This window comes from Streptomyces sp. NPDC001796 (genome assembly GCF_042892355.1).
In the GTDB taxonomy this organism is placed as follows: domain Bacteria; phylum Actinomycetota; class Actinomycetes; order Streptomycetales; family Streptomycetaceae; genus Streptomyces.
In genome coordinates, this window is the sequence record NZ_JBIAUC010000002.1 from 170,901 (window position 1) to 285,027 (window position 114,127).

A 114,127-nucleotide genomic window follows, 5' to 3' on the forward strand; every position below is an offset into this window, starting at 1 on the left:
GCTGACGCCGCCCGCGACGTAGATGCCGAACGTCACGGCCAGGCCCCAGCCCCAGGCGACCAGCAGCCAGTCGCCGGAGCTCAGGAAGAAGGTGGTGGGTGCCGCGGTACGGCCGGATCCCGGCAGCGCGGCGACGGCCACGGCGACCGAACCGCATCCGAACGCGATGAGGACGAGCGTCCCCAGGAACTCCGCGAGGCATTCCCCCAGCAGGCCCCCTCGGCGCTTGAGGCGGGAGGGTCTGATCAAGGGCGGAATCTCCACAGCCATGATGGCCCCCTCAGGGACTGGTCAGGCCGGTGACGGATCGTCCCGCAGACGCGGTCGAGGACGCCGGTCGAACTCACCAAGAGTATGACTCAAGGACAGCAGCCACGCTCTTCACCGTCGTCACCGTCACCCGTGCGGACGAGGTCCGACGCCTCTTGCGCCTCTGTGGAACCAGCACCCCCGATACGGCAGTCTTTCTCCTCGTGGGGGCAGGGGTTCCGCAGCAGAACGGGTCGGGTGACGGCGTCCCGCACATGGTGGTGTGCGGGGACGACGGGCTCGCGCACCGGCTGGCCGCCGAGTTGCGCGGGGTGTACGGCGAGCAGGTGACGCTCGTCGTCCCTCCTGCCGTCCGGGTCGCCCGGCAGCCGGTGGTGGGCCGTGCCCGCGCCTCGACGCTGCTCGACCGGGTCTCCGCCGCGGTCACGCGCGCGGCGGGCAACGGGAACGGCGGTGGCAGCGGCAGCGGCAGCGGCAACGGCAACGGCAACGGCACGGGCGGACGCCCCGGCGGATCAGGCGGCGGCCGCAGCACCGAACCCACCGGCTCGGTACGGATGGTGGAGGCCCCCGAGGCGTCCGAGGCCGTGCTCGCGGAGGCCGGCGTGGACCGGGCGGCGGCCCTGGCGCTCGTCTATGACGACGACGAGACCAACATCCGCGCCGCGCTCACCGCCCGCCGCCTCAACCCACGGCTGCGGCTCGTCCTGCGCCTGTACAACCGGCGGCTCGGGCAGCACATAGAGGCACTCCTCGACCAGGCGGCGGCCCTGGCGTCCGGCGGAACCGGCGACGCCGAGGCGTTCGACGCGTCCACGACCGTGCTGTCCGACGCCGACACCGCCGCGCCCGCCCTGGCCGCGACCGCCGTCGCCGGCACCACCAAGGTGGTGCAGACCGACGGGCTGATGCTGCGGGCCGTCGAGCGTCCGCCGCCACGGCCGGGCCAGGTCGCCGATCCAGGGCTGTGCACGCTGGCGTTGCTGTCCGCGACGGCCAACGCCCCTGCCGGGGCCGATGGTTTCGACGGCGAGCAGGGTCCCGAGCTCCTGCCGGACGAAAGCGCGGTGGCCGAGGCCACCGGACGCGGCACCATTGTCCTGGAGACCGTCTCCTACACCGGTCCGGCGCTGCCCGCCGGGCGCAGTGTCGTACCGCTCGGCTCGCTGTTCTCGCGGCGGCTGCGCTGGTCGGTCGCCGGGCTGGTGGGCTGTGTGGTCGGGCTCGCGATCGCGTCGATGGCGGTCACCGGCGAACCCCCGCTGCGGGCCACCTACTTGACACTGCTGGACCTGTTCGCCATCGACAACCCGGCCATCGGTGAACCCGTCGGGCGGCAGATCCTGCAACTGCTGTCCTCATTGGTCGGGTTGCTGCTCCTGCCCGTGCTGCTGGCGGCCGTGCTCGAAGCCCTCGGCACCTTCCGCAGCGGAACCGCGCTGCGCAGACCGCCGCGCGGACTGTCCGGACACGTGGTGCTGCTCGGCGTCGGCAAGATCGGCACCCGGGTCATGACCCGGCTGCGGGAACTGAGGATCCCGGTGGTGTGCGTGGAGGGCGACCCGGAGGCGCGCGGCCTCGCGACGGCCCGGCGGCTACGCGTGCCGGTCGTACTCGGAGACGTGACCCAGGAAGGCGTGCTGGAGGCCGCCAAGATCCACCGGGCGCACGCACTGCTCGCCCTGACCAGCTCCGACACGACGAACCTCGAGGCCGTCCTGTACGCCCGCTCGGTACGGCCCGACCTGCGGGTCGTCCTGCGCCTGTACGACGACGACTTCGCGACCGCCGTCTACCGCACCCTGCGCGCCGCGCACCCGCACGCACAGACGCGCAGCCGCAGCGTGTCCCACCTGGCCGCGCCCGCGTTCGCCGGGGCCATGCTGGGCCGGCAGATCCTGGGGGCGATCCCGGTGGAGCGCCGAGTGCTGCTGTTCGCCGCCGTGGACGTGGCCGGGCATCCGCAGCTGGAGGGGAAGACGGTCGCCCAGGCGTTCCGCGCCGGGGCGTGGCGGGTGCTCGCCCTGGACACCGCGGCGCCGGAGGATCGCGGCCAGGCGCCGGACCCGGAGACGCGCACGCCCGACCGCGCCTCGGGCCTGGTCTGGGACCTGCCGCCCACCTACGTCCTGCGCGCGGAGGACCGGGTGGTCCTGGCGGCGACGCGGCGCGGTCTCGCGGACCTGCTGGGGCGCAGGCGCCGGGAGCAGGCCGGGGCCTGATCCCGCCCGCGGGCGTGCCGAGGGGGTCGAGCCGGTTGTCCACAGGCTGTGGCCTCCCCTGCGGGCGAGTTGTCCACAGGCTGCGGACCTCGCCCCCGGGAAGTCGGCTCGGCCAGGCACTATGGGGCCATGACTGAGAGCAACGGGTCCACCTCTCCCCAGCGCGACGGGGAGATGCCGGACTGGGAGAAGCGCTTCCGGGCGCCGCGGGTGTCACTGCCGGACTGGGCGGAGGACGCACCGCACCGCTCGCTGTTCGTCTCGAACGCGACGGGGACGTACGAGCTGTACGCCTGGGACCGTGTCACGGGCGAGCAGCGCCAGGTCACGGACCGGGCCAACGGCACGACGGAGGGCGTGCTCTCGCCGGACGGCGAGTGGATCTGGTGGTTCGACGACACCGACGGCGACGAGTTCGGGATCTGGAGACGCCAGCGGTTCGTGCCCGGTGCCTCCGGTGCGGGTACCGGGCCCGACGAGCCGGCGGCTCCCGGACTCGAGCCGTCGTATCCGGCGGGGCTCGCGATCGGGCGGGACGGGCGGACGGCGGTCGTGGGCCGCTCGACCGACCAGGACGGTTCCACGATCCATCTCGTCCGGGCCGGCCGGGATCCGGTGGAGATCTACCGGCACCGCGAGTCGGCCGGGGTGGGCGACCTCTCCCATGACGGCTCGCTGATCGCGATCGAGCACACCGAGCACGGCGACGCGATGCACTCGGCGCTGCGCGTGCTGCGGCCGGACGGTTCGACGGTGGCGGAGCTGGACGACACCAAGGGCGGCACGGTCGAGCTGGGCCTGGAGGTCCTGGGCTTCGCACCGGTCGACGGGGACACCCGGCTGCTCATCGGGCACCAGCGGCGCGGCCGGTGGGAGCCGCTGGTGTGGGACGTCGCCTCCGGCGAGGAGACCGACCTGCAGCTGGACCTGCCGGGGGATGTGGCCGCGGAGTGGTATCCGGACGGCTCCGCACTGCTGGTCGTGCACGGTTTCGAGGCGCGCAGCGAACTGTTCCGCTACGACCTGGCCACGCACGAACTGGTGCGGGTGCCGACACCTGCGGGCACGGTGTCCGGGGCGACGGCACGGCCCGACGGGACCGTGGAGTACCTGTGGTCGTCCGCGGCCGAGCCCCCGGTCGTCCGGTCCACCTCGGGCAGGGTGGTGCTCGATCCTCCCGGCATCGAGGCGCCCGGGTCGGTGCCGGTGGAGGACGTGTGGGTGGACGGGCCTGGCGGCCGCATCCACGCGCTGGTGCAGAGGCCGGCGGGGGCTTCAGGGCCGCTGCCGACGGTGTTCGACATCCACGGCGGTCCGACCTGGCACGACAGTGACTCCTTCGCCGCGGGCCCGGCGGCCTGGGTGGACCACGGGTACGCGGTGGTGCGGGTCAACTACCGCGGTTCGACGGGGTACGGGCGCGAGTGGACGGACGCGCTCAAGCACCGGGTCGGGCTGATCGAGCTGGAGGACATCGCGGCGGTCCGGGAGTGGGCGGTGTCGTCCGGGCTCGCGGACCCGCAGCGGCTGGTGCTGACGGGCGGCTCGTGGGGCGGCTACCTGACGCTGCTCGGGCTCGGCACCCAGCCCGAGCTGTGGACGATCGGGATCGCGGCGGTACCGGTCGCCGACTACGTCACGGCCTACCACGACGAGATGGAGGCGCTGAAGGCGATGGACCGGACGCTGCTCGGGGGCACGCCCGAGGAGGTGCCGGAGCGGTTCGAGGTGTCCTCGCCGCTGACCTACGTCGACGCGGTGAAGGCCCCGGTGTACATCTCGGCGGGGGTGAACGACCCGCGCTGCCCGATCCGCCAGGTCGAGAACTATGTGAACCGGCTCGCCGCGCGAGGTGCGGTGCACGAGGTGTACCGGTACGACGCGGGGCACGGCTCGCTGGTGGTCGACGAGCGGATCAAGCAGGTCCGGCTGGAGCTGGACTTCGCGGCGCGGCATCTGGGGGGTGGTGCCCTGGGATAACGGGCCCCAGGGGCGGGCCCACGGTGGTGGCACCGTACCGTTGATGGCGTGTACCGGTTTCTGCTGACGCCCCGCTGGTGGGGGATCAACGTCTTCGTGCTGCTGGCCATCCCGTTCTGCGTCTTCATGGGGTCGTGGCAGCTGGGCCGGTTCGAGGCACGGGTGCACGAGCAGCGGGCGGCGAGCGAGCAGGTCACCGCGGGCCGCAAGGAGGCGGCGCGGCCGCTGGCCGAACTGCTTCCGGTGGACAAGAGCACGTCCGGCAGGCAGGCCACGGCCACCGGCCGGTACGGCAAGCAGCTGCTGGTGCCGGACCGGGAGCTGGACGGCAAGCGCGGGTTCTACGTGCTGACCATGCTGCGGACCGACGGCGGCAAGGCGCTGCCGGTGGTGCGGGGCTGGCTGCCGGGTGACGCCGACCCCGCGAAGGCCCCGGCGCCCCCGGCCGGCGAGGTCACCGTCACGGGCGCCCTGCAGGCCCCGGAGAGCCCGGGGTCGAACGGGGTGAGCGCGGCAGGCGGACTGCCGGCCGGGCAGACCGCGGACATCAGCACGGCGACGCTGGTGAACCTGGTGCCCTACGACCTCTACGAGGCGTGGATCACCCTCACCAAGGCCGACAGCGGGATGAAGGCGGTACCGGCGACGGCGCCCCAGGGGAGCGGACTGGACCTGAAGGCGTTCCAGAACCTGGGTTACACCGGCGAGTGGTTCGTCTTCGCGGGCTTCACGGTCTTCATGTGGTTCCGCCTGCTGCGCCGCGAGGTGGAGTACGCCCGCGACGCACAGCTGGGCCTCGTACCGGAAGGGCGGCCTGGCACCGGCACGACCGGCGAGGCCGCGCCCCCGCCGGCGGCCGGCGACAAGCCGGCCACCCGCGAGTCGGCCACCCGCGGATCGGCCACAGGCGAATCAGCCCCAGGCGAATCAGCCGCAGGCCAGGAAGCCGCCGGCGAAAGCGCCACGCCGGCCGCCAAGGCCTGAGGCAGGGGCCGAGCGGTCCCTGAGGCCGGGCCGGCCGGCGCGATGCTGCCGCCGCGGCTCAGGAACCCGCCAGCATCCCCGTGTGGTAGACCGTGCCGGCGCAGGCGTTCGCGATGGTGGTCGAGGAGCTCGCGGCGCCGGTGCCCGGGGTGAGGGAGACGGTCACGCTGCCGTCGGCCACGCCGCCCTCCGTCAGCTGCGGTGACGTGCCGCTGCTCTCGGGGCTCGAGCTGCCGCCGCTCGTGCTCGTGCTGTCCGAGGGGCTGGGGTCGGGTGAGGCGCCCCCGCCACCCCCGGTGCCGCTGCCCGTGGTCGGGCAGGTCTGCGAGGGCACCCAGGCGAACCTGACCTCGTAAGCCGCTCCGGGCTTGAGCACCAGGGAGGAGACTTCCTGCGTCGGGTCGGGCAGGCCGGTGGCCGGGTCGCCGGTGACGTGGTTCACCACGGTGATCTTGGCGGGGTCCGCCGCGCCCTGGGCGGCCGTGGTGACGGTGCCGCTGCCCGAGACGGTGCAGCTCGTGGCGGAGGTGTTGGTGACGCGGAACGTGCCGTAGACCGCGCCGGTGGAATCCGGGGCGCCCGCGGTGGCGGCCGGCTGGCCGAGCTGGGCCGCGGTGCACGCGGGTGCGGTCTGCGCGGAGGCCGACGGGTTCGTCCCCCCGGTGGCCCCGCCAGGCGCCCCCTTGCCCTTGTCCTCCTTGCCCTTCTCGCTCCCCTTGCCCGTCCGGCTGGACGTACCGGCCGAGCCGGCGGAGCCGCTGGAGCCGCCGTCCGGGCCCTTGCCCTGGTCAACACCGCCCTGGGCCTGCGAGGCCTGGCCGGCGATGGACGGGTCGGCGTTCGAACCGGTGGCGTTCGAGACATGGACGAGGGCCGGGATCGCGGTGCCGACGAACAGGGCGGCGGCCGCCATGCCGACCACGGCCTGCCGCTTGCGGGCCCGCCGGGCGGGTACCGCACGCCGCAGATGGTCGAGGCCGCCCTCACGCGGCTCGATGTCGCGCACGGCCTGGTGCAGCATCCGCCGCAGCGCCAGTTCGTCCGAACCGAGCCCCTCGGGCACCCCGTCGCCGTCGGCGGGCAGATCCTCGCCACCGCCGCCGGAGCCCGACCCGGCCCCGCCTCCCCCGAGCGCCGCCAGGAGCCGGTCCCGCCCCGCGCCGAGGCCGTCACCGGCATCGCTCGCGTCCCTGCCGAAGGCTTCGGAGACGTGGTCCGCGGCGGCGCGGTCCCGTCCGGTGTCCGCACGGACGTGGTCGTCGGGGCGGTGGTTCACGGTTCCGTTCCCAGCGTGCTGCTCGTGGTCGGCCTCGAGGGACCCTGGCCGGTCCGTCGGCTCGTGCCTCCCCCACTGCCTGAACGGCGTGGGGGGACCCCCAGTCGGTTCGTGTCGTTCGTCGGAGTCGCGCCCCCGGGGCGAGGTGCGCCGCTCCTCGTACTTGCTCATGCCGATGCCCCCATGGCGACACGGAGCGCCGCGATGCCGCGCGAGCCGTACGCCTTCACCGAGCCCAGCGATATCCCCAGCGTCTGGGCCACCTGAGCCTCGGTCATATCGGCGAAGTAGCGCAGCACCAGGACCTCACGCTGACGGCGCTGCAGGCCCTTCATCGCCTTGATCAGCGAGTCGCGCTCCAACTGGTCGTACGCGCCCTCCTCCGCGCTCGCCATGTCCGGCATCGGCTTCGTCAGCAGCTTCAGGCCGAGGATGCGGCGGCGCAGCGTGGAGCGCGACAGATTGACGACGGTCTGGCGGAGGTACGCGAGCGTCTTCTCCGGGTCGCGCACGCGCTTGCGCGCGGAGTGCACCCGGATGAACGCCTCCTGGACGACGTCCTCGCAGGACGCGGTGTCGTCGAGGAGGAGCGCCGCCAGACCCAGCAGGGAGCGGTAGTGGGCGCGATAGGTCTCGGTGAGATGGTCGACCGTGGTGCCGGCGGCCGTCGTCTCCTCAGCGCCCTCGCGCTGGTTCGGTATGCGGGTGGGCCGCGCTGCGGGCATGGGGGCGATCACCGGCATGCCGCCGGGCGCGCCGGGCATCCGGGGGCGGCGGGGCGGACGAAGGGCCGCGCCCCTCGCCTGTACCGCGGTGAATTCGAGTACCTCTGCCACGCCAGTTGGACACGTCTGACCCCGCCAGGGTTGTACGCGACAGGCATCACGTTCGCGACGCGGGCGTCGGACAGCACATCCGTCTGCACGTCCCCTCCTGCGCCCCCCGGCACACCGGACCGTGCGTCAAGTGCCCTCATGCGTACCAGCTCTTCCCCTATGCCCCGTGTGTGGTGGTGCCCAGCCCCCCGAAGGGCGACCGCAAAGACGCTCCCCGCCCTGTGCGCGGTTGCGAGGGCGGGGAGTGAAATCTTCGAACGCCGAGAGACTTCGATTCAAGGTCCGGACCACGGGATGGTCCGTGCAACCCACAATGATCCTACAAACGTTTCAGCCAACGGCGAGGGGGTTTCCGGCCGCCGGGGCCAGTCGAGGCACTACGCGTTGGCGCCCAGTTCCTCCGCCACCAGCTCGGCGATCTGCGCGGTGTTCAGTGCCGCGCCCTTGCGCAGGTTGTCGCCGCAGACGAAGAGTTCGAGCGCCGTCGGGTCGTCCAGGGCCCGCCGCACGCGGCCGACCCACGTGGGGTCGGTGCCCACCACGTCCGCGGGCGTGGGGAATTCGCCCGCTTCCGGGTTGTCGAACAGGACGACGCCGGGGGCGGTGGCGAGGATCTCGCGCGCCCGGTCCACCGTGACCTCGCCCTCGAAGCAGGCGTGGACGGTCAGCGAGTGCGTGGTGACGACCGGCACGCGGACACAGGTGACGGCCACGCGCAGCTGGGGCAGCCCCAGGATCTTGCGGGACTCGTCGCGGACCTTCATCTCCTCCGAGGACCACCCGTCCTCGCGCGGCGACCCGGCCCACGGCACGACGTTGAGCGCGACGGGCTCCGGGAAGGGCCCGGTGTTGTCGCCCACCACACGCCGTACGTCACCGGGCTTGGTCCCCAGCTCCGTGCCCGCGACCAGCGACAGCTGCTGCCGCAGCGTGTCGATGCCCGCGCGGCCCGCACCGCTCACGGCCTGGTACGAGGAGACGACCAGCTCACGCAGTCCGAACTCGGCGTGCAGGGCGCCGAGCGCCACGATCATCGACAGCGTCGTGCAGTTGGGGTTGGCGATGATGCCGCGCGGACGCACCCGGGCGGCATGCGGGTTGACCTCCGGCACGACCAGGGGCACATCGGGGTCCATGCGGAACGCGCCCGAGTTGTCCACCACGATGGCGCCCAGTGCGGCGGCGATGGGCGCCCAGTGCGCCGCGACCTCGTCCGGTACGTCGAACATCGCCACGTCGACGCCGACGAGCGCCTCTTGGGAGATCGCCATGACCTCGACCTCCTCGCCGCGCACGGCCAGCTTGCGGCCGGCCGAGCGCGGCGAGGCGAGCAGACGGATCTCGCCCCAGATGTCCGCGTGCTGGGACAGGATCTGGAGCATGACCGAACCGACGGCCCCGGTCGCACCCACGACCGCGAGCGTCGGCTTCGTCCCCCTGCGGGGGAGCCCGGTCATCGCCCGGTGCCTCCGTAGACGACCGCCTCGTCGCTCTCGGAGTCCAGACCGAACGCGGTGTGCACCGCGCGGACCGCCTCGGGCACGTCGTCCTTGCGCGTGACGACCGAGATACGGATCTCGGAGGTCGAGATCAGCTCGATGTTCACGCCCGCGTCGGACAGCGCGGTGAAGAAGTCGGCCGTGACGCCCGGGTTCGTCTTCATGCCGGCGCCGACGAGGGAGATCTTGCCGATCTGGTCGTCGTAGCGCAGCGAGTCGAAGCCGATCGCGGTCTTGGCCTTCTCCAGCGCGTCGATCGCCTTGCGCCCCTCGCTCTTCGGGAGCGTGAAGGAGATGTCCGTCAGGCCCGTCGACGCGGCCGACACGTTCTGCACGACCATGTCGATGTTGATCTCGGCGTCGGCGATGGCGCGGAAGATCGAGGCGGCCTCGCCCGGCTTGTCCGGCACGCCGACGACCGTGATCTTGGCCTCGGAGGTGTCGTGTGCGACACCGGAGATGATGGCCTGCTCCACCTTCGTTTCCCCTTGCTGCTGTGTCTTTTGAACGACTGGCTCGCTGCTGACCCACGTGCCCTGCAGCCCGCTGAAGGAGGAGCGGACATGGATCGGGATGTTGTAGCGGCGGGCGTACTCCACACAGCGGTGGAGCAGCACCTTGGACCCGGACGAGGCCAGCTCCAGCATGTCCTCGAAGGAGATCCAGTCGATCTTCCGGGCCTTCTTCACCACGCGCGGGTCGGCGGTGAACACGCCGTCGACGTCGGTGTAGATCTCGCACACCTCGGCGTCGAGGGCGGCCGCGAGGGCCACCGCCGTGGTGTCCGAGCCACCACGGCCGAGCGTGGTGATGTCCTTCTTGTCCTGGCTGACGCCCTGGAAGCCGGCGACGATGCAGATGTTGCCCTCGTCCAGCGCGGTCCGGATGCGGCCCGGCGTGACGTCGATGATCCGGGCTTTGTTGTGGACCGAGTCGGTGATGACACCTGCCTGGCTGCCGGTGAACGACTGGGCCTCGTGACCCAGGTTTTTGATCGCCATGGCCAGCAGTGCCATGGAGATCCGCTCTCCGGCGGTCAGCAGCATGTCGAGCTCGCGCCCGGCAGGGATCGGGGAAACCTGCTCGGCGAGATCGATCAGCTCGTCCGTCGTGTCGCCCATCGCGGAAACCACGACAACCACCTGGTTGCCGTTCTTCTTCGCTTCCACGATCCGCTTGGCGACGCGCTTGATGCCTTCGGCATCGGCTACGGAGGAGCCTCCGTACTTCTGCACGACAAGGCCCACGTGCGCTCCTCGCTCAGTCCGTCTCTTTCCGCGCCTGCGAGACGCAGGTGCGGTCGGCTCAGTCTATCGAGCGACCCAATTTCCCTTCCGGGATACCGCATGGTGAGATGTCCCGCTCACGCGGGGATCATCCCGGTTTTCTTCGGACGCACGACGGCCGTACGACGGTTTTTCACCACCGCTTTCCGTCGGCACCCGAGGCCGCTCAGCACGGCATCTGCCCCGGGGCCGGGACGGTACGCGAAACGTGCCGCGAGTCACAGCGGAGGGGTCACTTGACCGACCGCAGCCCCAGCGGGTCCGCGATCTCCTTGGCCATGACCCGGCCCGCCTCCTCCGCGAGTATCTCGTCGCCGAGGTCCTGGTCGGTGTCGAGGCCGTCCAGTTCCTCCAGGGGCTGGTTCAGGCGGACGTGCGCGACCACGGACTGCAGGGCGCGGAGCGTGGCGGAGGCGGTGGCGCCCCAGTTGGAGAAGTACGAGAACTGCCACCACCACAGGGCCTCCGTGGTGCGGCCGGCCCGGTAGTGGGCCATGCCGTGGCGCAGGTCCGTGATGACGTCCGCCAGGTCGTCGGAGATACGGGCCGGAACCGGGGCCTTGCGCGGCTCGTACGGGTCGAAGACCTCGGAGTAGACGTCGATCGGGTCCAGCATGGCGGCGAGCCGCTCGCGCAGCTCGTCCACGTCCGGCTCCGGGCCCGGGTCCGGCTCGTAGCGCTCGTCGGGGACGATGTCCTCGTGCGCGCCGAGGCGGCCGCCGGCCAGGAGCAGCTGGGAGACCTCCAGCAGGAGGAACGGGACCGCCGAGTCCGGTTCGTCGCCCTTCGCGACCTCCGTGACGGCGACCAGGAAGCTCTCGATCTGGTCCGCGATCTGGACTGCGAAGTCGTCCGGGTCCTGCGTCGTCGCGTGCAGCGTGGCGTCAGACATCTAGGAGTCGTCTCCCCTCGAAGGCGCGGCCGAGGGTGACCTCGTCCGCGTATTCCAGGTCGCCACCCACCGGGAGGCCGCTGGCCAGGCGGGTGACCTTCAGGCCCATGGGTTTGATCATCCTGGCGAGGTACGTGGCCGTGGCCTCGCCCTCCAGGTTCGGGTCCGTGGCCAGGATCAGCTCGGTGACCGTGCCGTCGGCCAGTCGCGCGAGCAGTTCCCGGATGCGCAGATCGTCGGGGCCCACGCCCTCGATGGGGCTGATCGCGCCGCCGAGCACGTGGTAGCGACCCCGGAACTCGCGGGTCCGCTCGATCGCGACGACGTCCTTCGGCTCCTCCACCACGCAGATGACGGACGGGTCACGGCGGGCGTCGCGGCAGATGCCGCACAGCTCCTCCTGCGCGACGTTGCCGCAGGTCGCGCAGAAGCGGACCTTCGCCTTCACCTCGAGCAGCGCCTGGGCGAGGCGGCGCACGTCCGTCGGCTCGGCCTGCAGGATGTGGAAGGCGATCCGCTGCGCGCTCTTGGGACCGACGCCGGGCAGCCGCCCCAGCTCGTCGATGAGGTCCTGGACCACGCCTTCGTACAACGGACTGCCTTTCCTGAAGAGCTTCGGTACGTACGGTAGCCGGGCTCGGTTTCCTCGTACGTACGGTAGTTGGCGCTTGCCTTTCGCAGAAGGGACGTTCCGGTGGACGCCCTTGCCCGGGCGGGACCGCCCGGTGGGCTCAGAACGGCAGGCCGGGGATGCCGCCCCCGAGGCCCTGGGCCAGCGGGCCGAGCTTCTGCTGCTGGAGCGCCTGCGCGTTCTCGTTGGCCGCCTGGACGGCCGCGACGATCAGGTCGGCGAGGGTCTCGGTGTCCTCCGGGTCCACCGCCTTGGGGTCGATGACCAGGGCGCGCAGCTCGCCGGCGCCGGTGACCGTCGCCTTCACCAGGCCGCCGCCCGCCTGACCGTCGACCTCGGTCCTCGCCAGCTCCTCCTGCGCGTTGGCGAGGTCCTGCTGCATCTTCTGGGCCTGCTGGAGCAACTGCTGCATGTTCGGCTGCCCACCACCGGGAATCACGATCAGCTCCTGCCTCGCACGGTTCGGCTTCGGATGTGCGTATGCGCGTACGGATGTCAGGCGGGTTTGCCGCCTCGGCACGAGCCTACGTGGTCACCGGGGTGCGCGCTGGGGTAGCCCGTCCGGACTCGGTTCGCGCCCATGGCCGCACTCTTTCGAGTGAGTTTGCCGAGCGTCGTATACCCGACCAAGGCCCCCTTCCGGGCGGAAAAGCCGCGAAACCAGGTTGCCCGCCATCCGCCCGGCGGTAGGAAGGGTGCGGCGCTTCAGCACCATGCGTCACGAGCACACTGCGGGGGTGCATTGAAGTGAGCAGCGCACGTACCGCGGAACGTGCAGGGGATTGTGCATCGCGGAACGTCATAGCCGTAGGTAGGGAGTGCCGGGTGAGTCAGCCGGAGATGCAGCCCGAGGGTCCGCTCCAGGACGGGCGGGGCGACGGAGCGGCGGGGCTGAGGCCGGGCGACCCGGGCGACCCCGGCGCCCCCGGCGACCTCATGGGCCGGCCGTTCCCGCACGGCGACTGGGGGGAGCCCGCGCAGCGGCTCGACGAGCTGTACCGGTGGGTGGAGCGGCGGGCGCTGGAGACGGCGGCCTGGTACCTCGCGAACCGGGTGTGGAAACGGCGGGGGGCGCAGGCGCTGCGCGCGGGCGCGGCGGTGGGGGCCGTGTGCGGGGCCGCGCTGCCGCTGCTGGATCTGACCGGCGTGGCGGACGGGGTGGCGCCGTGGGCGTATCTGTCGCTGCTGGTGGGAGTGGCGTGTGTGGCCGGGGACCGGTACTTCGGAGTGACGTCCGGCTGGATGCGGGACGTGGCGACCGCGCAGGCGATCGGGCGGCGGCTGCAGGCGCTGCAGTTCGACTGGGCCTCGGAGAGCGTGCGGGAGGTGCTGGGGCCGACGGAGGGGACCGCGGCGGAGGCGGCGGAGCGGTGCCTTTCGGTGCTGCGGCGGTTCTCCGAGGACGTGACGGAGCTGGTGCGGGCGGAGACGGCGGACTGGATGGCGGAGTTCCGCACGGGCTCGGCACCGCTGGCGATGCAGTCGTCGGGCGCGGCGGCGCCCCGCCCGGAGGGCACGCTTCCGGGGCGGTTCCCGCCGCCGGGCGCACGGCCCAACATGCCGCGGCAGCGGCCGCCGGAGGCCAGGTGACCAGGCCCGTGCCTACCCCGCCTTCGTGTAGGTCAGGGCCTCGCCGGTGGTCGTGTTCACGCGCTTGAGGCGGCCGTCCGGGAGCAGCGTCAGCTCTGTCGCGCCGCCCGGGGTGCAGGACGACGCCGACCGGCCGCCCGTGACCGTGGACGGGCCGATCCTCAGCGGGCCGTTCGCGGCGGGCTTCTCGGCGAGCTCGGCCCGGAAGACGCAGTGGTACGTGTCGCCGTCGGCAGTCAGCGACAGCACCGTGTCGCCCACCCCGCCCTGCCGGATGACCAGGCGCCGGGTGTTGTGCCCGGTGGCGTTGTCGATCGCGGCGGTCCAGGTGCCGAGGTAGGCGCCGGGGACGGCACCCGGAGAGCCGGTACCGGCCGAGGCCGACGCGGACGCCGAGGCCGAGGTGGACGGGGACGGCTGCCCGGGCGTGCTCGGGCCGGGGGTCGTGGGTGCGGCGGAGGTCCGGGACGGGGCGCCGCCGCCGGTGGCGCCGGTCCCGTCCCCGCGCAGCACCGCGTACACCGAACCGCCCGCACCGAGGGCGACCACGAGGGCGACCACGATCAGCACAGCGGTGAAACGACCGCTGCGCCGCGCAGATGCCGGATCACCGTAAGCGGGCGGACCGTAGGGAGGCGTGCCCCAGCCTCCGGGGGCGGGCGGCAGGGGATCCTGCTGCGGAGGCCCGAAGACGCCGGGCGGTGGCGGGACAGCGCCAGCGCCGTACGGGGCACCCGAGCCGGGGGGCGGCCCCGGGATCGTGGGAGCTGACGGGGGTGCCGGGGCCGTGGGCGCGTCCGCAGCCGCCGGAGCCCCTACTGCCGTCTCCTCAGGACCCACCGGCCCCTGCGGCCCCAACTCGCCCGCTGGTCCTCGAGGTCCCTGAGGCCCCTGAGGCCCCTGAGGCCCCTGAGGCCTCTGCGGCCCCTGCGGATCCTTCAGACCCCTCGGACCCTCCGGATCTCCCCCTTCCTCCAAGTCCTCCGGATCCTCCGTGTCCAGCAACCGCACCGCATGGCGCCCCAGCTGGGCGATCAGGGCGCCCGGCAGCCACGGCTCGCGGCTGCGGCCCTCGCCGAGCGTGTCGTCGGCGCCCGTGCGTTCCAGGATCTGCGCCGGGGTCGGCCGCGCGGCCGGGTCCTTGCGCAGGCAGTCGCGTACCAGGTCCGCCAGCCCCTCCGGCAGGCCCTCCAGATCCGGGTCCTCCTGCGCGATGCGGAACATCAGGGCGTGCACCCCGCTGTTCGCGCCCCCGAAGGGGAGGGTGCCCGTGGCGGCGTACGCGAGCACGGAGCCCAGGCAGAAGACGTCGCACGCGGGCGTGACGCGGTCGCCCCGCACCTGCTCGGGCGCCATGAACCCGGGCGACCCGACGAGCGCCCCGGTGCGGGTGTAGCCGGCGCCCGTGAGGGTCTCCAGCGCGCGGGCGATGCCGAAGTCGATGACCCTGGGGCCGTCGATGGTCACGAGGACGTTGGACGGTTTCAGGTCGCGGTGGATCAGCCCGGCGGCGTGGATGTCCTGCAAGGCGTGGGCGAGCCCGGCGGCCAGCACGCGCACCGACCGCTCCGGCAGCGCACCGTGGTCCTGCGAGACGACGGTCTGGAGGGTCGGCCCGGCGACGTATCCGGTGGCGACCCAGGGGATGTCGGCCTCGGTGTCGGCGTCCAGGACGGGCGCGGTCCAGTACCCGCCGACCCGCCGCGCGGACTGCACCTCCTGCCGGAAGCGGGCCCGGAACTCCTCCTGCTCGGCCAGCTCCCGCCGCACGAGTTTCACCGCGACCGTACGGCCCCGGTCGGAACGGGCCAGATACACGCTGCCCATACCGCCCGACCCCAGCCGCGCCAGCAGCCGGTAGCCCCCCGCACTCCCCCGGAGCTTCAAGCCCCGGGGTACCCCCAGTGGATCCCCGGCCCCCAGCCGTTCCATCGCCGCCTCACCTACCCCCCTGTGCGTGCGACAGCCAGAGAATAGTGCCGCCCCACAGGGAGTCGGCGGCAGCGGCGTGCACGGTTCCGTAACGGGCCCCTCGAGGCGCCCGGCACCCGACAACCTGTCGCGGAATGCCCCCGACCGCAGACATCCCGCCCATGTCCCGCCCGCCTGCGCCGCTCCTAACCTCCCCGCATGATCCCTCAGACCGACCCCCAGGCCGGCGCCGCCGTCAAGGCCGCGGACCGTGCGCACGTCTTCCACTCGTGGTCAGCGCAGGAGCTCATCGACCCGCTCGCCGTCGCCGGTGCGGAGGGGTCGTACTTCTGGGACTACGACGGCAACCGCTACCTCGACTTCACCAGCGGGCTCGTCTTCACCAACATCGGTTACCAGCACCCCAAGGTCGTCGCCGCGATCCAGGAGCAGGCCGCCACCCTGGCCACGTTCGCACCCGCCTTCGCTGTCGAGGCCCGTTCCGAGGCCGCCCGGCTGATCGCCCGGCGCACCCCCGGCGACCTGGACAAGATCTTCTTCACCAACGGTGGCGCCGACGCGGTCGAACACGCCGTGCGCATGGCGCGCCTGCACACCGGCCGGCCCAAGGTGCTGTCCGCGTACCGCTCCTACCACGGCGGCACCCAGCAGGCCGTGAACATCACCGGCGACCCGCGCCGCTGGGCCTCGGACAGCGGCGCGGCGGGCGTGGTGCACTTCTGGGCGCCGTTCCTGTACCGCTCGCGGTTCTACGCCGAGACCGAGGAGCAGGAGTGCGAGCGGGCGCTGGAGCACCTGGAGACGACCATCGCCTTCGAAGGGCCCGGCACGATCGCCGCGATCGTCCTGGAGACGATCCCGGGCACCGCCGGGATCATGGTCCCGCCCCGCGGCTACCTCGCGGGCGTGCGCGAACTGTGCGACCGGCACGGGATCGTCTTCGTCCTGGACGAGGTGATGGCCGGGTTCGGGCGCACCGGCGAGTGGTTCGCGGCCGATCTGTTCGACGTGGTCCCCGACCTGATGACCTTCGCCAAGGGCGTGAACTCCGGCTATGTCCCGCTCGGCGGTGTCGCCATCTCGCAGAAGATCGCCGAGACCTTCGGCAGGCGGCCCTACCCGGGCGGTCTGACCTACTCCGGTCACCCGCTGGCCTGCGCAGCCGCGGTCGCCACGATCGGCGTGATGGCCGAGGAGGGCGTCGTCGCGAACGCCGCCGTGGTCGGCGCGCAGGTCATCGAGCCGGGGCTGCGCGCGCTGGCCGAGCGGCACCCGTCGGTGGGTGAGGTGCGCGGCGTCGGCATGTTCTGGGCCCTGGAGCTGGTCAGGAACCGTGAGACCCGGGAGCCGCTGGTGCCGTACAACGCCGCCGGTGAGGCCAACGCCCCCATGGCCGCGTTCGCCGCCGCCGCCAAGGCGCACGGTCTGTGGCCCTTCATCAACATGAACCGCACCCATGTCGTCCCGCCCTGCACGATCACCGAGGCGGAGGCGAAGGAGGGCCTCGCGGCCCTGGACGCGGCGCTGTCCGTGGCCGACGAGTACACGGTCTGACCGGCTCCACCGCGCACAGGGGGCTCACTGGTCCCCCACCGCGTAAGGTGACGTGTCTCCGGCAGGAAGACGCACCCGTACGCGGAGGGGGACCCAGACAGCGATGCCCGGCAATGGCGCCGTCACTCGTAGCACGCTGCGGCAGCAGATCGCGGACGCGCTCCGCGACGAGGTGCTGGCCGGCCGGTTGCAGCCGGGGCAGGAGTTCACGGTGAAGGAGATCGCCGAGCAGTACGGCGTCTCCGCGACTCCCGTCCGCGAGGCGCTGGTCGACCTGTCGGCGCAGGGGCTCCTGGACGCCGTCCAGCACCGGGGATTCGAGGTCCGCGCCTACTCCCTGGACGACTACCGCGGCATGATCGAGGCCCGCAGCCTGGTCACCGACGGCATCTTCCGCCGCCTCACCGAGGACGGCGCCGGCACAGGCCACCGCAGGTCCGTCACGGACGATCCGCGCCGCGGCACCGCCCTCGCCGCGGTGCGCCGCCGCGGCGAAGAGGCCGAGCGCGCCGCCGCCGCCGGCGACCTGAACGTCCTCATCGGCTACGACCTGCGCTTCTGGCGCGAGCTGAGCGCCCTGTACGGCAACCCCTACCTCGCCGACTTCCTGCACCGACTGCGCGTGCAGTCCTGGGTGTGCGTGGTGCAGCACCTGCGCCGGGTCACCGATCTGAAGGGCCGGCTGTGGTCCGGGCACACCGAACTCGTCGACGCCCTCGCCCGCCGCGACCCGGCCGCCGCGCACGCCGTGGTCGCCGCGTACAACGCGCACTCCCTCGCGCTGCTGGAGCGCCTGGCCGCCGGTTGAGCACGGGGCAGGCCGCGGCCGTCTTAGAGGACATGCCGGCCATCTCCATCGATCTGTCCGTCGACCTGTCCGTCGTCGTCCCCGCCCACAACGAGGAGGAGCGGCTCGGGCCCACGCTCGACGCGATCACCGGGTATCTGCGCGACAACGAGGGCCGCTTCGGGGCCTGGGAGGTCGTCGTGGTCGACGACGGGTCCACCGACAGGACCCGGGACATCGTCATCGCCGCCTGCGACGCCGAGGACCGCGTGCGGCTCGTCACCGGCGACCGCAACCGGGGCAAGGGCCACGCCCTGCGCCTGGGCGTCCTCGCCACCCGCGGCCGCCGGGTGCTGGTCACCGACGCCGACCTGGCCGCCCCGATCGACGAGCTGGAGGTCCTCGACAAGGCACTGGCCGAGGGGTACTCGGCGGCGATCGGCTCCCGCGCGGCGCCCGGCGCGACCATCGAGCGCCCCCAGAGCCGTCCGCGCCGGCTGCTGGGCCGCGCCGGGAACGTGCTGATACGCCGGACCGCCGTGCCGGGCGTACGCGACACGCAGTGCGGTTTCAAGCTGTACGACGGCGACCGCGCCCGCGAGGCGTTCGCCGCCTCCCGGCTCTGCGGCTGGGGCATCGACGTGGAGATACTCCGGCACTTCCGGCGCTCACACTGGCCGGTGACCGAGGTACCGGTGCGCTGGGCGCACCAGCCGGGCTCCAAGCTCCGCCCCCTCGGCTACGTCCGCACGGCGGGCGAGCTGGCCCTCCTCAAGGCCCGTTCCGCCCGCCCGGCCGACCTCCTCGCGGTCGCCGTGTTCCTGCTGATGGCGGTGGGCCTGTACGCGGGCCGCTGGGTGGACCCCGACCACCGCTACCTCCCCGACTCGATGCAGGACCAGAACCAGTGGGAGTGGTTCTTCGCGGTGACCGCCGACAACGTGGCCCACCTGCGCAACCCCCTCTTCACCACCCTCCAGGGCTTCCCCGCCGGCGTGAACCTCATGGCCAACACGGCCATGTTCGGCCTGACCGTCCCCCTCGCGCCGCTCACCCTGCTCCTCGGCCCCGCGGTCGCCCTCGCCCTGGTGATGACGCTCGGACTGGCCGCCACGGCCGCCGCCTGGTACCGGCTGATCGTGCGGCGGGTGGTACGGCACCGGGGCGCGGCCTTCACCGGCGCCGCACTCGCCGCGTTCGCGCCCCCGATGGTCAGCCACGCCGCCGCGCACCCCAACTTCGTCGTCCTGTTCATGATCCCGCTGATCGTCGAGCGCGTGCTGCGGCTGTGCGCGGGCGCGCGGGTGGTGCGGGACGGGGTGGTCCTCGGCCTGATGGCGACGTACCAGATCTTCCTCGGCGAGGAGCCGCTGCTGCTCGCGTCCCTCGGCCTGGCGCTGTTCGCGGGCGCGTACGCGGTGGTGCGCCGGGACCTGGCGAAAGCGGCCTGGCGCCCGCTGCTGAAGGGCCTCGCGATCGCCGCTGCGGTGTGCCTGCCGCTGGTGGCACTCCCCCTGTACTGGCAGTTCTTCGGCCCGCAGAGCTACCGGAACGTCTTCCACGGCCGCTTCACCGGCAACAGCCCCCTCTCCCTGCTCGCCTTCGCCAAGGACTCGCTGGTCGCGGGCGACGAGGACACGGCGAACGCCCTCGCCCTGAACACCACCGAGCAGAACGCCTTCTACGGCTGGCCGCTGGTGGTCCTCGCCTTCGCGATCGTCGTACGGCTGTGGGAGCACGCCCTGGTCAGGGCGCTGGGCTTCACCGCCCTCGCCGCCGCCTTCCTGTCCCTCGGCCCGCGCTTCCGCTTCCCCCTGTCGCACACCACGGCCCCCGGCCCCTGGGCGCTGTTCGCGCACCTGCCGCTGTTCGAGTCCGTCATCGAGGGCCGGGTCGCCATGATCTGCGCGCCCGCGCTCGGCCTGCTGCTGGCGGTGGCGATCGAGCGGCTGGCGCGCGCACCGCACCCCGGAAACCAGTTCCTCGGCCTCACGGCGGTCGCGGCGGCGCTCGTCCCGATCGTCCCGGCCCCGCTGCCGGCGGTGGAACGCGCCCCCGTACCGGCCTTCATCACGGACGGCACGTGGAAGTCGTACGTCCACGGGGACGAGACGCTGGTGACCGTCCCGTTGCCCGACTCGGGCAACGCGGAGGCGCTGCACTGGCAGACCACGGCCCACTTCGCGTTCAGGCTGCCCGGCGGGTACTTCAACGGCCCCTGGGGCAGGGAGCACATCGGCGTCTACGGCGCCAGGCCCCGCTTCACCGCCGCCATGCTGCGGGACATCAGCTTCACCGGCGTGAGGCCGGCCATCGGCGACACCTGGCGGGCGCAGCCCCGGGCCGACTTCGCGTACTGGAAGGCGGGGGTGCTGGTGCTGCCGCCGCAGGAGTACCAGGACCCGTTGCGTGAGACCGTGGACAAGCTGGTGGGGCGGCCCGGTAAGTGGGTGGGCGGGGTGTGGGTATGGGACCTGCACGGCTTGCACGGCTGAGCGCGACCGGCCGCCCGCACGCCCATTACGCTTCCTGCACCACTCCGATAACCCGAGGAGCTTACTGTTGGCCTGTGACCTGTGGCTGGTCCCGCTCGTCGACGTGTTGTGCCACACCCCCGACAACCCGTTCGCCGAGGAACTCGCCCTCTACGACAAGGTGCTGGGCGAGGCCGGACTGCCACCGGTGCCGGTGTACCAGTACATGCCGGGCCTGACCGGTGAGGTGGCCCCGGTCGCGGGATTCGACTACGACGCGCTGCACTTCCTGCGCCGTGCCTATCTGCTCCAGGTGTGCGGTCTCGCCGTGACCCCGGTCGACGAGCTGGGCGGCGACTACGAGCAGCTCCTGGAGATGTTCGAGTCGACGGCGCAGCAGTCGCACCTGGTGTGGCACTACGACCACGCCGGCGCCTACGTACCGGTGGACTTCCCGCAACCCCTGTCGAACGACGAACTCCTCGCGGGCGGCGGTCCGTTGGGCTCGTCGCAGGCGCTGCTGCGGGAGCTGGAGTTCGTGGCCCCGTCGATCGGCATCGACCCGGCGAACCCCCCGGCCGCCCCGGACCCGCCGCTCGCTCCCACGGCCCTGGAGGAACCCGCGCTTCCGGCCCCGTACGACCCGAGCCCGTTCGCCCGCGAACGCCATGTGTGGCTGGGGCTGCACGCGGCGGCGACACGAAGCCTGGCGCAGGGATCGATGATCGTGTTCAGCTGAGGCCGGGAGGGGCTCTCGAGCGGATGCCCCTCTCCGGCTCCTTGTCAGCTCTCTACGATCCGGATCGTACGGATGCCCGTACCGCGGTACCGGGTGGGTGTCCTGGTCAGGACGGGACGGCCGCGCGGCCACTCCACCGTGGGCAGGGCGAGGTGCAGCACGTGCGCACCGCTCCAGTCCGGCTCCAGCTTGCCGTCCTCCTCTGCTTCTGCGGCGGCCGCTGTCCGCAGGCGCTTGCCCACGGCGGTTGCCGCAGCGAAGTCGAGCGCCTCGATGTTGACGGACGGCAGCGCGCCGAGGTGCTCGGCGACTCCCGCCCGCTCCCGCTCGGCGGCGGCCAGGCTGAGCGCCGGGATGTACACGCGCAGGGCGGGGTCCTTCTCGGCCTCGACGACGAGCCGGGAGGCCATGCTGTTCCCCGCGCCGAGCGCGAGGGCGGCAGTGTCGTCGAAGATGACGGCACGCGGCAGCGGGTACTGGTCCTGCTCCCTCACTGGACCTCCCCGATGCGCCCTGCCTGCAGGTCGGCCCACAGCTTTTCGCCGGCCTTCTCGTCGTCCTCGGTGTAGGGCCTGCCGAGGAAGTGCTCCTCGACGTACGCCTTGGTCTCCTCGTACCGCTTGCGCAGCTCTTCCTTGGTGGGCGTGGCCCCGGCCAGCTCCGCCACGAGGTCCCGCATGCTCATCCCGCGATCCCGGGCCAGCTCCTGGAGGCGGTCTCGGACAGCGGGGTCGACCTTGATCGTGGTGTCAGCCATGAGCAGAGTATACCGTCAGTATACCGCCTCAGGGCGTTCGAGTGTGACGGTCATCAGCACTCCCGTTTCTCTGGAAGGACCCGGCGGCACGGGCGTGCGGCCGGGAGTCTGTGCGTCTACGCGGGCGCGGCCTGGCCCCGCAACAGCGCCCATGCCAGCGCGCCGCCGCGCCGGGCGGCCTCCCGGTAGGCGGACGCCCCGGGCGTGCGCGTCTCGACCTCGACGGTCGTGACCGGTCCGGCCGTCGGCGGCGCCGGGCGCTTGCGGCGCAGGCGGTTCTCGATGAGGGCGCGCGGTGAGTACACGCGGGGCGGCAGCCCGTCCGTCAGGGCCGCCCGCACCTGGGCACTGCTTGCCCCCGCGTCCCACCACTCCTCCACCAGCGGTGCGAGCCGCAGCGCGTCTTCGGCACCGAGCGTCAGCCGGGGGTGTGTGCGGCCGAGCGAGCCGAGCAGCTTGGCGGCGAGCGCGGTGCGCTCGCCGGGAGCGGTGGGCTCGCCGGGTGCGGCGGGCGAGGATGGCGGCGCGGAGGGCGGCGGGGAGGGAGGTTCTTCTTCCCTGGTCTTTTCCCCCGAAGGGGGAGCGTCCGACGGCGCGTCGGCCGACTCGCCGGAGGCCAGGTTCTGGGATTCCTCCGATTCACCCGAGGGTGGCTCGTCCTCGTACGGAGTGTCGAACACCTCGTAGACGGTGAAGAGTTGGCCCGTCGCGCGGCTCTTGTGCACCACCCGCCGCAGATACCGGGATTCCTCCAGCTCATGCAGGGCGGCGGCGATCCGCGCCCGCCCCTCCTTGCGTTGCTCCGCGAGCGTGCGGATGGTGACGCGTGCGTCGTTCGGCAGGCTCAATAGGTACGTCAGTACGCCTACCGCGCACCAGGAGATGCTGCGGTCGCGGAGAAGAGCGTTGGAGAAGACGGAAAAGGCGCGCGTGGGCGTCGTACGATGAATACGCATCAGGTGTTCTCTCGCATCTGGACCTGGTGTCGAGCCCCCGGGTGTTGGCGCACCGCGGGGGCGTTCTTGTTGCCTGCTGGCGCGACTCTATGGGCACGCAGAGCGACGAGTGCAAGCCGGAACTGGCTTTAGCCGGGCGGTAGTTCGCTTATTTCACTCCGGGGAGTGAAGGGCGGTCCGCAGGAGCAGCGTGTGGACGAGGTCGTCGGATGACGTCGGCCGGTAGCGCCAACTCAGGGGCCAGGTCACGCCGTCGAGGGCCGGGATCGGGATGTACGAGATGCGGTTCGGGCCGGCGGTGAGGCGTGTGACTCCGGCGGGCCAGGAGCGGTGGGACGTGCTGCCGACGGGGACGAGGAAGTAGACGGCACGTCTTCCGTTGTCCTCCTCGATGACGGGGCCGGGGGCTCCGCCGGTCATGCGGGCGAGACGGTCGGCGAGGGCGCGGCCCCGGTCGCCGTCGATGCGGAGGGCGTCGAACCGGACGCCGGCCTTGCGGAGTTGGATGCCGGTGGAGGGGATCCAGTCCGGGTCACTTTGCGTATTCATGCGGCCAGTTTCGGCAGGCGGGACTAGCGTCTTCCATAACTCTGTGTCGACCAGTGGCAACGGTCGGAAACCGGCACGAGCGACTTGCGACCGGTTGAGTTCGGTTGAGTTCGGGGGTGACCGCAATGGCGCGGGCTGTGAACAAGGTGGAGGCGAGCGGGACGGCGCACCTGGTCGCCGCCCTGGCGAAGGCGCTGCGCGAGCAGCAGCGGCTGTCACAGGAGGAGTTGGGGAGGAAGATCGGGTACACCGGGTCGGCGGTCAGCGCGATGGAGACGTGTGCGCAGCCCGCGAGCGACAAGATGCTCGTCAAGCTGGAGGAGGCGCTCGGCGGGGGGCTCGGGGTCTTCGAGAAGGCACGCAGGTGGATGCTGCTGGAGAAGTACCCGGCACGCTTCCGGGGCTTCTCCGAGCTGGAGGCCGGGGCGGTCACGATCTGCTCGTACGAGACGCTGGTCGTGGACGGCCTGTTCCAGACGGAGGAGTACGCGCGGGCGCTGATCGGTGGCAGTTATCCTCCGGTCTCCCAGCAGAAGCGGGAAGAACTGGTCGAGGCGCGCCTGGCCCGCCGGGCGCTCTTCGAGCGGGACCCGGCTCCCATGGTCGAGCTGATCCTCGAAGAGGGCGTACTGAAAAGGCCGTTCGGCTCCTGGGAGGTGCTGCGCGGGCAATTGCGTTCGCTCACCGAGGACGCCCGGAGGGACAATGTCTGCGTGCAGGTGCTCCCGATGGACCGCGGACTGCGCGGCACGCACGCGGGCGACCGCGGTGCGATGAAACTCGTGGAGACCAAGGAGCACGAGCACGTCGTCTACATGGAGATCGAGGACCAGGGCATTCTGATCAGCGATCCCCCGGAGGTGTCCCAACTGGCGCACCGCTATGCGAAGATCCGCGCACAGGCCCTGAGTCCCGACGACTCGCTGGACCTCATCGAGAGGTTGGCAGGAGAAGAACGATGACCGGCAGCGGCACCCTTCGGTGGTTCAAGTCAAGCTACAGCGACGGCGGCGGCGGCAACTGCGTCGAAGTCGCCCACGAGGCACCCCACGGACACGTGGCCGCCATCCACATCCGCGACTCGAAGAACCCCACCGGCCCCACCCTCACGGTCTCCTCCGGCGCGTGGGGCGCATTCCTCAAGGGCGCTCGCACCCCTTGATCCCCCGGAAGGGGTGAACCGGACAGAAGTGCCGCATACGGGCGGGAGCCCCAGGGCATGCCCCGGCCATGCGTCACCTTGTCATCGCCTCTGCCCTCTTGGCAGCCCTCGGGCCGGCCGCCGCCCCGCCCGCGCACGCTGTCGCCGTGCCTCCCGGGCATGTGTACTTCTGGCCGGACCCGAACCAGATGGGACCCGGCGGCGCCTGGGACTACGCACCACCCGGGTATCGGGAGGCCGACCCTCGGGTGAAACGGCACGCGTACTCCTTCGACTCGCATGCCTCCATGACCGTGTACGCGATCAGTTACCAGCCCGGCGGCTGCCTGTACCGCGCGATCTATCCGGACGACTACTCCAACACCTGGGAGTGGGCGACGAAGTTCGACGGGGTCAGTGACAGCACGATGGGATGCCAGCCGGGCTGATCCGCAGATGCGTCCGCGTACGACGGCCGTGGCTGTGCTACTTGCCTCCGGCCTGTTCCTGACCGGCTGTACCGCAACGGGGAACCCACCACACAGCCACTCCCCCGACGACGTCATCAAGGCCGCCACCCAGAAGCTCACCGACGACTGTCTCGCCCGCCAGGGCCTGGTCCCGCCCCGTCCGGGGCAGCCGGCGCCCTCGTCCGTCGAGCAACGGCGCGTCTCCGACGCCCTGTTCGGGTCGGGCGAGGCAGAACTGTCGCTGCGCCTGCCCACGGGCTATGTGGTCCGCGCCCATACCGACGGCTGCCTCGCGGCGGCCCAGCAGCGGCTCTACGGCGACCAGCGTCGATGGTTCCGTACGTCGGTGATCGTGAACAACCTCCGGCCCGAGGCCGAGAAGACCCACTGCTCCCTGGCCGAGGTCCGTTCCCGGCATCGCGCCGAGATCGCCGAGTGGCAGCGGCTGCGTGCCCATGGCCTCGTCGAAGCCACGTCTCTCCTCACCGCGAAAGGAAAACCCTCAGCATGAACAAGCGCCTGGCCGCTCTCCTCGCCGCCACCGCCCTGTCCGCCGGGGCCGTGCTCGCGACCTCCGCGTCCGCGCAGGCCGTGCCCTGCGGCAGCGGCAACTTCTGCGTGTGGACGGAAGCGAACTTCCAGGGTCTGAAGATCGAACACAGCGGTGACGACCACTGGTGGGAGGGGGACATGGCCTGGCACGACTCCTCGTGGGCGAACCACGGCATCTCCGGCCCGGGCGTCAAGGACCACGTCAAGGTCTACTCCGCGCGCGAGCTGCTGGGCCACGTGACGATCTGCCTGGCCCCGGGCCAGGAGGTCGGCTACAACGCCGCCGCGAACGACCAGGGCGCCTCGCACACCTGGACGACCGGCTGCTGACCATGGGGACGCCCGCTGCCCCCGTCGCCCGATAGCCGGAAAAACTGCAACACTTTCTCCAGATCTGTCGCACTTTTCCAGCCGGGTACCCACCCCGCCCCTGCCACGCTGCCGGACGTGAGCCGATCGACCTCCTCCGTCTGGCAGCCCGGGACGGGCACGGTGTACCGCGCGCCCCTGGCCGCGCTGGCCCAGTACGGACCCCAGCGGGTCGGTGTGACGCACAACGCCCGCCTGGCCCGCTGCAACCGCTCCTACCTCTACCGGAACTGGGCCGGCCCCCAGGTCCTGATCCGGGACGCCACGCTGGCCGAGCTCCGGCGCCTGCTGCAGGTGGCCTGCGAGGCACCCGGTCCGCTGCCGCCGCCACGGTGTCTCGCCGTCCGCGTCGTGGTGCGGGCGGCCCGTCTGCTGCGCGAGCACCCCGCCACCAGGGCCATGGCGCTGACCGCCCCGGACCTGGTGCACGAAGCCGTACTGCGCCCGACCACCATCTGGCACCGGACGACCTGGGAGTGGCTGCGCCGGCACGTGACCGGGCACCTGCCGAGGGGCGCCACGCCGGACGCGGTCACGCTCGCCGTCCTCACCACCGCCCTGCCCTACGCGCTCACCCCACCGCCCGAGGTCCCGGACCCCGCCGCCGAGCGCGAGACCGTCGACCGCAGGCTGAGCCTTGCCCTGCACTGCTGCCTCGGCCTCCCACCCGCCTGCCCGGACTGTGCGGCTCCGCCTGTCGGTGAGGCGGAGGCAGATGAAGGGCACGCGAGCGGGCTCAGCTGACCACCGGCTCGTCGAGCACCGCCACCTCCGTCTCCCGCAGCCGCTCCCGGTCCGCGATCACGTCGATCTCCGTGATCAGGCCGTCGGCGAAGGTGAAACTCAGCACCAGCCGCACCCGGCCCGCCTCGAGCATCGCAAGGCCGAGGCGGCCGTCCACCAGGACGGCGGCGGTGAACCGGGCCCGGCCCATGGACGCCATCGCGCCCTTGGCCACCGGGTGTGCACCAGCGATGCGGACGGGTTCGGGGGTCGGGACGACCGAGCGGTCGGCGCGCAGCACCACGTCGGGGTGGAGCAGCGCCAGCAACCCGTCGAAGTCGCCACCACGCGTCGCGGCCAGGTAGGCGTCGACGACCCGGCGCTGCCGGGGCAGGTCGGCCTCGGGCGCCGGGGTGCCCCTGACCCGGCGGCGGGCGCGGCTCGCGAGCTGCCGGGTCGCGGCGGGGCTCTTCTCGAGCATCGTGCCGATCTCGTCGAACGGCATCGTGAACATGTCGTGCAGCACGAACGCGAGCCGCTCGTCGGGCGTCAGCCTGTCGAGGACGACCAGCAGCGCCAGGCCCACCGAGTCGGCGAGCAGCGCCTCCTCCTCCGGGTCGACGACCGCACCCGTGACCGGTGCCCGGGCCGCTTCCAGCGGCTCCTCGCGCCGGTTCTCACGCGAGCGCAGCATGTTCAGGCACACCCGGGCCACCACGGTCGTCAGCCATGCGGCCGGGTTCTCCACGTCGGCCGTGTCAGCGCGGTCGACGCGCAGCCACGCCTCCTGGAGGGCGTCGTCGGCCTCGCCGAGCGAGCCCAGCATCCGGTGGGCGACCGCCCGCAACCTGGGGCGCTGCACCTCGAACCACTCGGTCGCCAAAGGAAGTTCGGGCACCGTGTCACATTCCTTCCGGGCGGCGGGTCATCTCAGTAGATCACCCACTGAGTGACGGATCGACCGCATGGGAGAAAGATCATGAACACGACGACCGCACCCGTCCTGGTCACCGGCGGCACCGGCACACTCGGCCGCCACGTCGTCCCGCTGCTGCGGGAGGCCGGCCGTGAGGTCCGGGTGCTGAGCCGGCACGCACACGACCCCGCGGAGGGCGTCGAACACGTGGCCTGCGACCTGCGGACGGGCGGGGGACTCGACGCGGCGCTGGCGGGCACCCGGACCGTCCTGCACCTCGCGGGCGGTCCCAAGGGCGACGACGAGGCGACCCGCAACCTGGTCCGGGCCGCGCAGGAGGCCGGGGTCCGGCACCTGGTGTACATCTCGGTCATCGGCGCGGACCGTGTCCCGCTGGCCTGGCTGCGCTCCAAGCTGGAGGCGGAGCGGGCGATCGCCGGGTCGGGGATCGCGTGGACGACCCTGCGGGCCGCCCAGTTCCACGACCTGGCGCTGCTCATGGCCGAGAAGATGGCCAAGCTGCCGGTGATCCCGGTCCCGGGCGGAATGCGGCTGCAGCCGGTCGACGCGCGCGAGGTGGCCGCCCGGCTCGTGGAGCTGACGCTCGGCGAACCGGCCGGCCCGGTTCCCGACCTGGCCGGACCGGCGGTGTACGACCTCGCGGACCTGCTGCGCACCTACCTCACGGCACGCGGCAAGCGCCGCCCGATGGTCCCGGTCCGCATGCCCGGCAAGGCCGGCCGTGCCTACCGGTCCGGGGCCAACCTGACCCTCGAGGGCGCCGACAAGGGCACCCGGACCTGGGAGGAGTTCCTGGCGGAGCGGACCGGCACCCTGCTCGCGACGGCCTAGAACACCGGCGTGCCACCCTGCGTCAGCCGCCAGTTGGTGACCGCGAAGTCCGCCGGGTTCAGGGTGCCCTTGGACGTCACGTAGTCGATCATCAGCTGGCGGATCTCGTTGGTGGAGCTGTAGGCGATGCCGGCGGACGCGATGTGCGGGTAGCCGGAGCCGCCGTTGGCGCGGTAGTTGTTGACGGCGACGACGAAGACCTGGTCGTCGGTGACCGGTGCGCCCTTGTAGGAGAGGTTCTTGATGCGCGAGCCCTCGGGCTGCGCGATGTCGATCTCGTAGTCGACCCCGGCGGCGGTGTCGTACATGTAGTCCCAGAAGTTGTTGGCGTTGGTGAGGGTCGCGGTGTCGACCTTCGTGCCGGACGGGACCTGGTGGTAGTACTTCGCCGCGTACTCGAGGTAGTCCTTGAGCTGGGCGCCGGTGAGCTTCTTGCCGTAGAGGGTGTTGTCGTAGATGTAGAGCCCGGCGATGTCCTTGATCGTCACGTTCCCCGCGGGGATGTCCGCGGTCCGGCTGAAGGGCGCGGCGACCGAGATCAGCGGGAGCGCGGCGTCGGCGGAGGACAGCCCGGAGGCGACCGTCGCCATCTGCACCTGGTGGATGAAGTCCATGATGGGGACGTCCTTCCAGCAGGACTCCGCCGCCGACAGGTCCGCCGTGCAGGTGCCGACGGGCGTGTTGACGTACTTCACCACCAGCTCGTGGTCCGCTTCCAGGAGCCGCTTGATCTCCGGGTCCTCGTCCACCGTGTTGGGGTTGAGGGTCTGAGCCGTCTTGCTCGTCACCTTCCACCGGCCGTGGTGGAGTTCGAGCTCGAAGTCGAAGACGCTCAGGCGGTAGCCCCAGCAGTACGGCTCGGAGAGGAGGACTTCCTCGCCGGTCTCCTCGTTCTTCACCGTGTAGGAGGGGACCTCGACGTGCGTGTGGCCGACCAGGATCGCGTCGATGCCCGGCACCTGCTCGGCGACCAGGTTCGACGCGTTCTCCACGTACGGGAGTTCGTCGCCGTACGAGGACGAGCCGTCGAGCCCGGAGTGGTCCGTCAGGAACACCACGTCACAGCCCAGCGCCCGCAGCCGCGGCACGTACTTCTTCGCCTGCTCGACGAGCCCCGGGAACACCATCTTCCCGCTGACGTTGTCCTTGTCCCACAGCGCGATCCCGGGGTTGGTGAGCCCGAGGATGCCGACCTTGATGTCGGGGGCGCCGGGGACCCGGACGCGCTTCACGGTGTACGGACGGAAGGCGGGCCGCAGGGTCTTGGCGTCTAGGGCGTTGGCGCCGAGCAGCGGGAAGTGGCACTGGCTCTCGAACTTGCGCAGGACGTCGATGCCGTAGTTGAACTCGTGGTTGCCGAGCGCGGCGGCGTCGTAGCGCATGTGGTTCATGGCGACGGCCATGGGGTGCTCGGGCCCCTTCTTGCCGTCCTTGCCGGTGATCGGCTCGACGCGGGCGAAGTAGTAGGCCAGCGAGGTGCCCTGGATGATGTCGCCGGCGTCCACGAGCAGCACCCGGTGCTCGCCCTTCGCCTCGCGCTGCTGCTTGATGAGCGTGGCGACACGCGCGACTCCGACGGAGTTGCCGGCCTTGTCGCTGTAGGCGGCGTCCTTGTAATAGTCCCAGTCGAAGACGTGGCTGTGCAGGTCGGTGGTGCCGAGGATGGAGAAGGACCAGGTGCGCGGCGTCTTCTCGGGCTCGTGGTCGGCAGCCGCGGCCGTTCCGCTGCCGACCGCTCCCGCGACGGCGACCGCCGCCGAGGTGACGGCCGACTTCTGCATGAACTCGCGTCGGTTCATGGGACTGACGGGCATACAAGGCTCCTGGGACTGGAGAGCGAAGAGGGACGGCACTACCCGCGTAGATAGTTCCGGTCCCTACCTCCGCGCGGAACCAGGAGCAGCCCATGGGCCGGTCAAGGATGTCCATGACCGGCCCAACTGGAGGTGGATCCAAGAGACTTAAAGGAACGAGTTGATCTCGATGGTCTCGTCGCGGCCCGGGCCCACGCCGACCGCGGAGATCGGGGCGCCGGACATCTCCTCCAGCGCCTTGACGTAGTTCTGGGCGTTCTTCGGGAGGTCCGCGAAGGTCTTGGCCTTGGTGATGTCCTCCTGCCAGCCGGGCAGCATCTCGTAGACCGGCTTCGCGTGGTGGAAGTCCGTCTGGGAGTACGGGAGTTCCTCGACCCGCTTGCCGTCGATCTCGTACGCGACGCAGACCGGGATCTGCTCCCAGCCGGTGAGCACGTCGAGCTTGGTGAGGAAGAAGTCGGTCAGGCCGTTGACCCGGGTCGCGTAGCGGGCGATCACCGCGTCGAACCAGCCGCAGCGGCGGTCGCGGCCCGTCGTCACGCCCCGCTCACCGCCGATGCGGCGCAGCGCCTCGCCGTCCTCGTCGAACAGCTCGGTCGGGAAGGGACCCGAGCCGACACGGGTCGTGTAGGCCTTGAGGATGCCGATGACCCGGCTGATCTTCGTGGGGCCGACGCCGGCACCGGTGCAGGCACCGCCCGCGGTCGGGTTCGACGAGGTCACGAAGGGATACGTGCCGTGGTCGATGTCCAGGAGCGTGCCCTGGCCGCCCTCGAACAGGACGACCTTGTTCTCCTCCAGGGCCTGGTTGAGGATCAGGACCGTGTCGGCGACGTACGGCTCGATCTTCTCGGCGTAGCCCAGCAGCTCCTCGACCACCTGACCGACGGCGATCGCGCGCCGGTTGTACAGCTTGGTGAGGATCTGGTTCTTGACGTCGAGGGCCGCCTCGACCTTCTGGGTCAGGATCGACTCGTCGTACAGGTCCTGGACCCGGATGCCGACGCGGTTGATCTTGTCGGCGTAGGTCGGGCCGATGCCGCGGCCGGTCGTGCCGATCTTGCGCTTTCCGAGGAAGCGCTCCGTGACCTTGTCGACGGTGACGTTGTACGGCGTGATGATGTGGGCGTTGCCGCTGATCATCAGCTTGGAGGTGTCGACACCGCGCTCGTTCAGACCGCTCAGCTCGGAGAGCAGGACCGACGGGTCGACGACGACGCCGTTGCCGATGACGGGCGTACATCCGGGCGACAGGATTCCGGAAGGGAGGAGGTGGAGCGCATACTTCTGGTCACCTACGACCACCGTGTGGCCGGCGTTGTTGCCGCCCTGGTAGCGCACGACATAGTCCACCGAGCCACCGAGCAGGTCGGTGGCCTTTCCCTTGCCTTCGTCACCCCACTGAGCACCGAGCAGCACAAGTGCGGGCACGCGCGTACACCCCTTCCGGGCGGGGCATGTCCAGGGTCGGGGGCGTACGCGGAGGGTCCACCACCGCGTGCACCGCGACCGTCGTTGGCCGCAAACCGCCGGACCGGATGCCCCGGAATAGACGAAGCCCCTGACGCAATAGCGCAAGGGGCTCTTGCACAGAGATGCTACCCGAGGAAGCGAGGCAGGACCGAGGTGGCGACTTCCGACCAGCTCCTCGTGGTCATCGACCCGGTCGCCCGTCACAGCGACGGTGAGTCGGTACGGATCGCGAAAGACGTGCTCAGCGCGGGTGCGGCCACCAAGGTGTGTCTCCCGGACGGGCCGGAGGAATTCGCCCGGGCGCTGGACCGCCGGGGGTCGCGGCGGCCGGTGGTGGTGGGCGACGACCGGGCGCTGCTGCGGGCGGTGACGCTGCTGCACCGGCGCCGTGAGCTGGGGATGACGACCCTGTCCCTCGTGCCGGTGGGCGCGGCCCAGTCTCTGGCGCGATCGCTGGGGGTGCCGACGGGGGCGGTCGCGGCGGCCCGGGCCGTCCTGGAGGGCGTGGAGCGGCGGCTGGACCTGCTGGTGGACGACAGTGACGGGGTGGTGCTCGGGGATCTGCGGATTCCTCCGGTTCCGGCGCGTGAGGGGGCCGGGTCCGAGCCGATGCCGGCCTCGTCGGCGGCCATGGGGCATCCGTGGCTGCGGACGTGTCAGTCGCTGGTGCGCACGCTCGCGGTGCGTCCGACGCGGATGCCGTCGCCGCGGCCGGCGGCGCCCGGGCCGTCCCGGCTGCGGGTGGAGGTCGACGGGGAGACGCTGGTGGACCTGGACCAGCCGGTGGAGGGCGTGTCCGTGACGCCGGGGGGTCCGGGGGTGGCCGAGGTGGAGGTGCGGCCGGTCTCGGTGGGCGCGGAAGCGTCGCCGCTGCTGGCGGTGGGGCGCAGGGTGACGGTGTCGGGGGCCGATTTCCGCTATCGCGCGGATGCGGTGGTGTCGGGGCCGGTACGGACGCGGACATGGGTGGTGCGGGAGGGGGCCTGGGGGCTGACGTTGCCCGGGGCCCGCCCTCCCGGAGTGTGAGGGAGCGGTGGTCAGCCGATCTCCACGCTCAGCCCTTCAAGGCCCCGGATCACGAAGTTCGGCTTCCGCTCCGGCTCCGCCGCCGGCCGCAGCGTCGGGGCCTGCTCCAGCAACGCCGTCATGGACGCCGCCAGCTCGATACGCGCCAGGGGTGCGCCGATGCAGTAGTGGATGCCCGCGCTGAAGGAGATGTGCGGGTTCTCCCGGCGGGTCAGGTCCAGCTGCTCGGGAGCCGTGAAGACCGCCGGGTCGTGGTTCGCCGAGCCGAACAGCATGGCGATCTCGGCGCCCCGCGGGATCACCGTGCCGTCGATCTCGATCTCGTCCAGCACCCAGCGCTCGAAGAGCTGGAGCGGGGTGTCGAAGCGCATCAGCTCCTCCACCGCCGAGGGGACGAGCGTGTGGTCGGCACGCAGGACCGCCAGCTGCTCCGGGTGGCGGAACAGCGCCCACCAGCCGTTCACGGTCGCGTTCACCGTGGCCTCGTGTCCGGCGTTCAGCAGCAGCACACAGGTCGAGATCATCTCCTGCTCGGTGAGCCGGTCGCCCTCGTCGTGGGCGGCGATCAGACCCGAGATCAGGTCCTCCCCCGGCTCCTTGCGGCGCTCGGCGATCAGCTCCCGCAGGTACTCCGAGAACTCCACCGACGCCCGCACCGCCCTGCGTGCCGTCTCCTCGGACGGGTTCAGCTCGTACATCCCGCAGATGTCCGCCGACCACGGGCGCAGCTGCCCGCGGTCCGCCTCGGGGATGCCCAGCATCTCGGCGATCACCGCGACCGGCAGCGGCTCGGCGACGTCGGTCAGCAGATCGCCGCCGCCCGCCTCCACCAGCCGGGCCACCAGCTCGCCGGCCAGGTCCCGCACATACGGCTTCAGCTGCTCCACGGTCCGCGGCGTGAACGCCTTGGACACCAGCCGCCGGATGCGGGTGTGGTCCGGCGGCTCCAGGTCGAGCATGCCGTGGTCGTTGAGCGTGTGGAAGGGCTCGTGCTCGGGCGGCGGCGCGGTCCGTCCGAACTCCTCGTGCGTGAACCGGTGCTGGTACGTCCGGCCCAGCCGCCTGTCCCGCAGCAACGCCGAAACGTCCGCGTGGTGCGGCACCAGCCACTGACCGGTGGGCTCGTACCAGTGCACCCGGCCCCGCGCACGCAGCTCGGCGTAGGCGGGGTACGGGTCGGCCACGAACGCCGGGTCCCAGGGATCGAACGCGAGAGCGGAAGGAGCTGCCATGCCCGGACGCTAACCGAGCGGACGCCCGCTGACCAGGGGGGTCTCACAGCGAAGGGCGGCTCACCCCGGGGTCACCAGTCTCGCCTCGTACGCGAACACCGCCGCCTGGGTGCGGTCGCGCAGGCCCAGCTTCACCAGGACGCGGCTGACGTGCGTCTTGATCGTGGACTCGGCCACCACCAGCCGCTCCGCGATCTCCGCGTTCGACAGTCCCTGGGCGATGAGGACCAGCACCTCCGTCTCCCGTTCCGTCAGGTCGCCGTACGCCGCCCGGGCCGCCGGCGGGAGCGCCGGCCGGTCCGCCAGGCGGGAGAACTCGGTGATCAGCCGCCGGGTGACCGAGGGCGCCAGCAGCGCCTCGCCGGCCGCCACCACCCGAACTCCCTCGGCGAGCTGCTTGGCCGAAGCGTCCTTGAGCAGGAAGCCGGAGGCTCCCGCCCGCAGCGCCTGGTACACGTACTCGTCGAGGTCGAAGGTGGTCAGCACCAGCACCTTCGCCGAACCGTCCGCGGCGACGATCTCCCGGGTCGCCTCGATGCCGTTCAGCTCCGGCATGCGGATGTCCATCAGCACGACGTCCGGAGCCAGTTCCCGGACCCGCTCGACCGCCTCCCTGCCGTTGACGGCCTCCCCGACGACCTCGATGTCCGGCATCGCCCCGAGCAGCACCGAGAAGCCCTCCCGGACCATCATCTGGTCGTCGGCGATCAGTACGCGGATGGTGCCCTCGGTCACGCGGTGCCCTCCACGGTGGCCACCGGCAGGAACACCGTCACCTCATAGCCTCCGTCGTCCGTCTCCCCCGCCGTCATCTCCCCGCCCAGCATCGAGACCCGCTCGCGCATGCCCGTCAGGCCGTGCCCCGCGCCGTGCGTCGACTTCGTGAGCGTTGCCTGCGGCGCCGGGCCGTTGACGATGCGCAGGCCCAGCCCGCCGAGCACATAGCCGATCTCCACCCGTGCCGGGGCGCCGGGCGCGTGCCGCAGCGTGTTGCTGAGGGCCTCCTGGACGATGCGGTACGCCGACAGCTCGACGCCCTGCGGGAGTTCCCGCACCGCGCCCGTGACCGCCTTGTCGACGCTCAGTCCCGCCTCCCGCACATTCGCCAGCAGGACGTCGAGGTCGGCCAGGGTGGGCTGGGGCGCGTCCGGGGCCTCGTAGTCCTCCGCCCGCACGACCCCCAGGACGCGGCGCAGCTCGGTGAGGGCCGCCACCGCGTTCTCCCGGATCGTGGCGAAGGCCTTCTCCAGTTCCGGTGGCGGGTTCTCCACACGGTAGGGCGCGGCCTCCGCCTGGATCGCGACCACCGACATGTGGTGGGCGACCACATCGTGCAGTTCGCGCGCGATCGTCGTGCGCTCCTCCAGCAGGGTGCGCCGGGAGCGCTCGTGCGCGGTCTCGGTCTGCTGGGCGCTGACCTCCTGCTCGGCCTCGTGGCGTATGTGCCGGACGGTGACCGCGAGCAGCGCGAGGGCGGAGACGACCAGCATGGCCGGGGCGTCGCCGTCGTAGTTGCCCCACCCGAACACGCTCTCGGTGACGAAGGCGTAGGCCGCGGTGGCCACCCACATCCACGCCGCCGTGCGCGGCCGGGTGCGTATCGCCACCACCGTCAGCACCGTCAGATGGGCTATGAAGCTGCTGGGCAGCCATGGCCAGGCGCCCCAGGAGGAGCCCAGGAACGCCGTCCCGGCGGTCCCCGCCAAGGACGCCCAGAAGGCTCCGACCGGGCGCACCAGTGTCAGCAACACCGGGACCAGGGCGAACAGACCGCTCAGCAGGTTCGGCAGTCCGCCGCCGTCGTTGCGCTGGGCGACCAGCATCGCCACCAGGCCGGCCCCGGTCACCACGGCGTGCGGGGTCCAGGCCGCGTACTCGCGCATGCGTCCCGGCAGCCGCCTGGTCACCGGACCGTCGACGCCCATGCGGGGCAACGGGCGGTAGGCGAAGGCGTCGTGGAACAGGTCCTGCCGCATTCTGCGCAGGGCGTCCGCGGCCAGCCGGTACTCCGGGCTGCGCGGCGTGTACGGGGCGTACGCGCCGTCCGGTGGCGTCTGCCTCTGGGTCGTCTCGGTCACGTGGAAAAGGTAGGCCCGGTCAGGGGAGGCGGTCGTCACCAGTGAGAGGGGTACTCCAGAATCCTTCTCAAGTACTACGGGTAGAGCTGGGGGGCTCCCGGATGGTTCCCGGGTGGCTCCCCTCAGCTCTCAGGTATTACGGGTATGACCGGGTCCACCCAGGGGCGCGGTCCCGGCTACCACGCCAGCTGTGCGATCTCCTCGGCCACGACCGCGCACGCGTCCGCCGCAGGGTCGATCAGGGGGAAGTGGCCGACGCCCTCCAGGAGCGTGAGGCCGACCACCTCACCGGCCTTCGCCGCCGCCTCCGCGTACGCCTCGGCGACGGCCTGCGGGACCACGACGTCCGTCCGGCCCTGGACCAGGGTGGTGGCGATACCGGTGGGCAGCAGAAGCGCCGGGTCCGCGTACGGTCTGCGCTCCTCGAACCGGTCCCTGCCGCCGAGGAGCTGGACCGCCGCGCCGCCGCACACGTCCAGCTTCTCGGCGACGTGGAAGTCCGCGATCGGGGCGAGCACCACCACACCGCGCAGCGGGGCGGGGCGGTCCGTGCGCCACGGGCAGTCGGTCGGCAGGACGTGCCGGGCCGCGGTCCACAGCGCCAGGTGGCCGCCCGCCGAGTGCCCGGTGATCACCGTGCGCCGCGGATCGGCCTGCGGCAAGGCCTCGCGCACCAGCCCGGGAAGCGCGTCGAACGCGGCCGCCACGTCGTCGAACGTGTCCGGCCAGCGGCCCGCCACCGGCCCACTACCGCCGCCCGCACCCGACTCCGCGTCCGCGGAGCCGTCGGCCTGGGACGGGATGAGGGCGCCCCGGCGGTACTCGACGCTCGCCACGGCGAAGCCCCGGCGGGCCAGGAAGTCCGCGAACGGCGAGATGTGCCGGCGGTCGTACGGCGCACGCCACGCGCCGCCGTGCAGGAGGACGACCAGCGGGGCGAGTCCCGGGACGGCCGCCGCCCCGGCCGGCTCGGTCTGCCGGGGGGCGTAGAAGTCGATCACCTGGTCGGGGTGGTCGCCGTAGAGGGCGGTGGAGTCGGGGTCCACCGGCGGGTGCGAGAAGGCGGACGCCTCTTCGGCGGCATCGCGGTGGGCGGCGTCGTCCGGCATGCTCCAACCTCTCAGCGGCAGAACGGGATTCGTGCGCGGCGGCCGGAGAGTACCGGCCGCTGGCGGGGACGGTATCAGGCGGGTGACGTGCCTCAGCACGGGGTTGTCACTCTGGGTGAGGAGCGAACGGTTCGGCCGAGCCGTCCCGGTGGGCGGTGGCCAAGGCCCCGGCCGCGGGGTTCGCGGCCGGATGGGGGGCGGGTCGCCCCGCCCCCCATGACACCCTGCGTCAGGCCACCACCTCCGCCAGCACCCGGGCCGCCCGCTCCACGTCCCTGAAACCCACGTACAGCGGGGTGAACCCGAACCGCAGCACGTCCGGCGGCCGGAAGTCACCGACCACCCCGGCGGCGATCAGCCGCTTCATCACGTCCCCCGCGTCCGCACATCGCAGCGAGATCTGGCTGCCCCGCTCCCCGTGCGCGGCGGGGGTCAGGGACTCGACCCTGCCCGGCGGGACGTAGGCCGTCACGCACTCGAGGAAGAAGTCCGTCAGGGCCAGCGACTTGGCGCGGACCGCGTCGATCGAGACGCCGTCCCACACCTCCAGCGCCGCCTCCAGGGCGAGCATCGACAGGATGTCCGGGGTGCCGACGCGACCGCGCACCGCGCCGGGGGCCGCTTCGTAGTCGCTCCGCATGCCGAAGGGTTCCGCGTGCGAGTTCCAGCCCGGCAGCGGTGAGTCGAAGCGGTCCTGCAACTCCCGCCGCACATACAGGTACGCCGGCGAGCCGGGGCCCCCGTTGAGGTACTTGTAGGTGCAGCCGACCGCCAGGTCGACCCCGTGTTCGTCCAGGCCCACGGGCAGCGCGCCCGCGCTGTGGCACAGGTCCCACACCGCCACCGCGCCCGCCGTGTGCACGGCGGCCGTCAGCGCGGGCAGGTCGTGCAGCCGGCCGGTGCGGTAGTCGACGTGGTTCAGCAGCACGGCCGCAGTACGGCCGGACAGCGCTCCGGGGACCTCCGCCGGGGCCACCGGGCGCAGCGTGCAGCCCGTCATCCGTGCCGCCGATCCGGCGATGTACCCGTCCGTCGGGAACGTCGTCGCGTCGACCACGATCTCGTCCCGGCCGGCATCCGTCTCCCGGGCCATCCGCACCGCCGCCACCAATGCCTTGAAGACGTTGACACTGGTCGAGTCGCCCACCACGATCTGCCCGGCCGCGGCCCCGACCAGCGGGGCGATCCGGTCGCCGATCCGCTCCGGCGCCGTCCACCAGCCGCTCTCGTCCCAGGACCGGATCCGCAGCGATCCCCACTGCCTGCGGACGACGTCCTCCATCCGGGCCGGTACGGCGGCGGGCAGCGCGCCCAGCGAGTTGCCGTCCAGATAGACGACCGGGACGTCGGCCGCATGATCGGACACGGTGTCGAGGACGAACTCCGAGCGCTTCGCTGCGAGTTCGTCGGCCGCGTCCAGCTTCTCCGCCCTGACGGCGAGTTCCGAAGGTTCAGACATGGGACCGCGCCGTCCACAGCTCGGGGAACACGTTCTTCTGGGCCCGCTTCTCCAGCCAGGCCACCCCGGCGGAGCCGCCCGTGCCCGGCTTGGCGCCCATCGCGCGCCGGGTGGCGAGGAGGTGGTCGTTGCGCCAGCGCCACACCAGTTCCGCGACATCGGTCAGCACCTCGCCCAGCCGGGCGAGTTCGTCGTCCGGGTGCCCCGAGTAGACGGCCGCCCAGACCGACTCGACCTCCTCCGACGGCTCGTAGCGCTGTGAGACGTCACGCCGCAGCACCGCGTCCGGGACGGCGTGCCCGCGCCGGGCGAGGAGCCGCAGCACCTCGTCGTACAGGCACGGCTCGTGCAGCGCCTTCTCCAGTTCGGCGTGGACGCGGGGCGCGCCGCGGTGCGGGACCAGCATGGACGCGGACTTGTCGCCGAGCAGGAACTCCATGCGGCGGTACATCGCCGACTGGAAGCCGGAGCCCTCGCCGAGGGCGGAGCGGTAGGAGTTGAACTGGGCGGGCGTCAGCTGCGCCAGGGGCCGCCAGGACGCGTTCAGGGCCTGGAGCTCCCGTACGGACCTCTTCAGCGCGTCGATCGCCACCGGTACCCGGTCCTCGCGCAGGGCGCGCGCCGCGGTCTCCCACTCGTGGACGATGACGGTGAACCACAGCTCCATCACCTGGGTCGTGACCAGGAAGACCATCTCTCCGGGGTCGTCGGAGAGGGTGTGCTGGAGGTGGGTGAGCACATCCGCCCGGACGTAGTCCTCGTACGGGGTCGTGCCCTGGAAGTCGAGATGCGGGGTCTCGGGCTCAGAAGCCTCGGGGGAGGGAGGAGTCTGGTGAGCCTGCTGGGACATCGCTGTCTCCTGTATGTGCTCCGGGTAGCGGTCCGCCCCTGCCGATGCCGGCACGGGGGCCCCGGTCCCCACAGGCATCCTGCGCAATGCCCCCGGGCACCGCAAGGCCCGCCTGGCCACAGGCAGGCCTTGCACGCCTGGTGCCCTAGCCCAGCGTCTGGGCCGCCGTCGGCGAGGAGTCCTTCAGGAACTGCGAGCAGCGCTCGTACTCCTCCTGCTCGCCGATGCCGTGCGCGGCGCGCGCGAGGGCGTGCAGGGCACGCAGGAACCCGCGATTGGGCTCGTGCTCCCAGGGGATGGGTCCATGTCCCTTCCAGCCGTTGCGGCGCAGGGCGTCCAGGCCGCGGTGGTAGCCCGTACGGGCGTACGCGTACGACTCGACGACCGCGCCCCGCTCGAACGCGTCGTCGGCGAGCTGCGCCCAGGCGAGCGAGGAGGCGGGGTACCGGGCGGCGACCTCGGAGGGCGCCGTGCCGCTCGCGAGGAGCTCGCGCGGCTCCGGGTCGTCGGGGAGGTGCGTCGGGGGCGGGCCCCCGAGAAGGTTCTCGTGAAGGGTCATGGGATCAGTGTGCGCCATGGACCGTGCCCGCAGATCGCGCGCCCTCGGTACCTGCTCAGGAGGCCGGACCGGCCCCGGAACCCGCCGCACCGCGCGGCGGCTCGAGCGGTGGGGCGGTCACGGAGCAGTGCACACGGCACTCGGGGTGGCGGCACTCCGGGGCCGGGCGGCGTACGGTCGCGAAGGCGAGCGCCGCGCCCGCCACCAGGACGCCCGCGCACAGCGGCATCGCCCGGCGGAAGGCGGCCTCGAACGCGTCCGGCACGCGGTACGCCTCCGGGCCCATCCCGGTGAGCAGCGGCAGCGCGGCCACGGCGATCAGACCGGCGGCGCGGGCCGCCGCGTTGTTGATGCCGCTGGCCAGGCCGGCCCGGGCGGTGTCCACCGAGGCGAGCACGGTGGCGGTCAGCGGGGCGACCAGGGTGACCATGCCCGCGCCCATGACCAGCACGGCGGGCAGGACGTCGGCGGCGTACGCGGCGCCCTTGCCGACGCGCAGCATCAGCAGCATGCCGGCCGCGCAGAGCAGGGGGCCGACGGTGAGCGGAATGCGGGGACCGATGCGTTCGGCGAGGGCGCCGGAGCGGGACGAGAACAGGAGCATCAGGACGGTGGTGGGCAGCAGGGCGACCCCGGCCCGCAGGGGCGAGTAGCCGGAGACGACCTGGAGCTGGAGCGCGGTGAGGAAGAAGAAGCCGCCGAAGGCCGCGTAGACGCAGAGCGTCACCAGGTTGACCGCCGTGAACTGGCGGGAGGCGAAGATGTCGAGCGGCATCATCGGGTCGGGGCGGTGGCGTTCGACGTGGATGAAGGCGACCCCGGCGGCGAGGCCCGCGACCGCGGTGAGGGCCACCGGGAGCGAGCTGCCGTGGGCCTCGATGAGGGCGTACGTCACCAGGGCGAGGGAGAGGGCACCGAGGATCGCGCCGAGGGCGTCGAAGCGGCGGCTGTGGGTGCCGCCGGCGGAGGACTCGGGGACGTGGCGTACGGCGATGGGGGCACAGAGGAGGGCCAGAGGGACGTTCAGGAGGAAGACCCAGCGCCAGCCCGGGCCGGCCACCAGCCAGCCGCCGAGGAACGGGCCGACGGCGGCGCCGATGCCGCCGAAGCCGGACCACAGGCCGACCGCCCTGCCGCGGTCGTCGGGGTGGAAGGTGGCCTGGATGAGGGCGAGCGACCCGGGGGTGAGGAGGGCGCCGCCGACACCCTGGAGGGCGCGGGCGACGATGAGGATCTCGGGGGTGGGGGCGATGCCGCAGAGGAGGGAGGCGGCGGCGAACCACAGGACGCCGAGGACGAAGATTTTGCGGCGGCCGTAGCGGTCGCCGAGAGCGCCCCCGAGGAGGATGAGACCGGCGAGCGTGAGCAGGTAGGCGTTGACGGTCCACTGGAGCGCGGCGAGGCTCGCGTCGAGTGCGTGACCGATCCTGGGGAGGGCGACGTTGACGACGGTGGAATCCAGCAGGGCCATGCTGGAGCCGAGCACCGTGGTCAGGAGGATCCACTTCCCCTGCGGGGAGGCGAGCCTCACGGCGGGGGGCTGCTGCGCGGTAACCGCCATGCTGGGATCATCCCGCGTCGGGGGCCCTCGAGCCAGGGCTCCGGGGCCCGGGAGTGGGCTGGGCAGTACCCGGTGTGGCGGTCGCCCGGGGGTACGTCAGCGCAACCCGGCGCCGGCGGGGCGCCTCCCCCGAGCTCTTCGCGCAGGGGAGGCGCCCCGCCGACCGGCTGTTACTTGATCTTCGTGCCCGTCGAGCGGAGGTTCTGGCAGGCCTCCAGCACTCGCTTCGACATCGACGCCTCCGCCAGCTTGCCCCAGGTGCGCGGGTCGTAGGTCTTCTTGGAGCCGACCTCGCCGTCGACCTTCAGGACGCCGTCGTAGTTCTTGAACATGTGGTCGGCGACCGGGCGCGTGAAGGCGTACTGCGTGTCCGTGTCGATGTTCATCTTGACCACGCCGTTCTCCAGCGCGGTCAGGATCTCCTGCTCCGTGGAGCCGGAACCGCCGTGGAAGACGAAGTCGAACGGCGACTCCTTGCCGAACCGCTCGGCCACGCCCTCGTTCAGCTCCTTCAGCAGCTCGGGGCGCAGCACGACGTTGCCCGGCTTGTACACGCCGTGCACGTTGCCGAACGAGGCGGCCAGCAGGTAGCGGCCCTTCTCGCCGAGGCCCAGCGCCTCCGCCGTGCGGAGCGCGTCGTCGACCGTCGTGTACAGGCTGTCGTTGATCTCGTGGGAGACGCCGTCCTCCTCGCCGCCCGTCGGGGTGATCTCCACCTCGAGGATGATCTTCGCGGCGGCGGTGCGGGCGAGCAGCTCCTGGGCGATCGCCAGGTTGTCGGCCAGGGTCTCGGCGGAGCCGTCCCACATGTGCGACTGGAACAGCGGGTTCTGGCCGGCCTTCACGCGCTCCTCGGAGATCGCGAGCAGCGGACGTACGTACCCGTCGAGCTTGTCCTTCGGGCAGTGGTCCGTGTGCAGCGCGATGTTGACCGGGTACTTCTCGGCGACGATGTGGGCGAACTCGGCCAGGGCCACCGCACCGGTGACCATGTCCTTGCTGTACTGGCCGCCCAGGAACTCGGCGCCACCCGTCGAGATCTGGACGATGCCGTCGCTCTCCGCCTCCGCGAAGCCGCGCAGGGCCGCGTGCAGGGTCTGGGAGGAGGTCACATTGATGGCCGGGTAGGCGAACTTGCCTGCCTTCGCCCGGTCGAGCATCTCGTTGTAGACCTCGGGGGTTGCGATGGGCATCTGTCCGCTCCTTGTTGTGCGGGTTGCGTTCTGCGTGCTTACGGCCCTGACCTAGGGAGTGACGTCATCGTCGGCCCCATCTTTCCAGACGGGACCGGATGCTTCGGACACCCCGTCCAGCCTGTGGATGACCCCGTGTCCTAGTCCAGACCCAGGTCGTCCTTCGAGTAGGCGAACAGGTAGGGCACTCCGGCCTTCTCAGCGATCGCCTCGGCCGCGCCCGTCGCCCGGTCCACGATCGTCGCGACCGCGACGACCTCGGCACCGGCCTCCCGCAGCGCCTCCACGGCGGTCAGCACCGAGCCGCCGGTGGTGGAGGTGTCCTCGACGGCCAGCACACGACGGCCCGCCACCTCCGCCCCCTCGATACGGCGCTGCAGGCCGTGCGCCTTGCCCGCCTTGCGGACGACGAAGGCGTCGAGCGTCTTCCCCCGGGCGGCGGAGGCGTGCAGCATCGCGGTCGCCACCGGGTCGGCGCCCAGGGTCAGGCCGCCGACCGCCTCGTAGTCCAGGTCGGCGGTCAGATCGAGCATGACCTGACCCACCAGCGGGGCGGCCACGCCGTCGAGGGTGATGCGGCGGAGGTCGATGTAGTAGTCGGCTTCCTTGCCCGACGACAGGGTCACCTTGCCGTGCACCACGGCCTTGTCCTTGATCTGCTGCAGCAGCTCGCCGCGAACGTCACTCATGGCAGCCAGCTTAGAGCCCCGCTGTTCAGGGCCCTCAGAGCCGTCGCCAGGTCCACGTGGTGGTGGCCTCGAGCGGCTCGATGGGGGTGACCAGGCGCGGAAGGGTGTTGAGGCCGTCCGGGGGGCCGGTCTGCGGTTCCACGCACACCGCCTCGCTCTGCTCGTCGTACACCACGACCCACTCCTCGCGGCTGGTGACCTTCAGCTGAAGCTGCCCGGGCCAGGTGAGGGTGACGTCGACGCCGTCGGGCATGCCGAAGCAGTCGTCCCAGGGGCCGGGCTTGGGGTCGACGCGGTTGCCGGTGGGCAGGTGGTCGTCGCCGCGCTCCTCCTGCCAGGCGGGGTCGAAGTCGATGCGGACGTCCTCGCCGCCCAGGCTGCGGTGGAACCAGGGGTGCCAGCCGATCTGGGCCGGGAAGGAGTCGTCGTACGTCTCCACGGACATGGTCAGCGTGAGGGCGTCCTCGGTGAGCGCGGCCAGCTGGGTGACGCGGCCCGCGTACGGCCAGGGGGCGACCAGGTCGTAGGTGAGGACGGCCTCGGTGGGCTCGGCGCGGGCGACGCGCCACACGCCGTCGCGGACCGTGCCGTGGATGGCGTGCGGAGGGGCGTTGAGAGGCATCTGCTGGACGGTGCCGCCGTTGCGGAACCTGCCGTCCCGGATACGGCCGCACCAGGGGGCCATGGGGAAGCAGCCGAACCGTTCCCCCTGCCGCAGCAGTTCGGTCCCGCCGATACGCAGACTCCTCACGCGCCCGCCGTTCCCCGGCGCCAGCACGACTTCCGCGTCTCCCGCGGCCAACGTGATCTCGTCGTTGCTCACGGGCCCGACCCTACTGGGCGGATCAACAGGGCGGGTGGGACGCCGCTGCGCGTACGTCAGCGCCGCCGCCGCAGCAGCCTGCCCGCCACGATCGCCGATGCCACGAGCAGGGCCGCCGCCGGGGCCGCCCAGCGGAGGGTGGCGGTGGCCGCCGCGGCTTCCGGGGGCGGGACGGGGGCGTAGCGGCCGCGCGGGGGCGCGTGGTCGACCTCCTCGGCGCTGCGCCCGATCATCGTGCGGCGGGCGTGCGCCGCCTCGGCGGGCGGTTCCGCGTCGAAGGTGTCGGCCGCGAGGCCGGATTCGTCCTCCTCGTCGAAGCTGTCGGGCGCGAGGCCGGATTCGTCCTCCTCGACAAGGGGCTCGAGGGACGACGCGGGGACCTCGGTGTCGCCGGCCGACGCGGGTTCCTCCTCGGGACCCGGCTCCTGTGGCGGCGGTTCGGTCACCGGTTCGGTCACCTCCCGAGGCCCTTCCTCTGCCACCTCTGCCACCTCCCCCAGCTTCTCCGCGAACCGTCCGAGCAGCCGCGTCGCCGCCGACGCCACCGTCTCCGCCGGCAGGTCCGCGATCCGGCCGTCGGCCGTGGCCGTTCCCTTGAACGTGACCGTGGTCCCGTCCTCGGCCGGGGTCAGACGCAGGGACAGGGACAGTTTCGCCGTACCCGTGCCGCGGGCCTCGGTGGCCTCGCCCTCCACCGTGAACGAGCCGTCGTCCCGCCCCTCGATCCGCAGGGTTCCGCGGTAGGTGATCGTGTGGCCGCCGGCGCGCACCCTCAGGCGGCCGGCGACGGGCTCCGTGCCCGCGTCCTGCTGGAGCCCGGGGATCGCGCGGGCCACCCGGGCGGGGACGGCCAGCGCCTGGCTCAACCGCTCGGCGGGAACCGGAACGAACACCTCATGCTCCATGTCTGACGAGCCTACCCAGCAGCGGCCGAACCTCACCCGTGCGAGACGGGATTCGCACGTCCGTGGGGGCCGGGAGGCTCATTCCTGGTATCTCGGGTGCACCAGCGTCGACGGGAGCAGCCCCGGCACCCGGGTGCGCGCCGCCGCCCGCGCGTCCGCCCGCAGGGCCGCCCGGGTCAGCGTGCGCAGACACGGGGTGCGCGGGTCCAGGGTCAGCGTGGGCGGGGTGCGGGCGGCGAGCACGAACCCCCAGTCGCGCGGCGCCCCGGCCGCCCCGGATGTACGGCCCGGGGCGCGGCCGTCGACGCGGTACGGGGTGGTCCCGAGCCCCGCCGCCCGTACCGTCGCCTCCACCGTCCAGAAGGCACGCGGGCGGGCGGTCACCGGCCCCGCGTGCGCCACCAGCCGCCCGCCCGGCGCGAGCACGCGCCCGGCCAGGCCGTAGAACTCCTGCGAGTACAGCTTCGTGCTCGCCGTGCCGCAGGGGCCGGGCAGGTCGGCGATCACCACGTCGTACGCCCCCCGGGTCCGCCTCAGCCAGCGGAACGTGTCCTCCGCATGGAGGTGGACGCGCGGGTCCGCGAAGGCGTGGCCGTTCAGCGCGGACAGGGCCGCGTCCTGGCGGGCGAGCCGGAACAGCGCCGGGTCCGGGTCGATCACGTCGACCCGCCGCACCCCCGGGTGCCGCAGCACCTCGCGCGCCGCGAGTCCGTCGCCGCCGCCGAGGACGAGCACGCGCGCGTGCGGGCCGCCGCTCATCGCGGGGTGCACCAGCGCCTGGTGGTAGAGGAGTTCGTCGCGGCCGTCGACACGGAGCCGGCCGTCGAGGAACAGGTCCAGGGGACGGCCGGGGGTGCCGCCGGTCAGCACCACCTCCTGGCCGCCGGTGTGCAGCGCGACCCGTACGTGGCCGCCGTACACCGCCTGGCGCGCGGCCCGTTCGAAGTCGTCCACGAGCACGGCCGCCGCGGCGAGCACACCGAGGACGAGCAGGTTGGCGACCAGCAGCAGCCGGCGCCCGCGCCGGGACAGGTCGCGCCGGAACAGCCCGAGCACCAGGGCGCCGCCCGCGGCCGCGTTGACCGCGCCGGTGACCAGGGCGCCCGTCAGCTGGCCGAGCTGCGGCAGCAGCAGGAAGGGAAAGGCGAGGCCGCCGACGAGCGCGCCGACGTAGTCGGCCGCGAACAGGTCCGCGACCGCGCCGCCCGCGTCCTGGCGGCGGATGCGCTGGATCAGCTCCATCAGCAGCGGCACCTCTGCGCCGGTGAGCAGCCCGATCGCCAGGGAGAACGCGACCAGCAGGCAGCGCGGTCCGCCGGACCAGACGCCGTCCCGGGCGCCGGTCCAGGCGAAGGCCGCGTACAGGGCCATCGCGCTCAGGCCGCCGACGAGTGCGAGCGCCGCCTCCACCGCGCCGAACCCGGCCGCGGCGCGGCAACGGAGCCGCTTGGCGGCGAGCGAGCCGACACCCATCGCGAACACCATCACGGACAGCACGACCGAGGCCTGTGTGACCGAATCGCCGATCAAGTACGACGCGAGCGCGACGAGTTCGAGTTCGTACACCAGTCCACAGGCCGCGCAGACGAACACACCGGCGAGGACCAGGAACCGCCCGGCGCCCGGGCCCACGGGCAGCCGCGTCTGGCTCCGACCGCCGCCCCAGGAGGCGGCAGCGCCGGGTGGTGCGGGCGCGTGCGGTTCGATCACGTCCGGAACGCTACGTCACGCTTGCGCTCAGCCCTGTCACCCACACGTGTGGCGCCGGGTCGTTCGGCACCGGGGGGTGGTGTGGCCGGGTGGGGGCTGCCGCCCCCAGAGCGTCGCTTCGGCCCGACCGGGCTCGTCCGCACACGCCGGCCGGGATGACGGTGCACAGCCATGGCTGAACGGGCGTCGATCGTCCTCACCTGCCCGACAGGACCGACTTCTCCCTGGCATCGTCCCGTCGTTTCGTCCGCTGCCTCACCCCGACCCGGGTCCGGGTCGCCACCAGCTGGCCGTCCTGCGGGTAGGCGTGCCAGGTGCGCCAGTGGACCTGGCCCTCGTGGCGCTGGGCCAGCATCGCGGTGAAGGCGTGCGGGCTGCCGGGGAAGACGCCGGCCAGACCGTTGGGGTGGTCGGAGACCAGGGCCAGCAGTTCCTGGGCGCGGCCGGCGAAGGAGCCTGGCGAGAGCACCTCGACGCGGGCCGCGAACTCGTACTCCCAGTCGCCGACCCGCTTGGCGACACCCAGTGGCAGCGGGGTGCTGGAGCCCGCGATGCACGCCACCGTCTCCGAGCAGATGCCCCGCTCCTCCTCCAGGAGCACCTGGTGGGACGCGCCGAGGAGGCGCAACTGCAGTCGGGCCCCGGCGAGTTCGAGGTCGAGGGTGGCGAGCGCGGGCAGCGGCTCGCGGCCCAGGGTCCAGGCCAGATCGGCCGCGCGCGTGTCGGTGTAGGAGGTGTTCAGGGTCGTGAGCATGGATCGGCTCCGCTAGCACGCAAAGTGAGAAGTGGGGATCCGGAGCATCCCGGTCGTGGCGCCGGGGACAAGGCCGGCTCAGCCAGTCGGGTAATGCTTCCGGTCGGCCCGGTGGGGAGGGACTCCTGCCGGACAGGTGTCCGAAGGGCGTCCGCGGGCTGCGTTGGTGTGTTGAGAGGGAATCATGAACTGTGGTTCCGGCAAAGCGTTTTTACCCAAGTTCGTAGGGTTTCCATCCCACGGGGGCTCCCCAGCTCAACTGTTCAACTACCGCGTGCGCCTGGGGTGTTGTTCTGCGAGTCGTGCGTCCCTTCACGACGCGGCAATGAGCGCACGTCCCACGCATCGCGCCGTCAGCATGCGCCATCGCGCTCCCCCGGGAGAGGGAGTCGCCGGCCTGGTGCTGACGGGTCGGCGCACGGACCGGGTGGCCGCCGGGACGGATCCCGGCGGTCACCCGGTGCGCGCGGCCCGGATGCGTCCGGAGCCCGACTGCCCCGTGTCAGCTGCCTCCGCCGCATCCGCCCCCGCCGCACGACGACCCGCACGACGAGTGGCCCCCGCAGGAGTGGCCCCCGCTGGAGTGGCCCCCGCCGCACGAGTGGTGCCCGCCCGAGTGGTGCCCGCCGGAGTGGTGGCCGCTCGACGAACCACCGTCGGTCCCGGCAACCCACCAGCTGCCGGCCCCGGTGTCCCCGCTGCCCCCGTAGCTCCCGTCGCGCCCCCGGCCCGTCCGCGTCCGCGCCCCGGAGCGGCCCCCCGACCGCACCGCCCCCTTCTTCGAACCACGCCGTGCCGACACGAGCAGCGCCAGCACAACGACGCAGACGATCGCCAGAAAGATGCCGGTGACCATGGCGCCGTCCCCCTTTCGAATCCCCCGGAGCGACCCCCCGTGGGCGCCTCCGTCTTCCTGAGTGGTCGGGGGATGCCCGCGGCGGTGACAGGCCAAAGCAGAGTTGAGGAAGTCCAGAGCTTGGGCGCAGGATGGCGGCCATGACCTCCAGCGCGCGCCCCTTCCTCAACCGCCGCCTCACCGAGTTCGGGACGACGATCTTCGCCGAGATGTCGGCTCTCGCCGTGAGCACCGGGTCCATCAACCTCGGCCAGGGCTTCCCCGACACCGACGGCCCCGAGGAGGTGCGGGAGGCCGCCGTACGGGCGCTGCGCGACGGGCACGGCAACCAGTACCCGCCGGGGCCCGGCGTCCCCGAGCTGCGTGCCGCGATCGCCGCCCACCAGGAGCGGCGCTACGGGCTCCGGTACGACCCCGACACGGAGGTCCTGGTCACCGCCGGCGCGACCGAGGCGATCGCCGCGGCGCTGCTGGCGCTGCTGGAGCCGGGTGACGAGGTGGTCGCCCTGGAGCCGTACTACGACTCGTACGCCGCCTGCATCGCGATGGCGGGCGGCCGGCGCGTACCGGTCACGCTGCGCCCCTCGGAGGGCGGCTTCCGGCTGGACCTGGACGAGCTGCGCGACGCCGTCACCGACCGGACCCGGCTGCTGCTGATCAACACCCCGCACAACCCGACCGGGACCGTACTCACCCACGAGGAGCTGCGGTCGATCGCGGAGCTGGCCGTCGAGCGCGATCTGCTGGTGGTCACCGACGAGGTGTACGAGCACCTGGTGTTCGACGAGGCGGAGCACGTACCGCTGGCCACCTTCCCCGGGATGCGCGAGCGGACGGTGGCCATCGGGTCGGCCGGGAAGACGTTCTCGTTCACGGGGTGGAAGGTCGGCTGGGTGACGGCGGCGCCGGGTCTGGTGGCGGCGGTGCGGTCGGCCAAGCAGTTCCTGACGTACGTGGCGTCCGGGCCGTTCCAGTACGCCGTCGCCGAGGCCCTGCGCCTGCCGGACGCCTACTTCACGGCCTTCCGCGACGATCTGCAGGCCAAGCGGGACCTGCTCGGCGCCGGTCTCGCCGACGCCGGCTTCACGGTCTTCCGGCCGGCAGGAACATACTTCGTCACCACCGACATCCGTCCTCTCGGCGAGAAGGACGGCTTCGCCTTCTGCCGCGCCCTCCCCGAGCGGGCGGGTGTCGTCGCCATCCCGAACGCGGTCTTCTACGACCACAAAGAGGCGGGGGCACCCTATGTCCGGTTCGCGTTCTGCAAACGCGTCGAGGTGCTGGCGGACGCGACGGAGCGCCTCCGCAAGGCATTCGCGCGCTGACCACCGCCGGGACCGGCCCCTCCCCTCATCCGCTCCGGCTCTCCCACCGGCCCCGCACGTCCACCCCGGGCTTCGCGAACCAGGTGCTCGTGGAGTCGCGCGATCCGGGGTTCGCAGAGGGCGCCGGAGCGCGTGGCCGGCGTGTCAGGCGTGGGAATTCGTCGGCGCGCGGACGCGCAAGGTCGCAATTCGGACATGATCGACGCATGGTTCCGGTGTGATCCACGCCAGCACCATCACGGCCCCGGCCGCCGAGCGCCCGGGCCACCGCGACGCCGTCCGTCGGGCCGGTGGCGGGCGGCGGCCGGCCGCCACGGCCCTCACCGCCCTCGGGCTGTTCCTCGCCGTCCGGCTGTCCGGCGTGCTCGTCCTCGCCGTCGCCGCCCGGGCGGCGGGCAAGAACCCACTGCTTCTGCTCGGGCGCTCCTGGGACTCCGTCTGGTACCTGCGGATCGCCGCCCACGGCTACGGGTTCACCCAGCACACCCGCACCGGCGTCCACAGTGACCTGGCGTTCTTCCCGCTGTACCCGGGCATGGTCCACGCCGTCACCACCATCGCCCCGCTCGGCGGCGGTGCGGCGGGGCTGCTGGTGTCGTGGACGGCGGCCGCGGTCGCCGCATGCGGCATCCACCGGATCGGCCTGCGGCTGTACGGCCCCGCGGTGGCCGTCGTCCTGGTCCTGCTGTGGGGTCTGCTGCCGCACTCCGTCGTGCTGTCGATGGCCTACACGGAACCCGTCATGACCGCGTTCGCAGCCTGGTCCCTGTACGCGGTCCTGACCCGCCGCTGGGTGTGGGCGGGCGCGCTGGCGGCGCTGGCGGGGCTCGCCCGGCCCAACGGCGTCGCGGTGGCCGCGGCGGTCCTCGCGGCCGCCGGCCTGGAGGTGTGGCGGCAGCGGGGACGCGGAGTTTCCCACAGGCTGTGGACGGGCGCGGCGCTCGCACCGCTGGGCTGGGGCGGCTACGTCGTGTGGGTGGGCCGCCGCCGGGGCGACCCGCTCGGTGGCTACTTCACCGTGCAACGGCTGTGGGGCTCGCGCTTCGACTTCGGGCGGGGCGCCCTTGGCTTCACTCAGCACATGCTGCTGCACGGCACCCGGCTGCTGTTCCCGATGGCGCTCGTGATCGTCGGCGTGAGCACCGTGCTGTTCGCCCTGCTGGTCGTGGACCGGGCGCCGCTGCCGCTCGTCATCCACAGCGGCGTGCTGCTGCTGGTCGCGCTCGGCGGCTCCGGGTTCTTCGAGTCCAAGCCGCGCTTTCTGCTGCCGGCGTTCCCGCTGCTGATCGTGGTGGCGCGGGCGCTGGTGCGAACAGCGCGAGCCCGGCCGTGGCACGCCGCCGTGGTGACGGGCGCACTGGCCGGGCTCTCGTTCGTCTATGGGGCCTATCTGGTGGTGCTGGCCCGATCTCCCCTCTAGTGCCCCCACAGGGCACTCGCCGGGGTTACTCCCCGTCGTCCTCGGGCTTCTCCGCGTCGTCGACCTCTTCGGCGAGGCCGAGCTGCTCCACGAGCCACCGGTCGAACTCGATGGCGGCCCGCACCCAGCTCACGGTCGAGGAGACGAAGTGCTCCAGGCTCACGCCCGTGCCGATCAGCATCTGCGCCTCGCCGATGAGGCGGACGGTGCCGTCGTCGTGGGTGTGGCTGTAGACCTTGGGCCACAGCGTGCGCCGGTTCCAGTCGTCGATGGACTCCAGCAGCTGGGGCTTCTCGTCGATCTTGTGGGGCCGGTCGTAGAACGTCCGCACCGAGAAGACCTGCTGATCGCCCTCGCCGCGGAACATGAAGTACGTACGGAACTGCTCCCACGGCGCGACGAGGTCACCCTCTTCGTCGACGAGGTGCTTGAGCTCCATCTGGTCCAGGAGCTGCTTCACGAGGTCCTGATCCGGAACCACGGGGCCCGCCGGCGGCTGCGGCTCGGGCTGGCCCCCGAAATTCGGAATCGAGGACGGGTCGATGCTCACCGTGTTCTTCCCTTCGTACGGATTCCGCCATCCTCCCTCATGCGGGGAGGGGGGTGGCAACCCCCGACGGTTCGTGTCAGCCGATGGCTGACACGAACCGGTCACGTGGGCGGGCGTACTTTCGAGTACCCGGGAGCCGTGCGATCCCCTACAGCGTCTTGCCCGTCGCCGGCCCCACCAGCAGGCCTTCGCCGAACCGGTCCACCCGGACCGTGTCGCCGTCCTTGACCTCGCCCGCCAGGATCTCCTTGGCGAGGCGGTCACCGATGGCGCTCTGGACCAGGCGGCGCAGCGGGCGGGCGCCGTAGGCCGGGTCCAGGCCCTCCTCGGCGAGCCAGGCCAGGGCCTCGGGGGTGACCTCCAGGTTCAGGCGCCGCTCGTGCAGCCGCTTGGCCAGGCGGTCGATCTGGAGCTGCGCGATCCGCTCCAGCTCGGGCTTGGTCAGCGCCGAGAAGACCACCAGGTCGTCGAGCCGGTTGAGGAACTCCGGCTTGAAGGAGGACCGGACCACCTCGAGGACCTGCTCCTTCTTCTCCACCTCACTGGTGAGCGGGTCGATCAGGAACTGGCTGCCCAGGTTGGAGGTCAGCACCAGGATGGTGTTGCGGAAGTCGACCGTACGGCCCTGACCGTCGGTCAGGCGGCCGTCGTCCAGCACCTGGAGCAGGATGTCGAAGACCTCGGGGTGCGCCTTCTCCACCTCGTCGAGCAGGATGACGCTGTACGGGCGGCGGCGCACCGCCTCCGTCAGCTGACCGCCCTCCTCGTAGCCCACGTAGCCGGGCGGGGCGCCGACCAGCCGGGCGACGCTGTGCTTCTCGCTGTACTCGGACATGTCGATGCGGACCATGGCCCGCTCGTCGTCGAAGAGGAAGTCCGCGAGCGCCTTGGCCAGTTCCGTCTTGCCGACGCCCGTCGGACCCAGGAAGAGGAACGAGCCCGTCGGACGGTCGGGGTCCGCGATGCCCGCGCGGCTGCGGCGTACGGCGTCGGAGACGGCCCGCACGGCCTCGCTCTGGCCGATGAGCCGCTTGCCGATCTCCTCCTCCATGCGCAGCAGCTTCTGCGTCTCGCCCTCCAGGAGGCGCCCGGCGGGGATGCCGGTCCAGGAGGCGACGACGTCCGCGATGTCGTCGGAGCCGACCTCGTCCTTCACCATCGTGCCCTTGGACGCCTCCTCCTCGGCCTCGGAGGCGGCCTCCAGCTCCTTCTCCACGGCCGGGATCTCGCCGTACAGCAGCTTGGACGCGGTGTCGAAGTCGCCGTCGCGCTGGGCGCGCTCGGCCTGGCCGCGCAGGTCGTCGAGCCTCTCCTTCAGCTCACCCACGCGGTTGAGGGACTGCTTCTCCTTCTCCCAGCGGGCGGTCAGGCCCCGCAGCTCCTCCTCCCTGTCGGCGAGGTCGCGACGCAGCTTCTCCAGGCGCTCACGGGAGGCCGCGTCGGTCTCCTTGTCGAGGGCCAGCTCCTCCATCCGCAGCCGGTCCACGGCACGCTGCAGCTCGTCGATCTCGACCGGGGACGAGTCGATCTCCATGCGCAGCCGGGAGGCCGCCTCGTCGACCAGGTCGATGGCCTTGTCGGGCAGGAAGCGGGAGGTGATGTAGCGGTCGGACAGGGATGCGGCGGCCACCAGGGCGCTGTCCGCGATCTGCACCTTGTGGTGGGCCTCGTAGCGGCCCTTGAGGCCGCGCAGGATGGCGATGGTGTCCTCGACGGTCGGCTCGCCCACGAACACCTGCTGGAAGCGGCGCTCCAGCGCGGCGTCCTTCTCGATGCGCTCACGGTACTCGTCGAGCGTGGTCGCGCCGATCATGCGCAGCTCACCACGGGCGAGCATCGGCTTCAGCATGTTGCCGGCGTCCATCGAGGAGTCGCCGCCGGCGCCCGCGCCCACGACGGTGTGCAGCTCGTCGATGAAGGTGATGATCTGCCCGTCGCTCTCCTTGATCTCGGAGAGCACGGCCTTCAGCCGTTCCTCGAACTCACCGCGGTACTTCGCGCCCGCGACCATGGCGCCCAGGTCGAGCGCGACGAGGCGCTTGTTCCTGAGCGACTCGGGCACGTCGCCCTTCACGATCCGCTGGGCGAGCCCCTCGACGACGGCGGTCTTGCCGACGCCGGGCTCACCGATGAGGACGGGGTTGTTCTTGGTACGGCGGGACAGCACCTGCACGACGCGGCGGATCTCCTGGTCCCGGCCGATGACCGGGTCCAGCTTGCCGTCGCGCGCGGCGGCGGTGAAGTCGGTGCCGAACTTCTCGAGGGCCTTGTACTGGCCCTCCGGGTCCGGGGTCGTCACCCGGCGTCCTCCCCTGGTCTTCTGGAACGCGTCCAGCAGCTTCTTGGCGTCCGCTCCCTGCCGGGAGAGGACGTCCCCGGCGGCGCCGCCCTTCGCGGCGATGCCGATGAGCAGGTGCTCGGTGGACAGGTACTCGTCGCCGAGGTCCTTGGCGCGCTTGTCCGCGTCCGCGACCACGGCGAGCATGTCGCGGTTGGGCTGGGGCGGCGCGACGGTCGACCCGGTCACGCGGGGCAGCCCCGCGAGCAGGCGCTCCGCGCCGGAACGCACCGAGGCCTGGTCGGCGTCCACTGCGACGAGCAGGTCGATGATGTTCTCGTTGTCCTGCCCCTCGAGCAGCGCGAGGAGCAGGTGGGCGGGGGTGAGGTCCGGGTGGCCCTCCGACACGGCCCGTTGGGTGGCCGCGTTGATCGCGTCCCGGCTCCTGTTGGTCAGCTCGGCGTCCACGTTCGCGTTCTCCTCCTGCGGGTCAGCCGCGCTCAGCTGTTGCCTTCCACTGTGACTACATCAACGTACACAAAGTTGAGTCTATTCCACTCAAGGCGCCGCGCGGGAGAGGGAACGGCTAGGTTCCGGTTCCATGGCCACGTACTCCCAAGACCCCGGCGCACCCGATGCCGAGTACCTCAGGTTCTGGCGGGAAAGACACCTGTGCACGCTGACGACCCTGCGCCCGGACGGCAGCCCGCACGTCGTCCCGGTCGGAGTGACGTACGACCCCGAGGCGCGGCTGGCCCGGGTGATCACCAACAAGGCGAGCGCGAAGGTGGGACATGTGACGGCGGCGGGGCCCGAGGGGGCGCCGGTCGCGGTCTGCCAGGTGGACGGGCGGCGGTGGGCCACGCTGGAGGGGCGCGCGCACGTCTCGGCCGACCCCGGGCGGGTCGCGGAGGCGGAGCGGCGCTACGCCGAGCGCTACGGAAGGGTGCCGGCGCCGAACCCGTCACGCGTGGTGATCGAGATCGAGCTCTCCCGGACACTGGGACGCGGTTGATCGCCGGGTCGGCCACAACAACTGGTTTCGGCCACCGTCGGATCCGGATGATGTCCGGAGATGTCCGCCGAAAACTGCAGCGGCGTCACCGTGTTCAGGTCACGGTGACGCCGCTGCGGGGGGAAGCACCTGAGCGATTTGTTACGACGGGGGAATCGCGTCAGGCACTGCGGGGGGTGGCTGAGATGGTCCTCACTTCCGGGCTGTCCGCCTCGGACAGCCGGTGGTCACGCTGGTCCAGGTTCACAAAGATCATTCCGTACCGGATGGCGCACCGCACGGGCTGCGGCGCCCCCCGAGGCCGCCGCAGCAGCCGGTACGCCCGCACGTCCTCGTCCTCGTCACGGGTGACGACGACGGGCTCCCCGAACACGGTCACCATCAACGAGTCACCGCTGTGGGGGATGGCGGTGGCCAGGTCGATGAAGTGCCAGCCCGAGCGGTAGGCGGTGGCCATTTCCCGGCGGAAGGACCGGTCGTCGGGCGGGGTGGTCATGAGGTCGTCTCCGGCGCGGCGAGAGGCGCGCTCGCCCCCCAACCCGTGTCCGCCGGCGTCGCGACGATCCCCGTCGGCTCACTGGCACCCCAGCCGGTGTCCAGCTTGGCGACGCCGACCGCCTGCGCCGTCCCCGCCCCGGCACCGAAGACCACGGCCGCAGAGAAGGCAACGGCAAGCGCCGATCGAAGCATTCTCTTGTACATAGTCGGCTTCGTCCTCACTCAACGAGTTTCCTTCCCCCGTGCCACCAAGACGATGGCTCATTCAGGCACGTCAATGCCACAGGGTCGATGCATCATGTTCCTGCATGTTCAGGACCCTGGGGGGTGGAGATTTGCCTAATAACTATCCGAAAGGGACACATCCGCACGCGATTACCGATCTCTGTGAGGAGGGGACACAGCTTTATGCAAGCGCGTTGAGCACCGGCCGTATCGCCCGGTCCGAGATCAAGGACGCTCCCTGCCTCCTCGAGTTCGCGTTGCTGCACCCGGATCCTGACGACGAGAACTGGTTGCGGCCGGTTCCGCCCTCCGTCGCGCTCGCCCAACGGCTGCATCCGCTGGAGCGGGAGATCCTGGATCGTCGGCGGATGTCCATCGAACTGACCGAATCCTTCGAGCCGTTCATGGCGCTCAGCGCCCTGGCCCCTGCCCCCACCCATGCCATCACCGTGCTCGAGGGCTCCGACCGGATCAACGCGGCGCTCAATCTCGCCACGGCCGAATGCCGTCACGAGGTCCTGACCGTGCAGCCGGGCGGCGGACGCAGCGAGCACATCCTGAGGCAGGCCCTCGAGCGGGACCGCCCCCTGATGGAGCGCGGCGTGAGCATGCGCACGCTCTACCAGCACACCGTGCGCCACAGCCTGGGAACCATGGCGTACGTGGAGGTCATGTCACGCGGCAAGGTCGAGATCCGCACGCTGGAGGAACTCATAGGGCGGCTCATCATCTGCGACGAGACCGTTGCCTTCGTCCCGGCGCACGACGACCAGCAAGTGGCCCTGGAACTCCGCCATCCCGGCCTCGTCAAGTATCTGATCAAGGTTTTCGAGCACCTCTGGCGCCGCGCCACGCCCCTGCGCGAGGAAGTGCCCTACGAACCCGCCCGCGACGGCATCACCGGCGTCCAGCGCTCCATCGCCAAGCTTCTGGTGGAGGGTCACGTCGACGAGGCCATCGCCCGCCGGCTGGGGATGAACGTCCGCACCTGCCGGGCCCACATCGCCAAGCTGGCCCAGGCCCTGGGCAGCGGCAGCCGCGCCCAACTCGGCTACTTCATCGCCCAGTCGGGCCTCCTGGAGGAGGAGCACTGAAGCGCGAGAGCCCTACAGCTCGGTGGGGGACTCCGGAGCGCCCGGAGCGGTGACCCGCAGCAACTCGGGCGCGTGCGGCGGACCGTCCAGGCCGGCCTGGGCGATCCTCACCCCGAGCTGCGTACGGCTCGCCGCGCCCAGGGTCTCGGACAGCCGGGCGATGTGCGCGCGGCAGGTGCGGACGCTGATGCCCAGCCGTTCGGCGACCACCGCGTCCTGGTGGCCCTCGGCGAGCAGCGCCGCGATGGAGCGCTCCCGGTGGGTGATGCCGTCGATGCCCGTCTCGGGCAGCGGAGAGGTGAGCGGGATCGCCAGGCGCCACAGGCGTTCGAAGACGGTCACCAGGTACTCGATGATGGCCGGATGGCGCAGCTCCAGCGCGATCGTGCGGTCCGCGTTCGCGGGGATGAAGGCGACGGCGCGGTCGAACAGGATCAGTCGCTCGGGCACCTCGTCCAGGGTGCGCGCCTCGGCCGCGTCCCCCATCAGCTCCATGTAGGTGTGCAGCCCCTGCCCGTGCCGGGCGACATGCGTGTACAGGTCGCGCATGCGCACACCCCGCCGGCGCATCTCCAGCGCCCGCGGCAGGCCCTCGGCCAGTTCGTCCTCGCGGCGGATACCGCCCGGCTGCACGGTCAGCACCTCGGTCGTGCACTGTTCCGTCGCCTCGTCCATGGCCGCGCGGATCCGCGTCAGCCCGTCCAGCACACGGATCGCCACGCCCTCCTGCGAACCGTGTTCACGGCCGCCCAGCCCGGCGTACCACTCGACGGCGGCCACCGCCGTGCCGACCCGCGCCCGACTCGCGGAGACCTCCTCGTGCACACCGCGCAGCAGCCGGGTCATGACCTCCTGCGGTGCGGTGGGCACCAGCCAGTCCATGTCGTCGGGGTCGGGGTGCAGCAGCGCCAGTTCCAGCAGGCACGGCACCTTCGCGGCGTCGGCCCGGGGCACCCGGCCGCGACGCACGGCCCGGGAGTACACGCGGGTCCCGGCCTCGCAGAGCCGGTCAGCGCCGTGCGGATGCGCGTCCGTCCCGTGCCCGGCCATCTTCCACCCCTGGCTTACGACTCCCGGCTGCCGCGTCCCACGCGACGCGGCCCGCCGGCGACTCCCTCACGCACGCGGACGCGCGCCGTCCGCGCCACGCCCCGCACGCCTTCGCAGCGCAACTATGCGCGGACCCGCCCGCCACCGCAACACGGCTCCCCCGCCACAACACCCGCCCTTGCCCCGGAACATGCCGGTTTCGCCCCGCCTCCGGAACTTCCGCTGCACCAAGCTGACGGGGCCGTCGGCCGAACTACTCGATCCGGACAGGCCGCGACCCGCGCCCCTTCGGGGGCGCGGGTCGCGGGGGGGCACGGTCGGGGTCCGGACCGGCACACCGGCCGCCGGACACCCGGAAGGCGCGCCAGGCCTGCGCTGTCCGCACAGTGCGACCTCAGCCGCTACCGCGGCGGGCGACGCGACGGGTGACGAGAGGCCCTTTTCGGGGCTCTCAGTGCAGGCTGATCGCGGAGCAGTCCGCCTTGTACTTCGCAGTGCAGATGTCCTTGACGGTGTAGATGCCGTCCTGGATCACGGTGTCCTTGATGTTGTCCCTCGTGAGGGCGACCACCGGCACGAGCATCGACGGGATGTTCTTCTCCGTCGGGCTGTCGACATGGTCACGGGTCAGTGCGTCGAACTCGATCGAGCGGCCCTGGACCTTGGCCACGGCCATCTCCGCGGCGTTGTTCGCCTCGTCCGGGTACGACTTGTACACGCTCATGTACTGCTCACCGGAGACGATCCGCTGCACCGCGTCCAGCGCCGCGTCCTGCCCGGTCACGGGCGGGATCTTGCTGGCGCCCGCCTCCTTCAGCGCGTCGATGACGGCGCCGGCCATGCCGTCGTTCGCGGAGTAGACCGCGGCGATGTTGCTCAGCCCGACGGCCCGGATCGCCTCGGCCATGTTCGCCTTGGCGTTCTCCGGCTTCCAGTCCTTGGTGTCGAAGGACTTGACGATGTTGACCTTGCCCTGGAGCTCGCTGAGCGCGCCTTCCTTGAACTGCGCCGCGTTCGGGTCGGTGGGCGAGCCGTTCATCATGACGATCTTGCTGCTCGAGGCCTTGGCGCCGAGCGCGTCCGTGAGGGCGCGGCCCTGCACCTGACCGACCAGTTCGTTGTCGAAGGAGATGTACGCGTCGATGGGGCCCTGGGCGAGCCGGTCGTAGGCGATGACCGGGATGCCCGCGTCCTTGGCCTTCTGCACGCCCGGCGCGATGGCCTTGGCGTCGACCGCGTCCACCAGCAGCACGTCCACCTTGTCGGCGATCATCTGATCGAGCTGCTTGTTCTGCGTGGCCGCGTCGGCGTCGGCGTTGGCGTACAGGACCTTGCCCTTGTTGTCGGTGAGGGAGGCGACCTGCTTCTTGATGATGGGGTAGTCGAACCTGTCGTACCGCGGGTTCTCCTTCTCGGGCAGAAGGAGACCGACCGTGATGTCGTTGCCCTTCTTCGGCGTGGCGGAGCTGCTGCTGCCGCCGACTCCGTCGATGACGCCGCACGCGGCGAGCGAGACGGCCGACGCCGAGGCGGCCAGGGCTATGGCGGTACGACGCACAGCGGTCCTACGGGTGGTACGAACGTTCACATCAGGTGCCTTCCGGGCGAGGGAGCAGCGTTGCGACCCAGGTGGCTGAAAGCCAACGCGGGGACGGTGGGCAGCGTCAAGAACTACCGGTTAACGAGATGGCAACAGGATCACTGTGCGAGTCAAGTGAAAACCAAGAGAGCGTCGCGTGGGGGCCGCTTCCGGACCCCGGCCTGACGCCCGCTCGCCCCGTCACCTGGAGCGATCACGAACTGACGTACGGTCAGTTACCGTGCGCGGGGTCCCACTTCGGCCAAATCCGAAAAACGTGATCCGCATCACATGCCGACAGGCGGGTCTCATCGCCCTCGCTCCCGAAGAGTCAGCGAAGAGTGAAGTCGGTCCCGGCATGGCGAAGGGGCCCGCGGTGTCCCGCGGGCCCCTTCGCCATGTTCCATTCAGTCCTGCTGCTGCCGCTTCGGGCGCCACACCACCAGCGCGCTGGTCTGCTGGACCTCCTGATACGGCACCAGGTCACGGCGGTAGGACGCGTGGACGGCCGCCTCCCGCTGGCGCATGGCCGCCGCCGCGCCGTCGAGGGCGTCCTGAAGTTCCGCGACGCGGGACTGGAGCGCCGCGACCTGGTTCTCCAGTTCGATGATGCGCTTGATACCGGCCAGGTTGATGCCCTCGTCCTGCGACAACTGCTGCACCTGGCGGAGCAGTTCGATGTCACGGGCCGAGTAGCGCCGGCCCCGCCCGGCGGTACGGTCCGGGGACACGAGCCCCAGACGGTCGTACTGGCGCAGCGTCTGCGGGTGCAGTCCGGAGAGCTGGGCCGCCACCGAGATGACGTAGACCGGGGTGTCCTCGGTCAGCTCATACGGGTTGCGTCGACGGCCGTCCATCTGGTCATGCTCCCTTCGCGGCCTGGAACAGCTCCGCCCGCGGGTCCTCGCCCGCGGTTGCCTCGCGATACGCCTCCAGCGCGTCACGAGCCTTCCCCGACACGTCCTTCGGGACACTCACCTCCACGGTGACCAGCAGGTCGCCGCGAGTGCCGTCCTTGCGGACCGCGCCCTTCCCACGGGCGCGCATCGTACGCCCGTTCGGCGTGCCGGGGGGCAGCTTCAGCGTCACCGGGGGCCCGCCCAGGGTGGGCACCCGGATGTCGGCGCCGAGCGCCGCCTCCGCGAAGGTCACCGGAACGGTGACCGTCAGGTTGTCGCCCTTGCGACCGAAGACGGGGTGCGGATTGACGTGCACGACCACGTACAGGTCACCGGCCGGTCCACCCCGCTCGCCGGACGCGCCCTTGCCGCGCAGCCGGATGCGCTGCCCGTCGGACACGCCCGCCGGGATGCGCACCTGCATCGTCCGGGACGACTTGGCCCGGCCGCTGCCCTTGCAGACCTCGCACGGGTCCTCCGCGATCAGCCCGCGGCCCTTGCAGTCCGGGCACGGGTCGGTCAGCGAGAAGCCGCCGCCCGAGCCGCGCGCCACCTGCCCGGTGCCGACACAGGTCGGGCACACGCGCGGCGTGCCGTTCTTGTCGCCGGTGCCCGAACACGCCTTGCACGGTGACTGCGAGGACATGCGCAGCGGCACGGTCGCCCCGTCCACCGCCTCCATGAAGCTCAGCGTGACCTCGGACTCGATGTCCTGGCCGCGCCTGGGCTGCGTACGCGTGCCCGCGCCGCCGCCACGGTTGAACAGGCCCCCGAAGACGTCACCGAGACCACCGCCGAAGCCGCCCCCGGCGCCGCCCTGGCCGCCGAAGAGGTCGCCCAGGTCGAAGTTGAACGAGCCGCCCGCCCCGGGGCCGGGACGGAAGCCGCCGTTGCCGAACAGGGCGCGGGCCTCGTCGTACTCCTTGCGCTTCTTGGGGTCGCCGAGGACGTCGTTCGCCTCGGAGATCTCCTTGAAACGTTCCTCCGCCTTGGCGTTGCCCTTGTTGGCGTCCGGGTGGAACTCGCGGGCGAGCTTCCGGTACGCCTTCTTGATCTCGGCCTCGGTGGCGTCCTTGGGGACGCCGAGGACCTTGTAGTAGTCCTTCTCGATGAAGTCCTTGGTGCTCATCCCCGACGTCCCTCCTTCCCTACGCGTTCGTGGTGTACGTCAGCCCTCGTCCGGGCCACCGTTCTCCTTGTCGTCGCCCGCCTCGCCGGTCTCCTCGGCCTTGACCGTCTGCGCTCCCGGCTGCGGCTCGGCGACGGCCACCCGCGCGGGGCGGATGGTGCGCTCGCCGAAGCGATACCCGGGCTGCAGAATCGCCACGCATGTCGTCTCGGTGACGTCCGGCGCGTAGCTGTGCATCAGGGCCTCGTGGATGGTCGGGTCGAAGGGCTCGCCCTCCTTGCCGAACTGCTGCAGACCCATCTTCGCCGCGACGGTCTCCAGCGACTCGGCGACGGACTTGAAACCGCCCACCAGTTCGCCGTGTTCCCGCGCGCGGCCGATGTCGTCGAGCACGGGCAGGAGTTCGGTCAGGAGGTTCGCGACGGCGATCTCCTTGACCGTGATCCGGTCCCGCTCGACGCGGCGGCGGTAGTTCTGGTACTCGGCCTGGAGGCGCTGGAGGTCCGCCGTGCGCTCGCCGAGCGCCTTGCGCACCTGGTCCAGCTGGGCCACCAGACCGGCGTTGCTGTCGCTTGCGTCCCCCGCCGGGGCCGCCGCCTCCTCCGAAGAGGGGGAGGCGGCCTGCGGCTCGGCGTCATCAGGGGTGGCGCCGGAGGGGACGTCGGGCTTCTCCTCGAAGCCCGGGGTCTCCTCCGTCACGCGGCACCGTCCTTCCGCTCGTCGTCGACGATCTCGGCGTCCACCACGTCGTCGTCGGCCTTGGCCTCACCGGCGCCGGCCGAGGCACCGCCGGCGGCGGCCTGCGCGGCCTGGGCGTCGGCGTACATGGCCTGGCCGAGCTTCTGCGAGACGGCCGCGACCTTCTCGGTGGCGGAGCGGATCTCGGCCGTGTCCTCGCCCTTGAGGGCTTCCTTCAGCTCGCCGACCGCGGCCTCGACCTCGGTCTTGATCTCGCTGGGGACCTTGTCCTCGTTGTCCTTGAGGAACTTCTCGGTCTGGTAGACGAGCTGCTCGCCCTGGTTGCGGGCCTCGGCGGCCTCGCGGCGCTTGTGGTCCTCCTCCGCGTAGCGCTCGGCCTCCTCGCGCATGCGGTCGACCTCTTCCTTCGGGAGCGAGGAGCCGCCGGTGACGGTCATCTTCTGCTCCTTGCCGGTGCCGAGGTCCTTCGCCGTGACGTGCATGATGCCGTTGGCGTCGATGTCGAAGGAGACCTCGATCTGCGGGACGCCGCGCGGCGCCGGCGGCAGACCGGTCAGCTCGAACATGCCGAGCTTCTTGTTGTACGCCGCGATCTCGCGCTCGCCCTGGTAGACCTGGATCTGCACGGACGGCTGGTTGTCCTCGGCCGTGGTGAAGATCTCGGACCGCTTGGTCGGGATCGTGGTGTTGCGCTCGATCAGCTTGGTCATGATGCCGCCCTTGGTCTCGATACCGAGGGACAGCGGAGTGACGTCGAGGAGCAGGACGTCCTTGACCTCACCCTTGAGGACACCGGCCTGGAGCGAGGCGCCGATGGCGACGACCTCGTCCGGGTTCACACCCTTGTTGGCCTCCTTGCCGCCGGTCAGCTCCTTGACGAGCTCGGCGACGGCGGGCATGCGGGTGGAGCCACCGACCAGGACGACGTGGTCGATCTCGTTGATGGAGATGCCGGCGTCCTTGATGACGTTGTGGAACGGCGTCTTGCAGCGCTCCAGCAGGTCGGCCGTCAGCTGCTGGAACTGCGCCCGGGTGAGCTTCTCGTCCAGGTGCAGCGGGCCCTCGGCGGAGGCGGTGATGTAGGGCAGGTTGATCGAGGTCTCCGTGGAGGAGGACAGCTCGATCTTCGCCTTCTCGGCAGCCTCACGCAGACGCTGCAGAGCCATCTTGTCCTTGGACAGGTCCACGCCGTGGCCGGACTGGAACTGCTTGACCAGGTAGTCGACGATGCGCTGGTCCCAGTCGTCACCACCGAGGTGGTTGTCACCGTTGGTGGCCTTCACCTCGACGACGCCGTCGCCGATCTCCAGGAGGGACACGTCGAAGGTGCCGCCACCGAGGTCGAAGACGAGGATCGTCTGGTCGTCCTTGTCGAGGCCGTAGGCGAGCGCGGCCGCGGTCGGCTCGTTGACGATACGCAGGACGTTCAGACCGGCGATCTCGCCGGCCTCCTTGGTGGCCTGCCGCTCGGAGTCGTTGAAGTACGCCGGGACGGTGATGACCGCGTCGGTCACCTTCTCGCCCAGGTACGCCTCGGCGTCCCGCTTCAGCTTCTGCAGGATGAACGCGGAGATCTGCTGCGGGTTGAAGTCCTTGCCGTCCAGCGAGATCTTCCAGTCGGTGCCCATGTGGCGCTTCACCGAGCGGATGGTCCGGTCCACGTTCGTGACCGCCTGGCGCTTGGCCACCTCGCCGACCAGCACCTCGCCGTTCTTGGCGAAGGCGACGACGGACGGCGTGGTCCTGGCACCCTCGGCGTTGGTGATGACGGTGGGCTCGCCGCCCTCCAGAACGCTGACGACGGAGTTAGTCGTGCCCAGGTCGATGCCGACCGCACGTGCCATGGTGAATCCTCCAGCTGACTTGAGTGCAACAGGCTCAAGGATGCACGAGGGTCGGCGCGGCGTCAACAGAGCTGAGTCGGAGGGACTCAACTTTTATCCGGCGCGGCTCGGCAATCGGGGGATCACCGCAGGTGGCAGGGGTAAGGCTCGGGGGCGGCCCCGCGTCAAAGCCCAGTGACGCCCGAGCCCTGCAAGGACCCGCGGAGTCGCCATGGATCATGAAAGAGGAGAGTTTCCCTCTTCCGTACCGTTTCGTCCCCCCATCGATGATGCATCCCCCTCGCTCATGGCCCACAGCCGGGCCAGCCTGCTCACCGTCCCGTCGATCTCCCGGGCGCACTCGTACAGTGCCTGCCGGGGTCTGCCCAAGGGGTCCGGGATGTCGTCGTCGGCCGGCGGGACCGGGGCCGTGGCCCCCCGGCGGGCGGCGGCGGCCGCCACCACGGCGCCGAAGCCGCCCACCCCGCTGTCGCACTCGTCCGCGAGCCGCATGAACTCCCTCAGCGTGAAGCAGCGCCGCAGCGCCCACGGCGCGAGCCGCACGGCCGCCTCGCGGTGCTCGCGCGCGAGCCCCAGGACCAGCGCGGCGCTCGCGACGAGCTGCGTCGTGAGCGGGCGGGAGACGAACCCGGAGCTGTCAGCGCCCAGATCCTCCAGCACCGCCCTGGTGGAGTCCTCCATACGGGAGCGGTGCCACGCCTCCGTGCCGGCGCTCTCCGGCCGCAGAACCGAGCCGCGCGACAGCCTCGCCGCCAGCAACCGCTCGGCGAACACCGAACGGTGTACGTTGCCCGTGCAGACGAAGAGGATCCGGGTCATCGCCGACCGGTCACAGATGCGCCCGCCGGAGCCTGCGCCCGGGGAGCCGACGCACGGGGAGCGGGCAGTTCACCGTAGCTCCCGTAGCCGTAGGCGCCGTAGCGGCCGTAGCGGCCTGCCCTGGTGACCGGGGCCATGCTGAAGACGGTGCCGAGGACGCGTACGCCCACGCGCTCCAGCGACTCCGCGGCGGTACGGACCTGTTCACGGGTCGTCTTCGCGGCGCGCACCACGAGCAGCGCACCTTGCGTGAGCGAGGCGAGCCCGACCGTGTCGGCGACCGGCAGCAGTGGCGCAGTGTCGACGATCACCACCTCGTAGACGTCCGCCAGCTCGTGCAGCACCTCCTTCATACGGGCCGAGGCCAGCAGCTCCGTCGGGTTCGGCGGTACGGCGCCACTGGCGAGCACCGAGAGCCCGCCGGCGACCTCCTGAATGACGTCCTCGATGCGCGCCTGGCCGATGAGCACCGTGGTCAGACCGGCGTCCTGGACGAGACCGAAGGTCGAGGCCACACTCGGGCGCCGCAGGTCGCCGTCCACCAGGCAGGTGGAGACGCCCGCCTCGGCGAGCGAGAGGGCGAGGTTGACCGAGGTGTTGGTCTTGCCCTCCCCGGGCACCGAACTCGTCACCACGATGATCCGCGGCGGGTCGTCGACCTGGGAGAACTGCAGGTTGGTGCGCAGCTTGCGGAAGGCCTCGGCCCGCTTGGAGTGCCCGTCGGTGCTGACGAGCGGCCGCCTGGGGGCGTTGCGGTCGTACGGGATGGTTCCGAGGGCGGGCAGGGAGACGAACTCACCCAGCGCCTCGCCCGTCTTGAACGTCGTGTCCAGCATCTCGCGCAGTGCCACCAGCCCCGCGCCGAGCAGCAGACCGCAGAGCACGCCCGCGCCCAGGTTCAGCAGCGGGCGGGGCGAGACCGGAACAACGGGGGCGACGGCTTCCTGGGTGACACCGAGGGACACCGGGGAGACGGGCGCGTCATCAACACCCGGACGGTTCTTCTTGGACTGCTTCGTGACGACCGGACGCTTGGGCGTCTCCAGCCGCTCGACAACCGAAATGAACCGTTCCGCGACGGCGTTGGCGATGCGCGCCGCCCGCTGGGGCGCGGTGTCCCTGACGGTGATGTCGATGAGCACGGTGTTGAGGGGGGCGACAGCGGTGATCCGGGATGCCAGTTCCTCCGGCGTGCTGCGCAGCCCCAGCTGTTTCACCACCGGCCCAGTGACCTGACGGGTGGTCACGATTTCGGCGTACGACTGCACGCGCGCCTGCGAGAAGCTCTGACCCTGATTCAGCTGCGTGGAGTCGTCCCCGGTGCGGGTGGCGACGAAGAGCTGGGTCCTCGCCTCATAGACGGGGGTGCTCAAAATCGTCGCGCCGAGCGCGGCACCGACCCCGAGAACCAGACAGAGGACGACGGTCGGCCAGCGTCTGGCGAGAGCCTTCAGGAATCCGTGGAGATCCAAGCTGCACCCCTCATAGGACCGAGGGAACCGCCCGAAACGGGGCATTTTGTTCCCTTTGCACGCAGCGAAGATAGGGACTCGCGCGCTCGAACCGGGGGAGCCACCCCCACGTCCGACTATCGGACGACTTCGCGGACGCACACCACTCGGCCATTCGATACGGCAGCGTGGACCATCGGCGGGACGCGACTGCCCCATCCGGTGACTTCTGGGCGTCGCCACAGCAGCGGATGTCGGTATGTCCCATTTATTCCATGTATCTAGATCTTGGTACCCACATCCTGATGACGGCCGACGCTGCAGGCCTGGCCCTGACAGAAGTCGAGGAGAGTGAAGAAGATGACAGCATCGCGCAGATGGCGGGTTGCTCTGGCATCGGCAGCATCAGCTGCCATGCTCATCGGGGCACCGCTGGTGGGGGCGCAGACCGCCTTCGCGCAGCCGTACCCGCCGACCGCACCCGTGCCCTTGCCCGCCGGCACCACCCTGACGGCCGGGGAGCCGGTGGGCTTCAGCCTCCCTGCGGGGGTCTTCGCGTCCGGGCAGCCCGTCACGGTGCTGCTGGAATCGACCCCGGTCATCCTCGGCCACTTCACCGCAGCGGGCGACGGATCGGTGTCGGGGACCGTGACCATCCCGGAGAACACCGTCAACGGCTGGCACGTCCTCCGGGTCACCGCGGACAACGCCGAGCTCAGCGTCGGCGTCACCGTCCTCGTCCAGGGCGGGATCACACAACCCCCGCCTCCCAGCCCCAGCCCCACCCCGACCAAGAGCCCGCGACCGACCAAGAGCCCGACCCACGGGCCCACCCATCCCGGCCGTCCGGGACACCACGATGGGCACGGCGGACATGACGACCATCGCAACGGTTCGCAAGGACACCTCGCAGTCGGCGACCGGGCGGACTACCAGCACCAGAACCACAACCAGAACCAGAACCCCAGCCACCGGAGCCTCGCGGCGACGGGCAGCGACAGGAGCCTGGCGCTCGGTGGCACCGCAGCGGCCCTGTTCGTGGTGGGCGGTGGCACGATGCTGGCCGTACGCCGTCGCCGCAGTTCATGACGGATCAGGACATCCGTACGGCGGAACCACGGCGTCCCGGCCCTGCTCAGGGCGCCGCCCGCCTTTCCCCGACCGGCCGGCGTCGCGCACTCGGATTCGTCCTGCTGGCCGGTGCGGCTCTCCCCCTCGCGGGCGCCGTCTGGATCGGCGTCACCGGACTGCTCGCCCGCTCGGAGCTGCTCGCGGCCCGGACGGACCTCGACGCGCTGCGCCAGTCCGTGGCGGCCGCGCCGGTGAGCGGCCCGGAGCGGGAACGGCAGCGGGCGGTGCAGTCCGCCGCCGCCCACGCAGGCCGGGCGCACCGCCTCACCACCGGCCCGGCCTGGTACACCGCCGCCCATCTGCCCTTCCTCGGGGACCCGCTCAGAACCGTGCGCGGCGCCGCGTACGCGGCGGACCGCCTGTCCGGTGACGTCCTGACCCCGCTGACGGGAGCCCTGCCCAAGCCCTCGGTGGACGGCCACGACGGCGGAGTGCCCGAGGCCCTCGCGTCCTTGCAGAAGCACGCGCCGGACGTCGTTCGGGCGGCACGCGTCGCGGCGGAGGTGCAGGCCGACGTGCACGCATTGCCCCGTTCCACCTGGCTGCCGGCAGCCGACCGCGCCCGTGCCGTCCTCGCACAGCAGGCCGACCGTCTCGCCTCGGTGTTGACGGACGCCTCCGTGGCGGCGCGCGTCCTGCCGTCCATGCTCGGCACGCAAGGGGAACGGCGCTACTTCCTCGCGTTCCAGAACCTGGCCGAGGCGCGCGGCACCGGAGGCCTGCCAGGGGCCTTCGCCGTACTGCGAGCCGACCGGGGCCATCTGTCCTTCGAACGGTTCGGCAACAACACCGAGATGGAACCGGTGAAGCCGGACATCGACCTGGGAGCCGACTTCAACGCCCGCTACACGGGCAGCGATCCCGCCCATACGTGGCCCAACTCCAACATGAGCCCGCACTTCCCCTACGCGGCCCGCATCTGGACGGCTGCCTGGCAGAAGCACACGGGCGAGCGCGTGGACGGCGCGATCGCCGTCGATCCGGTCACGCTGAGCCGTTTCCTGCGGGTCACCGGCCCGGCCCGCATGGCCGACGGCACCGTGCTCACCGCCGACAACGTCGTGGACCTGACCGAGCGGGTCAGCTACGCGCGCTACAAGGACGTCACCCGGCGCAAGGCGTTCTTCGTGGATGCCGCCCGTGCCGCCGCCGGCCCACTGATCACCGCGGCCGGTGACATGCACCGGTTGCCCGCACTGCTCCTCGCCATGAACGATGCCCAACGGGACGGCCGGCTGAAGGTGTGGAGCGCGCACCCGAACGAACAGCGCCTCCTCGAGACGCGCCCCTACTCCGGCACGCTGCCCGACACGCCCGGCCCCTTCGCCGGGCTCGTGGTGAACAACGCGGCAGGCTCAAAGTTGGACTACTACCTGGACCGGAGCCTGACGTGGGAGGCGGGTGGCTGCTCGGGCGGCCGACGCGCGGTCACGGTAACCGTGAGCCTGACCAACCGGGCGCCAACCTCCGGCCTGCCCGACTACGTCACGCTGCGGGAGGACAAACCGCCCTACCGCACTCACCCGGGCGACAACCGGCTCCTGGTGTCGTACTACGCCGGCACCGGAGCGGCGTTCGACGGCGCCACTCTCGACGGTCGCCCGGCGCAGCTCTCGCCGGGCGTCGAACGCGGCCACCCGGTCTTCACGCTCGACGTGGAACTGCCGGCCAACTCCCGTCGCACCCTGGTCCTGCACCTGCTGGAACCCCACGCGACCGGCACCCCCACCCTGCTGCAGCAGCCCCTGGTGACACCGCTGCGGGCCACCGTGAAGCCGGCCGGTGAGGCCTGCGGTGCCTGAGCGGCTGCGCTCGGCGGGGGCCGTCGCGCTCGCGGGTGCGGTGGTCATCGCGTCGTGCGCGAGCCGGGCCCCGGCGCGGGAGGGCGCACACGAGGACGCGACCGGAAGCCGGGCCGTGCACGGACGCCAGGCCGCCGCCGGCCGGGTCGAGCGTCTGCGGGTGAAGGTGCTCGAAACCCTCCCGCACGACCCGAAGGCGTTCACCGAAGGCCTGGAGATGGCCGGCGCCACGCTCTACGAGGGGCTCGGGATCGCCGGTCAGTCCTCCGTGCGGGCCGGGCCGCCCGGCAAACCGCCCACGATGCGCGCCGCGCTGCCCGCTCCTCTCTTCGGCGAGGGGATCACCCTGCTGGGCCGGACCCTGTGGCAGCTGACCTGGCGAGACCGGATCGCCATCGAGCGGGACACGACGACGCTCAAGGAGCTGCGCCGTGTCCCGTATCCGGACGACGGCTGGGGCATCTGCCTCGATCGCACACGGCACCGGTTGGTGACGAGCGACGGCTCGGCGCGACTGGCCTTCCGTGACGAGCACACGCTCGCGAAGACGGGCGAGGTCACCGTGACCGAGGGAGGCCGACCGGCCACGGGACTGAACGAGCTGGAGTGCTCCGGCGCCGCCGTCTACGCCAACGTGCTGTTCACCGACCGCATCGTGCGCATCGACCCCACCACCGGGGCGGTCACGGCCGACATCGACGCCTCGGGCCTCCTGCGCGACGACGAGCGCGACCCGCGCTCCACCTTGAACGGCATCGCGGCCGTCCCTGGAACGGACGAGTTCCTCATCACGGGCAAGTTCTGGCCCAAGATGTTCCGTGTGGCCTTCGCTCCGGCACGGCCGGCGAGCCGCACCGCCCGCTGAACCGGAAGCAAGCCTTCCCACAGCGACGCAGATCACCGCGCACCCCACTACAGTGCGGCGGGAGAAGTGGGTAGTCTCAGACGGACTGCATAAGTTACCGCTTAGTAATCACCACCTTCGCAGTACACAGGAAGTACGACGGAGGAAAACCCCTCGCAGGCCCGAGGAGCCCCCAAATGCAACTCGCCGCGATCATCGTGTCGCTGGTCCTGGCGGTGGTCGGCGTGGCGTTGTTCGCCCGAGCCATCGGCCAGATCTACCGCTTCGTGCGGCTCGGACAGAACGTGCCCGCCGGCACTCGCACCAATGACCCCACCCAGCGCACCGTCACCGTGGTCAAGGAGTTCCTCGGCCACACCCGCATGAACCGCTGGGGCATCGTCGGCGTCGCGCACTGGTTCGTGGCGGTGGGCTTCTTCACCCTGGTCCTGACCCTGATCAACGCCTTCGGGCAGCTCTTCCAGGCCGACTGGGCGCTGCCGGTCATCGGGCACTGGCTGCCGTACGAGCTGTTCGTCGAGGTCGTCGGCACCATGACGACGCTCGGCATCCTCACCCTGATCGTCATCCGCCAGCTGTCGCTGCCCACCCGGCCCGGGCGCAAGTCCCGGTTCGCGGGCTCCAACTTCGGCCAGGCGTACTTCGTCGAGGCCGTGATCCTGATCATCGGCCTGGCGATCATGACACTGCGCGGCCTGGAGGGCGCCCTGGCGGGCGTCGACCACTACGAGGCCGGGTACTTCGCCTCGTACCCGCTGGTCGCCGCCTTCCACGGCTTGAGCGTCGGCACCCTGCAGAACCTGGTCTACCTGGTGGCGATGATCAAGATCGCGACGTCCTTCATCTGGATGATCACGGTCTCGCTCAAGACGGACATGGGCATCGCCTGGCACCGCTTCCTGGCCTTCCCGAACATCTGGTTCAAGCGGGAGAGTGACGGCGGTACGGCCCTGGGCGCTCTCCAGCCGATGACGAGCGGCGGCAAGCCGATCGACTTCACCGACCCCGGCGACGACGACGTCTTCGGCGTCTCCCAGGTCGAGCAGTTCTCCTGGAAGGGCCTGCTGGACTTCTCCACCTGCACCGAGTGCGGCCGCTGCCAGTCGCAGTGCCCCGCCTGGAACACGGGCAAGCCGCTCTCCCCCAAGCTGCTGATCATGTCCCTGCGGGACCACGCGCACGCCAAGGCGCCGTACCTGCTGGCCGGCGGCGGCAAGACGATGGAGGGCGAGGAGAAGGCCTCCGCCGAGGCTCTGAAGGACGTCCCGGCCTCCGCGCTGGCCGAGGCAGAGCGCCCGCTGATCGGCACCGCCGAGGAGAACGGCGTCATCGACCCGGACGTCCTGTGGTCCTGCACCACCTGCGGCGCCTGCGTCGAGCAGTGCCCGGTGGACATCGAGCACGTCGACCACATCGTCGACATGCGCCGCTACCAGGTGATGATCGAGTCCGCGTTCCCGTCCGAGGCGGGCACGATGCTCAAGAACCTGGAGAAGAAGGGCAACCCCTGGGGCCTGGCCAAGAAGCAGCGCCTGGAGTGGACCAAGGAGGTCGACTTCGAGGTGCCCGTCGTCGGCCGGGACATCGAGGACCTCACCGAGGTCGAGTACCTGTACTGGGTCGGCTGCGCGGGCGCCCTGGAGGACCGCGCCAAGAAGACCACCAAGGCCTTCGCCGAGCTGCTGCACATCGCGGGCGTGAAGTTCGCGATCATGGGCGGCGACGAGAAGTGCACCGGTGACTCCGCCCGCCGCCTGGGCAACGAGCCCCTGTTCCAGGAGCTCGGCATGGAGAACGTGGCGGCCCTGAACATGGCGTTCGGCGAGGACGACGAGGACCCCTCGACCAAGAAGCCGAAGTCGGCGAAGAAGATCGTCGCGACCTGCCCGCACTGCCTGAACACGATCGGCAACGAGTACCCGCAGCTCGGCGGCGACTACGAGGTCATCCACCACACCCAGCTGCTCCAGCACCTCGTCGACGAGGGCAAGCTGGTCCCGGTCACCCCGGTCGAGGGCATCATCACCTACCACGACCCGTGCTACCTGGGCCGTCATAACAAGATCTACACGCCGCCGCGCGAGATCATCGGCAAGGTCCCGGGCCTGCGCAACGAGGAGATGCACCGCCACAAGGAGCGCGGCTTCTGCTGCGGCGCCGGCGGCGCGCGGATGTGGATGGAGGAGCGGATCGGCAAGCGCATCAACAACGAGCGCGTCGACGAGGCCCTCTCCCTCAACCCGGACATCGTCTCGACGGCCTGCCCGTTCTGCCTGGTCATGCTCACCGACTCGGTCAACGGCAAGAAGAACGACGGCAAGGCCAAGGAGTCCATCCAGGTCGTCGACGTCGCCCAGCTGCTCCTCGACTCCGTCAAGACGCCGGTGGACGAGCCGCCGGCGGGTCAGGCGGACGCGGAGAGCGAGCCGGAGCCGGAGCCCGTGAAGTAGCGGGCGTCCATACGCCGCCCGGGGGCCGGGGGTCGCAGAGGCGACCCCCGGCCCCTTCCGTTGCACAGCCCCTTGCCAGGCATATGCGCCAGGCAAGGGGTCTGCTCATCGGGTGAGACTTTCCCCTCTGCAGGCGTCGTGCCCCGCTCCCCCCAGGACTGCCATACACACTCGATTAGACCCCTTTCATCCCGCTTGGAGGGCGAATGTGGCTGTTCGGGGAGACCATGCCCCAGGTACCGGTGGCACGACATCCGGGGGCCCGGGTCATCCAGGAGCAGCCACCGGCCGGGCGCCGCTCCGGCAAGCCCGTCTGGTACGCACCGGCCGCCGTCCTCGGCGACGCGGTCAGCGCCGCCGGGCCCGTACTGCAGGCCTTCGCACCGGTCGACGGTGCGCATGCCGCGACGTACGCGATGGTGGCGGCCGCGGCCTGGCTGCTCGTCCGGGCCTCACGGAAGCGCTACGGCGAGCGGCGTCTTGGTGAGGGCGGCACCCTCCGCCCCGCGGTGCAGGACTGGCTGGTCCTGATCGGACTGCTCGCTGTGGTGCGGGCGGCCACAGGCGAGGAGTCCCCCTTTCCCCTCGCGCTCGCCGCCCTGGTGCCCTGCGCCCTGACGAGCGCCGCCGTGCACGCGCTGCTCCACCGGCATCTGGCTGTCCGGCGCCGTGCCGGCAAGACCATGCGCCGGGCCCTGGTGATCGGGGAGGTGAAAGCCGTCGACGGCCTGATCGGCCACCTCGCACGGCGGACCGACCACGAGTTCGTCGTGGTCGGCGTGTGTCCGATCGGAGACGAGGACCCGCAGGCACTGGCCCCCGTCGCCGCCCGCCTCGGCAGACAGGCACCCCAGCGCATGTCGGCCGACTCCGCCCCGGTGCTGGCGGCAGCCCGGCGGCTCGGCGTCGACGTGGTCCTGGTCGTACCGGGACCACACATGGCCGGAACGCGCCTGCGCCGACTGTCCTGGGCCCTGCACGGCGAGGGGTGCCCACTGGTGATCGTGCCGGGACTGACCGAGGTGGCCGGACGCCGCGTGGGCGTCTTCTCCGTGGCCGGACTGACCATGCTGAACGTGGCACCGCCGCTCAGGCGGGGGCTCGCGACCCTCCTGAAGTCGGTCACCGACCGACTGGGCGCGGCGCTCCTGATCGCGCTGCTCGCCCCGCTGTTCGCGGTGGTCGCCCTCGCCGTACGCCTGGACTCCCCGGGCCCGGTCGTGCACCGGCAGACGCGCATCGGCCGCGGCGGAGTGCCCTTCACCATGGCCAAGTTCCGCACCATGGTCGCCGACGCGGAGAGGCTGCGGCAGCAGCTAACCAACGAACAGGACGGCCGGATGTTCAAGATCCGCCGCGACCCGCGCATCACCCGCGTCGGCCGGGTGCTGCGCCGCTACTCCCTCGACGAGCTGCCCCAGCTGTTCAACGTGGTGCAGGGGCGCATGTCCCTGGTCGGTCCACGACCACCGCTGCCCGACGAGGTCGCCGGTTACGACGAGGTGGAACTGCGCAGGCTGGCCGTCAAGCCAGGACTGACCGGCCTGTGGCAGGTCAGCGGCCGTTCGGACCTGTCATGGGACGAGACGATCGCACTGGACCTCAGGTATGTGGACAACTGGTCGCCGTCGGTGGACCTGGGGGTTTTGGTGCGGACGGTGCGGGCGGTGGTGTCGGGGACCGGGGCGTACTGACGACCACCAACCACCCGTCCAAGCGACCGACCCGGAGGGCCCCATGCCGGCGACGACCACCGACGTACTCACCCTGGCCGACCGGCTCTTCCGCTGGGCCGACGCCCGTGACTGGGCGGGCCCCGACCCGTACGACGGGCTGACCGGCCCGCTCGGACGACTGGCCGTGCACCGCGTGCTGCGGCAGGGCCTGCTGCAGACGGTCAAACGCAGCCCGGTCGACCTGCGAACGGCCCTGGGTATCCGCCCGCTGCGCACCGCGACCGCGACCGGAACCGCCGCGGGCGCCTGTGCCCGGCTGTCCGCCTCCCCCGTCTGGCGGCAGCGCGCCCTCCGACTGGGCCGCCGGACGGCCGCCGAGCAGATGTCCGGGCGCTATGCCGGACTGTGGCGCTACGAGTTCGACGTGCAGACCCGCTGGGCGTACTTTCCGGCCTCCGTCCCCAACCTCGTGGCCACCACCTTCTGCGCCGACGGCTGTCTGGACACCGGGACGCTCGAGGACGAGGCCGTGCGGTCGCTCGCCCGGGCGCTGCTGGAGCACCTGCACAACGGCACGTTCTTCACCTACACCCCCACCAGCGACGTGCTCGTCCACAACGCCAACCTCATGGGGGCCGCGCTCGCCGCCCGGCTCGCCCGCACCGCGCCGCTGTCCGCCGGCCTGGCGGACCGCCTGGCCGACGCCGCCCGCCGTGCGGTCCGGGTGAGCGTCGACGGCCAGCGTCCCGACGGCTCCTGGCCGTACGGCGAGGGTTCCCGGCTGGGCTGGGTGGACGGCTTCCACACCGGATACGTACTGCTTCGCCTCGACCAGGCGGCGACGCTGCTGGGCGTCGATGTCCGGGCCGCGCTCGAACGGGGGGTGGACCACTACCTGCGGCATCTGTTCGACGGTCCCGTCCCCCGCTACGTCGCCCACGGCGGGACCAGGCGGGACCCGAACAACGACGCGACGGCGGTGCGGATGGCGGCGTGGGCGGCCGAACGCGGCTTCGCCGGAGCTGACTTCGCCCGGGCCGTACTGGCGGCCGTCGTTCACCGCTACCCCGGCCTCGGCTCCGGAGCGTTCCCGGGGAACAGGGGCCTGTGGGAGTCGCCCCGCTGGAGCGTCGCTCCCCTGCTGGACGCGTTGACCGCCCTGCACGCCGCCCGGCCGGACGAACCGAATCCGGCAGCCCCGACCGCCCCGGCGGGTCAGCCCACACCGACCGCCTGACGGACCGCCGGGGCATCCGCAGGCTGCTTCTTCGGCTTCATGTGCACCCACAGGTGCCAGCCCGCCACGCCGCCTCCGGGAAGACCGTGCACGGGGAGCGGCGGTGCGTGCATGAAGTGCTTGTGGGCCCGGACGACGGAGAAGTCCGGAAAGTGCCGGCGCACCGTGCGCGTGTCGTAGACGCGTGAATGCGGGTTGTCCGGCCCGTCGGTGTTGTGGTGGAGGAACTGCCGCATGCTCAGGTAGCTGCGCAAGCCTGCCCGGCGTACGTTCCTCACGTGGGCGCCGACGACCCCGGAGGGCTTGAGGAGACCGGTCCGGGCCAGGGGATAGACCATGGCCAGCGCGGCCCGCCTCAGCAGGCAGATGGCCAGCAGGTAGTTCAGCGACCACCGCGCGTACAGCATGACCACCAGATCGCCTCCGGGGCGCAGCACCCGGTGGATCTCCCGCTGGGCCGTCAGGATGTCGGGCACGTGGTGGAGCACGCCGTGACTGAAGACCAGGTCGAAGGAGCCCGCAGCGAACGGGAGTTCACGGACGTCCGCGTGGTGCAGCCCCTCCCAGGGAAGGCCACGCTGCGTCAACCGGGTCCGGACCCTCTCCACCGAGGTCTCCGTGAGGTCGATCCCCGTCCACAGCGCGCCCCGGCGAATGAGCTGTTCCGACTCCGCTCCCTGACCGAGGCCGATTTCAAGCACCCGCCGACCGCCCACATCGAGATCGTCAAGGCATTCAGGAATGTGTGACTCCAAACGGTACTTGAACGCGTCGTACCGTGTGAAGAATTCCTCGTACTCAGATCGGCTCGCGCCGGACGACCCGCCCACCAGATGGTCGCCACACGGGTGCGCCGACCAAAATTCGGCGATTTCCTTCTCTCGCATGTCGCCCTCTCACTCCGATAATTCCCACTCAAGGCGTCACATCGCAAGCCGGCACGCCCGGAGAAATTTCTTCTTACCCGAGCGGCTCATTCGGCGTGGCAATTCGACAGGGAAGGTGCGCCGCCCGACATCGTAGAGGAGATTGCGGGACCGGCGAGTCCCCGCGCAACCCCGGCACGGAAAACCGACCCAGCCGGACGGATATGCGGAGAGCCAGTGGCTGTTGTGCAGACGAACCCGGACCGAAAAGCCACCTTTTCGACCGTGTGTGCCGTCCTCTTCACGGGCGTGGGCACGGCGGGGCTTGCCGTTTTCCTCCTCCGGCCGGGCCTTCTCTCGGTGATTCCGCTCACCGCCGCGATGGTCACGGCGTTCGCCCTCGTGATCGGCCGGAACACGTTCGTCGCGGGGCTTTCCTGGGTCGTCCTGTCTCCCGCCCTCTATCCTTTCGTCCGCTATCCGCGGCCCGGATCGCTGCTGACGTTCGATCGGTTGTACCTGACCGCTCTGGCCCTCGCACTCCTTTTCACGAGGAGATCCAAAAGGCCGAACGAGCGCAGCGTGCGTGCCTTCACCATCGCGGTCGCGGTGTTCGCGGGCGTCTTCCTCTGCCGTGCCGTGACCACGCACTCCCATACCCGGGGCGCGCTGCAGGCCTTCACCGACGCGATCCTGCTGCCCTGCATCGTCTTCGCCGTCTGCCGACGCACGGCCGGCAGCCCCGGGCGTCTGCGGGGCTGGGCGGCGGGCCTGATGGTCTGCGGCACCTGCGTGGCCCTTCTCGGTCTCACCGAGCGCCTCTACGGATACGAACTGGCGACTCTGAGCGGCGGAGTCGTACGCACCGACACGGAGGTCGGCCAGATCGTCCGCGTATCCGGGCCCTACGCGAACCCCGAGGTATACGCGTTGACACTGGCGCTCACGCTGGCCGCGACGCTGTTCTGGTGGATGAGCGCACACACCGGAGGTCCCCGCCGCAAGGCGCTTGCGGCCGCCGTGGGTCCGCTGACGGCCGCCGTGCAGATCACCGGTATGGCGTTGTCGATGTTCCGGGTTGCCTGGGCCTGCGCCCTGCTGATCGTTCTCCTGGGGTTCGGACTGCGGGCCGGGAAGAAGCTGAGACTCGTGGCCCTCGCCGTCGCCGTGGCCCTGGCTGCACTGGCCCTCTTCGTACCGCTGCAGGACAGCGACGTCTTCCGGGCCCGCATGGGCGACACCGCCAATGTGGCGGGCCGGTTCGCGACCTACCAGGTGGGGCTGGAGATCTGGCGCTCCGCCCCGGTCACCGGCGTGGGGATCAACCAGTTCGTCGAGGCGCAAAGACTCGTCAACCCCAAGGTGGTCTGGGGTGTGCGGTCGGTGGAGTCTCCGCACAGCTCGTTCGTCGCGACCCTGGCAGAACAGGGAGTGATCGGTTTCGTCGCGCTGCTCGCCGTGTGCGGATGCGGCACCAGGATGCTCCGCCGGCTGGGCCGGGCGGCGCGCGGGGACGCGACATGCCAGGTGCTGCACGCCGCCGTGATCGCCGGAGCCCTGTCCTATCTCGCTTTCTCGGTCGAGCTGACGATGCTGCCGCAGGGGCCGAGCAACGCCGTGCTGGCCGTGCTCCTGGGAATGGCCGCGGCCACTGTCGAGATGACCCGGCAACGGCCCGTCGCGGGCGGGGCCACGAGCATGGGCCCTTCCAGGGTGGTGCGCGCACCCCGTGCGGAGCGGGTGTCGTGAGCGCCGGAAGTCTCGGCGGCAACCGAACCGCGACCGTCCGCGACGCCGTGCGCAGGTGCGCCGACCTGCGCAGCGCCTGGGCCTCCGCGACGGTCCGTCAGGCCATCGGCTTCGCGTGCTCGAGCGCGCTGCTGGGCCTGCTCGGCATCGGCACGTCCGCACTCCTCGCCCGTGCGCTCGACGTCGACTCCTACGCGAGCTACACCTTCGGCAGACAACTGCTGGTCTTCGGCGCGATGTTCTCCGAGTTCGGGTTGTTCCTTCCGGCGGCGCGGATGCTGGCCCGGGCGGAGCCGCCGGAACGGCACCGGATCACGGGGGCGGTCATCGGTCTCTTCGTTCCCGTGGCCGTCGTCTTCGGCCTCGCCGTCTTCGCACTCTCCTGGATCGTGGACGCCATCTTCGACGTCCATGCGGGGCCCGCCCTCAGGACGGTCTCACTGGTATGCCTGGGGTACCCGCTCGACTTCGTCTGCCTGCAAACGGCACAGGGCCTTGGCCGGCTCCTCGGTTACTCGGTGGCCTCCGTGGTGTCACGCGCCGGCTTCCTCGCCCTGATCGCGGCCCTCATCCAGTCCGGGACGCACCTGACGCCGTCGGGTGTACTCCTCGCGGACGCCCTGTTCCTGCTCACGGGGTGGGTGGCACTCCTCGCGTACTTCAGGCCCTCGTTCGCCAGGCTGCGGGAAACGACGCAGCGGATGGTCCGTGGGGCCCGTGACTACGGCTTCTCGGCCTATGTCGGGCGGGTACTGAGCATGGGCACGTACCACATGGACACGTTGATGCTCGGCGCCGGGAGCGACCCGCGCTCCTTCGCCTGTTACATGTGCGCCACCTCGCTGGCCTACGTCATCGGACTTCCCGCCACGGGCCTGGCCACAGCGCTCTTCGGGCGCCTCGCTCGCCAACCGCGTATCGAGCCGTCCTGGATCGCGCTGGTGTCCTTGGTGAGCACGGTTTCCGCGGTGGCGCTGAGCATGGCCGCCGAGCCTTTGGTACGGCTGATCTATTCCGATGAGTTCCTCATGGCGGCCGGTCTCGTTCCGTTACTCGCCGCGGCGCAGCTGCTCAACGCCGTGACACGCCCGTTCAACACCTTCCTCGCGGCACATGGCCTGGGGCCCGACCTGCGTGCCGCGGCGGTCACCCTGACGGTGTCGAACCTCGTCCTCAACCTCGCGCTGATCCCGGCCTTCCAGGCCGCCGGGGCGGCATGGGCGAGTCTCCTCGCGCTCGCAGTCAACCTGGCCGTCCATGTCGTACGGTACCGGCGCGCTGTGCTCACGGGAGGCACCACCGTCCCGGCGACCGACGACGCCCGCTCCACGGCGGGATCCGAAACGACTCCGGCCACGGGTCAGGGGGTGGCGCGGTAGCCCCGGAGGGCTTCCGCGACCCGCCCGTCACCGCCGGCGTTCCGCTCCCACCACACCGCCGCGCAGAACAGGCCGAAGACGGCCAGCCCCCGCTCGCGTTCTCCCGACACATGCTCGGACACGAACTGGTCGGCAATCCGCCGGTCGAAGAGTTCGTCGAAGATCCCCGACTGCCGCACCCTCGGCCACAGATGCCGCCCGTGCCGTCTGAGCAGCGAGCGGACGGGGGCCGAGAAACCCGTCTTCGAGCGGCGCGTGACAAAGTCGGGAACGCCCGCGTCGGACGCGGCGGCCCTGAACAGAGCCTTGCCGTTGCCGGGCCGGAGTTGGTCCTCCGCCCGTACGGCAAGCGCCGAAGCGACGACGGGTTCGCCGAGGAACGGCACGCGCAGTTCCACACTGGCCCGCATGGACGCACGGTCTCCGTACAGAAGGTTGAGGCCGGGCAGGAACAGTCGTCGGTCACACTCGGCGACCGCGCTCAGCGGGCTCGCTCCCTCCGCCAGCAGAGGGTCCACGACGTCACGATGGGCGGCCGTGACCTCGTCCAGACCGGTCTTCGGGGACAGCCGTGCCCATTCCTCGCCGCTGAAGTAGGCCTGGCTCGACCAGGCCCAGTCGCGGGGCCTCAGCGCGCACATACGGCCGAGCTTGTCCACGCGTTCGCGCAGTCTCGCCGGGACCGGCCCCGCCGACGCCCGTCCGAGGAGCCGCCGGCCGGACGCCGGCATGCGCTGCAGCGCCCGCACGGCCTGGTACCGCTCGTATCCCAGGAACAGCTCCTCCACCCCGAGCCCGGACAGCAGCACCGTCGCTTCGTCGCGGGCGGCCCGGGACAGGCGCATCAGCGCGATGGCCGCCGGGTCACCGAACGGCACTTCCATCACCCGTACCATCTCCGGAATCTGCCGCAGCACGTCGACGTCGAGGTCGACCCACCGCAGCGGCATACCGAGGTGACGGGCCGCCCGCTCGGCGTATGGGGCGTCGCCCTCGAAGGGTTCCGCCAGGCCTTCCGGCGACGTGGCGTCACGCGCCGAGAAGACGGGGCCCGTGAATCCCGCCCGACGCAGTTCCACACCGATCCAGGTGCTGTCGACTCCCCCGCTCAGCAGCAGCCCCACCGGGACATCCGCCCTGACCTGGCGTCGCACCGACTCCCGCACCGCCTCGGCGATGTCCAGTGCCCGCCCGGTGGTCCCCGCCTGCCACAGCAGGCGGGGATGTGCGTACCCGGGCGGCCGCAGGCAGTGGACCGAGCCGGCCGGCGCCGAGCGGACACGGAGCCAGCCCGTGCGCGGGGGAGGCGTCCACAGGAACATCGCCCCCTGAGCGACGGCCACGGGATCGACGTGCTCGGCGAGACCCAGCGTGCGCAGCGGAGCGATCTCACTGGCCAGGGCGGCGACGCGGCCTGCCGTGTCCGTGGCGACGTAGAGAGGCTTGATGCCCAGCCGGTCCCGTCCATAGCGCACTTGCCCGTCGGGCAGGACCTGGACGAAGGCGAACATCCCGTCGACCTGACCGAGCAGCAGTTCGACATCAGGCTGGAGCAGCAGCTCGTGGAGGACTTCGGTATCGCCCTCGGTGGTGAACCGAACACCCCGGGACCGCAGGGTGCGACGCACCTCGGGTGCGTTGTAAATCTCCCCGTTGTAGACGAGAAACCCGCGCTCCGCGTCGCCGAAGGGCTGGTCGCTGCGGGGGCCCACGTCGACGATCGCGAGCCGTCGGAAGTGCAGTGACGCATGCCAGTCGGCGCCGTGGAAGTCCCGGTGCCCCGACGAGTCCGGGCCGCGGTGCTCGATCGTCGTGCAGGGGTCGTGCCCGGCCGCGGCGCCGTTCAGGACCACCACGAAGCCGCACATCAGGCGACGACCTTCCGGCTCGGCGCCGCGACCGCGGCGTCCGCTCCCCAACGGCTCATGCGCCGAAACCTCCTGTCGTACCCACGGCGTCCTGACGTGAGGCGAGGGCCTGCTCCGGGACCACGCCACCCGGTCTCCCGGTTCCGTCGGCGCACGGCGTGCAGCCGAGGGCCTCGGCGAGCGCGGGGGTGGTCGGCGCGGTCTCGGCCCAGCCGTCTCCGGAGAGCGCGGACGCCGCCCGGCATGCCACGAGCGAACTCCACAGCGCCAGCCCGAAGTCGGCCTCGGCGATCTTCTCCCCGCGCAGCACCCGCGTCAGGGCCCGCATCTCCTCCGCGTGCCCCTTCGGGGCCCCCCGGTACCACGACTGCGACTTCTTCCCGCCCTTCCACAGCGTCAGGGACGCGAAGTCCTCGATCCTGGCGGCGAGACCGTCGCAGGCGACCTCGATGAACTCCTTCGGGGCGCCGGGCGGTGTCACACCGCCGTACACGATGGAAGCGGTCGACGAGTCGGCGTAGACGACCTGCAGGGTGACGCTCTGGGCCGACACCGGGTCCCTGCTGTCCACACCGGTGGCGATGACGCTCACCGGCCTGGCCCGCACGAGAAAGTTCACAGTGTCGATGAAGTGGCAGATCTCGCCGAGCAGCCGGCCTCCCTGCCGGTGGTCGAAGTACCAGTGACCGGAAGGCAGCCGGCCCGCGAAGATCCGGTAGACCACCTGGAGGGGCGCCCCCGCGGGCAGGGCGGCACGCAGATCCCGCACGGCTGGGGCGAACCGCCGGTTGAAGCCGGCGAGCGCCGGGGCGCCGGACCGGGCCCAGGCCTGCGCGACCTCCTCCAGCTCCTGCTCCGTGAGACCCACGGGCTTCTCGCAGTACAACGCCATGCCGCGGCGCAGCGCCTCCGCCGCGTACCGCGCGTGGCTGTCGTGGCGGGACAGCACCATGACGCAGTCGGCGCCGCCCGATGCGAGCCCGTGCTCGGCGCTCTCCGCGACAGTGCTGAAACCCCATCGCCTGCTCTGCTGGACGGCGCTCAGGCCCCGGGCGCTCGCCACCCAGGAGAAGCGCACCCCCGGTTCCCGGCGCAGGTGGGGGAAGAGCATCTTGGTGGCGAAGTTCCCCGCGCCGATCGCGGCGATCCTCGCCTCCCCAGCAGGCGGCGACCATGACGCCGGCCCGTCCTGGCGCCGCGGCGGCGCGGTCATGCGGGCGGTACCGGAGTAGCGCAACAGCAGCGCTGACCGCCGCCGAGGCCGTTCGCTGTTCAGGACGCGGTATGCATCGGCGGCGTCCTCCACGGCGAAGACCCGGGGGTCGAGGCTTTCCAGGTCCAGCCCGGGCACGAGCCTGAGGACTTCGGCCAGGTTGCGGCGTTCGGTCCACGGCACATGGCCCTCGGGGTACTCCTGGCCGGCCTCCTCGAACCGAGGGTCGTAACGCCCCGGCCCGTATGAGCGGGAGTAACGGATCGACAGTTCCTTGTGGTAGTACGACGAGCGGGGCGGGGCCACCTTGACGTCCCCGACGATGACCACGGTGGCTCGGTCACGCGCCAGGCTCCCGGCCAACTCCACCGGATCGGTGCTCGAGGTCGCCGCCGTCACCAGCACCGCGTCCGCCCGTGCCCCGCCCCAGTGACGCGCGGCAGTCCCCGGAAGGTTCTCCGTGTCCCTGGAGTAGGCGACGAATCCGGCGGTCCGGGCGGCATCGACGGCCGTGGGGTCCCGGTCCACGCCGATCGTGTCGTAGCCGTAGGCGCGCAGGAGCCGCAGGGTGAGCTGTCCCACCAGCCCGAGGCCGATCACGGCGACACGGGAGCCCGGAACCGCCTCGGCCTGATGGATCCCCTGCAGTGCGATGGCGCCCACGGTGGCGAACGCAGCCCAGCGGTCCTCCACCCCAACCGGCACGGGCACCACGAGGTTGCGGGGCACAGCCACGATCTCCGCGTGCACGGCGTAGCCGGCGCCGCCCGCAGCCACCCGCATGCCGGGCGTGATGTCGTCGACCCCCTCGCCCACCGCGATCACCTCACCGGCGCAGGAGTACCCGAGCGTCATCGGCCGGTCGAGCCGGTCCTGGACCATCCGGTAGGTCTCCACGATGCCCAGTTGCCGCGCCGTGTCGAGAACCTGCCGGACCTGGTCGGGACGCTGACGTGCCTTTCCCAGGAGGCTGCCGGCACCCGTCTCGACGGTCGCCCGCTCGGTACCCGCGCTGATCAGCGAGTAGGTCGTTCGGATCAGCACCGTGCCCCACTGCACCACCGGGGGCGGAATGTCCCCCACACTGATCGAACCGTCCCGGGCCGACAGCAGTACTGCCTTCACGTCACGCGCCTTTCGGAAGACCGGACGGCCCGGCCGGCCGCCCCTGTTCGGTATCGGACCGTGCGTCATCCGGCGTGGCGAGCGCACGGTAAAGGCGGGTCAGCGTCCTGCTCTCGGTCTCCCAGGAGTAGGTGCCGCGCACCTTCTCGGCGTTGCGCCGCAGCGTCGGTAGATCGTCGGCGACCTTGCACAGCGCGCGGGCCACCGACGCGGGATCCGCCGGGTCGAAGAGCGCACCGACCGGACCGGTCCCATTGCCGAGCAGGGCCCTTCGGACCTCGGGGAAGTCACTGCCCACCACGGCCAGACCAGCCATCAGGTATTCGAAGAGCTTGTTGGTGTCGCCCAGGTAGCAGTTGAGATGGGCATTGGTGAGGGCGACGACGCCGACGTCCGCCGCCGCGGTGTAGGACAGAAGTTCATCCACCGGCACCGCGGGGAGGATGCTGGTGCGGTCCTCGATGCCGCACTCCGCCACGATCTCGTGCAGTTTGCGCACGCTGTCGTCGCTGCCGAAGCCGATGATCACCCAGTGCCACTGCGGAAGATCCCGCAGTGCGGCCGCGACGGTGTCGAAGCAGCGGGAGTCGAGGTAGAAGCCTCCCTGGAAGATCAGCACCAGGCGGTCGCGCGGAATGCCCAGTCGGCGCCGGAGGTCCTTCGGAGCGACACCGGCTTGAGGTGTGCGGGGATAGTTGCCGACGACCACGGGCCGGCTGCCGTGCATGTCCTCGAGGTAGGCCGCGCGCGAGAAATTCGTGGTGATCCTGGCTCGCGAGCGGCGCCAGACCGTCCGCTCCCACCGTTCGATCACCTGCCGCCACGGCCATCGGTGCATACAGGCCTCCAGCTCGTGCGCGTCGTAAACGAGGGCGGCACGGTAGCGGCGGGCCACGAGCAGCGCAGGGAGACTGAGGTGAAGATTGTGGCAGTGCACGACGTCCGGTCTTCCCCGCCCCATGAGCAGCGCGGCGCGCAGGCTGCCGATGCCTGCGTGGGCCAGCCGCAGCGTCCGGGGAAGGTTCCGCGGCGGGAACGGCAGGGCATCGTAGTGGACGCCCTCCTCCACGCTGCGGCTCCGGCGGCGTACCCCGGAGTGGAAACCGACGACCCGCACCTGGTGGCCGTCTGCGGCGAGCGCGGCGGCCTCCCGTCGGACACGGGCATCGCTGCGAAGGTCCGACACCACAGCCATGAGGATCTTCATCCCTGTCCTCCGGCGGCGAGACGGAAGCGCAGATCCCATGAGGCCGGGCCGTCGATCCGCAGTGTCGCGCGGAGTACCCCGGTGTCGACGACGCGGCCGTAAGCAGGTGAGCACACCATCTGCTGGATCTGGAAGAAGAGAGACGGACCTGCGAGCTGGGTCAGGCTCACCGTCGTTCCTGCCGCGAAGAGCCGGGTGCACCCGCCGTCCGTCTCCGCCTTCACCCCGGCTGCGAGAGGGAACGTGACCACGACGGTATGCGGACCCCGGCATTCGAGTTCGTCTGAAACAGTCAGGCCCTGGTCGTCGAGCGTGAACCGGCGCCGGTGAAGCACCGGGTCTGCCAATCTCCGGTATCCCTCGTGGACGGCGTCGAGGAGCTGTCTCCCGGAGTCGTCCGCGTGGTAACAGATCACACGGGCGTGGTCGTCATCGTGCAGCGTCAGCAACGCTTTCGGATCGAAACGGTTCTGTTCGCATCCATCGACTTCGACTGTGGAATGTGAGCGCGTCGCGCGGAGTTCATTGCGCAGACGGGGATCGGCCGTGTAGACGCCCGTGCCGGGGTCCGTGATGATCTCCCGGCCATCGGCGCACAGGACGAACGAGAGGGTGTCGTTGTGTCCATGGCCCCCGTTTCCCCTCTGCCCGACACGGCCGCAGTCAACAAGACACCAGTAGCGGCGAGAACTCAGCACGTACCAGCCGCCGTCCGGGAAGGCCACGGATGGCCGTGCGGCGTTCGGCCGCCCCGGCCCGCTCGGCCTCGCTCCACACCATTGGGCCAATTCCGAAGTGGTCGTTCCCCCGGCGCTGCGGGACGTGAGCACGGCGGAGGCGGCGGAGACGACCGAATCGGGGTCCCGCGGGTTCCTCCCCGACTGGAGTCCCACGACGAGGCCGCTGTCATCGTCCCCAACGGCCGGCAGCATGCCGTGCGGTCCGGTGAGAGCGGTCAACGCCTGCACCGCCGACTCGAAGCGCGCCACGGCGTCCGGCCGGACACGGACGTCCAGCCGCCGGAGCGCCAACAGACCCATCGTCACCAGCTCGGTGGACAACCGGTGATAGCCGAGCGACGCCTCGAAGTTGGAGCCGTCCTGGTGGAACTGCTTCAGGATTTCATGCTGCAGTTGCCGACTGGCGAATCCGAGCCACAACCGGCCCACGCAGCGGTGACGGAGGGCGCCGCCCACGTACACCAGTCCGACGATGTCGGCGAGGTAATGATTGATGGTGATGCGCGGTGAGTACTCGAGGTTCCCGACGATGTATCTCCCGTGATCACGCAGCATCCCGCCGACTGCCGCCGTGAACCGCGGGTCGTCCAGGATCTCGGCCGCCCAGACGAGGTTGACGGCACGGATGCCGGCCTCCATCGCGTTGACCCAGTTCGGGCCCCACCCGGGAGGGTTGGCCACGGCCCACGACCGCAGCAGTCTCCGCGCGCCGTCACGGTAGCGGGGATCGGAGGTGTACGCATGAGCCCGGGCAAGCGCGACGAGCCACTGCAGGCGACTGACCTCCCACGGGATCTTGATGTCGGCCGTTCCCGGAGCGGGACCGAGTTCTCTGTGGTCACGAGCGGCCCATGTGAAGCCATGAACGGGATCACGGTGCCAGCGTCGTTCGTCGGTACCCGGATGCACGGTCCCGTAGCCGAGGACGGAGAACCGACCCTCGAGGGCATCGTCGGCTTCGTGCAGGCAGTCCTCCAACTCCCGCGCACTCGGTGTCGGCTTCGGCCGAGCACCTCCCGGGCGCCCGAGTACGAAGTGCCTCCACCCCTCCGGGGCCGCCGGGCGCCTGGGAGTCGCTCGCCTCGGTCCCTCGCTCACCATCCGGCAGGCGGTGCGGACCGCGAACCAGCCCGCTTCGGCCGCCAGCGCCCCCGGGGGAAGCTCGGACGCGGTCACCATGCGCTGTTTCCATCGCCCTGCCCGGCGCGGACTCGGCTGCCGGTGGCCGGCGCCGTCATCCCGCGTCAACGGTGCACCTGCTCAGCATGCGATCTGCCAGTTCGTCCCTGCACGCGCCCTCGATCCACACCCTGTGCCACACGGCGAAGTTCAAGATCGGCCACAGGAACTGCGCTCTGCCACGCCGGCCGGAACGATGGTCGGCAACCATGCCGAGCAGTTTCTCGGTGCGAAAGTAGCGGCGCATCTCCGGCGCCGACAGGAGATCAACAAGAACGTTGCCCATCGCGCCCCGCAACCAATGTCCGATCGGAGCTCCGAACCCCTGCTTCTTGCGCATCGACACCCGGTCCGGCATGACATCGCTGAGAGCGTGACGCAGTACGACTTTGGTCATCCCGCCGACCAGCTTGTGAGCGACGGGCAACCGGTAGACGTATTCCACCAGTCCGGGATCAAGAAAAGGAACCCTCGCCTCGACAGAATTCGCCATGGAGAACCGGTCGATCCGCATGAGGAGGAGTTCGGGCAGACGCAGGGAGAACTCGTAGTGCTGAGTGTCGAAAGCGAGGGTCTGCATGCGCGTCTCGCCGTCGGCGGCCATCGCGGGTGAGATCCACGGCTCGTCGTACAGCCGGGGGTTGAGCACCGCGGAGCGGAGCGAAGCAGGAAGCCCGAGAGGATAATGCATCGGCAGTTGCCTGCCCCTGACGGCGTTGGAAAGAGAGTCGAACGTCCAACCGCGACGGGACCTGGGAACGAACGCCGGGAACAGGTTTCGGGCCGACGCGGGCAGGGACCGGAGGACGCTCAGTTTCCGCTGCCACTGCATCATCTTGACGTAGTGGGGATAGCCCCAGAACAGCTCGTCGGCACCCTCGCCGCCCAGCAGAACGGGCACGCCGCTCTTTCGGGCCTCCGCACAGACGAAGCCCAGGGGAACGCAGACCGGATCCGCAAGCGGTTCGTCCTGGAAGTGCACCATCGATGCCAGCGAGCGGAGCGCGTCACGAGGGGAAACCGTCACCTCATGGTGCTCCGTGGCGAAGTGCCTCGCCACCCAGCGAGCCTCCTGCCTCTCGTCGCACCCAGGAGCATCGGCGAAACCCACGGAGAAGGTGGGAATGCGAGAAGCCTGCTCCCGCATCAAGGCGACCAGTGCCGTGGAATCGAACCCTCCGCTCAGCAGCACGCCCACCGGAACGTCACTCATCAGCCGTTCCTGTACCGACTGCTCCAGCAGTCGCCGTACCCGGGCCGACGCTTCCGGCAGCGGCAGGTCGTGGAAGTCACGCTCACCGGCGAGGTCCCAGAAGCGCCAGGTACGCACTCCGTGCGCGTCGCAAGCGCCCGCGGTCCCGGGCGGCAGCTTGTTGATGTTCCGGTAGAGGGTCCTCGGCGAGCGAGTCGTCAGGTTGGCCAGGTATCCGTCGAGAGCATCGGTGTTCACCTCGGCGGTGATCTGGGGATGAGCCAGCAACGCCTTTACTTCCGAGGCGAAGAGAAAGGTCCCGTTCTGCGACGTCCAGTAGAAGGGCTTCTCACCGAGTGGATCCCGGGCGAACAACATGCGTTCCCGGTTCGGATCCCAGAGAGCGAAGGCGAACATTCCGGTCAGCAGCTTGACGCACTCATCACCGTAGTGCCGGTATGCGTGCAGGATCACCTCGGTGTCGCACGCCGTGCGGAAACGCGCCCCGAGGAGTTCCAGGCGCCGGCGCAGAGCCGGGTAGTTGTAGATCTCGCCGTTGAAGACCAGGCACTCCCCCAGCTCCCCGAACATGGGCTGCGCGCCATGCTCGAGATCCACGATCGCCAGCCGCCGATGGCCGAGGCCCACGCGCCCGTCTTCCCTCACGTACATTCCAGCGCCGTCCGGGCCGCGGTGGGCCAGTGTCTCCCGCATCGTTTTCACCATGCCGGGCGTCACACCACCCGCGGCACGTCCATAGGCGTACACCCCTGTGATGCCGCACATACGTCACCTCCCGTCCGCAACCGGATGAAGTTCCCAGACGGACAGGCGAGAAAGGATCTGTTCGGCTCGCTGATCCCAGGTGTGGCGCTCCAGTGCCTCCTGCCGCGCCTTCACTCCCAACGAGACGCCCCTGTCCGGCCGGGTCAGGACACCGGTGATTCCTCGTGCCAGGTCTTCCGGGTCTCCCGGATCGCACAAGACGGCTGTAACGCCGTCTTCGAGGATCTCGCCGATCTGTTCCAGCCGACTGGCCACAATCGGCCGCCCAAGTGCCATGTACTCGAAGAGTTTGACCGGCGAGCCGAAGAAGGAGCCGATTCCCGCCCAACGATGCGGAGAGACCAGAATGTCGCAGTCGGAAAGTTCCGCAAGTGCCCTCTGCCGTGGTAGCGCACCCGTCCAGCTGATGCGGTCGTGAACTCCTAGGTCCGCTGCCAGTTTCTCGCACGCTCCACGCTCGGGTCCGTCACCGATCAGTTTGAGCCCCACGTGACGGGGCAGGTGACGCAGACTCTCGATGGCAACGTCCACACCGTGGTACGAGCCGAATCCTCCGACCCACCCGAGCCATACCTCCCGCCGGCTCGGGCCTGGTTCGGGTGCCGGGACACACTCCGCGTCGACGGCATTCATGACCACAGCCACTGTCGCGGGATCCGCTCCCATCCCAGTAGCCATTTGCGCTGCTTTGTGTGAAACTGCGGCCACCAGTGCCGCGCTGCGCACAGAATAGCGCTCGATGCGTTGACCGATATGGCGAAAAAGACGGCTCTGGGGTCCTTGCAGGTACCAGTTCTGGTTGGCCCAGACGGCGGAGTTGTTCCATTCGAGTACCAACGGAACGCGCAACTGTCGGCTCACGTCGGCCCCGACTCGGCACAGGAAAGCGTTGCGCTGGTACACGAATGCGGGCGGCATCCTCCGCCCCAGCGACATCGCCGCGCGGTACATCGCCTTGTTGGCCACCACCCAGGATGACTCCTTGGTGAAGCGCGCACCGCGCGGCAGCGGTTCGGCGACCTCCAGCACGTCCACTGCCGCTCTCAACTGCTCGGGCGGCTCGGCGTTCGTCACCATGGCCACCCGCCAACCGAGACGACGGAACCCGGTGAGAATCCCCGATACGTGATTCACGGCTCCCCCGACCTCGGATTCGGCCGCGTCCCGCCAGATCGCGAGCATCCAGCGCGATGCACAACTCCCGGGCCGCGCGTCGGGAGGCTGTGGTCTGGCCTCCCGAACCAGTTCTCCCAGCACGTGCCCGCCGGCGCTCAGGGAGTCGAAGAGCAACCGCCCTGCCAGCCGGCCCGCTCCACCGACAGTCAGTGGTTCATCCGGCCGGCGGCCGTCGATGATCCGACGCTCCTGCACCGGAGCCAGCGCGAGAAGCACCTCGTAAACGGTGGCATAGGCGCAACGTGACGCGTCGTTGCTGAACAATGCGGCAGCCGAAACCCCCTGACGACGAAGGTGCGCGCGGTATCCAACGAGGTCCCGGAGCGCGTCCGAAGCCGCCATCACCAGGACTGGCTCCCGGCCGAGCGCCGACGCGGCTGCGCATGTGGCCTCAGTGATCTGATTCCTGGACTCGGCCAGAACCGCCCATCGCCGGTACGCAGCCTCCCCGCTTTGCCGAACCTGATGCGTGGACAGCTGTACCTCCCGCGGCACTGTGGTCAACCGACCCGGACGAGGATACGAGAATGCCTTCACTCGCCCTTGCAGGAGAAAGAACAAGCAAAGAAGTGCACACAGAAGGATGACGAGTGCACCGAATGGGCGGAGGAGAATTTCTTAAATGATCCGGATGCTTATATGACACATCATCGGAAAGGGTGGCGCTCATGGTGTCCACCTCGCACCGATATTACTCTCCGCCGACCCTCCGGCCAGACGAAGTGTGGAATATTCGAGAATCGCTGAATCAATGGACTCTCTGCCGACGCGCCGTCCGTAGGCTTGAACACATGGGTAACGAGGCGCGCCTCGCGGCGCGAGAACAGTGGTCAGCGAACCCGGCCGGCACCCACCATGCGGTTGCCCCTGAAGGGACGCCGGAATTCTATGAACAGATGACGCGCAGCAGGTATGAGCTCCAGCCATGGCTGCCGCGTCTGCTGAGATCATGGGTGCCATCAGGCCGCGTACTAGAGGTCGGTTGCGGTGCGGGAACCGACCACGCCATGATCGCCGCCATCGCTGCCGAGACGGCGGCCGTCGACCTTTCACCGCGCTGCGTCCGGCTCACGCAGACCAGGCTGGACCTGGAGGGGCGCCCGGGAATCGCTCAGGTGGCCGATGCGGAGCACCTGCCCTATCCGGATGCCACCTTCGACGGAGTCTACTCATTCGGTGTCCTGCACCACACGGATCATCCGGAAAAAGCTGCCGAGGAGATCTGGCGGGTGCTCCGTCCAGGCGGAACCTTCATGGTGGGCCTCTATCACCGGGACAGCCTGTTCGCGGCGGAGAAGGTCGCCAAGTACGTCGCCACCCTGAGTTGGCGCAGGCAAACCTGGCGAGACTTTCTCCCGGAGATCGAATTCGGTGCAGTGGAACGGGAACAGCGTCCGCTTGTGCGGCTCTACAGCAGGAAATCGGCGAGGGAGTTGTTCGGCAAGTTCCACGACGTGCGAACCAGGGTCGAGCATCCTGCTTTCCGTGGCGTGCTGCTACCGGAGTGGCTCCGGCCCCTCGGCTTCTTCGTCATGGTGACAGGTCGCCGTTGACCGAGCAGCCGGGGCGTCGAGCCCGGCAAAGATGCCGCCGGCCCGAGGGCCGGCGGCATCGCTGCACTCAGCGCCACATGCCCCGTGTGTCGAAAACGGCCTTCCCTCTCAGCAGGGTGCGCTTGACGGAGCGGAAAGCATCGTGGTCGACCAGCAGGACGACGACATCCGCTTCGTGAAGAGCCGCCTCGAGGTCCACGAGCTTCGCCTGCCCCGTCTCCGCCAGCACGGACGGCAACTCGGTGATGTGCGGCTCGACCACGAGCAGACGGCCCACTCCCTGCCGGGCGAGTTCCGCCGTGATGTGCAACGCGGGACTCTCCCGCAGATCGTCCACGTCGGCCTTGAACGCCAGGCCCAGGCAGGCGATGACCGGGTCCCTGAAACGCGCCGCGGTCTTCGACACCTCGGCGATCACATGAGCGGGCTTGGCGTCGTTGACCTGCCGGGCGGTTCTGATCAGCCGGGCCTGCTCGCCGACCGCGCTGACGATGAACCACGGATCGACGGCGATGCAGTGCCCTCCGACCCCCGGGCCCGGCTGGAGGATGTTCACTCTCGGGTGCCGGTTGGCGAGCGTGATCACATCGGCGACGTCGAGACCGAGCGTGTCGCAGATCATGGAAAGCTCGTTGGCGAAGGCGATGTTGACGTCGCGGAACGCGTTCTCGCTCAGCTTCGCCATCTCGGCGGTGGTGGAGTCCGTGACATGGCACCGCCCCTGGGTGAACAGCTCGTACAACCCCTTGGCCCGGGCGCCGCAGCATTCGCTGACCCCGCCGATCAGACGGTCGTTGGTGACGATCTCGATCATGATCCTGCCCGGCAGGACGCGCTCGGGGCAGTGCGCGACGTGCACGTCAGCGGCCGTGCCCGCACTGTGCGGGAAGGTCAGGTCCGGCCTTCGCTCGGCCAGCCACTGCGAGAGCCGCACGGTGGTTCCCGGCGGTGACGTCGACTCCAGGACCACGAGGGCGCCGGGTTGCAGCACATCGGCCACCGAAGCCGCCGCGTTGCGCACGTAGGAGAGATCCGGTTCGCGGTCCTCACCCACGGGGGTGGGGACGGCGATGAGGAACGCGTCGGCGGGTTCGACCTCGGTGGAAGCTCGCAGGCGTCCCATCGCCACCGCACCGCTCACCGCGACGGCGAGGTCCGGTTCCACGAAGGGCGCCTGCCCGGCGTTGATCAAGTCGACCGTGGTCCGGTTGACGTCCACACCGACGACGTCCACTCCCTTGGTGGCCAGTGCGGCAGCGGTCGGCAGCCCGATGTATCCGAGCCCTACAACGGAGACAGTGCTGAACACACGCGTTCCTTTCTGAACTTCGTCACGCAGGAGCACAAAGGGGCGCTTCTTCGCCGGGGCACGAGAAGGGCCGGGGCCGCCGCGGCACTACCCGCAACGGTTGCGTCGCGCCAAGGCCTCGCGGAGGACCAGCAGGACGAACGCGGTGTTGCCCACGAGGTAGCGAGCGAAAAGGCGCCGGGGCTCCTGCATGAGCCGGAAGGCCCATTCCAGGCCGGCGCCGCGCATCCACCGGGGTGCACGCGCTCTTAGTCCGGCCACCACGTCGAAGGACCCGCCGACGCCCACCGCCAGTCCGCAGTTCAGGTCGGCCAGGTGCCCGGCGAGGAAGTACTCCTTCCGCGGCGTCGGCACCGCGAGGAAGAGGAGGTCGGGGCGGGTTTCGCGAACGGCGGCGACCACCTCGGGCTCCTGCTCGTCCGACCAGTAGCCGTCGCGGTATCCGACCACGTCCACACCCCGGCTCGTCGCGATCGCCGCCGCCCGGCGCACCACCGCGGGCTCGGCGCCGAGCAGGAAGACCCGGTAGCGTTCACGCGCCGCGCGCTCCCACAGCGCCAGCATGAGATCGATGCCGGTGACCCGTTCGGGAAGAGGGCGCCCGAGCATCCGGCCCGCCCAGACGACGGCTTGCCCGTCAGCGTTGACGAGCGAGCAGGAACGGATGATGCGCGCCAATTCGGGATCCCGTCGGGCCCTGACGATTTTCGCCGCGTTCACCGAGACGTGTTGGTGAGGTCGCCCTTCGGCGATCAGCTCCTCGGCCGCGGCGACACTTTCCGCCAGGGTGAGCGCGTGCACAGGCACCCCGCAGACGGGAACCGGCACTGTCTCGCTCAAACGGCTCGACCGGTCCATCGGTGCGGGAACATGATCTGGCCCCATAGCCTCCGCCTGGACAGTGGACGTGTCCGCCACGCTAGGTGCCCTTTCGACGCGGACGACCGTGAAGTCCGCGACCGGCCGACAACGCAACTCGAATGGGCTACTGCGCGGCCACCACCCGCCTCTCCCCCAGTCAGACGGACAACCGGTCACTCATAGCAGGCACTTCTCCGCCCTGCGGACAACACCATGCAGGGAGAGGTCACGAGGCCCTGAAAGGGCGATTTCCCGCATCCGGCCAGCCGACCGTCGCGCCCGCCTTCACGGCGACCGCCGCAGCACGCGATAGCCAGGTGCATATGCACCAGTGCGGCGACCCCACAGCCGGAGGCGAAACGTGAAGCGGATCATGGCCGTCTACGGCACTCGACCCGAAGCGATCAAGATGGCTCCCGTAGTCGAGGCACTGCGCGCATCCGCCCACTTCGAGCCGCTGGTCGCCGTCACCGGACAGCACCGCTCAATGCTCGACCAGGTGAACCGGCTCTTCGGCATCCAACCCGACCACGACCTGGACATCCTCAGCACCGGGCAGACTCTGACCGACATCACCACGCGCACGCTGGAACGGCTCCGACCCGTGCTCCACAAGGAACAGCCGGACGCGGTGCTGGTCCAGGGGGACACCACCACCACGCTCGCCGGGGCGCTGGCCGCCTTCTATCGGAAGATCCCCGTCGTCCATCTTGAGGCGGGGCTGCGGACGCGCAGCACGTACTCTCCCTACCCCGAGGAGATGAACCGCCGCCTCACCACCCGGCTGGCGAACCTGCACCTGGCGCCGACCTGCGGTGCACGGCACAACCTCCTGCGCGAAGGCATCGATCAGCACTCGGTCGTGGTCACCGGCAACACCGTCATCGACGCCCTGCTCAGGACCCTGGACCGCACGGCCGGCCGACTGTCCGACCCCACCGTGCGACTCCTGGAGGCTGACCCCCGACGCGTCCTCCTGGTCACGGCACACCGCCGTGAGTCCTGGGGCGAGGGGATGCAGTCCATCGGCGACGCCCTTGCCCGGCTGGCCGCGCTCCACCCCGACCTGTTGGTGGTGTTCCCCATCCACCGCAACCCCGCCGTTCGGGCCGCCATCGTGCCGAAAGTCGCCGGACTGGAGAACGTGAGGGTCGTCGAGCCACTGGACTACGAGGGCTTCGCCCATCTGATGAACCGCGCGCACCTGATCCTCACCGACAGCGGCGGTGTCCAGGAGGAGGGACCGAGCCTGGGCAAGCCGGTCCTCGTGATGCGTGAGACCACCGAGCGCCCCGAAGGGGTGATCGCGGGAACCGTGGCACTCGTCGGCACGGATGCCGCCCGCATCGTGACGGAGGTAACCCGGTTGCTCTGTGACCCCGTGGCCTACGGAAGGATGGCGCAGGCCGTGAATCCGTACGGCGACGGGCTCGCTGCGGAACGTACGGCCCAGGCTTTGGGGCACTGGTTCGGACTGTGCGATGCCCCGGCGGACTTCACGGGGGCCACAGCCACGACCGCAGAAGATCTTCCGGCGCAGTCGCGTCGGTCGGACGCCGTGGCCACGGGCCTGTGAACGCTGTGGCCACCGGTGCTTCGGCCGGACCTGGAACGACCCTCGTCACGCCGTGGGCGGCGGCCCTCCCGATGCGCCGTACTGCGCCGCCGAGGGGCCACTGAGCCGTCCCCGATCCCCACCCTGACGGCCCCTTAGGGGATGTCACAGCTCAGCCCCAAACCCGCCCCCCTTCCCCCGCCGCCCACACGTCACCCTCCGGGACCAGGTACGTTCGAAGGCGTGGCTGGATTCAGGATCGGACGCGGCGGCCGGGACGGCCGTGCCCCGCAAGCGCGAGCGCAACACCCCCCGTACGGACAGCAGGCGCCGCAGGCCCCGTCGCACGGCTACCCCGCTGCACCGCCGCAGCAGCAGTACGGCGGGGCGGGACCCTACGGCGGCCGGCCGCAGTGGCAGGCGCCGCAGAGCCACGGTGAACCGGAGTACTTCGGCGACGACGGACGGGGCCACCCCCACACCGCGGATCCGTACGCGGCCAACAACCCGGGCCACACCCAGGCCTTCTCCGTCGGCGACGACCCCTTCAACGAGGGGCAGACCTACCGCGCCGGCCAGGCCTCGGCACCGCCGGTCGGGCCACGGCTGCACTGGAAGGAGCTGCTGCGGGGCATCGTGCTGTCCCCGACCCAGACGTTCCTCCAGATGCGGGACTACACGATGTGGGGCCCCGCCCTGATCGTGACGTTCCTCTACGGCCTGCTCGCGGTCTTCGGCTTCGACGGCGCCCGTCAGGACGCGATCAACGCCACGCTCTCCAACGCGATCCCGATCGTCCTGACGACCGCAGTGGCGATCGTGATCAGCTCCTTCATCCTGGGCGTGGTCACCCACACCCTGGCCCGCCAGCTCGGCGGCGACGGCGCCTGGCAGCCCACGGTCGGCCTGTCCATGCTGATCATGTCCATCACTGACGCGCCACGCCTGGTCGTCGCGATGTTCTTCGGCGGCAACGTGTCCTTCGTCCAGCTCCTGGGCTGGGCGACCTGGGTCGCGGCGGGCGCGCTGCTGACCCTCATGGTCTCCAAGTCGCACGACCTGCCCTGGCCGAAGGCCCTGGGCGCGTCGGCGATCCAGCTGATCGCGATCCTGTCGATCATCAAGCTGGGCACGTTCTAGCGGCAGCCCCACGCAGAGGCCCCGGCGCAGCGGGCGCCGGGGCCTTCGTGTCCTCGGTGGAGCGGGCCTCAGGCGTCCAGCACCTGCCCGGTCCGCCTCACCACCGGCGGTTCGACACTCCAGGCTGACTTGACTCGATGACGGTAGTAGCCTGAGCCCTGCTTTGGAGGCAGGGGAGGCCCGATCTTGGCACGCAGGGTGGGGATCTACACCCGCATCTCGCGGGACGACGAAGGTGAAGCGCTCGGCGTAGCACGACAGCGGCAGGACTGCGAGCGCCTAGCGGATCTCCGCTCGTGGCAGGCCGTGAAGGTCTACGAAGACAACGACGTGTCCGCGTTCAAGCGCAACGTCGTGCGCGAAGAGTTCGAGCTGATGTTGAGGGATCTCCGCGCCGGTCTCATCGACGGCATCATCGCTTACGACCTGGACAGGCTCGCTCGACAGCCGCGAGACCTCGAACGCCTCATCGAGATCTTCGACGAGCGCCCGCGGCTTGAGTTCGCCACTGTCACGAACGACATCAACCTAGGAACGCCGGACGGCCGCACCATGGCGCGCATCATGGTGGCCTTCGCCAACAAGTCATCCCACGACGCCTCGCGCCGCATCAGGCGCAAGCACCTCGAGCTGGCCCAGCAAGGCAAGGACAGTGGTGGACCAGCCCCGTACGGGTGGCGGAAGGACGACCGCAGCAAGGTCGACCCGGAGGCGGCCGAGGCCATCCGTGCGGCTCAGCGCGAAATCCTCGCTGGCGTCCGCATCGGAACCATCCGAACGAGGTGGCAGGAGCAGGGCTTGGGCAACCCCCGGGCGGGCACCAAGCGAATGGCTCACCACCACGTCGAGCACATTCTGACGAACCCGCGATTGGTCGGGTACCGGACGTACCACGGCGAGATCCTTTACGGCGACGACGGCGAGCCCATCATGGGCGAGTGGGAGCCGATCAACACCCTCGAAGAGTGGGAAGCGGTGTGCGCGGCGATCGCGGAGCGAAAGCAGAAGCACCCCGGGAAGATGCTCGCGCGGAAATACCTACTCTCAGGGATCGCCCGCTGTGGACTCTGCAAGACCAAGATCCGAGGCCAGGTCAACGGGAATTGGAAACCGGGATCGAAGGCAGCTCGGTACACGTACCAGTGCTCCGTGGTGAACGGCGGTTGCGGCAAGGTTGGACGCGTTGGCGATCCCGTTGACAGGCTGATTGCTCAACTCGTGCTTGAGGAACAGCGCGCCCGAGCGGCGGTAAGAGCGGTGCCCGTTGACCAACGCTGGCCCAAGGAGGCCGACTTGGAGCGGGTCAACGAGGACATTGCCCAGCTCGTCGAGGCCGAGAGGTCCAAGCAGATCACTGTGGCGACGCTCTTGCAGCTCTTGCCTCCCAAAGAACGGGAGCGCGACGAGCTCAAGTTGGAACGAGCCCGCTTCTACAAGGAGCAGAAGCAGGCAGAGGCCAAGGGCGACACCACGAACCTGACCGTCGACGAGTTCTTGGCCCTGCCCGTCGAGCGTCAACAAGAAATCGTCCTCCACAGCCTTTCCGCTGTGATCATCCATCCAGCGGGCCGAGGCCGACGCAAGTTCGACCCCAGCCTGATCGAACCGGTCTGGCGCTGACGGTCAGACCCGCCCTTGCAGCACGAGCGCACGGCGAACCCACTCCTCATCCCGCTCAGGAGCCCGGCGGAGATGCATCTGGATCCACTCATCCGTAGTCATGATCTTTGGTTTCGCCGCATCCTTCCGGGACTGTGGCCGCTTAACGTCCTTGCTCATCGAGGGCACCTCCTGCCAGTTCTTCGCGGGCGATCTCGCGGTTGAGTTGGATGTCCCGGCGGATGTTGGCGGCGAGCCAGGATTCGCCGGGGGTGTGGCCGTGGCCGGCATAGGTCCAGTGGGCGAGCGTGAACGTGGTCGCCTCGGGGTCCTCGTCGGGGTCAGGCAGGCCGAGGGCGGCGCGTTGCTGGGCTGCGCGGTAGTCGGCGCGGGCCTGGCGCAGTGCGCCGAGGGTGGTCGAGTAGCGGCGGGACTTGGTGGAGAAGTGGCCGCGGAAGCCGAGCATGTGTGCCCAGTCGCGGAGCTTGCGGTCCGGGTAGAGCGGGTGCAGGTCGAGGCACGCCTCGATCAGCCGACGAGGATGATCGGGCACGCCGAGCAGGGTGAGCGCTTCCTTGTTGCCGATGCGGCGATCCACGGTGCCGGTGGTCTCGGCCGCCTTGGTGGCGTACTTGGCCACGTAGGAGGCCACGGCCTGTTCGGTGATGTCCTCGCCGTTGCCGAAGGCGCCGATCGGCTGGACGTCGAGCTGTGTGCCCCACCGCAGGGTGCGGGCCGGTTGGTCACCGGCGGGCGGCACGTCGACCGTGACGCGGGCAGCGGCAGCGTGGATAGCGTCGGTGAGCAGGGCGACGCTGGCCCAGTGCGGGGGTGGGGTGTCGGGTCCCTCGGGTCCGTCGAGGCGGATCACGGCGTGGAAGTGGACGGCTCCGCGTTTTTGGTACTCGGCGACCTTGCCGAAGGAGACGCGGGACTGTTCGCGGGCGGCTTTCTGGGTGAGCCCGGCACGGCGTGCGATCTCGCGGCGCAGGTAGATCGTGAAGTAGCGCCACAGCTCGGAGGCGTGGTTGTTCCACAGCACGGCGCCCGCGTAGTCGTACGTCGTCGGGTCCAGTGGAGTGCCCAGCTCGGGGGCGTCCTCGCCGTGGCGGAAGCCGCAGCGGCAGGGCCGGTTGCCGGGGCGGTTGTGGACGGGGCCGAACGAGGGGGCGGTGAGAGTGGCGAAGACGCGGGGGTGGTCGCGCACGGTGTGCGGGGTGTCCTTGTCCGGGTCGCCGACGAGTCCGGCGCGGATCAGGTGGTAGGTGTCTCCGGCGTAGGTCCAGGCGCAGGCGGGGCAGCGGGAGGCGCGGCGGTTGCCGCACGCGACGCGGAGCATGCCGCCGGGTTCGTGGTCGGTGGTGTAGTGGTGCAGGACCGTGCCGGTGGCCGGGTCGATCGTCTTGGTTGCACCGGTGAGCCGGATGGGGTCGGCGCAGCCGCCGGTGCGGCGGATCTGTTCTTGCCAGCGGTCGAAGTCGCCGGACCCGGCGACCCTCAGCACGTCGGCGAGGGTGGCCGGGTCCAGGCCCGCCAGGGTGGCGGCGTTGGTCACTTGCTTCCCTTCCCGTGAGCGGGGCCGTGGTTGGCGGTGTAGCTCTCCACCAGGGCGCGCACCTGGGTGTCACCGGTCGCGGTGGCGGTCGCACCGCAGTGGCAGACCGCAGAGGCCCGGGCGGGGGCGGAGGGAGACGGCTTGCTGACGTGCAGGCCCGGACGGTCCGAGCTCGGTGTCAGGTCAGCCACGGCGATCACCTCCCGGCGCGGGTGAGGGCGGGGGCGGGGGTGGTGTGGCCGGTGCCCTTGCAGGCAGGGCAGGTGACACGGAGGGTGACGCGGGTGCCGTCGCGGTGGCGGGTACCAGTGGTGATGGCGACGGTCGCGAAGCCGTCGCAGTCGCGGCAGACGGGCGTGCTCTGGGCGTGCTGGGGCATGATGGGGTCTCCCTTTCGGGTCCGTTGGATCTGGAAGAGGTGCAGGCGCCCGGAGCGGCGGAAGTTTGGCGACCGAGGCCGCTCCGGGGGCCGTTCAGTGGTTGCGCAGGTCCTTGACGAGCAGGCGCAGGACGACGGCGACCACGGCGACCGAGACGCCGGTGATGGCGACTGCGAGCAGCAGTGAGACCAGGACGGTGCCGACGACCAGGACCACGGCTCCGCCACCGGCGGCGAGGGCGAGCGCGCTGCCAGGCGTGAGCTGGACGACGGGCCGGTTCGAGGCCGGGGCGACCGGGGCCGGGCTCGCATGCGGAACGGGGACCGGGGCGGCGGCGGACGGCTGCGGGGCGGTCGGCGTAGTGGGGGCGGTGTCCGGGGGCGGGTACTTCGGGGTGAACACGGGTCGGGTCTCCTCTCGGGTCAGGGGTTGCAGCGGTGGGTGCGGGCGGCGAGTTCGGCGGCCGAGCGGTCGCGGTGCTCGGTGGAGAAGCCGCAGCCGGGGGCCGTGCAGGCGGCGGTGTGCCGGGTCTGGCCACGGCCGTTGTGGTAGGTGCCGACCCGGACGGGGCCGATGCGGATCACGTCGTAGAAGCGGTTCGGGCGGGCCATGGGTGGACCTCCTTGTCTGTCAGGCGAGTTGGGCGACGATCGCCCCGGCGAGGTCTTCCGGGATGCCGAGCCGGGCGCGGAGCGTGGCCGTGTCGATCTCGGCACCGGTGCGGGTGCGGTGGTCGGCTGCGACCTTGCGGGCGTGGTCGACCAGCGCCGGAGGAACCGGCGGGGCCGGGGTGGCTTGGGGCAGAGCAGGAGTGGGCTCCGCAGTGGTGACGGGCTCGCGCTCGACTTCCGGGGTGGGTTCGGGGGCCGGGGTTGCGGGTGCCGGCACAACCGGTGCCCGGTCTTCGGCGTGGTCGGGGGTGTGGGCGAGCAGGGTGCCGCCGAGGAAGGCGAGCGCGGGCCATCCGGCGACGAGGATGCGCAGCCAGGCCGGAACGTCGGCGAGGTCGAGGAGTCCGGCGGTGGCGATGTTGGCGCCGAGCGAGGCGACCAGGGCCACCAGGAACCAGCACCAGGCGAGCCGGGATGGGCCGTCGGTGCGGAGCCGTCGCCACACGGCGACCAAGAGCAGGTCGACCGAGACGGGGTAGGCCCAGGCTTTCCACCCGGACTGACCGGCAGCGGCAGCAAGGTCGTGCAGGTGGGCGAAAGACAGCGCACCAGCAATCACGGCCTGTACTAGAACGGCATCCAGGCGGATCGAGCGGGGCACGGTCACCACCCCTCGCCGGGGTACTCGGGGCCGTCGTTGGGGTCATAGCCGGGCGGGAACAGGCCGGGCGGCGGCTCGGGCAATGAGGCGGCCAGGGACGGGCCGATGGCATCGATGAAGCTTTGGTCGGCGTCCGCCGTGTGGGCGTAGTGGCCGAGTTGGAGGAGCATCAGCACCGTGCGGGCGAAGTCCTCAAGCTGGGGGCACATGGCGGGGCTCTCCCTTCTTCAGGCATGGCAGGGATAGGGACCCGGCGCGAAGCGGTCGCGCCGACCGGGGAAGTGCAGAGGCGTTACTCGGTGACCGGGTGCGGCTTGACCAGCGGCACCGGCTCCGACTCCGGCACGGAGACCGGGCGGACAGTCGGCCGGAACGGAGCTAGGAACGGCAGTTCCGGAGTGAGGTCGGCGAACTGGCGGCACACGGCCACCACCTCGTCCGAGGAGGTCTCGGGGGTACGGATGCGGGACCAGCCGCCGGAGGTGTCACCGGCCACCGCCACGCCGGGGCGATCCGGCGCGATCGTGGTCGCAGCCATCACGGCATCCGGGGCGATGTCGCCGAGACCCATCTCAGCGGTCTGCTTGTCGTTGACCCGATGCACCACACGCCCGGTGAGCTGAGCGCGCAGCGCGGTCGCGCCCTTGCCCAGGTCCGAGCCGAAGCGCTGCCCGCAGACCTCCAGGAAGATGCCGACCGCGCGGGCCATCTGGCCCAGCCGGACCATCTGCATGACCGAGCGGTCCCGGCGCTCCTCGTCCTTCCTTGAGGTCACCAGGAACAGCTCAGCCACCTCGTCGACGAGGACGACCAGAGGTACCGGCCGCACCTCGTCCGGGAGCTCCCACAGGTCCGAGGCTCCGTGGTCGGCCAGCAGGTCGAAGCGGTCTTCCATCTCGCCCACCAGCGCATCCAGCAGGCGCGCGGCATCGTCCGGGGTGGTGACCAGAGCGGACAGGCGGGACGCGTAGCGGTTCTGTTCGACACCGCGCTTGCAGTCGATGCCGACCAGGCCGACCGGCAGCGGAGCGAGCCCCTTGATCAGGTTGCGCTGATACATGGACTTACCGGACTGATTCGCGCCCAGAGTCAGGGCCATGGGCACCTTGCGGTAGTCCCGCTCGAACACTGAGCCGTCCTCCCGCAGCGCCACCGGAACCACCAGGTCACGAGGCTGCGCCGAGCGCGGCAGACGGACCCGCTTGAGCACGTCATAGCCGGTCATCCGCAACTCGACATACCCGGGCTTGGTCTCCACCACGGTCACCGACCGCACACCCCACGCATGGCGCAGACGCTCGGAGGACGCGACCACATCCGCGGGTTCCAGTCCGGCCGGGAGCCGGAGGGAGACCCGCAGACCGGTCGAGGTGGGGCGGACTCGGCGGACCTTCGGCGCCACCGGGCGAACCTCACGGCGGGCCACGTTGCGGGTCAGGAAGGCCCGCAGACCGGACGGCTGCACCGTCAGCCCGCACACGTCCATCGTGGACCGGTAGGTCCAGGTGAACCGGCCCCAGGTGGCCGGGAGACCGACCAGCGACCAGTACACGCGCGGGGCGCGGACCTTCGCGTAGCCGAGCCCACCAGCCCCCGTTAAGGCTCCCGTGGCCTCCAGCCACATCGTCAGGTCGGCCATGGTCAGGCCGCCGCGGTGATCGCGACCGCGCGGAACGAGATCCCGTGCCGCTTCTGGCCGTTGAACTCGTTCTCCCAGTCACGGGCCTTGAGCCCGACCACCCGCACCGGCATGCCCGGCTGAAGGCCCTCGGGCAGACCCGTCTCCGGGATGGTCACCTGGTAAAGGTTCCCCTCCCCCTCGTCCGAGACCAGCAGGCCCACCGTCGACAGGCCCGCACCGGTCTCCCGGTCCACGGCCCGCTCCCCGGTCTTCTGGTTCACGAGCTTCGGCACGGGCGGAGTCGCCACGAACACCACAGCGGTCGAGAGGTCGATCTTGAACGACGGCATTGCGTCTCCCAGACAGGTCAGAGTTAGGCCCGTTGGACCTCTTGCTCAACTTGTTGGTACAAGCTGATGCCTAGAGATTGCAGCACCGAGAGTGAGACGTCAAGCACTTTGCGCGCACATGTACCAACAAGTTGAGCGAGTGCGACATGATGGGGCCATGAGCAAGCAGCCGAAGTATCAACAGGTGGCCGACGCGCTGCGCCGCGAGATCGACAACGGCACCTACGGGCCAGGTTCCAAGCTTCCCTCGGAGGCCGAGTTGGCGGCCCGCTTCGATGCTTCGCGGAACACCGTCCGGTCGGGCCTGAGCTTGCTCGTCAGCCAGGGACTCATCACGTCAAGCCAGGGCCTGGGCTACGAGGTACGGAAGCACGAAGTGTTCGAGCTGAACGCCTCCCGCTTCGAGAACCTGAACTTCCCGCAGAACGGCGACGCCTACTCGACTGACGTGACGAACGCGGGTCGACGCCCGCACCAAACGTTCCGGGTCGAATTGACGACCACCCCCGAGTACATCGCCCAGCGGTTGAAGGTGGAGCCGGGATCCCGGTCCGTACTGCGGTTCTGCCACCGCTTCGTTGATGACGTGCCATGGTCAACCCAGGCGACGCACTACCCAAATTGGCTGATCCAGGAGGCACCACGACTCGCCGAGCCCGGCGACATTCCCGAGGGGACCACGCGCTACCTGGCCAGTCTCGGCATCGAGCAGGTTGGCTACGCCGACGAGATCGCTACTCGAATGCCCACCCCTGAAGAGGCGCGTCTCTTGGAGATCGGCCCCGGGGTGCCTGTTCTGCTCTGGACGCGCACGGGCTACACCGCAGACCGTCCGGTTCGCTGCACGATCACGACCTTCCGAGGCGACCTGAACCGCATGAACTACGAGATCGGCGACTTGTCCGCCCGGAATGGAAACGAAGCCCAGTGAGAATCACCACCGCAACCCCTGCTGACCTCGAACAATTGCTGACCTTTCGCACCGAAGCGGCATCTTGGATCAGCAAGCTGGGCAGTGATCAGTGGCGTCGTCCCTACCCCGCAGATCGTCTGTTGGCCACTATCGAAGACGGAACCGTCTTCATGCTGCGGGATGGGGAGCGGACCGCCGGAACGATCACACTCACCCCGGATGCAGAGGAGGGGTTGTGGTCGGAAGAGGAACTTGCCGAGCCCTCGATGTTCGTCAACAAGTTGACTATCTCCCGCGACTACGCGGGGCGGAACCTCGGTGGCAGGCTCTTGGACTGGGCTGGCGACCGAGCGTACCGAGCAGCGGCAAAGTGGCTACGACTCGACGCATGGACCACCAACGAGCGGCTTCAGCGGTACTACCTTGATCAAGGCTTCCAGTACGTGAGGACCGTCCTCGAAGGCACTGCCGTCAACGGTGGCCCGCGCGTCTCAGGATGGCTTGCCCAGCGCCCCGCGCGGCTTGCCGATCACGGATTCGCCGACGAGACGCCCAGCCCAGAACCTCTGTGAGCCTGAGCTGTTACAGGTTTCTCTACCTCATCAAGGCACCCGGCTGCGCTCCGCTCCGCCGGGCGCGCTTCCCGTCTCCGCTCCGCGCTGCGCTCCTGCCTTCGGCCCGCTCCGCGCGCGCTGCGCCGACGCGCGCCCACGTGTGGATAGGGCCGATGGCCATGAGTCGATCACCGCATAGAGCGGCCCGCGGTCAAGGCAATGCCTTCGGCGGGGGATCGGCCGGCACCGGGATGGAGGGGGCGCCGCCGCCGACCGCGGGTCCGTCGTGGCGGATGCTGGGGGCTCCCATCCCGTACACCATCGACCCAGGCAGAGCCGAGCAGACGCGGCCCCTGGCGTCCAGGTCGTTCGTACAGTGGCGCGCTCCACCTGGACGCCAGGGACCACGCCTGCTCCACGGTGTGTGGGTCGACGGCGTACGGGATGGGAGCTGGGGAGAGTGGTGAGCTGCAGGTGGGGGGGCGGGTGGGGCTCGTAAGCAGAAGCGTGATACCGCTTGACAAGGCCTTTCGAACAACCCGTAATCCTGTGAGGCTCAGATGGGACCAGCGGGGACTGGGCAGCTATAGTCGAGACGACCCGACGTGAAACTGCACACCACGTCAATGGTCATGATGTGGCGCCTCAAGGTTTGGCTCTACGCAACATGAGCCCGGATCCTGGCGGCAACCAGGACCGGGCCCATGCGTGGAGTCGTTAAGCGGGTCCGGCCGAGTACACAACGGCCGGGCTCGCTTTGCTTTGCCCTGCCTTCGTCCGGTGCACCACTCAACGTCGGCGCGCTAGCGCGCCAGCTGCTCCACACAGCCTGCGACTGCCGTGATCGCCGTGAGGATCGCGATCAGTATCTCGGCCCTCGTGGGGACCCGGCGCTGATCACGGTCCGGCTCTTCCGGCTTTCGCAGTTCTGCCATGTCACACTTCCAGTTCGGTCGTGCTCAACCCCTGGCTTGCTGGGGTCTTCGGCTCTCAAGTCCGAAGCTCGGATGGACCGGAAGTGGACGGCAGTCAGCATATCGGTCGGCACTGACACTCACGGGGTCGATCACTGACCGGCGTCAACAACTACGAGACGCAACGCCACTGTCTCTCCGCGTGATGCCGACCCGGAGCCCTCTATAGCGCCTCCTTGTTCAGCTTGGCCGCTTCCCCCGACTTATGTACTGGAGGCAAGACGCTCCACGGGAAGTTGATCCACTCATCGGTCCGCTTCCACACGTACTCGCACTTCACCAGCGACTGGGACTTCTCGTAGATCACCGCGGAGCGGACCTCGGCGACGGTCTCCACGCAGAAGTCGTGCACGAGTTTCAGCGTCTTGCCGGTGTCGGCCACGTCGTCGGCGATCAGGACCTTCTTGTCGGTGAAGTCGATCGCGTTGGGGACCGGGGCGAGCATCACCGGCATGTCGAGCGTGGTGCCCACGCCGGTGTAGAACTCCACGTTGACCAGATGGATGTTCTTGCAGTCCAGGGCGTACGCGAGTCCGCCGGCCACGAACACTCCGCCGCGCGCGATGCTGAGCACGATGTCGGGCTCGTAGCCGTCGTCGGCGATGGTCTGGGCGAGTTCCCGGACGGCGCGTCCGAAGTCCTCGTAGGTCAGGTTCTCTCGTGCCTCGCTCGTCATGTCTCGCTCACACCTGTGTCCGGTGGAAGTTCAGGAAGGAACGGGACGGCGTGGGACCGCGCTGGCCCTGGTAGCGCGAACCGTACCGCTCGCTGCCGTAGGGGAACTCGGCCGGCGAGCTCAGCCGGAACATGCACAGCTGCCCGATCTTCATGCCCGGCCAGAGCTTGATCGGAAGGGTGGCGAGGTTGGACAGCTCGAGCGTGACGTGCCCGGAGAAGCCGGGGTCGATGAACCCGGCGGTGGAGTGGGTGACGAGCCCGAGCCGTCCGAGGGAGCTCTTGCCCTCGAGCCGCGAAGCGAGATCGTCGGGCAGGGTGATGACCTCGTAGGTCGAGGCCAGCACGAACTCCCCGGGATGCAGGATGAACGGCTCGTCGCCCTCGGGCTCGACGAGCCGCGTGAGGTCGATCTGCTCGATGGAGGGGTCGATGTGGGGGTACCTGTGGTTCTCGAACACCCGGAAGTAGCGGTCGAGCCGCACATCGATGCTCGAGGGCTGCACCATGGTCGGATCGAACGGATCGATCAGGACCCGCCCCTTGTCGATCTCGGTCCGGATGTCCTTGTCTGAGAGAAGCACGCCCTGAGAATACGCAAGGCGCGCGGAGCCGCCACAATCGCGGCGACTCCGCGCGCCCGAACCGCTGGCCGCTACGGCCTCTCCGCTCCCGCCACTACTGCTTCTGCAAGGTCACCGGCACCGCGCTGCGGAGCCGGGCGCAGCGGGGACACCGGACGAGCCGGCCGGGGCCGAGGCGCTCGGCCTGCTGCATCGGGAACGAAGCGGTGCTGAACACGTGCCCTTCGGCACAACGGACGACGGTGCGCTCCATCAAGTCCTCAGAGTCCCTTCCCCAAGAGGCTTCGTCTCACTGCCGTGACGGACGACGAAAGCCACATTACGGGATGAAAGGGACGGCCCTCCAGGCGGCACTCCGACCGCGCACAACCCCACCGCTCCCCACCACCGTACGCCCCAACTCCGGTTCCCCGCCGCCGCATCCACACCCCGGAACGACACCGGACCCCCAGGGCGCGAGCACCGGGGGTCCGGGATGAGGTACAGTGAGCAGCGTTCCGGGACCGGATCTCCGGTCGGGACTTACGCGGGTGTAGTTTAATGGTAGAACATCAGCTTCCCAAGCTGAGAGCGCGAGTTCGATTCTCGTCACCCGCTCCACGGCAAACCCCCGGGTCAGAGACCCGGGGGTTGTTTGTTGTCTAAACCGGTGGGCGGGATGCGCACCACAGATTCCGGCACGCAACCGGTCGTAGTGCGGACGAACACGGATGTGGTGTGCGGCGAGTTGATCCAGGCAGACCGGCGTCACGTGGAGATCAGGTCCGAGGCGGACGGCAAAGTCTCCACGCCATGGACCGCCGTGGTGCGCGTGAAACCTGGCAAGACCTGCGATGGAGTCCCGTAGCGTACTGCCGTGGACGCATGACTTGCGTAGGTCACGTCCGCGGGAGCGGTGTATCGACACCACCCGATGATCTCCGGCCAGCCCCGTCCTTGGCGGTGGCCACGTCCAGGCCGGGCACTTGGCGGCCGAGGGTCCTGCGTCAGAGCGGGAGGTCGTCGGGAAGCACCCTGAACGCCTTGTGACGGCCCAACGGGCGTACGGCCCGGAAGTCTCGTCGGTCGAGGGTGAGAATCGCGTCCGTGTCGTAATCGGCGGCAAGTGCCACGTTCACCGCGTCGGCGAGGTCGAGGTCCAGCGCGCGGTAGCGGACACGGACGGATTGGGCGGCGCCCAGGTGGTCCTGCGTGATCTCCGGCAGGACGACACGACCCCGGCTCATCCAGCGCCGCAGGTCGTCGACCGCGCTGACGGCAGCCTCCCCGCCGAGCTCACGCGTCGCCACGTGATCCAGTTCGGCCAGCAGGAGCGGGGACATGACCAGCAGGCCGGCCGCCATGATGGCCTCGTTCGCCGCCTGGTGTTCCGGATGAGCCGAGTCCAGGGCCGCCAGAAGGCCGGACGTATCGGCGATGACAATGATCACGCGGCGGATCCGGAGCCCGAGCCGGTCTCACGCCGGGCGGCCTCGGCGACCGTGTCGCGGACCTCCGACTTGGACAGCGTGCGCCCCGGCCCCTCAAACGTGCGCGAGAACAGCGGCTCGTCCCACACCCGGTTCGCCATGGCTGCAAGGTGGATGCCCTGGCGGATGATCTCGGCCTCGCTTATACCTCGGCGCTTGGCGGCCTCCTTGATGATCGCCAGGTCCTCGGGGTCCGCGTAGACGTTCGTGCGCTTCATGGGCATGTACCAACCATAGTCCATGTACCGGATTGATGTATCCGCCGATTTCCCCGTTTGCCGAGGGTCGGCCGAGCACACCTCATATGCCGGGGCCATGGGCTTTTCAGCCCTCCGTAAACCCGGCCATGGTCGTCGCCGAGTTGTATCGGCACACCGTCGACGGCCTACCAGAGCACCCGGGTCATGGGTGTGGGCCCTTCCTGTCGTACGTCGGGCCGACGGCGCCGGGACCATCGCGGTCGGTGGGAGCCGGCGGATCTCGGGGATTCCCGGTCCGTCGGCTCCCGTTGGGGTCGCGTAAGGCCGTCAGCGCTTGGCCACGAGGTCCTTGAGCGCGATGTTGAGCTCCAGGACGTTCACGCGGGGCTCGCCCATGAAGCCGAGGGTGCGGCCCTCGGTGTGGTCCTTCACCAGCCTTTCCACCTTGGCCACGGACAGGCCGTTCTCCGCGGCGACCCGGTGGACTTGGAGTTCCGCGTACTGCGGGGAGATGTCCGGGTCCAGGCCGGAGCCGGAGGACGTCACCGCGTCGGCGGGGACCTCGGACGGCTTGACCGTGTAGCCGGGCACCGAGTTGTCCTTGACGACGGCTGCCTTGGCGTCCTCGACCTGCTTGATGAGCACCTTGCTGTCGGCGGAGAGGTTGGTGGCGCCGGACAGGACCAGCTTGTACTGCGTGTTCACGCTGTTGGTGCCGAGGCCGTCGGCCGGACGGCCCTGGAACCACTTCAGGTCGGCGTCCGGGGTCTGCTGCCCCTTCTTCAGCGGCAGGTTGTACGGCTGCCCGATCAGGGACGAGCCGACGACCTTGCCGTCCGCCTCGATCTCCGAGCCGTTCGCCTTGCCGCTGAACAGCCCCTGGGCGATGCCGGTGATCACCAGCGGGTAGATGACGCCCGTCACCAGGGTCAGCACGAGGAGAGCGCGCAGGCCCGCCCAGAGCAACCTGGCCGTGTTGGTTACCGAGTTGTTCATGGCGATCAGCCGATTCCGGGGATGAGGGAGATGAGCATGTCGATGATCTTGATGCCGATGAAGGGCGCGATCAGGCCGCCGATTCCGTAGATGCCCAGGTTGCGGCGCAGCATCCTGTCCGCGCTCATCGGCCGGTAGCGCACGCCCTTCAGGGACAGCGGCACCAACGCAATGATGATCAATGCGTTGAAGACGACCGCCGACAGGATCGCGGAGTCCGGCGAGGCCAGGTGCATGATGTTGAGCTTGTCCAGGCCCGGGTAGACCGCCGCGAACAGCGCCGGGATGATCGCGAAGTACTTCGCGACGTCGTTGGCGATGGAGAACGTCGTCAGCGCACCCCGGGTGATCAGCAGTTGCTTGCCGATCTCGACGATCTCGATCAGCTTGGTCGGATTGGAGTCGAGGTCGACCATGTTGCCGGCCTCCTTGGCGGCCGACGTCCCGGTGTTCATCGCCACGCCGACGTCCGCCTGCGCCAGTGCCGGGGCGTCGTTGGTGCCGTCGCCGGTCATCGCGACCAGCTTGCCGCCCGCCTGCTCCCGCTTGATGAGGGCCATCTTGTCCTCGGGGGTGGCCTCGGCGAGGAAGTCGTCGACACCTGCCTCCTCGGCGATCGCCTTCGCCGTCAGCGGGTTGTCACCGGTGATCATGACGGTCTTGATGCCCATGCGGCGCAGTTCGTCGAACCGCTCCCGCATGCCCTCCTTGACGACGTCCTTGAGGTGGATGACACCCAGCACGCGCGCGCCCTCGACGTCGTGGACGGCGACCAGCAGCGGGGTGCCGCCCGACTCCGAGATGCGGTCCACGATCCCGCCGGCGTCCTCGGCGACGGTGCCGCCCTGCTCCTCGACCCAGGCGATGACCGAACCGGCCGCGCCCTTGCGGATCTTACGGCCGTCGACGTCCACACCCGACATGCGGGTCTGGGCGGTGAACGCGATCCACTCCGCGCCCGTCAGCTCGCCCTGGTGCCGCTCGCGCAGCCCGTACTTCTCCTTCGCCAATACGACGACGGAGCGGCCCTCGGGAGTCTCGTCGGCCAGCGAGGACAGCTGGGCGGCGTCCGCGACCTCGGCCTCCGCGGTGCCGCGTACCGGCACGAACTCGGCCGCCCGGCGGTTGCCGAGGGTGATGGTGCCGGTCTTGTCGAGCAGCAGGGTCGACACGTCACCGGCGGCCTCCACCGCGCGGCCCGACATGGCGAGGACGTTGCGCTGGACCAGGCGGTCCATGCCCGCGATGCCGATCGCCGACAGCAGTGCCCCGATCGTCGTCGGGATGAGGCAGACCAGCAGCGCCACCAGCACGACCATCGTCAGGTGGGTTCCCGCGTAGGTCGCGAACGGCGGCAGCGTGGCGCACGCCAGCAGGAAGACGATCGTCAGTGACGCCAGCAGGATGTTCAGCGCGATCTCGTTCGGCGTCTTCTGCCGCGCCGCGCCCTCGACCAGGTTGATCATCCGGTCGATGAACGTCTCACCGGGCTTTGTCGTGATCTTGATGACGATGCGGTCGGAGAGGACCTTGGTGCCGCCGGTGACCGCGGAACGGTCGCCTCCGGACTCGCGGATGACGGGCGCCGACTCGCCGGTGATCGCGGACTCGTCGACGGAGGCGACGCCCTCGATGACGTCACCGTCGCCGGGGATGATGTCGCCCGCCTCGCACACGACCAGGTCACCGATCTTCAACTCGGTGCCCGGCACCTGCTCCTCGCAGGTGCCGTCCGTCTGCAGCCGGCGGGCGACGGTGTCGGTCTTGGCCTTGCGCAACGTGTCGGCCTGCGCCTTGCCACGGCCCTCGGCGACCGCCTCCGCGAGGTTGGCGAAGACGACGGTCAGCCACAGCCAGGCGCTGATCGCCCAGCCGAACCAGTCGCCCGGGTCCTTGAAGGAGAAGGCAGTCGTCAGCACGGAGCCGATCCACACCACGAACATCACGGGGGACTTGACCATCACCCGCGGGTCGAGCTTGCGGAAGGCGTCCGGCAGCGACCTGACGAGCTGCTTGGGGTCGAAGAGGCCCACGCCGACACGGCTCTCGGCAGGCTTGTGCCCGGTGGGTACGTCGCTGTGCGGCGCCCGGGTCGGAGTGGCTGTGGACATCGAGTCCTCTTGCTCGTGTGTGCGAGTGGTCATGACGCCAGCCCCTCGGCCAGCGGGCCCAGGGCGAGGGCCGGGAAGTAGGTCAGACCGGTGATGATCAGGATCGCGCCCACCAGGAGCCCGGTGAACAGCGGCTTTTCGGTGCGCAGGGTGCCCGCGGTGACCGGGACCGGCTTCTGCTCGCCGAGCGAGCCGGCCAGGGCGAGGACGAACACCATCGGCAGGAAGCGGCCGAGGATCATCGCAAGCCCCGTCATGGTGTTGTACCAGTCCGTGTTCGCGTTCAGACCGGCGAAGGCCGAACCGTTGTTGTTCGACGCGGAGGTGAAGGCGTACAGGACCTCGGAGAAGCCGTGGGCGCCGGAGTTGAGCATCGAGTGCGGCGGGGTCGGCAGCGCCATCGAGACCGCGGTGAAGACCAGTACCAGGGCCGGAGTGATGAGGATGTAGCAGGCCGCCAGCTTGATCTCGCGGGAGCCGATCTTCTTGCCCAGGTACTCCGGTGTGCGGCCGACCATGAGCCCCGCGATGAACACCGCGATCACAGCCATGATCAGCATGCCGTAGAGGCCGGAGCCGGTACCGCCGGGCGCGATCTCGCCCAGCATCATGCCGAGCATGGCGACGCCGCCACCGAGTCCGGTGAAGGAGGAGTGGAAGGAGTCCACCGCACCCGTCGAGGTCAGGGTGGTCGATGTCGCGAAGATCGACGACGAGCCGATCCCGAAGCGGACTTCCTTGCCTTCCATCGCACCGCCCGCGAGCTGCAGGGCCGGGCCGTGGTGGGCGAACTCGCTCCACATCATCAGGGCGACGAAGCCGACCCAGATGGTGGCCATGGTCGCGAGGATCGCGTAGCCCTGCTTGACCGAGCCGACCATCACGCCGAAGGTCCGGGTCAGCGAGAACGGGATCACCAGCATCAGGAAGATCTCGAAGAGGTTCGTGAAGGGATTCGGGTTCTCGAACGGGTGGGCGCTGTTGGCGTTGAAGTAGCCGCCGCCGTTCGTGCCGAACTCCTTGATGGCCTCCTGGGAGGCGACCGCGCCGCCGTTCCACTGCTGCGAGCCGCCCAGGAACCGGCCGACCTCGTGGATGCCGGAGAAGTTCTGGATGACGCCGCACGCCACGAGGACGATCGCGGCGATGGCCGCGCCCGGCACCAGGATGCGGATCGTGCCCCGCACCAGGTCGGCCCAGAAGTTCCCCAGCTCACCGGTGCGCGAGCGGGCGAAGCCGCGCACCAGCGCCACGGCGACGGCTATACCGACCGCGGCGGAGACGAAGTTCTGCACGGCCAGACCGGCGGTCTGCACGACGTGGCCCATGGCCTGTTCGCCGTAGTACGACTGCCAGTTCGTGTTCGTCACGAACGACGCAGCCGTGTTGAACGCCTGCGCCGGGTCGATCGACTTGAAGCCCAGCGACAGCGGCAGGACGCCCTGGATCCGCTGGAGCAGGTAGAGGAAGAGGACACCGACCGCGGAGAAGGCGAGCAGACCGCGCAGGTAGGCCGGCCAGCGCATCTCCGCGTCCGGGTTGGCGCCGATGCCCTTGTAGATCCACTTCTCGACTCGCCAGTGCTTGTCGGAGGAGAAGACCTTGGCCATGTAGTCGCCGAGCGGGATGTAGGCGAGCGCCAGCGCTCCGATGAGAGCGAGCAGCTGGAGCGCTCCGGCAAGTACGGGACCCATGTCGCCCGCTGCGGTAGCAGCTGATGTCACCGTCAGAACCTCTCCGGGAAGATCAGGGCGAGGACGAGATAGCCCAGCAGGGCGACGGCCACGACCAGGCCGACGATGTTCTCGACGGTCACAGCTTCGTCACCCCCTTTGCGGCGAGGGCCACGAGCGCGAAGGCCGCCAGCGTGACAACGACGAAGGCCAGATCGGCCATCGTGAACTCCTGGTTTGAGGTTCGGGTGGAACAGGAACGGTTCGAGGAAACCGCTTCTCCGGCCGGATCCGGTCGTGCGTTGACGGCCCTCATACGGCGGGCGCCACAGCTTTGACGGGACTCTTACAGGCGCTGATCCATACCGGCGGACCCTGCGTGCCCGATGCCCTGGCGGGAGCTGCGCGCGGTGGCAGCCGGTCGGGACTCTCGCGATCGGCCTGGTCCTGGCCTCCGGTCGCCCTCCCCCCGTTGCGAGGGCCGTTCCGGCAACGGCCCAGGGACGGGTTCGCTGCCGGCCACCCATGGTGCGCATGTCCGCGCACCGACCGAGGCATGCGAGGCGGTCCGCGCACCGACTCCGAAGCATGCGAGGCGGTCCGATGCGTGTCCCGAGGACATGCATCCCCTACCGCCGGCATTGCCTTCGACATCACCCATTGCAACGCATCGTTGCATTCGAGGTCAGCGTCATTGCATCAATTTAGCGCTGTTTACGTGCGAGTTCGCCATTTGATGGATTGACGCAATTCTGAACGCAACGTAGCTTTCGAGCAACGTCAAAACGTAGTATCGCGAGATGAGGAATGGCCATGAGTGAGTCGCTCCACACCGTCACGACGCTGCCGACGGCGCGTCAGTCCGGCTGCCCCTTCGACCCGCCGGCAGAGCTGCTCGACGCCCGCCGGCACGGCCCCATCAGCCGCTACACCCACCCC

106 protein-coding genes and 1 tRNA gene (2 of these 107 only partly in view) are annotated in these 114,127 nt (G+C 70.4%); 36 read left to right on the forward strand and 71 right to left on the reverse strand.

Annotation, left to right across the window (positions count from 1 at the left end):
• Positions 1-270: the beginning of an MIP/aquaporin family protein gene (locus tag ACFYZE_RS04255; RefSeq protein WP_388988321.1), read on the reverse strand. The gene continues 678 nt to the left of window position 1, outside the view; 270 of the gene's 948 nt are visible here — the first part of the coding sequence; it begins with the start codon at positions 268-270; the stop codon falls past the left edge of the window.
• 254 nt (positions 271-524) lie between these two features.
• Here ACFYZE_RS04255 and ACFYZE_RS04260 point away from each other — a divergent pair, with 254 nt between their 5' ends.
• The 3 genes from ACFYZE_RS04260 (at position 525) to ACFYZE_RS04270 (ending at position 5,456) form a co-directional block, all read left to right on the forward strand.
• Complete coding sequence (locus tag ACFYZE_RS04260; RefSeq protein WP_388989519.1) at positions 525-2,492, forward strand: NAD-binding protein; 1,968 nt, start codon at positions 525-527, stop codon at positions 2,490-2,492.
• A 129-nt stretch (positions 2,493-2,621) separates the two neighbouring features.
• Entirely contained in the window at positions 2,622-4,472 is a 1,851-nt protein-coding gene (locus ACFYZE_RS04265; RefSeq protein WP_388988324.1) for a prolyl oligopeptidase family serine peptidase, read from the forward strand.
• Between the two features lie 48 nt (positions 4,473-4,520).
• Positions 4,521-5,456: an SURF1 family protein gene (locus ACFYZE_RS04270; RefSeq protein WP_388988327.1), complete on the forward strand. Its 936-nt coding sequence runs from the start codon at positions 4,521-4,523 to the stop codon at positions 5,454-5,456.
• A gap of 58 nt (positions 5,457-5,514) precedes the next feature.
• Here ACFYZE_RS04270 and ACFYZE_RS04275 read toward each other — a convergent pair whose 3' ends face one another.
• From ACFYZE_RS04275 to ACFYZE_RS04305, 7 genes are all read right to left on the reverse strand, one after another.
• Positions 5,515-6,732 (reverse strand): hypothetical protein, encoded by a 1,218-nt coding sequence (locus tag ACFYZE_RS04275; RefSeq protein ID WP_388988330.1) that lies wholly within the window; start codon positions 6,730-6,732, stop codon positions 5,515-5,517.
• Between the two features lie 167 nt (positions 6,733-6,899).
• Entirely contained in the window at positions 6,900-7,568 is a 669-nt protein-coding gene (locus tag ACFYZE_RS04280; RefSeq protein ID WP_366027042.1) for a SigE family RNA polymerase sigma factor, read from the reverse strand.
• A gap of 377 nt (positions 7,569-7,945) precedes the next feature.
• On the reverse strand, positions 7,946-9,025 hold the full coding sequence (locus ACFYZE_RS04285) for an aspartate-semialdehyde dehydrogenase (protein ID WP_388988333.1): 1,080 nt from the start codon (positions 9,023-9,025) through the stop codon (positions 7,946-7,948).
• Entirely contained in the window at positions 9,022-10,314 is a 1,293-nt protein-coding gene (locus ACFYZE_RS04290; RefSeq protein WP_388570282.1) for an aspartate kinase, read from the reverse strand. Before ACFYZE_RS04290 ends, ACFYZE_RS04285 begins: the two co-directional genes overlap by 4 nt.
• Positions 10,315-10,585: 271 nt before the next feature.
• Entirely contained in the window at positions 10,586-11,245 is a 660-nt protein-coding gene (locus tag ACFYZE_RS04295; protein ID WP_388988336.1) for a DUF5063 domain-containing protein, read from the reverse strand.
• The gene (recR, locus tag ACFYZE_RS04300; protein ID WP_103837909.1) at positions 11,238-11,837 is read right to left on the reverse strand and encodes a recombination mediator RecR; all 600 of its coding nucleotides are present in this window, start codon (positions 11,835-11,837) and stop codon (positions 11,238-11,240) included. The genes ACFYZE_RS04295 and recR overlap by 8 nt, the downstream gene beginning before the upstream one ends.
• Positions 11,838-11,976: 139 nt before the next feature.
• The gene (locus tag ACFYZE_RS04305; protein ID WP_103837908.1) at positions 11,977-12,315 is read right to left on the reverse strand and encodes a YbaB/EbfC family nucleoid-associated protein; all 339 of its coding nucleotides are present in this window, start codon (positions 12,313-12,315) and stop codon (positions 11,977-11,979) included.
• Between the two features lie 386 nt (positions 12,316-12,701).
• Here ACFYZE_RS04305 and ACFYZE_RS04310 point away from each other — a divergent pair, with 386 nt between their 5' ends.
• Positions 12,702-13,466 carry an SLATT domain-containing protein gene (locus ACFYZE_RS04310; protein ID WP_388988339.1) on the forward strand — a complete coding sequence of 255 codons (765 nt, stop codon included), beginning with the start codon at positions 12,702-12,704 and terminating at the stop codon, positions 13,464-13,466.
• A gap of 12 nt (positions 13,467-13,478) precedes the next feature.
• On the opposite strand, the gene ACFYZE_RS04315 is transcribed toward ACFYZE_RS04310, so the two are convergent.
• The gene (locus tag ACFYZE_RS04315; RefSeq protein ID WP_388988342.1) at positions 13,479-15,398 is read right to left on the reverse strand and encodes a serine/threonine-protein kinase; all 1,920 of its coding nucleotides are present in this window, start codon (positions 15,396-15,398) and stop codon (positions 13,479-13,481) included.
• 198 nt (positions 15,399-15,596) lie between these two features.
• Here ACFYZE_RS04315 and ACFYZE_RS04320 point away from each other — a divergent pair, with 198 nt between their 5' ends.
• From ACFYZE_RS04320 to ACFYZE_RS04335, 4 genes are all read left to right on the forward strand, one after another.
• Positions 15,597-16,952 carry an aspartate aminotransferase family protein gene (locus ACFYZE_RS04320; protein ID WP_388988345.1) on the forward strand — a complete coding sequence of 452 codons (1,356 nt, stop codon included), beginning with the start codon at positions 15,597-15,599 and terminating at the stop codon, positions 16,950-16,952.
• 103 nt (positions 16,953-17,055) lie between these two features.
• Complete coding sequence (locus ACFYZE_RS04325) at positions 17,056-17,760, forward strand: GntR family transcriptional regulator (RefSeq protein WP_388988348.1); 705 nt, start codon at positions 17,056-17,058, stop codon at positions 17,758-17,760.
• Between the two features lie 32 nt (positions 17,761-17,792).
• Positions 17,793-20,234, forward strand: a complete 2,442-nt coding sequence (locus ACFYZE_RS04330) for a dolichyl-phosphate beta-glucosyltransferase (RefSeq protein WP_388988351.1) — start codon at positions 17,793-17,795, stop codon at positions 20,232-20,234.
• A 67-nt stretch (positions 20,235-20,301) separates the two neighbouring features.
• The gene (locus ACFYZE_RS04335) at positions 20,302-20,952 is read left to right on the forward strand and encodes a hypothetical protein (RefSeq protein ID WP_200422286.1); all 651 of its coding nucleotides are present in this window, start codon (positions 20,302-20,304) and stop codon (positions 20,950-20,952) included.
• 44 nt (positions 20,953-20,996) lie between these two features.
• Here ACFYZE_RS04335 and ACFYZE_RS04340 read toward each other — a convergent pair whose 3' ends face one another.
• From ACFYZE_RS04340 to ACFYZE_RS04355, 4 genes are all read right to left on the reverse strand, one after another.
• The gene (locus ACFYZE_RS04340; RefSeq protein WP_388988354.1) at positions 20,997-21,446 is read right to left on the reverse strand and encodes a hypothetical protein; all 450 of its coding nucleotides are present in this window, start codon (positions 21,444-21,446) and stop codon (positions 20,997-20,999) included.
• Positions 21,443-21,709: a hypothetical protein gene (locus ACFYZE_RS04345; protein WP_236041874.1), complete on the reverse strand. Its 267-nt coding sequence runs from the start codon at positions 21,707-21,709 to the stop codon at positions 21,443-21,445. Before ACFYZE_RS04345 ends, ACFYZE_RS04340 begins: the two co-directional genes overlap by 4 nt.
• A 116-nt stretch (positions 21,710-21,825) precedes the next feature.
• A complete protein-coding gene (locus ACFYZE_RS04350) occupies positions 21,826-22,665 on the reverse strand; it encodes a hypothetical protein (protein WP_388988357.1) in 840 nt (279 codons plus the stop codon).
• Positions 22,666-22,818: 153 nt separating this feature from the next.
• Complete coding sequence (locus ACFYZE_RS04355) at positions 22,819-23,214, reverse strand: hypothetical protein (RefSeq protein ID WP_388988360.1); 396 nt, start codon at positions 23,212-23,214, stop codon at positions 22,819-22,821.
• Positions 23,215-23,339: 125 nt separating this feature from the next.
• Between ACFYZE_RS04355 and ACFYZE_RS04360 the strand changes: the two genes are divergently transcribed.
• From ACFYZE_RS04360 to ACFYZE_RS04385, 6 genes are all read left to right on the forward strand, one after another.
• Positions 23,340-24,176, forward strand: a complete 837-nt coding sequence (locus ACFYZE_RS04360; RefSeq protein WP_388988363.1) for a helix-turn-helix transcriptional regulator — start codon at positions 23,340-23,342, stop codon at positions 24,174-24,176.
• Entirely contained in the window at positions 24,173-24,376 is a 204-nt protein-coding gene (locus ACFYZE_RS04365; RefSeq protein WP_388988366.1) for a DUF397 domain-containing protein, read from the forward strand. The genes ACFYZE_RS04360 and ACFYZE_RS04365 overlap by 4 nt, the downstream gene beginning before the upstream one ends.
• 146 nt (positions 24,377-24,522) lie before the next feature.
• Positions 24,523-24,804, forward strand: a complete 282-nt coding sequence (locus ACFYZE_RS04370) for a hypothetical protein (protein WP_388988369.1) — start codon at positions 24,523-24,525, stop codon at positions 24,802-24,804.
• Between the two features lie 28 nt (positions 24,805-24,832).
• On the forward strand, positions 24,833-25,336 hold the full coding sequence (locus ACFYZE_RS04375) for a hypothetical protein (RefSeq protein WP_388988372.1): 504 nt from the start codon (positions 24,833-24,835) through the stop codon (positions 25,334-25,336).
• Complete coding sequence (locus tag ACFYZE_RS04380; protein WP_388988375.1) at positions 25,333-25,707, forward strand: peptidase inhibitor family I36 protein; 375 nt, start codon at positions 25,333-25,335, stop codon at positions 25,705-25,707. Before ACFYZE_RS04375 ends, ACFYZE_RS04380 begins: the two co-directional genes overlap by 4 nt.
• Positions 25,708-25,824: 117 nt before the next feature.
• Complete coding sequence (locus tag ACFYZE_RS04385) at positions 25,825-26,490, forward strand: hypothetical protein (RefSeq protein WP_388988377.1); 666 nt, start codon at positions 25,825-25,827, stop codon at positions 26,488-26,490.
• On the opposite strand, the gene ACFYZE_RS04390 is transcribed toward ACFYZE_RS04385, so the two are convergent.
• A complete protein-coding gene (locus tag ACFYZE_RS04390) occupies positions 26,483-27,367 on the reverse strand; it encodes a sigma-70 family RNA polymerase sigma factor (protein WP_388988380.1) in 885 nt (294 codons plus the stop codon). The two genes, ACFYZE_RS04385 and ACFYZE_RS04390, sit on opposite strands and share 8 nt — an antisense overlap.
• Positions 27,368-27,448: 81 nt before the next feature.
• Between ACFYZE_RS04390 and ACFYZE_RS04395 the strand changes: the two genes are divergently transcribed.
• The gene (locus tag ACFYZE_RS04395; RefSeq protein ID WP_388988383.1) at positions 27,449-28,237 is read left to right on the forward strand and encodes an SDR family oxidoreductase; all 789 of its coding nucleotides are present in this window, start codon (positions 27,449-27,451) and stop codon (positions 28,235-28,237) included.
• Here the strand turns inward: ACFYZE_RS04395 and ACFYZE_RS04400 are convergent.
• Positions 28,234-30,051: a bifunctional metallophosphatase/5'-nucleotidase gene (locus tag ACFYZE_RS04400; RefSeq protein ID WP_388988386.1), complete on the reverse strand. Its 1,818-nt coding sequence runs from the start codon at positions 30,049-30,051 to the stop codon at positions 28,234-28,236. The genes ACFYZE_RS04395 and ACFYZE_RS04400 overlap by 4 nt on opposite strands.
• Positions 30,052-30,198: 147 nt before the next feature.
• Complete coding sequence (locus ACFYZE_RS04405; protein ID WP_388988389.1) at positions 30,199-31,482, reverse strand: adenylosuccinate synthase; 1,284 nt, start codon at positions 31,480-31,482, stop codon at positions 30,199-30,201.
• A gap of 195 nt (positions 31,483-31,677) precedes the next feature.
• Between ACFYZE_RS04405 and ACFYZE_RS04410 the strand changes: the two genes are divergently transcribed.
• Positions 31,678-32,550 carry a diacylglycerol kinase family protein gene (locus tag ACFYZE_RS04410; RefSeq protein WP_388988392.1) on the forward strand — a complete coding sequence of 291 codons (873 nt, stop codon included), beginning with the start codon at positions 31,678-31,680 and terminating at the stop codon, positions 32,548-32,550.
• Positions 32,551-32,561: 11 nt separating this feature from the next.
• Here ACFYZE_RS04410 and ACFYZE_RS04415 read toward each other — a convergent pair whose 3' ends face one another.
• The 14 genes from ACFYZE_RS04415 to ACFYZE_RS04480 form a co-directional block, all read right to left on the reverse strand.
• On the reverse strand, positions 32,562-33,782 hold the full coding sequence (locus ACFYZE_RS04415; protein WP_388988394.1) for a cytochrome P450: 1,221 nt from the start codon (positions 33,780-33,782) through the stop codon (positions 32,562-32,564).
• 60 nt (positions 33,783-33,842) lie between these two features.
• Entirely contained in the window at positions 33,843-34,517 is a 675-nt protein-coding gene (locus tag ACFYZE_RS04420; protein ID WP_388988397.1) for a response regulator, read from the reverse strand.
• Complete coding sequence (locus tag ACFYZE_RS04425; RefSeq protein ID WP_388988400.1) at positions 34,514-35,860, reverse strand: sensor histidine kinase; 1,347 nt, start codon at positions 35,858-35,860, stop codon at positions 34,514-34,516. Before ACFYZE_RS04425 ends, ACFYZE_RS04420 begins: the two co-directional genes overlap by 4 nt.
• Positions 35,861-36,036: 176 nt before the next feature.
• Positions 36,037-36,969: an alpha/beta hydrolase gene (locus ACFYZE_RS04430; protein ID WP_388988403.1), complete on the reverse strand. Its 933-nt coding sequence runs from the start codon at positions 36,967-36,969 to the stop codon at positions 36,037-36,039.
• Positions 36,970-37,198: 229 nt separating this feature from the next.
• Complete coding sequence (gene kynU, locus ACFYZE_RS04435; RefSeq protein ID WP_388988406.1) at positions 37,199-38,428, reverse strand: kynureninase; 1,230 nt, start codon at positions 38,426-38,428, stop codon at positions 37,199-37,201.
• Positions 38,421-39,278 (reverse strand): tryptophan 2,3-dioxygenase family protein, encoded by an 858-nt coding sequence (locus tag ACFYZE_RS04440; protein WP_388988409.1) that lies wholly within the window; start codon positions 39,276-39,278, stop codon positions 38,421-38,423. The genes kynU and ACFYZE_RS04440 overlap by 8 nt, the downstream gene beginning before the upstream one ends.
• Before the next feature lie 145 nt (positions 39,279-39,423).
• Positions 39,424-39,837: a DUF3151 domain-containing protein gene (locus ACFYZE_RS04445; RefSeq protein ID WP_388988412.1), complete on the reverse strand. Its 414-nt coding sequence runs from the start codon at positions 39,835-39,837 to the stop codon at positions 39,424-39,426.
• 55 nt (positions 39,838-39,892) lie between these two features.
• Positions 39,893-41,398 carry an MFS transporter gene (locus ACFYZE_RS04450; protein WP_388988415.1) on the reverse strand — a complete coding sequence of 502 codons (1,506 nt, stop codon included), beginning with the start codon at positions 41,396-41,398 and terminating at the stop codon, positions 39,893-39,895.
• A gap of 170 nt (positions 41,399-41,568) precedes the next feature.
• A complete protein-coding gene (fbaA, locus tag ACFYZE_RS04455) occupies positions 41,569-42,591 on the reverse strand; it encodes a class II fructose-bisphosphate aldolase (RefSeq protein ID WP_388988418.1) in 1,023 nt (340 codons plus the stop codon).
• Positions 42,592-42,731: 140 nt separating this feature from the next.
• Positions 42,732-43,280 carry an orotate phosphoribosyltransferase gene (gene pyrE / locus ACFYZE_RS04460; protein ID WP_200422260.1) on the reverse strand — a complete coding sequence of 183 codons (549 nt, stop codon included), beginning with the start codon at positions 43,278-43,280 and terminating at the stop codon, positions 42,732-42,734.
• Between the two features lie 34 nt (positions 43,281-43,314).
• Entirely contained in the window at positions 43,315-44,103 is a 789-nt protein-coding gene (locus ACFYZE_RS04465; RefSeq protein WP_388988422.1) for an aldose 1-epimerase, read from the reverse strand.
• Positions 44,104-44,159: 56 nt separating this feature from the next.
• Positions 44,160-45,008, reverse strand: coding sequence for an SRPBCC family protein (locus ACFYZE_RS04470; RefSeq protein ID WP_388988425.1), 849 nt, complete (start codon positions 45,006-45,008; stop codon positions 44,160-44,162).
• A gap of 78 nt (positions 45,009-45,086) precedes the next feature.
• The gene (locus ACFYZE_RS04475) at positions 45,087-46,718 is read right to left on the reverse strand and encodes a polyamine aminopropyltransferase (RefSeq protein WP_388988428.1); all 1,632 of its coding nucleotides are present in this window, start codon (positions 46,716-46,718) and stop codon (positions 45,087-45,089) included.
• Between the two features lie 196 nt (positions 46,719-46,914).
• Positions 46,915-47,472 (reverse strand): DUF2617 family protein, encoded by a 558-nt coding sequence (locus ACFYZE_RS04480; protein ID WP_388988431.1) that lies wholly within the window; start codon positions 47,470-47,472, stop codon positions 46,915-46,917.
• A 987-nt stretch (positions 47,473-48,459) separates the two neighbouring features.
• Here ACFYZE_RS04480 and ACFYZE_RS04485 point away from each other — a divergent pair.
• The gene (locus ACFYZE_RS04485) at positions 48,460-49,653 is read left to right on the forward strand and encodes a pyridoxal phosphate-dependent aminotransferase (protein ID WP_388988434.1); all 1,194 of its coding nucleotides are present in this window, start codon (positions 48,460-48,462) and stop codon (positions 49,651-49,653) included.
• Positions 49,654-49,870: 217 nt separating this feature from the next.
• Complete coding sequence (locus ACFYZE_RS04490) at positions 49,871-51,073, forward strand: mannosyltransferase family protein (RefSeq protein ID WP_388988436.1); 1,203 nt, start codon at positions 49,871-49,873, stop codon at positions 51,071-51,073.
• 25 nt (positions 51,074-51,098) lie between these two features.
• Here the strand turns inward: ACFYZE_RS04490 and ACFYZE_RS04495 are convergent, their stop codons facing one another.
• Positions 51,099-51,623 (reverse strand): YbjN domain-containing protein, encoded by a 525-nt coding sequence (locus tag ACFYZE_RS04495; protein WP_103837862.1) that lies wholly within the window; start codon positions 51,621-51,623, stop codon positions 51,099-51,101.
• A gap of 148 nt (positions 51,624-51,771) precedes the next feature.
• Positions 51,772-54,369 carry an ATP-dependent chaperone ClpB gene (gene clpB, locus ACFYZE_RS04500; protein ID WP_388988439.1) on the reverse strand — a complete coding sequence of 866 codons (2,598 nt, stop codon included), beginning with the start codon at positions 54,367-54,369 and terminating at the stop codon, positions 51,772-51,774.
• A 133-nt stretch (positions 54,370-54,502) separates the two neighbouring features.
• Here clpB and ACFYZE_RS04505 point away from each other — a divergent pair, with 133 nt between their 5' ends.
• Complete coding sequence (locus ACFYZE_RS04505; RefSeq protein ID WP_388988441.1) at positions 54,503-54,916, forward strand: pyridoxamine 5'-phosphate oxidase family protein; 414 nt, start codon at positions 54,503-54,505, stop codon at positions 54,914-54,916.
• 160 nt (positions 54,917-55,076) lie between these two features.
• Here ACFYZE_RS04505 and ACFYZE_RS04510 read toward each other — a convergent pair whose 3' ends face one another.
• Together ACFYZE_RS04510 and ACFYZE_RS04515 are read right to left on the reverse strand one after the other, a co-directional pair.
• The gene (locus ACFYZE_RS04510) at positions 55,077-55,412 is read right to left on the reverse strand and encodes a hypothetical protein (protein WP_200422238.1); all 336 of its coding nucleotides are present in this window, start codon (positions 55,410-55,412) and stop codon (positions 55,077-55,079) included.
• Positions 55,409-55,567 carry a hypothetical protein gene (locus ACFYZE_RS04515; protein ID WP_200422237.1) on the reverse strand — a complete coding sequence of 53 codons (159 nt, stop codon included), beginning with the start codon at positions 55,565-55,567 and terminating at the stop codon, positions 55,409-55,411. Before ACFYZE_RS04515 ends, ACFYZE_RS04510 begins: the two co-directional genes overlap by 4 nt.
• A gap of 155 nt (positions 55,568-55,722) precedes the next feature.
• On the opposite strand from ACFYZE_RS04515, the gene ACFYZE_RS04520 reads away from it, so the two are divergent.
• Positions 55,723-56,733, forward strand: coding sequence for a helix-turn-helix transcriptional regulator (locus tag ACFYZE_RS04520; protein WP_388988445.1), 1,011 nt, complete (start codon positions 55,723-55,725; stop codon positions 56,731-56,733).
• Between the two features lie 12 nt (positions 56,734-56,745).
• On the opposite strand, the gene ACFYZE_RS04525 is transcribed toward ACFYZE_RS04520, so the two are convergent.
• From ACFYZE_RS04525 to ACFYZE_RS04565, 9 genes are all read right to left on the reverse strand, one after another.
• Positions 56,746-57,783, reverse strand: a complete 1,038-nt coding sequence (locus ACFYZE_RS04525) for a LuxR C-terminal-related transcriptional regulator (protein ID WP_388988448.1) — start codon at positions 57,781-57,783, stop codon at positions 56,746-56,748.
• 451 nt (positions 57,784-58,234) lie between these two features.
• Positions 58,235-59,341 carry a sugar ABC transporter substrate-binding protein gene (locus ACFYZE_RS04530; protein ID WP_388988451.1) on the reverse strand — a complete coding sequence of 369 codons (1,107 nt, stop codon included), beginning with the start codon at positions 59,339-59,341 and terminating at the stop codon, positions 58,235-58,237.
• 428 nt (positions 59,342-59,769) lie between these two features.
• Positions 59,770-60,219 carry a heat shock protein transcriptional repressor HspR gene (locus ACFYZE_RS04535; RefSeq protein WP_200422233.1) on the reverse strand — a complete coding sequence of 150 codons (450 nt, stop codon included), beginning with the start codon at positions 60,217-60,219 and terminating at the stop codon, positions 59,770-59,772.
• Positions 60,220-60,223: 4 nt separating this feature from the next.
• Positions 60,224-61,390: a molecular chaperone DnaJ gene (gene dnaJ, locus ACFYZE_RS04540; RefSeq protein WP_388988454.1), complete on the reverse strand. Its 1,167-nt coding sequence runs from the start codon at positions 61,388-61,390 to the stop codon at positions 60,224-60,226.
• Positions 61,391-61,429: 39 nt separating this feature from the next.
• A complete protein-coding gene (grpE, locus tag ACFYZE_RS04545; protein ID WP_388988457.1) occupies positions 61,430-62,089 on the reverse strand; it encodes a nucleotide exchange factor GrpE in 660 nt (219 codons plus the stop codon).
• Positions 62,086-63,933: a molecular chaperone DnaK gene (gene dnaK / locus ACFYZE_RS04550; protein WP_388988460.1), complete on the reverse strand. Its 1,848-nt coding sequence runs from the start codon at positions 63,931-63,933 to the stop codon at positions 62,086-62,088. Before dnaK ends, grpE begins: the two co-directional genes overlap by 4 nt.
• Before the next feature lie 216 nt (positions 63,934-64,149).
• Positions 64,150-64,752: a low molecular weight phosphatase family protein gene (locus ACFYZE_RS04555; RefSeq protein ID WP_388988462.1), complete on the reverse strand. Its 603-nt coding sequence runs from the start codon at positions 64,750-64,752 to the stop codon at positions 64,150-64,152.
• Positions 64,749-66,224, reverse strand: coding sequence for a polysaccharide biosynthesis tyrosine autokinase (locus ACFYZE_RS04560; RefSeq protein ID WP_388988465.1), 1,476 nt, complete (start codon positions 66,222-66,224; stop codon positions 64,749-64,751). Before ACFYZE_RS04560 ends, ACFYZE_RS04555 begins: the two co-directional genes overlap by 4 nt.
• Positions 66,225-66,484: 260 nt before the next feature.
• Positions 66,485-66,625 carry a hypothetical protein gene (locus ACFYZE_RS04565; protein WP_388988468.1) on the reverse strand — a complete coding sequence of 47 codons (141 nt, stop codon included), beginning with the start codon at positions 66,623-66,625 and terminating at the stop codon, positions 66,485-66,487.
• On the opposite strand from ACFYZE_RS04565, the gene ACFYZE_RS04570 reads away from it, so the two are divergent.
• From ACFYZE_RS04570 to ACFYZE_RS04595, 6 genes are all read left to right on the forward strand, one after another.
• Positions 66,618-67,292: a hypothetical protein gene (locus tag ACFYZE_RS04570; RefSeq protein ID WP_388988471.1), complete on the forward strand. Its 675-nt coding sequence runs from the start codon at positions 66,618-66,620 to the stop codon at positions 67,290-67,292. The two genes, ACFYZE_RS04565 and ACFYZE_RS04570, sit on opposite strands and share 8 nt — an antisense overlap.
• Positions 67,289-69,136, forward strand: a complete 1,848-nt coding sequence (locus tag ACFYZE_RS04575; protein ID WP_388988473.1) for a DUF4012 domain-containing protein — start codon at positions 67,289-67,291, stop codon at positions 69,134-69,136. Before ACFYZE_RS04570 ends, ACFYZE_RS04575 begins: the two co-directional genes overlap by 4 nt.
• Complete coding sequence (locus ACFYZE_RS04580; RefSeq protein ID WP_388988476.1) at positions 69,129-70,001, forward strand: glutaminyl-peptide cyclotransferase; 873 nt, start codon at positions 69,129-69,131, stop codon at positions 69,999-70,001. The genes ACFYZE_RS04575 and ACFYZE_RS04580 overlap by 8 nt, the downstream gene beginning before the upstream one ends.
• 176 nt (positions 70,002-70,177) lie before the next feature.
• Positions 70,178-72,451, forward strand: coding sequence for a (Fe-S)-binding protein (locus tag ACFYZE_RS04585; protein WP_388988478.1), 2,274 nt, complete (start codon positions 70,178-70,180; stop codon positions 72,449-72,451).
• Positions 72,452-72,678: 227 nt separating this feature from the next.
• Complete coding sequence (locus ACFYZE_RS04590; protein WP_388988480.1) at positions 72,679-74,145, forward strand: sugar transferase; 1,467 nt, start codon at positions 72,679-72,681, stop codon at positions 74,143-74,145.
• Between the two features lie 43 nt (positions 74,146-74,188).
• The gene (locus tag ACFYZE_RS04595; RefSeq protein ID WP_388988483.1) at positions 74,189-75,364 is read left to right on the forward strand and encodes a hypothetical protein; all 1,176 of its coding nucleotides are present in this window, start codon (positions 74,189-74,191) and stop codon (positions 75,362-75,364) included.
• Here the strand turns inward: ACFYZE_RS04595 and ACFYZE_RS04600 are convergent.
• Positions 75,343-76,251 carry a class I SAM-dependent methyltransferase gene (locus ACFYZE_RS04600; protein WP_388988486.1) on the reverse strand — a complete coding sequence of 303 codons (909 nt, stop codon included), beginning with the start codon at positions 76,249-76,251 and terminating at the stop codon, positions 75,343-75,345. The genes ACFYZE_RS04595 and ACFYZE_RS04600 overlap by 22 nt on opposite strands.
• 339 nt (positions 76,252-76,590) lie before the next feature.
• Here ACFYZE_RS04600 and ACFYZE_RS04605 point away from each other — a divergent pair, with 339 nt between their 5' ends.
• Both ACFYZE_RS04605 and ACFYZE_RS04610 read left to right on the forward strand, forming a co-directional pair.
• Entirely contained in the window at positions 76,591-77,979 is a 1,389-nt protein-coding gene (locus ACFYZE_RS04605) for an O-antigen ligase family protein (RefSeq protein ID WP_388988488.1), read from the forward strand.
• Positions 77,976-79,358, forward strand: coding sequence for a lipopolysaccharide biosynthesis protein (locus ACFYZE_RS04610; protein ID WP_388988491.1), 1,383 nt, complete (start codon positions 77,976-77,978; stop codon positions 79,356-79,358). Before ACFYZE_RS04605 ends, ACFYZE_RS04610 begins: the two co-directional genes overlap by 4 nt.
• Here ACFYZE_RS04610 and asnB (ACFYZE_RS04615) read toward each other — a convergent pair.
• From asnB (ACFYZE_RS04615) to ACFYZE_RS04640, 6 genes are read right to left on the reverse strand one after another with little or no spacing between them, the layout of a single operon-like run.
• Positions 79,340-81,226, reverse strand: coding sequence for an asparagine synthase (glutamine-hydrolyzing) (asnB, locus tag ACFYZE_RS04615; protein ID WP_388988493.1), 1,887 nt, complete (start codon positions 81,224-81,226; stop codon positions 79,340-79,342). The two genes, ACFYZE_RS04610 and asnB (ACFYZE_RS04615), sit on opposite strands and share 19 nt — an antisense overlap.
• A 55-nt stretch (positions 81,227-81,281) precedes the next feature.
• Positions 81,282-83,564 (reverse strand): bi-domain-containing oxidoreductase, encoded by a 2,283-nt coding sequence (locus tag ACFYZE_RS04620; protein WP_388988496.1) that lies wholly within the window; start codon positions 83,562-83,564, stop codon positions 81,282-81,284.
• Position 83,565: 1 nt separating this feature from the next.
• Complete coding sequence (locus tag ACFYZE_RS04625) at positions 83,566-84,759, reverse strand: glycosyltransferase (RefSeq protein WP_388988499.1); 1,194 nt, start codon at positions 84,757-84,759, stop codon at positions 83,566-83,568.
• 8 nt (positions 84,760-84,767) lie between these two features.
• On the reverse strand, positions 84,768-86,690 hold the full coding sequence (locus ACFYZE_RS04630) for a heparinase II/III family protein (RefSeq protein WP_388988503.1): 1,923 nt from the start codon (positions 86,688-86,690) through the stop codon (positions 84,768-84,770).
• 55 nt (positions 86,691-86,745) lie between these two features.
• Complete coding sequence (gene asnB, locus ACFYZE_RS04635) at positions 86,746-88,668, reverse strand: asparagine synthase (glutamine-hydrolyzing) (protein ID WP_388988506.1); 1,923 nt, start codon at positions 88,666-88,668, stop codon at positions 86,746-86,748.
• Positions 88,669-88,671: 3 nt separating this feature from the next.
• Positions 88,672-90,108, reverse strand: a complete 1,437-nt coding sequence (locus tag ACFYZE_RS04640) for a glycosyltransferase family 4 protein (RefSeq protein WP_388988509.1) — start codon at positions 90,106-90,108, stop codon at positions 88,672-88,674.
• Positions 90,109-90,635: 527 nt separating this feature from the next.
• On the opposite strand from ACFYZE_RS04640, the gene ACFYZE_RS04645 reads away from it, so the two are divergent.
• Positions 90,636-91,397, forward strand: a complete 762-nt coding sequence (locus tag ACFYZE_RS04645; protein ID WP_388988512.1) for a class I SAM-dependent methyltransferase — start codon at positions 90,636-90,638, stop codon at positions 91,395-91,397.
• Between the two features lie 67 nt (positions 91,398-91,464).
• On the opposite strand, the gene wecC is transcribed toward ACFYZE_RS04645, so the two are convergent.
• Both wecC and ACFYZE_RS04655 read right to left on the reverse strand, forming a co-directional pair.
• Positions 91,465-92,706, reverse strand: coding sequence for a UDP-N-acetyl-D-mannosamine dehydrogenase (gene wecC / locus ACFYZE_RS04650; protein WP_388988515.1), 1,242 nt, complete (start codon positions 92,704-92,706; stop codon positions 91,465-91,467).
• An 87-nt stretch (positions 92,707-92,793) separates the two neighbouring features.
• On the reverse strand, positions 92,794-93,624 hold the full coding sequence (locus tag ACFYZE_RS04655; RefSeq protein ID WP_388988518.1) for a WecB/TagA/CpsF family glycosyltransferase: 831 nt from the start codon (positions 93,622-93,624) through the stop codon (positions 92,794-92,796).
• Positions 93,625-93,928: 304 nt separating this feature from the next.
• Between ACFYZE_RS04655 and wecB the strand changes: the two genes are divergently transcribed.
• From wecB to ACFYZE_RS04670, 3 genes are all read left to right on the forward strand, one after another.
• Positions 93,929-95,143, forward strand: coding sequence for a non-hydrolyzing UDP-N-acetylglucosamine 2-epimerase (gene wecB / locus ACFYZE_RS04660; protein WP_388988521.1), 1,215 nt, complete (start codon positions 93,929-93,931; stop codon positions 95,141-95,143).
• Positions 95,144-95,284: 141 nt separating this feature from the next.
• Complete coding sequence (locus ACFYZE_RS04665; RefSeq protein ID WP_388988524.1) at positions 95,285-96,262, forward strand: YIP1 family protein; 978 nt, start codon at positions 95,285-95,287, stop codon at positions 96,260-96,262.
• Between the two features lie 186 nt (positions 96,263-96,448).
• Positions 96,449-97,882, forward strand: coding sequence for a recombinase family protein (locus tag ACFYZE_RS04670; protein ID WP_388988527.1), 1,434 nt, complete (start codon positions 96,449-96,451; stop codon positions 97,880-97,882).
• 142 nt (positions 97,883-98,024) lie between these two features.
• Here the strand turns inward: ACFYZE_RS04670 and repSA are convergent, their stop codons facing one another.
• The 9 genes from repSA to ACFYZE_RS04715 all read right to left on the reverse strand — a co-directional run bounded on the left by repSA (position 98,025) and on the right by ACFYZE_RS04715 (position 103,039).
• Positions 98,025-99,416, reverse strand: a complete 1,392-nt coding sequence (gene repSA / locus ACFYZE_RS04675; protein WP_388988530.1) for a replication initiator protein RepSA — start codon at positions 99,414-99,416, stop codon at positions 98,025-98,027.
• Positions 99,413-99,607: a hypothetical protein gene (locus ACFYZE_RS04680; protein ID WP_388988533.1), complete on the reverse strand. Its 195-nt coding sequence runs from the start codon at positions 99,605-99,607 to the stop codon at positions 99,413-99,415. The genes repSA and ACFYZE_RS04680 overlap by 4 nt, the downstream gene beginning before the upstream one ends.
• 5 nt (positions 99,608-99,612) lie before the next feature.
• On the reverse strand, positions 99,613-99,795 hold the full coding sequence (locus ACFYZE_RS04685) for a hypothetical protein (protein ID WP_388988535.1): 183 nt from the start codon (positions 99,793-99,795) through the stop codon (positions 99,613-99,615).
• Between the two features lie 94 nt (positions 99,796-99,889).
• Positions 99,890-100,198 (reverse strand): SpdD protein, encoded by a 309-nt coding sequence (locus ACFYZE_RS04690; protein WP_388988537.1) that lies wholly within the window; start codon positions 100,196-100,198, stop codon positions 99,890-99,892.
• A gap of 20 nt (positions 100,199-100,218) precedes the next feature.
• Positions 100,219-100,407, reverse strand: a complete 189-nt coding sequence (locus tag ACFYZE_RS04695; RefSeq protein ID WP_388988540.1) for a mobile element transfer protein — start codon at positions 100,405-100,407, stop codon at positions 100,219-100,221.
• 19 nt (positions 100,408-100,426) lie between these two features.
• On the reverse strand, positions 100,427-101,068 hold the full coding sequence (locus ACFYZE_RS04700) for a DUF2637 domain-containing protein (RefSeq protein ID WP_388988544.1): 642 nt from the start codon (positions 101,066-101,068) through the stop codon (positions 100,427-100,429).
• 2 nt (positions 101,069-101,070) lie between these two features.
• Positions 101,071-101,277, reverse strand: a complete 207-nt coding sequence (locus ACFYZE_RS04705; RefSeq protein WP_388988547.1) for a hypothetical protein — start codon at positions 101,275-101,277, stop codon at positions 101,071-101,073.
• Positions 101,278-101,360: 83 nt separating this feature from the next.
• Positions 101,361-102,707: an FtsK/SpoIIIE domain-containing protein gene (locus ACFYZE_RS04710; protein WP_388988550.1), complete on the reverse strand. Its 1,347-nt coding sequence runs from the start codon at positions 102,705-102,707 to the stop codon at positions 101,361-101,363.
• A 2-nt stretch (positions 102,708-102,709) separates the two neighbouring features.
• Positions 102,710-103,039: a hypothetical protein gene (locus ACFYZE_RS04715; protein ID WP_388988552.1), complete on the reverse strand. Its 330-nt coding sequence runs from the start codon at positions 103,037-103,039 to the stop codon at positions 102,710-102,712.
• A 157-nt stretch (positions 103,040-103,196) separates the two neighbouring features.
• Here ACFYZE_RS04715 and ACFYZE_RS04720 point away from each other — a divergent pair, with 157 nt between their 5' ends.
• Together ACFYZE_RS04720 and ACFYZE_RS04725 are read left to right on the forward strand one after the other, a co-directional pair.
• Positions 103,197-103,970 (forward strand): GntR family transcriptional regulator, encoded by a 774-nt coding sequence (locus ACFYZE_RS04720; RefSeq protein ID WP_388988555.1) that lies wholly within the window; start codon positions 103,197-103,199, stop codon positions 103,968-103,970.
• Positions 103,967-104,524, forward strand: a complete 558-nt coding sequence (locus tag ACFYZE_RS04725; protein WP_388988558.1) for a GNAT family N-acetyltransferase — start codon at positions 103,967-103,969, stop codon at positions 104,522-104,524. Before ACFYZE_RS04720 ends, ACFYZE_RS04725 begins: the two co-directional genes overlap by 4 nt.
• A gap of 785 nt (positions 104,525-105,309) precedes the next feature.
• On the opposite strand, the gene ACFYZE_RS04730 is transcribed toward ACFYZE_RS04725, so the two are convergent.
• The 3 genes from ACFYZE_RS04730 to dcd all read right to left on the reverse strand — a co-directional run bounded on the left by ACFYZE_RS04730 (position 105,310) and on the right by dcd (position 106,739).
• The gene (locus ACFYZE_RS04730) at positions 105,310-105,441 is read right to left on the reverse strand and encodes a hypothetical protein (protein WP_388988561.1); all 132 of its coding nucleotides are present in this window, start codon (positions 105,439-105,441) and stop codon (positions 105,310-105,312) included.
• A gap of 202 nt (positions 105,442-105,643) precedes the next feature.
• Positions 105,644-106,156, reverse strand: coding sequence for a phosphoribosyltransferase (locus ACFYZE_RS04735; protein ID WP_388988564.1), 513 nt, complete (start codon positions 106,154-106,156; stop codon positions 105,644-105,646).
• Between the two features lie 7 nt (positions 106,157-106,163).
• The gene (gene dcd, locus ACFYZE_RS04740; RefSeq protein ID WP_388988566.1) at positions 106,164-106,739 is read right to left on the reverse strand and encodes a dCTP deaminase; all 576 of its coding nucleotides are present in this window, start codon (positions 106,737-106,739) and stop codon (positions 106,164-106,166) included.
• A 526-nt stretch (positions 106,740-107,265) separates the two neighbouring features.
• On the opposite strand from dcd, the gene ACFYZE_RS04745 reads away from it, so the two are divergent.
• Positions 107,266-107,339, forward strand: a tRNA-Gly gene (locus ACFYZE_RS04745).
• A 386-nt stretch (positions 107,340-107,725) separates the two neighbouring features.
• On the opposite strand, the gene ACFYZE_RS04750 is transcribed toward ACFYZE_RS04745, so the two are convergent.
• The 7 genes from ACFYZE_RS04750 to ACFYZE_RS04780 all read right to left on the reverse strand — a co-directional run bounded on the left by ACFYZE_RS04750 (position 107,726) and on the right by ACFYZE_RS04780 (position 113,504).
• A complete protein-coding gene (locus ACFYZE_RS04750; protein ID WP_388988569.1) occupies positions 107,726-108,169 on the reverse strand; it encodes a PIN domain-containing protein in 444 nt (147 codons plus the stop codon).
• Entirely contained in the window at positions 108,166-108,432 is a 267-nt protein-coding gene (locus ACFYZE_RS04755) for a CopG family transcriptional regulator (RefSeq protein ID WP_388988572.1), read from the reverse strand. Before ACFYZE_RS04755 ends, ACFYZE_RS04750 begins: the two co-directional genes overlap by 4 nt.
• A 303-nt stretch (positions 108,433-108,735) precedes the next feature.
• The gene (locus ACFYZE_RS04760) at positions 108,736-109,404 is read right to left on the reverse strand and encodes a potassium-transporting ATPase subunit C (RefSeq protein ID WP_388988574.1); all 669 of its coding nucleotides are present in this window, start codon (positions 109,402-109,404) and stop codon (positions 108,736-108,738) included.
• A gap of 5 nt (positions 109,405-109,409) precedes the next feature.
• On the reverse strand, positions 109,410-111,548 hold the full coding sequence (gene kdpB, locus ACFYZE_RS04765) for a potassium-transporting ATPase subunit KdpB (protein ID WP_388988577.1): 2,139 nt from the start codon (positions 111,546-111,548) through the stop codon (positions 109,410-109,412).
• A complete protein-coding gene (gene kdpA / locus ACFYZE_RS04770) occupies positions 111,545-113,209 on the reverse strand; it encodes a potassium-transporting ATPase subunit KdpA (RefSeq protein WP_388988581.1) in 1,665 nt (554 codons plus the stop codon). Before kdpA ends, kdpB begins: the two co-directional genes overlap by 4 nt.
• Before the next feature lie 32 nt (positions 113,210-113,241).
• A complete protein-coding gene (gene kdpF / locus ACFYZE_RS04775) occupies positions 113,242-113,331 on the reverse strand; it encodes a K(+)-transporting ATPase subunit F (protein ID WP_067057375.1) in 90 nt (29 codons plus the stop codon).
• The gene (locus ACFYZE_RS04780; protein ID WP_388988584.1) at positions 113,328-113,504 is read right to left on the reverse strand and encodes a hypothetical protein; all 177 of its coding nucleotides are present in this window, start codon (positions 113,502-113,504) and stop codon (positions 113,328-113,330) included. The genes kdpF and ACFYZE_RS04780 overlap by 4 nt, the downstream gene beginning before the upstream one ends.
• A gap of 497 nt (positions 113,505-114,001) precedes the next feature.
• Here ACFYZE_RS04780 and ACFYZE_RS04785 point away from each other — a divergent pair, with 497 nt between their 5' ends.
• Positions 114,002-114,127, forward strand: partial view of a cytochrome P450 gene (locus ACFYZE_RS04785; protein WP_388988587.1) — the 5' end (the start) only. The gene runs 1,077 nt beyond the window's last position; 126 of the gene's 1,203 nt are visible here — the first part of the coding sequence; the start codon lies at positions 114,002-114,004; the stop codon falls past the right edge of the window.

What these genes read in the sequence shown, in the direction of transcription:
- ACFYZE_RS04625 (WP_388988499.1), bottom strand. Translation starts at nt 84,759, where the DNA reads ATGGCTGTGGTGTCGGACCTTCGCAGCGATGCCCGTGTCCGACGGGAG.
- ACFYZE_RS04360 (WP_388988363.1), top strand. Translation starts at nt 23,340, where the DNA reads ATGGCGCGGGCTGTGAACAAGGTGGAGGCGAGCGGGACGGCGCACCTG.
- ACFYZE_RS04365 (WP_388988366.1), top strand. Translation starts at nt 24,173, where the DNA reads ATGACCGGCAGCGGCACCCTTCGGTGGTTCAAGTCAAGCTACAGCGAC.
- ACFYZE_RS04320 (WP_388988345.1), top strand. Translation starts at nt 15,597, where the DNA reads ATGATCCCTCAGACCGACCCCCAGGCCGGCGCCGCCGTCAAGGCCGCG.
- pyrE (WP_200422260.1), bottom strand. Translation starts at nt 43,280, where the DNA reads ATGAGTGACGTTCGCGGCGAGCTGCTGCAGCAGATCAAGGACAAGGCC.
- dnaK (WP_388988460.1), bottom strand. Translation starts at nt 63,933, where the DNA reads ATGGCACGTGCGGTCGGCATCGACCTGGGCACGACTAACTCCGTCGTC.
- kdpA (WP_388988581.1), bottom strand. Translation starts at nt 113,209, where the DNA reads ATGGGTCCCGTACTTGCCGGAGCGCTCCAGCTGCTCGCTCTCATCGGA.
- ACFYZE_RS04570 (WP_388988471.1), top strand. Translation starts at nt 66,618, where the DNA reads ATGCTCATCGGGGCACCGCTGGTGGGGGCGCAGACCGCCTTCGCGCAG.
- ACFYZE_RS04600 (WP_388988486.1), bottom strand. Translation starts at nt 76,251, where the DNA reads ATGCGAGAGAAGGAAATCGCCGAATTTTGGTCGGCGCACCCGTGTGGC.
- ACFYZE_RS04590 (WP_388988480.1), top strand. Translation starts at nt 72,679, where the DNA reads ATGCCCCAGGTACCGGTGGCACGACATCCGGGGGCCCGGGTCATCCAG.
- ACFYZE_RS04645 (WP_388988512.1), top strand. Translation starts at nt 90,636, where the DNA reads ATGGGTAACGAGGCGCGCCTCGCGGCGCGAGAACAGTGGTCAGCGAAC.
- ACFYZE_RS04330 (WP_388988351.1), top strand. Translation starts at nt 17,793, where the DNA reads ATGCCGGCCATCTCCATCGATCTGTCCGTCGACCTGTCCGTCGTCGTC.
- ACFYZE_RS04720 (WP_388988555.1), top strand. Translation starts at nt 103,197, where the DNA reads ATGAGCAAGCAGCCGAAGTATCAACAGGTGGCCGACGCGCTGCGCCGC.
- ACFYZE_RS04705 (WP_388988547.1), bottom strand. Translation starts at nt 101,277, where the DNA reads ATGTGCCCCCAGCTTGAGGACTTCGCCCGCACGGTGCTGATGCTCCTC.
- ACFYZE_RS04520 (WP_388988445.1), top strand. Translation starts at nt 55,723, where the DNA reads ATGTTCAGGACCCTGGGGGGTGGAGATTTGCCTAATAACTATCCGAAA.
- ACFYZE_RS04315 (WP_388988342.1), bottom strand. Translation starts at nt 15,398, where the DNA reads ATGGAACGGCTGGGGGCCGGGGATCCACTGGGGGTACCCCGGGGCTTG.
- ACFYZE_RS04715 (WP_388988552.1), bottom strand. Translation starts at nt 103,039, where the DNA reads ATGCCGTCGTTCAAGATCGACCTCTCGACCGCTGTGGTGTTCGTGGCG.
- ACFYZE_RS04735 (WP_388988564.1), bottom strand. Translation starts at nt 106,156, where the DNA reads ATGACGAGCGAGGCACGAGAGAACCTGACCTACGAGGACTTCGGACGC.
- ACFYZE_RS04295 (WP_388988336.1), bottom strand. Translation starts at nt 11,245, where the DNA reads ATGTCTGACGCCACGCTGCACGCGACGACGCAGGACCCGGACGACTTC.
- ACFYZE_RS04595 (WP_388988483.1), top strand. Translation starts at nt 74,189, where the DNA reads ATGCCGGCGACGACCACCGACGTACTCACCCTGGCCGACCGGCTCTTC.
- ACFYZE_RS04585 (WP_388988478.1), top strand. Translation starts at nt 70,178, where the DNA reads ATGCAACTCGCCGCGATCATCGTGTCGCTGGTCCTGGCGGTGGTCGGC.
- ACFYZE_RS04730 (WP_388988561.1), bottom strand. Translation starts at nt 105,441, where the DNA reads ATGGCAGAACTGCGAAAGCCGGAAGAGCCGGACCGTGATCAGCGCCGG.
- ACFYZE_RS04395 (WP_388988383.1), top strand. Translation starts at nt 27,449, where the DNA reads ATGAACACGACGACCGCACCCGTCCTGGTCACCGGCGGCACCGGCACA.
- ACFYZE_RS04780 (WP_388988584.1), bottom strand. Translation starts at nt 113,504, where the DNA reads ATGAGGGCCGTCAACGCACGACCGGATCCGGCCGGAGAAGCGGTTTCC.
- ACFYZE_RS04265 (WP_388988324.1), top strand. Translation starts at nt 2,622, where the DNA reads ATGACTGAGAGCAACGGGTCCACCTCTCCCCAGCGCGACGGGGAGATG.
- ACFYZE_RS04665 (WP_388988524.1), top strand. Translation starts at nt 95,285, where the DNA reads ATGTCACAGCTCAGCCCCAAACCCGCCCCCCTTCCCCCGCCGCCCACA.
- ACFYZE_RS04415 (WP_388988394.1), bottom strand. Translation starts at nt 33,782, where the DNA reads ATGGCAGCTCCTTCCGCTCTCGCGTTCGATCCCTGGGACCCGGCGTTC.
- ACFYZE_RS04380 (WP_388988375.1), top strand. Translation starts at nt 25,333, where the DNA reads ATGAACAAGCGCCTGGCCGCTCTCCTCGCCGCCACCGCCCTGTCCGCC.
- ACFYZE_RS04535 (WP_200422233.1), bottom strand. Translation starts at nt 60,219, where the DNA reads ATGGACGGCCGTCGACGCAACCCGTATGAGCTGACCGAGGACACCCCG.
- ACFYZE_RS04755 (WP_388988572.1), bottom strand. Translation starts at nt 108,432, where the DNA reads ATGCCCATGAAGCGCACGAACGTCTACGCGGACCCCGAGGACCTGGCG.
- kdpB (WP_388988577.1), bottom strand. Translation starts at nt 111,548, where the DNA reads ATGACCACTCGCACACACGAGCAAGAGGACTCGATGTCCACAGCCACT.
- ACFYZE_RS04445 (WP_388988412.1), bottom strand. Translation starts at nt 39,837, where the DNA reads ATGACCCTTCACGAGAACCTTCTCGGGGGCCCGCCCCCGACGCACCTC.
- ACFYZE_RS04555 (WP_388988462.1), bottom strand. Translation starts at nt 64,752, where the DNA reads ATGACCCGGATCCTCTTCGTCTGCACGGGCAACGTACACCGTTCGGTG.
- asnB (WP_388988506.1), bottom strand. Translation starts at nt 88,668, where the DNA reads ATGTGCGGCATCACAGGGGTGTACGCCTATGGACGTGCCGCGGGTGGT.
- ACFYZE_RS04630 (WP_388988503.1), bottom strand. Translation starts at nt 86,690, where the DNA reads ATGGTGACCGCGTCCGAGCTTCCCCCGGGGGCGCTGGCGGCCGAAGCG.
- ACFYZE_RS04430 (WP_388988403.1), bottom strand. Translation starts at nt 36,969, where the DNA reads ATGCCGGACGACGCCGCCCACCGCGATGCCGCCGAAGAGGCGTCCGCC.
- ACFYZE_RS04260 (WP_388989519.1), top strand. Translation starts at nt 525, where the DNA reads ATGGTGGTGTGCGGGGACGACGGGCTCGCGCACCGGCTGGCCGCCGAG.
- ACFYZE_RS04325 (WP_388988348.1), top strand. Translation starts at nt 17,056, where the DNA reads ATGCCCGGCAATGGCGCCGTCACTCGTAGCACGCTGCGGCAGCAGATC.
- ACFYZE_RS04760 (WP_388988574.1), bottom strand. Translation starts at nt 109,404, where the DNA reads ATGAACAACTCGGTAACCAACACGGCCAGGTTGCTCTGGGCGGGCCTG.
- ACFYZE_RS04285 (WP_388988333.1), bottom strand. Translation starts at nt 9,025, where the DNA reads ATGACCGGGCTCCCCCGCAGGGGGACGAAGCCGACGCTCGCGGTCGTG.
- fbaA (WP_388988418.1), bottom strand. Translation starts at nt 42,591, where the DNA reads ATGCCCATCGCAACCCCCGAGGTCTACAACGAGATGCTCGACCGGGCG.
- ACFYZE_RS04355 (WP_388988360.1), bottom strand. Translation starts at nt 23,214, where the DNA reads ATGAATACGCAAAGTGACCCGGACTGGATCCCCTCCACCGGCATCCAA.
- ACFYZE_RS04505 (WP_388988441.1), top strand. Translation starts at nt 54,503, where the DNA reads ATGGCCACGTACTCCCAAGACCCCGGCGCACCCGATGCCGAGTACCTC.
- ACFYZE_RS04400 (WP_388988386.1), bottom strand. Translation starts at nt 30,051, where the DNA reads ATGCCCGTCAGTCCCATGAACCGACGCGAGTTCATGCAGAAGTCGGCC.
- ACFYZE_RS04485 (WP_388988434.1), top strand. Translation starts at nt 48,460, where the DNA reads ATGGCGGCCATGACCTCCAGCGCGCGCCCCTTCCTCAACCGCCGCCTC.
- ACFYZE_RS04480 (WP_388988431.1), bottom strand. Translation starts at nt 47,472, where the DNA reads ATGCTCACGACCCTGAACACCTCCTACACCGACACGCGCGCGGCCGAT.
- dnaJ (WP_388988454.1), bottom strand. Translation starts at nt 61,390, where the DNA reads ATGAGCACCAAGGACTTCATCGAGAAGGACTACTACAAGGTCCTCGGC.
- ACFYZE_RS04565 (WP_388988468.1), bottom strand. Translation starts at nt 66,625, where the DNA reads ATGAGCATGGCAGCTGATGCTGCCGATGCCAGAGCAACCCGCCATCTG.
- ACFYZE_RS04450 (WP_388988415.1), bottom strand. Translation starts at nt 41,398, where the DNA reads ATGGCGGTTACCGCGCAGCAGCCCCCCGCCGTGAGGCTCGCCTCCCCG.
- asnB (WP_388988493.1), bottom strand. Translation starts at nt 81,226, where the DNA reads ATGTGCGGCTTCGTGGTGGTCCTGAACGGCGCCGCGGCCGGGCACGAC.
- ACFYZE_RS04440 (WP_388988409.1), bottom strand. Translation starts at nt 39,278, where the DNA reads ATGTCCCAGCAGGCTCACCAGACTCCTCCCTCCCCCGAGGCTTCTGAG.
- kynU (WP_388988406.1), bottom strand. Translation starts at nt 38,428, where the DNA reads ATGTCTGAACCTTCGGAACTCGCCGTCAGGGCGGAGAAGCTGGACGCG.
- ACFYZE_RS04345 (WP_236041874.1), bottom strand. Translation starts at nt 21,709, where the DNA reads ATGGCTGACACCACGATCAAGGTCGACCCCGCTGTCCGAGACCGCCTC.
- ACFYZE_RS04510 (WP_200422238.1), bottom strand. Translation starts at nt 55,412, where the DNA reads ATGACCACCCCGCCCGACGACCGGTCCTTCCGCCGGGAAATGGCCACC.
- ACFYZE_RS04685 (WP_388988535.1), bottom strand. Translation starts at nt 99,795, where the DNA reads ATGCCCCAGCACGCCCAGAGCACGCCCGTCTGCCGCGACTGCGACGGC.
- ACFYZE_RS04575 (WP_388988473.1), top strand. Translation starts at nt 67,289, where the DNA reads ATGACGGATCAGGACATCCGTACGGCGGAACCACGGCGTCCCGGCCCT.
- ACFYZE_RS04525 (WP_388988448.1), bottom strand. Translation starts at nt 57,783, where the DNA reads ATGGCCGGGCACGGGACGGACGCGCATCCGCACGGCGCTGACCGGCTC.
- ACFYZE_RS04350 (WP_388988357.1), bottom strand. Translation starts at nt 22,665, where the DNA reads ATGCGTATTCATCGTACGACGCCCACGCGCGCCTTTTCCGTCTTCTCC.
- ACFYZE_RS04470 (WP_388988425.1), bottom strand. Translation starts at nt 45,008, where the DNA reads ATGGAGCATGAGGTGTTCGTTCCGGTTCCCGCCGAGCGGTTGAGCCAG.
- ACFYZE_RS04695 (WP_388988540.1), bottom strand. Translation starts at nt 100,407, where the DNA reads ATGGCCCGCCCGAACCGCTTCTACGACGTGATCCGCATCGGCCCCGTC.
- ACFYZE_RS04710 (WP_388988550.1), bottom strand. Translation starts at nt 102,707, where the DNA reads ATGGCCGACCTGACGATGTGGCTGGAGGCCACGGGAGCCTTAACGGGG.